A 113,064-nucleotide genomic window follows, 5' to 3' on the forward strand; every position below is an offset into this window, starting at 1 on the left:
GCGGTGGCGCTCGTGTGGACACAGATCTACCTGAGCCGCAGCACGAACCGGGTGTTCAACGTGCCCCTGCTGACCGCCTCCGGGGTCGCCGTGCTCCTGATGGCCGGCTGCGTCGTGGTCTTCGGCCACCAGCGCGGCCATCTCGTCGCCGCCGACCGGGACGGGTCGGCGCCGCTGGAGGTCCTCGCCGAGAAGCGGATCCTGGTGCTGCGGGAGCGGGCCGACGAGGCGCTCACCCTCGCGGCGCGGGCCGGGCACGGGCCGCTCGAGGAGGAGTTCCGCCAGCTGAGCGAGCGGGTCACCTTCGACGACCCGCAGCTCGACGACATGCCGGCGCTGATGCGCGAGGCCGCCGACCTGCACGGCGAGTTCCTGACCTCGCACCGGCAGGTCCGCTCGCTCGACGACGGCGGCGACTACGAGGGCGCCGTGAAACTCGCCGCCTCGGACGGCATGGCGCAGACCTTCGACCGGCTCACCGCCACCCTCGACCGGGCCATGGACGACCGGCGGGCCGCCTTCGGCTCCCGGAGTGAGGCCGCGGGGTCCGGGCTGGGCGCGCTCGTCGTGCTGGGCCCCCTGCTCGCCCTGGTGATCGGCGTGCTCGCCACGATCGGCCTGCGGGCCCGGCTGGAGGAGTACCGCTGATGCGCGCTCTCGCTGTCGTCGCCGCCCTCACCCTGCTCGCCGCCGGCTGCACCCCCGCTCCCCCGCCGCCGGCGGCCGCGCCCGGCCCGTCGCCCACACCGTCCGCCACCGGCTCGGCGGCGCCGGTCCCGACGTGCGAGCCGCGGAAGAGTTGGCGCCCCACCCGGGGCCTGGAGATCCCGGCCGGCAGCCGGATGGCGGAGATCCGCGCACGCGGCCACCTGATCCTCGGCACCAGCCAGGACACCCTGCTGTTCAGCTCGCGCGATCCGTTCACCGGCGCGATCGAGGGCTTCGACGTCGACATGGCGCGGGAGATCTCCCGGGCCATCTTCGGCAGCCCGGACAAGGTGCGGATCCTGGTGATCCCCCGCTCCCGGCGGGTGGACGCGGTCGCCACCGGCCAGGTCGACATGGCCATCAACACCATGACCACCAACTGCGCCCGCTGGCAGCGGGTCGCCTTCTCCACCGTCTACTACGAGGCCGGGCAGAAGGTGCTGGTCGGCAGGGACTCGACGGTGACCCGGATCCAGGACCTCGGCGGCCGCCCGGTGTGCGCGGCCAGCGGCTCCACCTCACTGGAGAACCTCGCGAAGGTCGACCCGAGACCCGTCGCGGTGGCCCGCCGCGACTTCGGCGAGTGCCTCGTGGCGTTCCAGCAGAACGAGGTGGAGGCGATCTCGACCGACGACACCATCCTGGCCGGCCTGGCCGCCCAGGATCCGTACGCCAAGGTGGTCGGCCTCCCCTTCACCCAGGAGCCGTACGCGATCGCGATCAGCCAGACCCACCGCGACCTGACCGAGTTCGTCAACGCGGTCCTGGAGCGGATGCGCGCCGACGGCACCTGGAAGGCCCTGTACGACAAGTGGCTGCACGACAGCGGTCCGGCGCCGAAGCCACCCGTGGCGGAGTACCAATGAGCCCGGGGAGCACGCTCGCCGCCGACACCGAGCTGGAACGGCTGGAGAAGGCGGTGGCCGCCATCTCCGCCAACCTGGTCGAGCTGGACCAGAACCCGGACCGCCAGGAACTCGGCCGGACCCGCCTGACCGGCCGCACCGCGGCCGCCTGGTCCGACGCCGGCGAGGCCCTGGCCCAGCTGTGGCAGGGCCACCGGCTGCTCGGTGACGTGATCACCCGGGCCCGGGCGCTGCGCGGGCACGGCGACCGCGCGCTGAAGCGGATGAGCGACGCGGACCGGGCCGCCTACCAGCACGAGGTGCTGGGCCACTCGATCACCCTGGCCACCGCCACGGTGCCGCTGGCCCAGCGCGGGCTGCTCGGCTCCGGGCAGGTCAGCACCACCTGCACCCCGGCCGAGCTGCTCGCCGGCATGGAGGCGGCGTTCACCACCGCGGTCGCCGTGGTGACCGCCGCCGGTGACGCCTGGCGCCGGGCCGTGCCGGCCGCCGCCGACGCCGCGGCCGCGCTGTCCCGGGCCCGCTCGCTCACCCGGCAGGCCGGCGCCGGCACGCTGGCGGCCGAGGCGGAGCGCCTGCTCGACGAGGCCGACCGGCTGCTCGGTGACATCACCGGCACCCTGGCCTCGGACCCGCTGGGCGCGGACACCGCCAGCCTGAACCGGGTGCGTGCCCTGATCGCCCGGGCCGACGCCGAGCGGACCTCGGCCACCGAGCTGCGGGAGTCGCTGACCCAGCGGCTGCACGACGCCCGGGGGCTCGCCGCCGAGGTGGACGCGGCGGCCCGGGACGCCGCCACGGTCCTCGACGCGGTGGCCGGGCGGTTCCCCGGGCACCGGGTCGCCACGGTCCGCGGCGACAGCCTGCTGCCCGACCTGGTCGCGATCGAGGCGCTCGCCGCGGCCGGGCACTGGGCGCTGATCAGCCCCCGGCTGTCGGCCTGGGCCAGGCAGGCCCGGCAGCGGCTGGCCGACCTGCGGGACGCCCGGGCCCGCAACGCCCACCTGCTGGCCGAGCGCAACGAGCTGCGCGGGCGGCTCGACGCGTACCGGGCGAAGGCGCTGAGCCGTGGGCTCGGCGAGGACCCCGGGCTCGGCCCGCTCGCCGAGACCGCCCGCGACGCCCTCTTCTCCGCTCCGTGTGACCTGACGGCGGCGCGGGCCGCCGTCGACGCGTACCAGGACGCGCTCTCCGCCACCATCGCCGCCAGGGAGGCCCGATGACCAGCTGCCGGCGGGACAACTGTCCCGGAACGATCGAGGACGGCTACTGCGACACCTGCGGGCTCGCACCCGCCACCACCCTCGCGCCCGCCCCCGCCCCCGCGCCGGCGGTCGTGGCGGGCCGCTGCAACCGGGACGGCTGCGACGGGACGATCGACGAGGGCTACTGCGACACCTGCGGGCTGGCCCCGGTCACGGTGCCCGCGCCCCGGACGGCGACCGCCGCGTCGGCCCGGGCGAGCAGCGCGCTGTCCTCGCGTACCCGGGGAAGCGGCCGGACCACCGGCAGTTCCCGGACCGGCTCGGCCCGCCGGTTCGGCGGTGGCCTGGTCGCCATCGAGCCGATCCGCACCGCCGACCCGTCGACCGCCGTGATGACCGTCGCCGAGGTGCCGGAGTCCAAACGGTTCTGCGCGAAGTGCGGCAACCCGGTGGGCCGGGCCCGGGGCGAGCGGACCGCCCGCCCGTCCGGCTTCTGCCCGTCCTGCGGCGAGGCGTTCAACTTCACCCCCAAGCTGAGCAAGGGTGACCTGGTCGCCGGCCAGTACGAGGTGGTCGGCCCGCTCGCGCACGGCGGCCTGGGCTGGGTCTACCTGGCCGTCGACAAGAACGTGTCGGACCGGTGGGTGGTCCTCAAGGGCCTGCTCAACTCCGGCGACGAGGACGCGCTGGCCGCCGCCGTGGCGGAGCGGCGCTTCCTGGCCGAGGTCGAGCACCCGAACATCGTGAAGATCTACAACTTCGTCGAGTTCGACGGCTCCGGCTACATCGTGATGGAGTTCGTCGGCGGCAAGTCGCTCAAGGACCTGCTCAAGGAGCGCCGGGTCGACGGGGCGGCGGCCCCGCTGCCGGTGGATCAGGCGCTGGCCTACGTGCTGGAGATCATGCCGGCGTTCGGGTACCTGCACGACCGCGGCCTGATCTTCTGCGACTTCAAGCCGGACAACGTGATCCAGTCCGGCGACCAGATGCGGCTGATCGACCTCGGCGGCGTGGTGCACGTCGACGACGAGGAGGCGGCGATCTACGGCACCGTCGGCTACCAGGCGCCGGAGATGGCCGCCGACGGGCCGTCCCCGCAGTCCGACCTCTACACCATCGGCCGGACCCTCGCGGTGCTGACCACCGACTTCCGCGGCTACCAGAGCACCTTCAAGGACAGCCTGCCGGACCGGGGCGAGTTCGAGGTGTACCGGCGGCACGAGTCGTTCTACCGGCTGCTGGTGCGGGCCACCCGTACCGACCCCGGCGAGCGGTTCGCCGACGCGGCCGAGATGTCCGAGCAGATGCTGGGGGTGCTGCGGCAGGTCCTCGCCACCGACGGCACCCCGCGGCCGGCGGTGTCCCGCTACTTCACCGGGGAACTGCGCACCGACCTGCGCGACGAGAAGGCCCGCTGGCAGGACCTGCCCGTCCCGCTGATCGACCTGAGCGACCCGGCCGCCGGTTTCCTCGCCTCGATCACCGCGGCCGACCCGAAGACCGTGCTCGCCCAGCTGCGGACCGCCCCGGAGGACACCGTCGAGGTGCGACTGCGGACCCTGCGGGAGCTGATCGTGCAGGGCGACACCGCGGCCGCCGAGATGGTCCGCGACTCGCTGGAGCCGGACTGGCGGGTCGACTGGTACGACGGGATCCTGGCGCTGTCCACCGGCGACCCGGCGCGGGCCCGGCAGCGGTTCGACGCGGTCTGGTCGGCGCTGCCCGGGGAGCCGGCGCCGCAGCTGGCCCTCGGGGTCACCGCCGAGCTGGCCGGCGACCCGGCCACCGCCTGCGGGTACTACGACGTGGTGAGCCGCACCGATCCGGCGTACACGGCGGCGGCCGCGGGGCTGGCCCGGTGCCGGCTGGCGAACGGCGACCGGGCCGGGGCCGTGGAGGCGTACGGGCGGGTCCCCGGCACCTCGTCGGCGTACCCCAGCTCGCAGATCGGCGCGATCCGGGCGCTGGTCCGCTCGCACCGGACCGCGACGGTCGATGTGGACTCGCTGGCCACCGCCGCCGGGCTGATCTCCCGGCTCGAGGTGGAGGCGGCCCAGCTGGCGTCGCTGCGGGCCGAGTTGCTGGAGCAGGTGCTGCGCACCATGGACGGCGGCACCCGGCTCACCGGCACGGTGCTGACCACGGTGATCGGCGGGACCCCGGCGGAGAAGGATCCGGAACGGGACGTACGGTTCGCGCTGGAGTCGGCGTACCGGGAGATGGCCCGGGCCACGCACGGCGCGGAGAAGATCCGCCTGGTCGACCTGGCGAACGCGGTCCGGCCGCGTACGCGTACTTGAAAGGGCGGAAATGACGCTGACCACCGACTGCACCTCGTGCGCCGACGAGCGCACCGCCGGCGCGAGTTTCTGTGAGGTGTGCGGTCGCCGGCTCACCGAAACGGCGGAGCCGTCCTCGGCCCGGGAGGACTGCTCGCACTGCGGGGCGGCGGGCGCCGTGGACGACGACGGGTACTGCGAGGAGTGCGGCATGCAGGCCGGCCGATCCCGCGACCATCTGGAAGCCGACGGCGGCGCGACCGGCGCCGCGGTGAGCGACCGGGGCCGCCGCCACCACCGCAACGAGGACGCCATGTGGCTGGCCGTCGGGGCGGACGCCGCCGACGTGGTGGTCTCCGACGGCGTGTCGGCGTCGTTCGACCCGGACGCCGCCTCGGACATCGCGGTCCGCGCGGCCGGTGAGCTGCTGGCCGCCGCCCGCCACCCGGACGAGCAGCCGGCGCCCGGCAACCCGGACGAGACGGTGGACCTGGAGCGTCCGCAGGGCGCGGTGGGGCTGGCCGGCGCGGTGGCGCACGCCATCGCCGGGGCCGCCGCCGCGGTGGCGTCGCTGGCGCACACCGGCGACCCGCGCCGGGCCGCCGCGAACCCGGCCTGCACGATCGTGGCCGCCGCGGTCCGCGGGCCGCACGTCGGGTACGGCGGGGTCGGCGACAGCCGGATCTACTGGCTGGGCCCGGACGGCCCGGCCGAGCAGCTCACCGAGGACGACTCGTGGGCCGCCCACGTGATCGCCCTGGGCGCCGACCCGGTGACCGCCATGAACGATCCGAAGGCGCACGCCATCACGGCGTGGCTGGGCGCGGACGCCGGGCCGGTGGCGCCGCGGGTGCGCTCGTTCACCGCCACCGAGCCGGGCCATCTGATCCTGTGCAGCGACGGACTGTGGAACTACCTGCCCGACCCGGCCGAGTTCGGCGCCGTGGTCCGGGAGGCCCTGGCCGCCGCTCCCGGCCCGCTGGACGCGGCCCGGGCGCTCGTCGCCTACGCGAACGCGGCCGGCGGCGGCGACAACATCACGGTCGCCCTGGTGCCGGTGCATCCGGTGACCGAGACCGAACCGAAGACGACGGAACTGTCCACCACCAGCGAGGATTGAGGAGACACGCGTGTCGTACACCGCTGAGGCGTTCCAGAACGAGTACCTCGCCACGGGTGCGAGCGAGGTCAACGCGATCGTGACGATCACGTCGACCGGCGGCGAGGGCGGGCGCCGCACGGCCGGCGCCACCGAGATCATCATTGTGGACGCGTCCGGGTCGATGCAGGCCGAGGGCCGGATCGGGGCGGCCCGGCAGGCCGCGAAGGCGGCCGTCGAGTGCATCGACGACGGCGTGAACTTCGCCATCATCGCCGGCGTCAGCACCGCCCAGCAGCTGTTCCCGGACCCCGGGCAGCTGGCGGTCGCCTCGCCGCAGACCCGGGCCGACGCGGCCCGGGCGATCGACCGGCTCCAGGCCAACGGCGGCACGGCGATGGGCGCCTGGCTGCTGCTGGCCGCCCAGTTGTTCGCCCAGCGGCCGGGCGACATCAAGCACGCCATCCTGCTGACCGACGGCGACAACGGTGAGCGGGCCGGCTATCTGGAGACGGTGCTGGACCAGATCAAGGAGCAGTTCGTCTGCGACTGCCGGGGCGTCGGCGCCAACTGGAAGGTCGCCGAGCTCCGCAAGATCGCCGACCGGATGCTCGGGACCGTCGACATCGTGGCCAAACCGACCGAGCTGACCGCCTCGTTCCAGCAGATGATCACCGCGGCGATGGGCAAGACCAGCGCCGACGTCCAGCTCAAGGTGATCACCCCGGTGACCAGCAAGATCCGCTTCGTGAAGCAGGTCGAGCCGCAGGTGGCCGACCTGACCGGCAAACGGGTCGAGGACGGGCGGGCGGGCCGTTACCCGCTCGGCTCCTGGGGCCAGGAGAGCCGCGACTACCACCTCTGCTTCGACGTCACGCCGGGCAACGTCGGCGACAACATGATGGCCGGGCGGGTGCAGATCCTCGAGGGTGACACGGTGCTCGCGACCGTACTGGTCAAGGCGACCTGGACCGAGGACACCGCACTCTCCACCAAGATCAACAGGCAGGTCGCCCACTACACCGGGCAGGCCGAGCTGGCCGAGGTGATCCAGGAGGGGCTGACCGCGCACAAGGCCGGCGACGACCGGACCGCCACCATCAAGTTCGGCCGGGCCGCCCAGCTCGCCCGGGCCAGCGGCAACACCGCCACCGAGGAGCTGCTGTCCAAGGTGGTGGAGATCGAGGACGCGGTCACCGGCACGGTCCGGCTCAAGCGCCGGGTCGCGGCCGAGGACGAGATGGCCCTGGACACCCGCTCCACCAAGACGGTCCGGGTGGGCCGCGGCCAGTGAGCGCCTACACCTGCCCGAACGGTCACGCGTCCACCGAGGACGACTTCTGCGACACGTGCGGCTCCCCGATCGAGGGTGCCGCACCCGCGGCCGTGGTGACCGCTCCCCCGGCCGCCGCCGAGCCGGCCGCACCGGCCGGGGACTGCCCGAAGTGCCGGGCGCCCCGGGGGCCGGGCCGGTTCTGCGAGGACTGCGGCTACGACTACACGACCGGGCGGGTCCCGCAGCTGAGCACTCCCACTCCGGCGGCGCCGGCCGGCGAGTGGACGGCCACGGTCTTCGCCGACCCGGACTACTTCGCCGACAACGACATCGAGGGCGTCGAGTTCCCGGCCGGCGCGCCCCGGCGTACCGTCCGGCTGGCCCCGCCACAGGTGCGGATCGGCCGGCAGAGCTCCTCGAAGGGCACCACCCCGGAGATCGACCTGGCCCAGGCGCCCGCCGATCCCGGGGCCTCGCACAACCACGCGCTGCTCACCTTCTCGGTGGACGGCACGTGGCTGGTCTCCGATCTCGGCTCGACCAACGGCACCTACCTCAACGGGGAGGCCCAGCCGCTGGACCCGGGCCAGACCCGGACCCTGAAGGACGGCGACCAGGTGCACGTCGGCGCCTGGACGACGATCACCCTGCACGCGCCGTGACGACCGCCGGGCCCCCGGCGTGACCGGGGGCCCCGCGTCAGAAGGTGAACTCGCCGCCGTAGTCACGGGTGTGGTCGCGGTAGATCGTGTGGTAGTGGATCTGATCCTGGACGACCACGCCGTTCTGGCAGACGAACTCCACCCAGACGCTCGGCCCGTCGATGCGCACGTAGTCGGCGTGGTTGGTCAGCGAGGTGCCGCCGGACCAGCCGATGTAGGTCTGGTCGATCTGCGACTCGTAGATCTTCATCAGCTCCGCGGCGGTGGCGTCGTCGGCGCCCGCGACCCAGGGCGCGACGGCGGCCAGGACCAGCTTCTTCTGCCCGGCGGTGAGCGACCCGGCGGACAGGCCCTCCTTCTTCGCCGGGAACTCGCCGTCCTCGCCCGGACCGAGCAGCACGTCGGTGAACGTCTTCGCCAGCTTCGCCTTGCCACGCTCGGTCTCGGTGAGGCTGCTGAGCATGGTGACCAGGCCGGTCCTCATGTCGTACAGCGGCGCGTGCCGGATGTTCGCGGGGTCGGTCCAGGTGATCGGCTCGACGCCGACGAAGTACGGCGACGCCCCGGCCACCTCTCCGTTCTTGTACGACATGTGCACCGCGAGGTGGTGGCCGCCGAAGCTGATCATCCAGGCCCCGGTGGTGCTGGGCGCGCCGAGGAACGCCAGGAAGTAGTTGCCGGAGGAGTAGGCGGTGTCCGCGCCGCCGGGCGGGCCACCACTCGGCATCTCACCGGGCGGGCCGCCGCCCGGCACGCCACCACTGGGCGTCCCACTGGGCATCCCGCTGGGCGGGCCCCCGGTCGGCATGGCCGGACGGGCACTGCCGATCGCGCCCCTGGCCTGGAGGAGGGCGAGCTGGTCGTCGGCGGCCATGATCTGCTCGACCCGCTCGTAGCCGCTGCCGGGCCGTGTCCCGAGCGCCGTCTTCAGCACGCTCCTGGCGGCGGCCTGCTCCTCGATGTCCAGGTCACCGAACCGGATGCCGGGCCGGCAGGACGAGCCGCACGGCAGGTTCGACCACAGGGTCGCGTTGGCCTCGGACAGCTCCAGCTGGGTGAGCGCCTTCTCGTCGGCGTCGAGGGTGGCGAGGAACGCCTCGGCCGCCTGGACCACCCCGGCGACCGATTTCTCGTACGACCTGACGATGGCCACCGCCGCCGAGACGGACTTCTCGGTCGACGGCTCCTGGTCCGCCGGCCCGCCGCAGCCGGCGGACGCGAGCATGAGAAGCACGCCGGCGAGGGGCAACCACCGATTTCTCACGATCCGCTCCCTGATGAAGATCCGTCCGGATCATCACGCTAGCGAGCGTTGAGCACCTTCAAGGCGTTATCAACCAACTCCGCACTCCGGGAATACAGTGCCGCCCCCGGCCCCGGCCGGGTCCGCCCGTCCAGCCCCCGGTAGTCGCCGCCGGCCTCGGTCACGATCAGCGAGGTGGCCGCGAAGTCCCAGATCTGGCCACCGGTCTGCACCGCCAGATCCAGTTCGCCCCGGGCCACCAGGAGCGCCGGCTGCACCGCCCACCCACGCTCGTCGGCCGCCTCGATGAGAGGCGCGACCGTGTCGCGTCCCCAGTCCGGCACCACGCCGAGCCGGCTCCCGGCCAGCTCCACCGGCCCGGCGCTGGCGACCCGGATCCGGTCTCCGCCGAGGATCCGGCCGTCCTGGATCCGGCCCTCCCAGGCGCCGCCGCCGCGTTCGGCCCACCAGATCCGCCCCTGGGCCGGGACCGCCGCGACGCCGACGCTGATCTCGCCCCGCTCCTCGAGGGCGATCAGCACGAGCCACCGGTCGTCGCCCTCGACGAAGAGATGGGTGCCGTCGATCGGGTCGATGATCCAGCGGCGGCCCTCGGCGCCGGCGGTCTCGCCGTGCTCCTCGCCGAGGATCGCGTCCCCCGGCCGGACGGCGGCGAGGACCTCCCGGATCCGGACCTCGACGGCCCGGTCGGCGGCGGTCACCACCGACCCGTCGGCCTTGACCTCACGCGGCAGCCCGGCGAGGGCCGCGAAGTGCCGGAGGCCTTCGGCGGCACCGGCCAGGGCGGCGTCCTGGGCGAGTCTCAGATCATCAGCCACGCACCCATCCTGCCCGCGGCACCCCGAGGGGTTGTCCCATGTAACGAGAACGTCATGGGAATCTTGAAGTAACAATGCGTACTCAGATGGACCGGATCACCGACGGAGTGATCTTCACCGTGCCGGCCGGCCTGCCCCGGGGCCGGCACGTGCTGGCCCGTGAGCAGGTGGTGGCCGCCCAGCGGGAGCGGATGATGATCGCCGCCACCGAGCTGTTGGCGGCCGGGGGCTACCGGGGCTTCGGGGTGCGCGAGATCTGCGCCCGGGCCGCGGTGTCGAGGGCGGCGTTCTACGAGTGCTTCGCCGACAAGGACGCCTGCGTGCACGCCGCCTACGACCGGTTCATCGCGGTGTTCCTGGCCCGGCTGACGGTGGCGGCGAACCGGGGCGAGGACTGGCCCGGTTGCGTGCGCGAGTTCGTGGCCGCCTACCTGGGCACCCTCGAGAGCGACCTGGTGGCGGCCCGCGCGTTCGGGGTGGAGATGGACGCGCTGGGCCGGGCGGCCCGCGACCGGCGGCGCGCCGCGCTCACCCACCTGGCCGGGTTCATCCGCGAGCTGCGGGAACGGCGGTTCCCCGGCACGATCGGGGACACCCCGCTGAGCGCCTATGTCGGGGCGATCTACGCGCTGCGGCAGATCGCGTCGGACGCCCTCGACGCCGAACCCGTACCCGGCCTGTCGGCCCTGGTCCCGGAACTGTCCACCTGGCTGTGCCGGATGGTGCAGAGCCCAGCAGAGGAGAGAGTGTGACGATCTGTGCCGCCCCCGCGGTCGAGCAGGCCCGCCTCGACGATCTACGGCGGGACAGTCCGTCGTCGTTCGGTGCGATGTTCCTGCGGCGCGCCGCCCGTACCCCCGATGAAGTGGCCTATCGGCGACCCGGCAGCGAGGGTGGGTGGATCGCGCAGACCTGGGCGGAGACCGCGTCAGCGGTCCGGGAGATCGCGGCGGGACTGATCACGCTCGGCCTGCGCCCGGAGGACCGGGTGGCGATCGCGTCCGGCACCTCCGTCGAGTGGATCGAGGTGGACTTCGGGGTGATGTGCGCGGGCGGCGCCACCACCACCGTCTACCCGTCGTCGTCGGCGGAGGAGGTGGCGCACATCCTCACCGACTCGGGCAGCCGGTTCGCGTTCGTGGCGGACGCCGCCCAGGAGGCGAAGGTCGGCCCGCACGTGGAGCGGGTGTTCCGGATGGACGGCCTCGGCGAGCTGCGGGCCGCCGGCCGGGAGGCGCTGGCCGCCGATCCGGAGCTGGTGCGACGGACCACGGACGCGGTCGGTCCGGACGACCTGGCCACACTGATCTACACCTCCGGCACCACCGGCCTGCCCAAGGGCGTGCGGATCACCCACGGCGCGTGGGTCTACCAGGGCCTGGCGATCCAGGCGATGGGCTTCCTGCGGACCGACGACGTCGGCTACCTGTGGCTGCCGCTGTCGCACGCCTTCGGCAAGGCGCTGCTGTCCTGCCAGCTGTCGGTGGGCTTCGAGTTCGCCGTGGACGGCGACGTGAGCCGGATCGTCCAGCGGCTCGCCGAGGTGCGGCCGACCATCATGCCGGCCGTGCCGCGGATCTTCGAGAAGGTGTACGCCGGGGTCGGCGCGTCGGTCGGCGGTGGTCTCAAGGGCCGCCTGTTCGCCTGGGCGGTCAAGGCCGGGCACCGCAACGTGCTGGCCGACCGGCTGGTGCTGTCGAAGGTGCGGGCCCGGTTCGGCGGGCGGATGCGGTTCTTCATCTCCGGCGCCGCCGCCCTCTCCCCGGACATCGCGGCCTGGTTCGGCGCCGTCGGCCTGCCGATCGCCGAGGGGTACGGGATGACCGAAACCTGCGCCACCACGGTCTTCAACCGCCCCGATGCCCCGGATTACGGCACCGTGGGCCGCCCGCTGCCCGGCACCGACGTACGGATCGCCGAGGACGGGGAGGTCCTGCTGCGCGGCCCCGGCATCATGAGCGGCTACCACGGGCTGGACTCCGGCGAGACCCTTGTGGACGGCTGGCTGCACACCGGCGACATCGGCGAGATCACCGAGAGCGGCTCGCTGCGGATCACCGACCGCAAGAAGGACCTGATCAAGACGTCGAACGGCAAGTACGTGGCCCCGCAGGCGATCGAGGCGAGGTTCAAGGCGATCTGCCCGGTGGCGAGCCAGATCCTGATCCACGGCGACGGCCGGAAGTACATCACCGCGCTGATCGACCTGGATCCGGAGATCACCCGTACGCCCGAGGTGGAGGCCGAGGTCGCGGCCTGCGTCGAGCGGCTGAACGCCGGTCTCAACCCGTGGGAGACGGTCAAGCGGTTCCTGATCCTCGACGAGCACCTGGACGTGGAGAGCGGCCTGCTCACCCCGTCGATGAAGCTGCGCCGCCGGAAGGCCGAGGAGCGCTACCGGTCGCGTTTGGACGGTCTCTACACCTAGGGTCCGATCATGCATCGCAGCCGCCTTTTCGGAATCTTCATGGACACGCCGGCCGATCAGGCGCCCGCCGCCGCCGCGTTCTGGGGCGGCGTGTTCGGGGTCGCCGCCCAGCCGGTCCCCGGGGAGGAGGAGTTCACCGCGCTCGCCGGCGCGTTCCCCGGCCTGGCCGTGGACGTGCAGGCGATCGGTGGCGAGCCCCGTTACCACGTCGACATCGAGACCGACGACGTGCCGGCCGAGACCGCCCGGCTGACCGGGCTCGGCGCCACCATGGTCGCCGACCACGGCGGCCACAAGACGCTGCGGGGGCCGGGCGGTCACCTGCTCTGTGTGGTGCCGGTTCAGAGCCCGCCCGGCCTGTTCGACGCAGAGGCCCGGACCTGGGCGTGACCTGGGCCGCACCCGGCCCGGCCTGCACCTATACCGGTTGCGCGATCACATAGGGTTTTGGATGCGTCGATCCATGGGGGAATCAACATGTCGCCATCTCGCCCTGCCCTGCTCGCTCTCGCCACCGTCGCGCTGGCCGCCGGGTGCACCACCCCGGCCGTCGAGCGGGCGTCCGCGCCCGCGTCCACGCCGGGCACCGAGTCCACGTCGGCCGCCGCCGCGCCGAGCCCGACCGGAGCCCCGGCCCGCGATCAGCTGCTCGCGGCGCTGGAGAAGTCCCGTAAGAGCACCTACCGGTTCAGCGTGACCGGTGACGTGCCGGACAAGCAGAAGGTCGCCGGCTCCGGGACGTTCGACCCGAAGGCCAAGCGCCTCAGCGTCAAGTACAAGATCACCGGCAAGGAGGCCGACCAGTCCCAGCGGATCGTGGTCGGCACCGACCTGTACTCGCGAGAGAAGAGCAACGAGACCTGGGTGCACCTCGACCTGAAGCGGATCAAGAAGGACTCGCTGTACTGGTTCGACATGACCGACCCGACCGGCCTGTCCCGGTTCACCTCGTCGGTCGACCAGGTCCGCAGCACCGGGCCGAACGCGTTCGCCGGCACCCTCGACATCGAGGGCGACAAGTTCAACGACGGCTTCCTGCCGGTCGGCACCCCGGCCATCTCGGTCTGGTTCGGCGGCAACGCCCAGTTCACCGCGACCACCGACCCGGCCGGCTGGGTCACCTCCATCGGCGTGACGCTGCGCGACAGCGACGGCGCGCTGACGATGACCACCCGGCTCAGCGGCCACGGCAAGCCGTCCGGGGTGAAGAAGCCGTCCAACTACGGCGAGGCCTGGGACTTCTACTACGACAAGAAGTAGCGGCCGCGGTCACATGTCGAAGAGGTCGGCGGCCCGGGTGGCGCGCAGCAGCCATCGCAGGTGCGGCTGCGGATCGTGCAGGTGGCAGGTCGCCTGCCGGGCCTCCGCCACCCGCCGGGCCGCCACCAGCATCCGCAACCCGGCCGCGTCGCAGAAGTCCACCCCGGCCACGTCGATGTGGATCTGCCGGACCGGGTCGCCGAACCCGATAAGGTCGTGCACCCGGGTCAGGTCGTAGAGCTGAGTCTGCAACGCCTCCACCGACATGGCGTCCAGGCTGCCCTGGAGGGTGATCAGCAGGCGGTCGCCCTGCCGGCTGCCGGCGATCCGCGTCCCGGTCACGACGGCGCCTCCGGGCGGGACCGGATGATCGCCCAGACCAGCTTGCCGCCGCGTGCCGGCAGGGCGCCCCACGCCGACGCCGCCGACCCGACGATCCGCAGCCCCAGGCCCCGGTCGACCAGCGACGGACCGAGCGGGCCGGGCACCGGATCACAGACCCGGGGCAGCACCAGGTCACCGTCGTAGACGGCCAGGTGCAGCGCGGCCGCCGGCCCGGAGCCACGCGACGACACCACCACCTCGATGTCGGTGCCGGCGTGCTCGGCCGCGTTCACCACCAGCTCGGAGATCACCAGGCGGGCCCGCTCGCACAGGTGGCCCAGGCCCCAGCCGGCGCAGGCGTCGGTGACCAGGGACCGGGCCTGCACCGCGGCCGCCGGGTCCGGGGGCAGGGCCAGGTGCAGCCGGTCCGGCAGCGCGTTCCGGCCGGCCAGTGCGGCCCGGGCCTGCGACACGGTCGCGTACAGCACCAGCCAGTCCCGGGCGCCGAGACGCCGCAGCCGCCGGGCCACCGGCGCGTTCGCCGGCACGCAGACGGCGACCGCGACCGGCGGTTGCAGGGCGGCCCCCTGGGCGCACGCGGTCAACCACAGCGGCGCGCTCACCGCGTGCGGGTCACGCAGCCGGTGCAGGTCCACGATCACCCCGGTCGGGTGCTCGGCCAGGCATTTGTCCAGCACGGTACGGGCCTGCACCGACCGTCGCCGGTCCCAGCCGCCCCACACGGACAGCTCGATGACCGCGGTGTCCGCGTCGATGACGGCCAGCACCGAATCCGCCACCGCATCACCGGACCACCCGATCAGGTGCGGTGAGCCCGCGCTCATACCCTCTTCTCCCGGAAATCAGCAACATCGATGCCGCCGCCGCAATTCTTGGATTATCCGGGAGATACCGTCAACGGTGATTCACCATCCGCCACGATCTACAGGGCGCTCTGCAGAGCCAGCACCCCCCGGTTGACCGCGCTGATCGCCTTGCGGGCCGTCTCCCGCACGCTCGGCGAGGCGGCGGACGCGTCCTTCACCTGGCCGAGCAGGTCGAGCACCTGGCGGGCCCACCGGACGAAATCGCCGGCCGGCATGTCGGCGTCGTAGTGGCCGCTGGCCAGCACCCGGGCCAGCGGCTCACCCCGGGCCCAGCGGTACATCGGCCAGACGAAGCCGGCGTCGGGCTCGCGGGTCAGCGACAGCCCGTGCTCCGACTCGTCGGCCGCGATCTCGCCCCACAGCTTGGCGCAGGCGTCGACGGCGCCGCTGACCGGGCCCTTCGGCACCGAGGCGCGGTCCTCGCCCTCACGGCGGGACTCGTAGAGCACCATCGACACGGCCGCGGCCAGCTCGTCGGGGGCCAGCCCCTCCCACACGTCCTGGCGCAGGCACTCGGCGACCAGCAGGTCGGCCTCCGACCAGATCCGGCCGAGCATCCGGCCGGCCTCGGTCACCTCACCGTCGGAGGAGAGGTAGCCGCGGGCGGTCAGGACGGCGCAGACCTGGTCGAACGTCCGGGCGAGCGAGCCGGTGCGCCCGGACACCTTGGCCCGCAACGTCTCGGTGTCGCGGTGCAGACGGTGCCGCCGCTCGGCCCAGCGGGCGTGGTCCTCCCGCTCCGGGCAGGCGTGGCAGGGGTGCTGCCGCATCCTCACCTTGAGCAGGGCGATCTCCGCGTCCTCACCCGGGTTGGCGCGGCCGCGGCCGGCCCGGCGACGGTCCGGATGCCGGTCCAGCCCGGTGGCGCTGACCTGGGCGGCCAGATCCCGGCGGGCGCCCGGCGAGCGGTGGTTGAAGTTCTTCGGCACCCGCACCCGGGCCAGCACCTCGACCTGCCCGCCGAAGTCGCCGGGGCTGACCCGGCCGGCCCACCGGTCCTGGGTGAGCACCAGTGGCCGGGGCTCCCCGAACCCGCCGGTCGCCGGCTCGACGACCACGGCCAGCCCGGCCCGGCGGCCCTGCGGCACCCGGATAACGTCACCGGTCCGCAGCCGCTCCAGCGAGTCGACGGCCGCCGACCGGCGCTGCTGGACGCCCTGGCGCGACAGCGACTTCTCCCGGTCGGCGATGGCCACCCGGATCCCGAAATACTCGTCGAAGTCGCCGTGATGGCAGGCGGCGTCCTCGGCATACGTCTCCATGGTCTCGACGTTGCGCTGCACCTGCCGGGCCAGGCCGACCACCGACCGGTCCGCCTGGAACTGGGCGAACGACGACTCCAGCAGCTCCCGGGACTTCTCCGCGCCGACCGAGCCGACCAGGTTGACCGCCATGTTGTACGACGGCCGGAACGACGACCGCAACGGATAGGTCCGCGTGGAGGCGAGCCCGGCCACGTGCCGCGGGTCCACCTCGGGGCTCCACAGCACCACCGCGTGGCCCTCGACGTCGATGCCGCGGCGCCCGGCCCGGCCGGTCAACTGCGTGTACTCCCCCGGGGTGAGGTCGACGTGCGCCTCGCCGTTGAACTTGACCAGGCGCTCCAGCACCACGCAGCGGGCCGGCATGTTGATGCCCAGCGCCAGCGTCTCGGTGGCGAACACCGCCTTGACCAGGCCCTTGACGAAGCACTCCTCGACCGCCTCCTTGAAGGCGGGAAGCATGCCGGCGTGGTGGGCGGCGACGCCGCGCTCCAGGCCGTCGAGCCACTCCCAGTAGCCCAGGACCGACAGGTCCTCGGACGGGATGGCGGCCACCTTGGCCGACACGATCCGGCGGATCTCGGCCCGCTCCTCCGGGTCGGTGAGCCGCAGCCCGGCGTCGAGGCACTGCTTGACCGCCGCGTCACAGCCGGCCCGGCTGAAGATGAACAGGATCGCCGGCAGCAGGCCGCCCCGCTCCAGGCGGTCGACCACCTCGGCCCGGGGCGGTGGCTGCCAGCGCTTGCCGCGCCCGCCCCGCCAGCCGCTGCTCGCCCGGTCGGTGAACTCGAGCCGGCGGTCCATCTCCCGGGTGTAGCGCAGCAGCTCGGGATGCACGTCGTGCTTGCGGGCCGCGTCGGCGTCGTGGAACAGGTCGAACATCCGTCGGCCGACCAGCATGTGCTGCCAGAGCGGCACCGGCCGGTGCTCGCTGACCACCACCTCGGTCTGCCCCCGGACGGTGACCAGCCAGTCGGCGAACTCCTCGTAGTTGCTGACCGTCGCGGACAGCGAGACCAGGGTGACCGACACCGGGAGGTGGATGATCACCTCTTCCCAGACGGCGCCCCGGAACCGGTCGGCGAGGTAGTGCACCTCGTCCATCACCACATAGGCCAGATTGCGCAGCTGGTCGGAGCCGGAGTAGAGCATGTTGCGCAGCACCTCGGTGGTCATCACCACCACCGGGGCGTCCCCGTTGATCGCGTTGTCGCCGGTCAGCAGGCCGACCTTGTCGGCGCCGTAGCGGGCCACGAGATCGTGGTATTTCTGATTGGACAGCGCCTTGATCGGCGTGGTGTAGAAGCACTTGCGCTCCCCCGAGCGCAGGGCCAGATGCACCGCGAACTCGCCGACCACGGTCTTGCCGGCGCCGGTCGGAGCGCAGACCAGGACCCCGCTGCCGCGCTCCAGCACCTCGCAGGACTCGCGCTGGAAGTCGTCCAGGTCGAAGCCGACGTCGAGCATGAAATCCTCGAGGGCCGGATAGGTGGCGACCCGCGCCGCCCGCCGTCTGGATGCCGCGTAATTCTCGGCGGGACTAGTCATGACCCAAGGCTAGTTCGTGCGTACGACAATTCGCACCACGGTATAGGGCCGCAAGGTCCGCCGGGACCGCTCGGTAAGGTGCACGGCGTGCCGCTTGCCTCGAATCCTCCAAACCGTCCGGTGCGGCCCGTCGAGGCCGTGCTCTTCGACTTTCACGGCACACTCGCCCAGGTGGAGGATCCGCTGACCTGGGTGATCGCCGCGGCCGCCGCGTGCGGGACCGAACTGGACCGGGGCCGGGCGACGGTTCTGGCCGACCGTCTGACGACCGCCGGGCGGGCCGGCGGGCCGCTGCCGCACCGGGTGCCGCCGCACCTGGCCGAGCACTGGGCCGACCGCGACCTGTACCCGCACAGTCACCGCGCCGCCTACACCGGTCTGGCCGCGACCGTCCACACCGACGTGGCGGGGCTCGCGGACGCCCTCTACGAGCGGCTGCTGCTGCCGGAGGGCTGGCTGCCGTACCCGGAGACCGAGCCGACGCTGCGCAAACTCCACGAGGCCGGGGTGAAGGTGGCGGTGGTCAGCAACATCGCCTTCGACATCCGGCCGCTGTTCGCCGCCTGGGGGCTGGACGGGTTCGTCGACGGTTACGCGCTGAGCTACGAGATCGGGCGGATCAAACCCGACCCGATGATCTTCTACCGGGCGTGCGGCCTGCTCGGCGTCGACCCGGAGCGGGCGCTCATGGTCGGTGACACCCCGGCCGACGCGGGCGCCGTCGATGCGGGGCTGGCCACGCTGGTGCTGCCCGCCGCCGACCCGGGCCGGCCCAACGGGCTGTCCGCGGTGCTGGCGCTGGCGCTGGCCGGTCAGGCGTAACGGTCCAGGACGGTCCCCTGGCGGCCCTTCTTCGCCGCCTCGGCGGCCGGCGCCTCGTCCTGCGGGCTGACCGCCGCGTCGGCGATCGCCCTCAGTGCCTCCTTGGCGCCCCCGAACAGGGAGGCCGCGCGGGTGGTCACCGAGGGGACACTGCTGCCGATCGAGTTCGTCATGCCTTACGGTTCGGCGCGCCCACCGAGATCTGACCCCGTGGTCAGCGGAGCAACCGGACCGCACCCGGCACACAGCTCACCTCGACCGGCAGGGGGCCGAGACGCTCGCCGTCGGCGTACCCGATGATGCCCTCCGCCTCGATCCGCACCTCGCGCGCCCGCAGCACGGTGATCCGCGGATCGGTGACGTGGGTGCCGTTGCGCAGGCGCGGCTTCAGCCGCGTGATGGCCGCGCGCCCCAGCGTGGTCGCGAAGATGACGTCGAGCAGGCCGTCCGCCGGGTCGGCGTCCGGCACGATCCGCAGGCCGCCGCCGTAGCTGGGACAGTTGCCCACCGCCACGATCTCGCCCCGCAGATGATGGACGGCGCCGTCGGTGTGCACCGTGTAGTCGCGGGCCCGCAGCCGGGCCAGCTCCAGCAGGATCGCCAGGTCGTAGCGGCGCGGCCCGGAGGGCCTGCGCATCCGGTTGGCGCGCTCGTTGACCAGCGCGTCGAATCCGCCGGCCAGGACCGCGCAGAACCATCGCCGCTCACCCCGGGCGTCAGAGGTCCGGGCCAGATCGAACCGGTGGTCCCGCTGCTCACGGAGGGCCTCGGCGATCGCCTCCGCGGCCTTCAGCGGATCATGGGGTACGCCCACCGCGCTCGCGAAATCGTTGCCCGTCCCGGCCGGCACCACCCCGAAGCCGGCCTCCTGCCCGACGACCGACTGGAGCGCCCGGTGCACCGTGCCGTCGCCACCGACCGCGACCACCGCGGCGGCCCCGTCGGCGACCGCCCGGTGGCAGGCCAGCTCGGCCTCGGCACTGCTGCCGGCGTCCAGGAGCCGCACCGGGTGCCCGGCCGTCCCGAGGGCCTCCAACACTCCCGGAAGCAGACCGCGGTGCCGGCCCCGCCCCGCCGAGGGGTTGGCCAGCACCGCGATGAAGTCGCTCGTCACAGCCGCGAACGTTATACCCACGGCGGCGACCGGGCGAGACTAGGTCATGTCGTCGAACCGGCGCTCGATCGGCATCGGCTTCTCCACCGGGGCCGGCGTCTCGACCGGGTCGGAGGCACCGATCGGCACCCGCTCCTCCTCCAGCACGGAGATCGCGTCGTCGTCGAGCCCGGCGTAGATCTCCTTGCCGCGGCCCTTGCGCTTGTCGTTAAGGAACGCCACGCCGACGGCGATGAAGTAGAGCAGTGACAGGCAGGCGGCCAGCAGCGTCATGCCGAACGGACCGGGGTCGGGGGTGGCGATCGCGGCGAACGCGAACGACAGGAAGACCACGGTCCGCCACCAGCTGAGCAGCCGCCGGGCACTGACCACGCCGGTGAAGTTCAGCATCAGCAGGACCAGCGGGAACTCGAACGCCGCGCCGAAGATCATGATCATGCTGGTGATGAAGCCGGTGTACGCCGTGATCTCCAGCTGCGTCGTCTCACCGATGACGCCGGCCGTCATGATGAATTCGAGGCTGTGCTGCACCACGAAGTAGGCCAGGGTGGCGCCGCCGATGAACAGGGGCGCGGCGATCGCGACGAACACGTACGCCCATTTGCGCTCGTGCCGGTGCAGGCCGGGCGCGATGAACGCCCACAGCTGATAGAGCCAGACGGGCGCGCCGATGATCAGGCCGAGCCAGAGCGCGATCTTCAACTTCAGGACCAGCTGGTCGGTCGCACCCAGCGTGAGGAAGTTGCACTTGCCCTGGCCAACTTCCCCCAGCGTCCACGACGAGTCGAGCCCGCAGTAGGGAGCTGCCAGCAGGTCGAAGGCCCAATCGGAGAGGATGAAACCGACGATCAGGCCGACCACGATGCCGACGGACGCGTAGAACAGCCGGTTTCGCAGCTCGCGGACGTGCTCGATGAGCGTCATGGAGCCGTCGGCGGCCTGCTGGAACTTACTGGGTCCCGTGTTTTTCCGAAGGCTCAGTGCCATCGGCCCGGGTCAGCGGTCGTTGGTGCGCTGCACCGGGTCCACGTACGGCTGGGCGGGCGGCTGCTGGGGCTGCTGGTAGCCCTGTTGCTGGTACGGCTGCTGCACCTCGCCCTGGAGCGGGGTGCGGCTGTGCTGCGGCTCCGCCTTCTCCGCGACGTTGTTGTCGTCGTCGACGAGGCCCTTCGTCTCCGCCTTGATGATCCGCAGCGAACGGCCGAGGGACCGCGCCGCGTCGGGCAGTCGCTTCGCGCCGAAGAGCAGGACAAGCACAACAACGAGAACAATGATGTGCCATGGCTTGAGGGCGCCCATGGGAGACTCCAGTCGGTCGGATCAGGTTGCGGGGTCCATCGTACGTGTGGATCCCCGGGATGTTGCCCTCCGGATCCTTCCGGTTTCTTATGACCTTCGGAAGGTCCGGACAACGGGCCGGGAACTGTCTACCGGCGGCCCAGACCGGCTTTGATCTGCTCCACCGTCCCCTGCGCCCGCTCGGCCCGCTCCTGCACGGCGAGCATCGTCTCCTGCATCACCTCGGCCTTGGCCTGGAGGGCGAGCGCCTGCTCCTGGCGATGCCGCAACCGCCGGGCCGCGCGCTCCAGGACCCTCAGCCGCCCGAGCAGTCTCGTCCCGGCGACGACCAGGACCACCAGCGCGACCGCCACCACGGCGATCCAGACCCACATCAGCACGCGGCCACCCTATCCGGCCGCCGGACGGTCCGCCGCGAGGCCGTGCGGCGCGGCGTACTGGCCGAGGGCGGTCGCGGCCTGGGCACGGATCCGTTCCAGCAGCTCGGGCGGGCCCACCACGGTGACGTCGCGGCCCTGGCCGGCCAGGAACCGCTGAGCCCAGCCGAGGTCGGTGACCCGCATCGTGACCAGCCACTCCGGGCCCTCCCGAACGACCTGCTCGACCGGGTAGTACTCGGTGATCCAGCGCCCGCCGCGGCCCACCCGCAGGGTGACCAGCGGCAGCTCCGGGCCGGGGTGGAAGACGCCGCCGGTGACGTCGTGCGGCACCGCGCCGACCGGCGGCGCGGACGGCTCGTCCAGCTCGCTGAACGCGTCGATCCGGTCGATCCGGAACAGCCGGGTCGCCTCGGCCCGGCGGCACCACGCCTCCAGGTAGTTGAAGCCGCCGACCATCAGCATCCGCATCGGGTCGACCACCCGATCGGTGGTCTCGTCCCGCGACGGGGTGTAGTAGGTGAGCCGCAGCGCGTTGCCGGAGGCGACCGCGGCCCGGACCTTGGCGAGCCGCTCCTGGTTCGCCGGCAGCTTGACGGCCACCGGGGCGTCCGCCAGGTCACCGGCCGCGTTCTCGATCTTGGCGAGGGCCCGCTCGATCGCGTCCCGGGTGCCGATGCCGGGCGTCTCGGCGAGCATCCGCAGCGCCACCACCAGGGCGAGGGCCTCGTCCGGGTTGAGCCGCAGCGGCTTGTCCATGCCGGCGTCGTGGCTGATCGTCACGTGGTCGCCGTCGATCGCCATGTCGATCAGGTCACCGGGACCGTAGCCGGGCAGCCCGCACACCCAGAGCAGCTCCAGGTCCTCGCGCAGCTGCTTGTCGGTGACGTCCAGGTCGGCGGCCGCCTCGGAGATCAGGATCCCGGGCCGGGCCAGCAGGTACGGCACCAGGTTCAGCAGCCGCCCGAGCCGGTCCGCGGAAGGCGTCCGCGCGCTCATGCCGGCACCGCCGGGGTCTCGTGCCGGGCGATCATTTCCTTCAGGTGCTGGATGACGGCGTCGCGCAGCTCAGGCGGGCCGTCGGCGCGGGCGTCCGGGCCGTACCCGGCGATCCGCGAGGCCAGCCAATCCACGTCCCCGTAGCTGATGGTCAGCCGGTCGCCGTCCGGCCCCGGGGTCACCTCGGCGGCCATCCGGCGCAGCCCGGCGGCCCGGCCGGGGCGGACCGTCACGGTGGCCCGGCCGTTGCGCGCGATCGGCCCGGACGAGCGGGCCACGTGGCTGATCAGGTCCGCGCCGACGGGCGGCTCGAAGGCGCCCGGGCGGCCGGTGGCCTTGACCTCGCCGACGATGCGGGACAGGCGGAAGCAGCGGGTGGCGGCCCGGTCACGGTCGTGGCCCACCACGTACCACCGGCCGCGCCAGCAGACCACGCCCCACGGCTCGAGGCGGCGTGTGCTGGGCTCGTCGACCTCGGGCACCCGGTACTTGAAGGTGACCGCGCGGCGCTCCCGGGCGGCCGAGGTGAGCGGCCCGAACGACGGGTCGACGGTCACCACCGGCTCCACGCCGAGGGTGGCCTGCGGATCCACCTCGACGCCGGCGGCCCGCAGCTTGGCCAGCCCGGACGACGCCGCGGCGGCCAGACCGGCGTGCTGCCACAGGCGGGCCGCGATGCCGACGGCGGCCGCCTCGTCCGGTTCGAGAAGGATGTCGGGCAGCGCGTACTCACGCTGGGCGATCCGGTAGCCGGGCTCCTGGTCGAAGATGCTCGCCGTACCGGTCTCCAGGGGCACGCCCAGCTCACGCAGCTCGGCCTTGTCCCGTTCGAACTTGCGCTGGAACGCCTCGTGGTCACGTGGGTCCGACGGGTCGTGCTCGTAACCGGGCACGGTCAGGGCGATCTGCGCGGCGGTCAGGAACCGCCGCGTCGACAGGAGGCAGATGACCAGATTCACCAGGCGCTCGGTACGAGTGCGCGACACGAGTGGCAACGCTAGCAGCACCCGGCCGAGGGACTGTCAGGCGTCACTGCCCCCGCAACCTTGTAGGGTTCGCCGCATGGTGCGATGGCGGTCCGGGACGGTCCAGGCGGTGCGGCGCAGCTGGCACGGGGCCGTCGAGCTGGAGGTCAGCACCACCGACGGCCCGCTGCGCGCCCTCGCCTACCCCGATCTGGTCGGCAGCCCGGAGCCCGGCGACCGGGTGCTGCTCAACGTCGGCGCGCTGGTGATGGGCCTCGGCACCGGGGGGTACGCGCTGGTCGTCGCCCTTCCCGACCGGCTGCCCGCGGATCCGGCCGGCGACGGCGGCACCCGCGACGACGGGCACCTCGTGAAGGCCCGGTACACCCCGTTGCAGGCGATCCGGCTAGGCGTGGACGAGGAGGCGTCGCCGTACCGGGAGGTGCTGGCCGCCGCCGAGTCGATCGACGGGATGCCGGTGGTCACCGCCGACCTGCACTCGGCGCTGCCGGCGATCCTGGCCGGGGTCCACGCCGACCGGCCGGACGCCCGGGTGGCCTACCTGATGACCGACGGCGGGGCGCTGCCGGCCTGGTTCTCCCGCACCCTCGACGGGCTGCGCGGCCATCTCGCCGGGACGGTCACCACGGGGCAGGCGTTCGGCGGCGACCTGGAGGCGAGCACCGTGCACACCGGGCTGCTCGCCGCCCGGCACGTGCTGCACGCCGACGTGACCATCGTCGCCCAGGGGCCGGGCAACCTGGGCACCGGCACCACCTGGGGGTTCTCCGGGGTGGCCCTGGGCGAGGCGATCAACGCGGTCGCGGTGCTGGGCGGGCGGCCGGTCGGCTCACTGCGGATCTCCGACGGCGACGGTCGCGAGCGGCACCGTGGCGTGTCGCATCACAGCCTCACGGCGTACGGGAAGGTCGCTCTCGTCCCCGCCGACCTGCCGGTGCCGGACGGCCTGGAGCCCGAACTGGCCGCCCTGGTCGACGCCGCGCTCGCCCCGCTGAGCGGGCGGCACCGCCTGGTCCGCGTCGCCACCGCCGGCCTGGACGCGGCGCTGCGGGCCTGCCCGGTCCCGCTCTCCACGATGGGCCGCAAGCTGGACCAGGATCACGGCTACTTCCTGGCCGCCGCGGCCGCGGGCCGTCACGCCGCGGCGTTGCTGGCCTGACCGGCCGGGTTTTCGAGCGCGACCGCTCACGCACGTCGCCCGGTGCGGCTCGCGCCCTGGACGCGCCAGCGGCCAGCGAGACGCGCCGGGCCCTCGGCGGGAGCGGCGGTCTGGACCCACCACCCCGCTACGACATCGATTTTGATCGTCGAAGTCGCGTCAGGAAGTGATGATCAGATAGGCCCAGCCGGCCAGGATCAGGGCCAGGACGGTGGCCAGCACCCACGTGGGGATGCGGTGGTTGCCGGCGCGATCGCGCTGGATGTCGTGGTAGATCTTCTCGCGGCGGCGTTCGGCGCGCCGGAAGCGGACTTCGCGCTCCGAGCGCTCGGGTGGTTCGGGCCGGCCGGGTGTCGTCATGGCCCGGCCAGCCTATTCCACCAGCGTCACATGCTGGCGATCAGTCGCTCCACCCGCTCGTCGTAGGCGCGGAACGGGTCCTTGCAGAGGACCGTGCGCTGCGCCTGGTCGTTGAGCTTGAGGTGCACCCAGTCGACGGTGAAGTCGCGCCGCTTCTCCTGGGCGTGCTTGATGAACTCGCCGCGCAGGCGCGCCCGCGTGGTCTGCGGTGGCGTCTCCTTGGCCTCGAAGATCTGCAGGTCGTTGGCGATCCGGTCGACCTGCTTGCGCTTCTCCATGAGTGCGTAGAGGCCGCGGCCCCGGCGCACGTCGTGGTAGGCGAGGTCGAGCTGTGCGATCCGCGGGTGCGACATCGGGATCTCGTGCTTGGCCTGGTAGCGCTCGATCAGCTTGTACTTGGAGACCCAGTCGATCTCGCGGGAGACCGGGTCGAGGTCGCCGCTCTCGATCGCGCTGAGGACGCGGCCCCACAGCTCGACGACCCGCTTGGCGACCGGGTCGCCGCCGCGGCGCTCGACGAACTCGGTGGCCTTCGCGAGGTACTCCTGCTGGATCTCCAGCGCGGAGACCTCCTTGTTGTTCGCCAGGCGGATCTTGCGGCGGCCGGTGATGTCGTGGCTGACCTCGCGGATGGCCCGGATCGGGTTTTCCAAGGTCAGGTCGCGCATCACCACGCCGGCCTCGATCATGCGCAGCACGATGTCGGCGCTGCCCACCTTGAGCAGCGTGGTGACCTCGTTCATGTTCGAGTCGCCGACGATCACGTGGAGGCGGCGGTAGCGTTCGGCGTCCGCGTGCGGCTCGTCGCGGGTGTTGATGATCGGCCGGGACCGGGTGGTGGCGCTGGAGACGCCCTCCCAGATGTGCTCGGCGCGCTGGGAGAGGCAGAACACCGCGCCGCGCGGGGTCTGGAGCACCTTGCCGGCGCCGCAGATGAGCTGGCGGGTCACCAGGAACGGGATGAGCACGTCGGCCAGCCGGCCGAACTCGCCGTGCCGGCTGACCAGGTAGTTCTCATGGCAGCCGTAGGAGTTGCCGGCGGAGTCGGTGTTGTTCTTGAAGAGGTAGATCTCCCCGGCGATGCCCTCGTCGTGCAGACGCTTCTCCGCGTCGACGAGCAGGCCTTCGAGGATCCGCTCGCCGGCCCGGTCGTGGGCGACCAGGTCGGTGACGGAGTCGCATTCGGGGGTCGCGTACTCAGGGTGGGAACCGACATCGAGGTAGAGGCGTGCGCCGTTACGAAGGAACACGTTGCTGCTGCGTCCCCAGGACACCACTCGGCGGAACAGGTAGCGGGCCACCTCGTCCGGAGACAGCCGCCGCTGCCCCCGATAGGTGCACGTGACTCCGTACTCGGTCTCGAGGCCGAAAATTCGCCGTTCCATGACGAAACACTACCGGTAAGGACCGGTTCAGCGGCACCCACAACCGACCCTTTCCATGACAGCGGGGCGTGGTCCAGGTGACCACGCCCCGCGATCGTGCGACGGAACGGCTACTTCTCGGTGTCCTCCGACGCGGCCGACTCGGTCGGCTTGCCCTCGGCCGGAGCGGGTGGCGCCGCGTCGACGTCGCCCAGCTCCGCCTCCGGCACCGCCTCGTGCCCGAGCAGGGTGGTCAGCGCCGCCCCGGTGATCCGCCGGAACGCCCGGCCCGGCCGCCGCCGGTCCAGGACCGCCACCTCGAGCTGCTTCGGCGTCAGCGTGCGGGCCTGGCCGTTCTCCCCGCCGACGCTGCCGAGCGCCTCGGCGGCCAGGGCCAGTGCCACGGTCAGCTCGGCCGTCGCGTCGTGCCGCTCGCGCAGCACGTTGCCGATCGCCTCGGCCTGGCCGCCCATCGCCATGAAGCCGGGCTCGTCCATGACCGAGCCGTCATAGGTGATCCGGTACAGCTCGTCGGCCTCCGGTGAGACGCCGACCTGCGCCACGCAGATCTCCACCTCGTACGGCTTCTGCGTCTCCGAGAAGATGGCGCCGAGGGTCTGCGTGTACGTGTTGGCGAGCGCCCGCCCCGTCACGTCCCGCCGGTCGTAGCTCAGACCGACCATGTCGGCCATCCGGACGCCACCCCGCCGCAGCGCCTCGAACTCGTTGTACCGCCCCACCGCGGCGAACGCGATCTTGTCGTAGATCTCGCTGATCTTGCGCAGGGTGGTGATGTTCTCGGCGACCAGCAGGATGCCGCCCTCGTAGGTGAGCACCACGGCCGACCGGCCGCGGGCGATGCCCTTGCGGGCGTACTCCGAGCGGTCCCGCTGGACCTGCTCGGGTGACGCGTAGAACTGCATTGCCACGGGTGGCTACCTCCTCTTTCTCGAAAAGCGCGGGTCAGCCGCCCGGGTTCTCCACACGGCCCGCGACGACCCGCTCGGCCACCGTGGTGATCTCTTCGTCGCTGAGGCGGTGGGTGCCGGACGCCGTCGCGGTCATCACCACCGGGTAGATCTTGCGGGTCACGTCCGGCCCGCCGGTCGCGGTGTCGTCGTCGGCCGCGTCGTACAGCGCCTCGACCGCCAGGTTGATCGCGTCGTCGGTGCTCAGCCCGGCCCGGTAGCGTTTCTTCAGCGCCGACTTCGCGAACAGCGAGCCGGAGCCGATCGCCTCGTAGCCGGTCTCCTCGTAGAGCCCGCCGGCCACGTCGAAGCTGAAGATCCGCCCGGCCCGCGCCGGGTCGGACGGGGACAGGTCGAAGCCCGCGAAGAGCGGCACCACGGCCAGGCCCTGCATCGCCGCGCCGAGGTTGCCGCGCACCATGGCCGCCAGACGGTTCGCCTTACCGTCGAGCGAGAGCATGGTGCCCTCGATCTTCTCGTAGTGCTCGAGCTCCACCTGGAACAGGCGGATCAGCTCGATGCCGATGCCGGCCGTCCCGGCGATGCCGATCAGCGAGTAGGCGTCGGCCGGGTGCACCTTCTTGATGTCCCGGCTGGCGATGAGGTTGCCCATGGTCGCCCGGCGGTCACCGGCCATCACCACACCGTCGGCCGTCGCGATCGCGACGATCGTGGTGCCGTGCGGCGCGATGTCCGCGGACAGGCCCGAGGGAAGCGGCCGCCGGCCCGGTAGCAGCTCCGGGGCGGCCTGGCTCAGGAACTGCGTGAAGGAGGACGTCGAAGTGCTGGTGAAGAAATCCGGTAGACGCCCGGATGGATCAAAGCCCGTCGCCACGTGGTTCCTTTCAGATACGTGCAGTTGACGCACAATATCCCGCCGAAGCGAGTGGTTGCGATCAACGCCATCGACATGTCTTGAGGAAATGCCGGACGCCGCCGAAACGGCGGCGTCCGGTCACTTACAAGCGGACAAACCGGTCACTGACCGCCTTTTTGGACGTATCCCCTCACGAACTCTTCGGCGTTCTCCTCCAGGACGGAATCGATCTCGTCCAGCAGGTCGTCGACGTCCTCGGTGATCTCCGCATGCCGCTCGGCGACCTCGGGATTGGCCTCGACGGTGACGTCCTCGATCTCCTGGTCGCTGCGGCCCTTCCCGCTCTGCGACTGACCACCTGTGTCTCGGGTTGCCATGGATGCCCCCTTCTGAAGCCACCCGAAGTCCTGCACCATCGGGTTGGAAAAAACCTACCTCGCGCCTATGACGAAAAGGCCCGCCGGAACGGGTGTTTTATTACCGGCTCGTGATCACCTCGAGCAGGTCCTTGGCGCTCTCGCACGTGTCGAAGAGCTGGCCGACATGCTTCTTGGTGCCCCGCTCCGGCTCCATCATCGGCACTCGCACCAGCGATTCCCGGCCGACGTCGAAGATGACCGAGTCCCAGCTGGCGGCGACCACCTCGGAGGCGTACTGCGCCAGGCAGCGGCCCCGGAAGTAGGCCCGGGTGTCCTCCGGCGGCTCGTACATCGCGCGCTGCGTGTCGTCGGGGTCCAGCAGGGTCTTCATCGACCCGCGGGCCACCAGGCGATGGTAGAGGCCCTTCTCCGGGCGCACGTCCGAATACTGCAGGTCGACGAGCTGGAGCTTGGGCGAGGACCAGCCGAGGTTCTCCCGCTCCCGGTAGCCCTCCAGCAGCCGCAGCTTGGCCACCCAGTCCAGGCTGTCGGACAGCAGCATCGGGTCGCGGCCCAGCTTGTCCAGCATGTCCTCCCAGCGGTCCAGGACGTCGAGGGTCTGCTCGTCGGCATCCTGGCCGTACCGGTCGTCGACGAACTGGCGGGCGCGCTCGTAGTAGGCCCACTGGAGGTCCAGCGCGGTGAGGCGGCGGCCGTCGCGCAGCCGCATCAGGTGCCCCAGCGCCGGGTCGTGGCTGACCGCCTTGAGCTCGGAGACCGGGTCGGCGATGCCCAGCTCGCCGGTGAACACCTTCTCCTCGATCATGTTCAGCACCAGGGCGGTGGTGCCGACCTTGAGGTAGGTGGCGATCTCGGAGAGGTTGGCGTCGCCGATGATCACGTGCAGCCGGCGGTACTTGTCGGCGTCGGCGTGCGGCTCGTCCCGGGTGTTGATGATCGGCCGCTTCAGGGTCGTCTCCAGACCCACCTCGACCTCGAAGAAGTCGGCGCGGGAGGAGATCTGGAAGCCGGAGCCGCCGCCGTCCTGCCCGATGCCGACGCGCCCGGCGCCACAGTAGATCTGCCGGGTCACGAAGAACGGGGTGAGGTGGGCGACGATGTCGGCGAACGCGGTCTGCCGGCGCATCAGGTAGTTCTCGTGGGCGCCGTACGATGCGCCCTTGTTGTCGGTGTTGTTCTTGTAGAGCTGGATCCGGTGGGCGCCCGGGATGGTGGCGGCCCGCCGCGACGCCTCGGCCATCACCCGCTCGCCCGCCTTGTCCCACTTCACGATGTCCAGCGGGTTGGTCACCTCGGGCGTGCTGTACTCCGGGTGGGCGTGATCCACGTAGAGCCGCGCGCCGTTGGTCAGTATCACGTTGGCCAGGCCGAGATCCTCGTCGGCGAGGGCCTCCGCCGGGTCGTAGGCGGCGCCGGAGTAGGTGAAGCCCCGCGCGTCACGCAGCGGGGACTCCTCCTCGTAGTCCCAGCGCGCGCGGCCGTTGCGGTTGAGCTCGGGGCGGGCGCCGTAGGCGTTGACCACCTGGGACGACGTGACCATCGGATTGGCGCCGGGCTGACCGGGCACCGAGATTCCGTACTCCACCTCGGTGCCCATAATCCGTCGAACGCTCATGCGACCACCCTGTTCTTTAGGACCGCGCTGTCCGCCACGAGGCCAAGCCTGCTCATGCATCGAGCCTAGACGCTCTCACGGCGCTTTCCGAAGCTGCCCGTGCGCGCGTCGGTACCTTGCGTGGCGATGTTGATCACCGGGAGCCGGCGGGCGAGCGCCTGGGCCGGACGCTCCACATACCGGTGACCTGCCCAGGCCGCGCCGAGAGCACCCGCCGTGAACAGCAGCGCGATGATCAGCGGCCGGTCGGAGACGTGCACGGCCACCGCGAGGACCGGGATATGGAGCAGATAGAGCGAATAGCTGACCTCGCCGAACCACACCAGCACGGCCGGCGGGCGCCGTTCGCTCAGCGCGTAGCCGGCGCCGAAGGTGACCGCGACCGCGAGGACGACCGCCGGTCCCAGATGGACCGCGGCGCCGGCCAGGACGACGGTCAGGGCCACCGCGGCCGGCAGCCGGCCGATCAGCCGGTGCCGCATCCGGTGGAGCACGGTTCCGGCGAACATCACCGCGAGCATCTGCGTGGCCTGGGCCGAGGACGCGCCGGTCACCCCACCGGTGGCCGAGCCGTTCACCAGCGGGAGGGCGGCCGCGCCGAGACCTCCGGCGGCGGCCACGAGCGACACGGCCTTCGACTCGGTGAGGTACGCCGTGACGACGCCGATCAGAAGCACCAGGACCGCCACGGCGGTGATCCGGCGCTGCCCCACGGTCCCGCCGAGCAGGTCGTCCGGCAGCGCCACCACGGCGGCGACCGCGGTGAGCCCGGCCGCCCACCACGCGCTCCAGCGGTGCCGTCCCCAGGCGAACAGCCCGGCGGTCAACAGGTAGAAGACCATCTCGTAGGAGAGCGTCCAGAACGGCCGCAGCACGCCCCGGACGCCCAGCAGGTCCTGGAGCATGGTGACGTGCCCGGCGACGCTGGCGGCGGTCTCGGTGGTCAGCTGGGCGGGCATCCGCAGCAGCCCGGCCGCGCCCAGGACGAGCCCCACCACGGCGGCGACCAGATAGGCGGGATAGATCCGCAGGAGACGGCCGGTCCAGAAGCGCCGCAGCGAGCCGTGCCGTTCCAGGGACATCGGGATGACGTAGCCGCTGACCAGGAAGAACAGCAGGACGCCGTACCGGCCCAGATCGAAGGCGTGGTAGAGGCTCAGGTGGCGGTCGCCGCCGAGCACCGCCGGGCTGAGATGGAAGACGGCCACGGTGACCGCGGCCCAACCGCGAAGCGCGTCGAGCCAGGCTAGGCGGGTCATACGGGGTTGAACGAGGACGGGGCCGGAGGGAAACCCTCCGGCCCCGTCAACCGCACGTGCTGGTTACAGGTACTGACCGGTGTTGGTGGCGGTCTCGATGGACCGGCCGGCCTCGGCGCCCTTGCCGCCGGAGACGAGGGTGCGGATGTAGACGATCCGCTCGCCCTTCTTGCCGGAGATCCGGGCCCAGTCGTCGGGGTTGGTGGTGTTCGGCAGGTCCTCGTTCTCCCGGAACTCGTCGACGCAGCTGTCGAGCAGGTGCTGCAGCCGGAGCCCCTTCTTGCCGGAGGTGAGGAACTCCTTGATCGCCATCTTCTTGCCACGGTCGACGATGTTCTGGATCATCGCGCCGGAGTTGAAGTCCTTGAAGTACAGGACCTCCTTGTCACCGTTGGCGTAGGTGACCTCCAGGAAGCGGTTCTCCTCCGTCTCCGTATACATCCGCAGGACGACGGCCTCGATCATCGCGGCCACCGTGGCGTCCCGGTTGCCGCCGTGCTCGGTCAGGTCGTCCGAGCTGAGCGGCAGGTCGGCCAGGATGTACTTGGCGAAGATGTCCTTCGCCGCCTCCGCGTCCGGGCGCTCGATCTTGATCTTCACGTCGAGACGGCCGGGCCGCAGGATCGCCGGGTCGATCATGTCTTCCCGGTTGGAGGCGCCGATGACGATCACGTTCTCCAGGCCCTCGACACCGTCGATCTCGCTGAGCAGCTGGGGAACGATCGTGTTCTCCACGTCGCTGGAGACACCCGAGCCACGGGTCCGGAAGATCGAGTCCATCTCGTCGAAGAACACGATCACCGGGGTGCCCTCGCCGGCCTTCTCCCGGGCACGCTGGAAGACCAGGCGGATGTGCCGCTCGGTCTCACCCACGTACTTGTTCAGCAGCTCCGGGCCCTTGATGTTGAGGAAGTAGCTGGTGTGCTTCTCCTCGCCCCGCCGCTCGGCGATCTTCTTGGCCAGCGAGTTGGCCACCGCCTTGGCGATCAGGGTCTTGCCACAGCCGGGCGGGCCGTAGAGCAGGATCCCCTTGGGCGGGCGCAGCTGGTGCTCCCGGAACAGGTCGGCGTGCAGGAACGGCAGCTCCACCGCGTCGCGGATCTGCTCGATCTGCGAGTGCAGGCCACCGATGTCGCCGTAGTCGACGTCGGGGACCTCCTCCAGGACGAGCTCCTCGACCTCGCTCTTCGGGATCCGCTCGTAGGCGTACGCCGAGCGCGGCTCGATCATCAACGAGTCGCCGGCGCGCAGCTTGGTGATCTCGAGCGAGTCGGCGAGGAACACGATGCGCTCCTCGTCGGCGTGCGACACCACCAGCGCCCGGTCGGCCGGACCACCCGACGGGTTGTCCAGGACCTCCTTGAGCAGCACCACCTCGCCGGTGCGTTCGAAGCCGAACGCGTCGACGACGTTGAGAGCGTCGTTCAGCAGGACCTCCTGGCCCCGCTGGAGCTCGTCGGTGGCGAGCGACGGCGAGACCGCCACCCGCAGTTTGCGGCCACCGGTGAACACGTCCACCGTGCCGTCCTCGTGGGCCGACAGGAACACGCCGTAGCCGCTGGGCGGCTGGGCTAGCCGGTCAATCTCTTCCTTGAGAGTGACGATCTGGGCCCGGGCTTCCTTGAGGGTCGCCACGAGCCGCTCGTTGTTCTCGGTCACTCGGGCCAGCTGCGCCTGCGTTGCCGCGAGCCGTTCCTCGAGCTGCCGGAGGTGTCGGGGGCTCTCCGTCAACTTCCGCCGGACCAGAGCGAGTTCCTCTTGCAGAAACGCGACCTGACTCGAGAGATCGTTGACTTCCTTCTCCGCTCGCGCGGCGCGGGAGTCCGCTTCGTCGCTACGTGCCACGTCCCACCTCCCCGGGGGGCTCGAACGTCTTGGGTCAACACTAGCCGTTCGGAAACCGATTTTGACCCATGCAACACCCTCGTCACCGACTCTTGATCGATTGGTCCGACCGCACCTGAGCCGGTCGGACAGACTTCCGGTACCGTCAGGCCTCACCGGTTGTGGGAGGTAGGAGTGTCCGCTGACACTGATGAGCTGCGCGTCTGGATCGATCAGGACCTGTGCACCGGTGACGGACTCTGCGTGCAGTACGCCCCGGAGGTGTTCGAACTGGACATCGACGGACTCGCCTATGTGAAAGACCACTCCGGCGAGTTGCGGCAGGAACCGGGGGCCCGGGTAGGGGTGCCCAGGGGTCTGTTTCTCGAGGTCGTCGACTCGGCGAAGGAATGCCCGGGCGACTGCATCCACGTGGTCCGGGCCTCCGACGGCACGGCGGTCGCCGGCCCCGGCGCCGACTGACCGTCCCCCGCGCGAGCGCGCGAGTGAAGGTGAGTGACGGTCAGAGGGTGGGACGCCCGACCAGGGACGCCACCACCCGGGAGAACTCCTCGAGCCGGGCGATCTGACCGGGCCCGCCGTCGTCCAGCGTCTTGCCGAAGCGCAGCGCGTCGTGCCGCAGCGGGGCACGGCCCTCCTCCTCGCCCACCCCGGGCGGCGACACCGCGTCGTCGACCGAGCTGAGCAGCAGGTAGACGTCGATGCTGTCGACCCGGGCCTGCCCGTTCGGGGTGCGGGTCAGCCGCCGCCGGCAGCCCACCTCGGTGACCGTGGACAGCGGCACCACCCGCAGCGACGAGGTCATCGCGCCGGCCGGGCCGTCGCCGGGAGCCACGTCCTCCCCGTGCCACAGCACCAGCCGGCTGCCGTCGCAGACGACGACCTCCTGCCACACCCCGTTCACCTCGTTGACGAAGCGCTCCAGGGTGAAGCACAGCACCTGGGCGCCGCGCAGCACCCCGAACAGCGCCTCCAGCGCCACCTCGGGATCACGCAGGTAGGCGCGGGCCGCCGAGTCCAGATCCGGGTAGGGCGACCAGTCCGGGAAGACCGCGGGCATCTCGTTGCTGCCGCCGAAGGGCGGAGAACTCATGACTGGCGCTCCTCCGTGTCGTCCCGATCGCTAGGAACCTCCCGATCGCTAGGAACCTACCGGACCGCAATGGAGACGGTCACTCCCCCGTCGACTCCTCCCGCTGCGCGGCGAGAGCGGCCTGGGTGGCCTTGCGGATCGCGTACGCCTCGGCGCCCTTGCTGGGTTTGCGGCGCCGCGGCGGCGCGGTGACGCCGGGCGCGAGCTTGCGCGCCGACACCAGGAACGCGGTGTGCGCGATCATCCGGTGGTCCGGCCGCACCGCGAGCCCGTCGGCGTGCCAGTCCCGGACCAGCGACTCCCAGGCCCGCGGCTCGGTCCAGCCGCCCCGCTCACGCAGCGCCTCGACCAGTTCGGACAGCTGCGGGGTGGTGGCCACGTAGCCGATGAACACGCCGCCCGGGACGAGCGACTTCTCGACCATGTCGAGCGCCTCCCACGGGGTCAGCATGTCCAGGATGATCCGGTCGAAGCCGGTGATGTCGTTGCCGGCCACGTCACCGGGGTGCAGGTGCCACGCCGGGTGCGGGCCACCGAAGAACGCCTCCACGTTCTTGCGGGCGACCGCCGCGAAGTCGTCGCGCAGCTCGTAGCTGTGCACCTCGCCGGAGCTGCCCACGGCCCGCAGCAGCGAGCAGGTCAGCGCGCCCGAGCCGGCGCCCGCCTCGAGCACCTTGGCGCCCGGGAAGACGTCGCCCATCGCGACGATCTGCGCCGCGTCCTTCGGGTAGATCACCTGCGCCCCGCGCGGCATGGACAGCACGTAGTCGGACAGCAGCGGCCGCAGCGCCAGGTAGGCGGTGCCGCTGGACGCGGTGATCACGCTGCCGTCGGGCAGGCCGATCAGGTCGTCGTGCTCCAGGGCGCCGCGGTGGGTGTGGAACGCCTTCCCGGGCTCCAGCACGATGGTGTGCATCCGGCCCTTCGGGTCGGTCAGCTGAACGCGGTCACCCGCCCGGAACGGTCCGCGGTGCGCGGGCACCGAGTCGTCGACGGCGGTGGTCGGGGTTGTGGTCACTGCTCTTCTTTCCCAAAGGTCCGTCAGGTACGGCTCGCGCGCCTCGGTTCCAGCACGGCGGCCACGTCGGCGACCCGCAGGACGCCCACGACATCCTCGCCTGCGGTCACCAGGTACTGCGCACCCGGGTGGGCCTGGAGCGCGCGGACCACCTGCTCGCCGGTCAATCCGAGCGGCAGGGCGGTGAGCGCGTCCCGGGAACGGGAGACACTCTCCACGCTCACCCACGGCCGCCGGTCCACCGGCACCCGCTCGGCCTGCACCGGGTCCACCACCGCGGTCAGGCTGCCCGCCGAGTCCGCCACCGCCAGCACCACGTCCGGCCGCGGGTCCTCGGCCCGGCGCCGCTGCGCCTCGCCCAGCGGGGTGCCGGCCGGGACCGCCAGCACCGGCCGGACCAGCGCGCCCAGGTCCACCAACGGGAACCGGCCGGTCATCCGGCCCAGCCGGATCGACTGCCCCGCGCCCTGCCACAGGGTGAGCACCACCAGCAGCACGAAGATCAGCCCGAGCAGGGTCAGCAGGCCGGTCAGATGCAGCGTCACCACGACCGCCGCGGTGATCAGGGCCAGCACCCGGCCCGCCCAGCCGGCCACCACGGTCGCCCGGTTCCGGTCCTTGAGGACCGCCCACAGCGCCGCCCGCAACGCCCGGCCACCGTCCAGCGGCAGGCCCGGCAGCACGTTGAAGAACGCCACCAGCACGTTGCTCACCGCCAGCTGGAAGGCGATCTGCCCGGGCACGGTCCGCTCCGGCAGCGCCAGCGCGGCCGCCGTCGCCACACCGCCCAGCAGCAGCGACACGGCCGGCCCGGCCAGCGAGACCAGCGCGTCCTCCCGGGGCGCCGGCGCGTCCCGGTCCATCTCGGTCCAGCCGCTGAGCAGCTCCAGCGTGATCCGGCGCACGCCGATCCCGAGCCGGCGGGCGGTCAGCGCGTGGCCCAGCTCGTGCAACAGCACCGAGCCGAGCAGACAGACCACGAAACCCAGACCCACGAGGTACGCCCAGGGCTGCGCGAGCCCCAGCTCGGCCTGCGCGTAGTTCCCATACACCACGGTGACCAGCACCGCGAGCAGCAGCATCGACGCGTTCGCGTGCACCGGGATGCCGGCGACGTGCCCCACCGGCCGCCCACCGGCCGGGGGCGGGACCTGCGGTGTCCGGCTCTGCTCCACGCGATCGATGCTACGGACACGCCCGCGTGGGACCCACCCCGCATTTTTCGTCGTACCCCTGGCCTAGCCTCTTGAGACATGACGGCGCTCTCTCCCATGGCTGCCCAGCCGGTCTCCCCACCCCCGCAGCCCGGTGACCCGGCCTCCGCCTCCGTTCCCGGCCAGGCCACGGCCGCCGACGGCCCGGTCCCGGCGCCGGCCGGGCGGGGCCGCCGGATGGCGACGCCGTCCGGGCCCTCGTTGTCGCCGTCGCGGGCCGCCGACTTCAAGACGTGCCCGCTGCTGTTCCGCTTCCGCACGGTGGACAAGCTGCCCGAGACCCCCTCCGCCGACCAGGTCCGCGGCACCCTGATCCACGCCGTCCTGGAGCGCCTGTTCGACCTGCCCGCCGCCGGCCGCACCCCGGAGGCCGCGGCCGCGCTGGTCGCCCCCGAGTGGGAGAAGCTGGTCGCCCAGGAGCCCGAGCTGGCGTCCCTGTTCGCCGCCGAGCCGCCCGTAACCGCCGGCACGTCCGTGGCAGCCGGGCCACCCGTGGCCGCCGGGCCGTCCGCGGCCGCCGGGCCATCCGCGGCCGCCGGGCCATCCGCGGCCGCCGGGCCATCCGCGGCCGCCGGGCCATCCGGCGCTGCGGCGCCGAGTTCCGCACCCGCTGGAGCGGGCGGCCCGGCGGTCCCGGGCTCCCCCGCCGCCCGGACGGGCGACGCACGGCCCAGCCCCGCGGCGGGCGGTGGGCTGATGCGTGACCCGGCGGCGGTGGCCGCGGAGGCCGACGCGACCGGCCAGGCCGCTCTCATCGACGTTCCGTCCGGCGCCGCCGAGGCGGCCCGGATCGCGGCCTTCCTCTCCGGCGCCCGCGACCTGCTGGCCGGCTACTTCGCGGTGGAGGACCCACGCCGCCTGGAGCCCGCCGAGCGGGAGAGCCTGATCTCCACGATGATCGGCGACGAGCTGCTGCTGCGCGGCTACATCGACCGTCTCGACGTCTCCCCGGCCGGGGACCTCCGGGTCGTCGACTACAAGACCGGCGGCGCGCCCCGCCAGGCGTTCGAGGGCCGGGCCCTGTTCCAGCTGAAGTTCTACGCCCTGGTCCTGTGGCGCACCCGGGGCGTGGTCCCCCGGGCCCTGCGGCTGCTCTATCTGAAGGACGCCGAGGCCCTCGACTACAGCCCCGAGGCCGGTGAGCTGGAGCGTTTCGAGCGCACCCTGCTCGCCCTCTCCCAGGCGATCGAGCGCGCCAAGCGCGACCGCGACTTCCGCCCCAAGCCGAGCCGCCTCTGCGGCTGGTGCAGTCACCAGAGCCTGTGCCCGGAGTTCGGCGGCACCCCGCCGCCCTATCCGGAGACCGTTCCGATCAGCGACCTCACGCCCGACGCCGAGCCCGACCGGGTCGGCACCCTGCTCCGGGACGACCCCCTTGACTGACTCCGCACACCGCCGCCGCCCGAACGCCACCGGCCGATGAGGCCGCTCCGGGTGCTTCTCGCCGATGCCGCCCCGCTACAGCGGGCGGGGCTGCGGGCCGTTCTCACCGGGCCGCCCGACGGCGTGGCCGCACCGGCATCGCGCGACGAGCACGTGGACGTCCCCCGACCGGCATCGCACAGCGAGCCCGGGGACTTCCCCCGACCGGCATCGCACAGCGAGCCCGGGAACATCTCCGGGCCGACATCACACGGCGAGCCCGGGAACATCTCCGGGCCGACATCACACGGCGAGCCCGGGAACATCTCCGGGCCGGCATCGCACGGCTGGCGCGGGGACGTCCCCCGGCCGGCGGAGATCGTCGTGGCCGGGGAGACGGGTGACGGGGCCGAGGCGGTCGACCTGGCCCGGCGGCTGCTCCCCGACGTACTCATCGTCGATGTGGCTCTTCCCCGCCTCGACGGGCTGGCCGTGACCAGGGCGGTCACCGAGGCACGGCTGGCGGTCCGGGTTCTGGTCCTGACCGAGCGCGACACCGACGACGAGGTGGTGGCAGCCGTCGCGGCCGGGGCGAACGGCTACCTCTGCAAGGACACCCCGCACGGCGAGTTGATCGCCGCCGTCCGGGCGGTGGCCGCCGGTGGCGCGGTGATCGCCCCGCCGATCCTGGCCCGGGTCCTGACCCGGCTGGCCGGGGCCCTGCCGACGGCGGCGGACGGTTCGGCCGCAGCCCGGCTCGACCCGCTGACCGGCCGGGAACGCGAGGTGCTGGTGCACGTGGCCCGCGGCCGGTCCAACGCCGAGATCGCGACGATCCTCGGGGTGAGCGAGACGACGGTGAAGACCCACGTCGGCCACGTCCTCACCAAGCTGCGTCTGCGGGACCGCACCCAGGCCGTGGTCCTCGCCTACGAGACGGGCCTGGTCCGCCCCGGCACCTGACCGGCCCGAACGGGCCGGCTCAGGTGACAGGACCCGGCCGGGCGGGCCGACCGCGGTGCGAAGACCAGCCTCGGCACCGGCCCGGCTCAGACAAGAAGGGCGACCGAACCGGCCCGCCACGCGATGCGGAGGCCGGGGCGGCTCAGACGAGAAGGGCGGCCAGGAAGAGCGGGTCCACGCCGGTCAGCGTCGTGCGCAGATGCACCCCGTCGACCGGCTCGAGCTCCAGCTCCGCCGGGACCGCCAGCACCGCGGCCCCGGCCGCTCTGGCGCTGGTCACCCCGCTGTGCGAGTCCTCGATCGCGACGCACGACCCGATCGGCACGCCGAGCAGGTCGGCGGCGGTCCGGTACGGCTCCGGGTCGGGTTTGGGCCGTTTCACCTCGTCCCCGCAGACGACGACGTCGAAGTTCTCCACACCGAGCGTCTTGAGGGCCACCTCGACCAGCTCCCGCCCGGTGGACGTGACGAGCGCCGTCGGGATGCCCGCGGCCCGCACCGCGAGCAGCAGCTCCATGGCGCCGGGCCGCCACACCAGGCCGTCCGCGAACATGTCCCGCACCCGCGCGGTGAGCCACGCCAGGTCCGGCGCCTCGGGCCGGTCCGGCTGGCCGATGTCGTCCCGGAAGATCCGCATGCTGTCCGCCGAGCTGGTGCCGACCATGGCGAGCCGGGCGGACTCGGAGAGCGTCCCTCCGGCGCGCGCGGCGAGCTCGGTCAGGGCGATGCCCCAGATCCGCTCGCTGTCGACGAGCGTCCCGTCCATGTCGAAGAGCACCGCGGCAGGTTTCACCGGACCATTCTGGCCGGGCCCTCCGCCCCCTGCCGACCGGATGTGACGGAGCCGACCGTCACAGCCCGCACGCCTGCAGGGAGTTGTTGTAGCCGTTCGCGAACGACTGGAACCGCTGGGCCGGCGACCCGTGCGACCCGGGCGCGAACCACGGCTGATCCGGGTCGTCGCCGACCGCCGCGAGCCCGTCGGACAGCTCCTTGGCGTCGTTGTCCTGCATGCTCAGCGCCTTCTGCCGGACCATGTCGCCGATGAACGCGCCGGACATGCAGTCGGCCTGCAGCTCCTGCTCGATGGTGAACTGCTTCCGGATGCCGAGGCGGTCCTGGATGCCGTGTGCGTACTCGTGGCCGAGCAGGTAGAACACGAACGCGTCGCCGATCTGCTGGAACGCGTCGAAGGCCCAGTTCACGTCGTACGCGATGAAGTCGCCGGCCGGGCAGTAGACGGCGTTGTTGAGCGGCAGCGGCTGCCCGGCGCACGCCACCTCGCCCTCCTGCTGGTAGGGCACCACCTGGCTGACCGGCTGGAAGGAGCCGCCGAGCCGCTGGCCCCAGTACCGCTCGGCGACGACCTGGGAGGCCCGCATGTCCTTGGCGAACTCCTCGGGGGTGTCGGTGCCGTCCGGGTCCACCGAGCCGGTGACGTCGACGGTGGGCGCCGGGCCGGTCGGCTCGGGTCCGGGAGTGGGCGTGGTCGCCGGCAGGCAGGCCGCCAGCAGCACGGCCGCCGAGATCACGGCGAGAAGAGACATGAGCGGTACCGGCCGAACGCGCATGTGGTCCTCCAGAGCGGGGCGGTGTTTCCACGTTAGACCCGGTCCGCCTCAGGGGCTTCCCTGAGAGTTCCCTGGGTGCCTCCCCGAGGGAAATCTCCCCCCGCCCTACCCCCGCAGGGGGACGCCGGGGGCGGTTTCCGCCGCAACACTGGGCCGGACACGAACGAATTCCACAGGGGGAGACACGGTGGTGGCACCGACGAATGCCGGCGGGCCGGTGGCGGCGCGAGCGGACGCGATCTGGAAGGTGTACGGCTCGGGCGAGGCCCGGGTGGCGGCGCTGCGGGGGGTCAGCGTGGAGTTCGGCAAGGGCCGCTTCACCGCGATCATGGGCCCGTCCGGCAGCGGCAAGTCCACGCTCATGCACTGCCTCGCCGGACTCGACACGGTGGACGAGGGCACCGTGCACGTCGGCGGCACCGAGATCAGCCGGCTGAACGACAAGGCGCTGACCCGCCTGCGGCGGGACCGGATCGGCTTCATCTTCCAGCAGTTCAACCTGCTGCCGACGCTGAGCGCCGCGGAGAACATCCGGCTGCCGCTGGACATCGCCGGGCGCAAGGCCGATCCGCAGTGGTGGGACACGGTGATCAACACGGTGGGGCTGAGCGACCGGCTCGGGCACCGGCCCAGCCAGCTCTCCGGCGGCCAGCAGCAGCGGGTGGCGTGCGCGCGGGCCCTGGTGGGCCGCCCCGACGTGATCTTCGCGGACGAGCCGACCGGCAACCTGGACTCCCGTTCCGGCGCCGAGGTGCTGTCGTTCCTGCGGTCCAGCGTGCGCGAGCACGGTCAGACCATCGTGATGGTCACCCACGACCCGGTGGCGGCGAGCTATGCCGACCGGGTGGTGTTCCTCGCCGACGGCGCGATCGTCGACGAGCTGGCCGGACCGACCGCCGAGTCGGTGCTGGACACCATGAAGAAGCTCGACGGCAAGAACGACCCGGTGATGCTCTGATGTTGCGCGCCACGCTGAAGAGCCTGCTCGCCCGCAAGCTGCGACTGGTCCTGTCCGGTCTGGCCGTGCTGCTCGGCGTGATGTTCGTGTCGGGCGCCCTGGTGCTCACCGACACCCTCAACCGCACCTTCGACTCGATCTTCTCGGAGGCCTTCGCCACGACGGACGTCTCGGTCACCGCGAAACCCAAGGTCGAGGTCTCCGAGATGGAGGGTGAGGAGGTCGCCGCGCCGCTTCCGGCCTCGGTGGTGGAGACCATCAAGACCCAGGAGGGGGTCCGGTCGGCGACCGGCCGCGTCGACGCGGACGGGGCCCGGGTGATCGCCTCGGACGGCAAGGTGCTCACCTCGTTCGGGCCGCCGCGGATCGGCTCCAACTGGACCGGCACCGACGAGATCATGGAGATGCGCGCCGGCCGCGGCCCGGAGGCCCCCGGCGAGATCGCCATGAACGCGACCACCGCCGAGCTCGCCGGCTTCACCGTCGGGGACCGTGTCTCGGTGCTCACCCAGCAGCCGAAACGGGAGTTCACCCTGGTCGGCGTCTGGGGCTACACCGGCGGACGGGACAGCATCAGCGGTGTCCAGGAGGTCGCCTTCACCACGCCGGTGGCACAGGAGCTGATGCTCGGTGAGAAGGACGTGTTCACCTCGGTGACCGTCCGCACCGCCGACGGCGTCACCCCGGAGCAGTTGCGCGACCGGATCGCCCCGGTGCTCGGCGCCGGCTACGAGGTGAAGACCGGTGAGCAACTCGCCGAGGACAACTCCTCGAGCCTCAAGGAGGGCATGGGCTTCTTCAACCAGATCCTGCTGGGCTTCGCCGGGATCGCGCTGTTCGTCGGCATCTTCCTGATCCTCAACACGTTCTCGATCGTGGTGGCCCAGCGCACCCGGGAGCTGGCCCTGCTCCGGGCGATCGGCGCCAGCCGCCGCCAGGTGATCAACTCGGTGCTGGTGGAGGCCGTGGTGGTCGGCGTGATCGCCTCGGTCCTCGGCCTGGCCGCCGGGGTCGGGGCGGGCGCCGGGCTGGGCGCGCTGTTCAGTGGCATGAGCGGCGGCATGCACCTGGCCCCGATCGGGGTGCCGCTGTCCGCGGTGATCAGCTCGTTCACGGTCGGCATCCTGGTCACCGTGGTCGCCGCGGTGCTGCCCGCGCTGCGCGCCTCGCGGATCTCGCCGGTCGCCGCGATGCAGGACGTCGCCACCCCGGACCGGCCGCTCACCAAGCTGACCGTGGCCGGCACCGTGGTGACCGCGGCCGGGGCGGCGGCTCTGGGCACCGGGCTGTTCGCCGACTCCGGCGACGCCACGCTGTACCTGATCCTCGGCGGTGTGCTGGTCACCTTCATCGGTGTCGCCCTGCTCACCCCGCTGATCGCCCGCCCGGTGGTGTCCCTGCTGGGCCGGCTGTTCTCCTGGTCGGTGCCGGGGCGGCTGGGCCGGCTCAACTCGGGCCGCAACCCGCGCCGCACCGCGATCACGGCGGCCGCCCTGATGGTCGGCATCGCCCTGGTCACCGGTGTGACCGTGGTGATGGACTCGGCGAAGAGCAGTCTCAAGGCCGAGGCGGCCCGGATCCTCAAGGCCCAGATCATGATCAGTGGTGATCAGGGCGGGCCGCGGCCGCCGACGTACGATCCGGCCGTCCTGGACAAGGCCGCGCAGATCCCCGGGGTGCGGGCGGCCGCCGGCCTCTACAACGACCTGGTGGCGATCGGCGACGACCGGACGTACGTGGCCGCGACCGAGGACCTCTCCCGGATGGCGGAGGCCTACGGCACCACCGCCGCGAAGCTCGGCCCCGCCGAGATCGCGGTGAGCGAACCGGAGGCCACCGAGCGCGGCTGGCAGATCGGCTCGACCGCGACGATCCAGACGTCGAAGGGTGAACCCCTGACGTACACGGTGGCGCACGTCTTCGGAGAGAACGCGCTGCCCGGCAGCATCATCCTGCCGGCCGAGGCGATCAAGGGCTTCGGCATCAGCCAGCCGGTCCTCGGATTCATCCGCCTGGACGACGGTGTCGCGGTGTCGTCGGTGCTGCCGCAGGTGAAGGCCCTGGTCGCGGACAGTCCCGAGGTGACCGCCACCGACCAGCAGACCTTCGTCGACGATCAGGCCGCGGTCTTCGACCAGATCATCACGATGATCCAGATCCTGCTGGGCCTGGCCATCCTGATCGCGGTCCTGGGCGTGGTCAACACCCTGGCCCTGTCCGTCCTGGAGCGCACCCGCGAACTGGGGCTGCTCCGCGCCGTCGGCCTGGGCCGCGCCCAGACCATGCGCATGATCACCGTCGAGGCCGTGGTGATCGCCGTCTTCGGCGCCCTCCTCGGCGTGGCGGTCGGCGCCGGCATGGGCAGCGCGGTGGCCCGTGCCCTGGAGAACGACGGCATCACCGAGATCGTCCTCCCCTGGGCCCGCATGGGCACCTACCTGGTCCTGGCCGCCCTGGTCGGCGTCTTCGCCGCCGTCCTCCCGGCGATCCGGGCCGCCCGCCTCAACGTCCTGGGCGCCATCGCCCACGACTGACCATCGGCGAACAACCCGCGCCCACCCCGGGCGCACGAGTCGGCCCCGGCCCCGTGCCGGGGCCGCCCCGTTCCCGGAACACGTCCGCCCCTCCCCGGACCAGCCGGACCACCGATCTTCGCCCGGCGGCGCCTCGCGGGCGGGACCACGCACGGGCATCGCGGTGCGCTACGGGACGTTCTGGATGTGGTTGGGGACGCTTCACCCCGTACCGGATAAGGGTTTCGGCCTGTCAGACCTTGCTGGGCAGGCGGCGGTGGAGTTCGGCGAGCATGACCTCCGGGCCGGGGGACATCAGGCCCACGTCGATGACGTAGGCGAACTCGCCGCCCCGGCGCCGGACCCGCGGAGGGCCGCCCTTGCCGGGCAGTCGGGTGGCGTAGTTCTCGCTGATCGGCGTGATCACCAGCTCGGTGAACGGGCCACGGCCGTGCAGGGCCACGGCGGCGATCCCGGACCAGGGCAGATGGACCGGCTGCCGGCTGGTGGCGGCGAAGTCGATCCCGTGCACCGAGGTGTGCAGCCAGCCCAGCCGCCGCCAGACGACCAGCATGAGCACGGCGGCCACCGCGGCCGGGACGATCAGGCTGGCCTCGACGAAGATGACGATGTGCGACGCGTCCGGACGGTATCCGGCGGCCATCCGCACGCCGAGCGTGATCAGCAGCAACGGCAGCCAGGCGGCGGCCAGCACCCACAGGGCGGTCACGTAGAACATCCCGCGCGCCTGGAGGAACCTGACGGTGTCGTCGGTGGGCCCGAGCACCTGATCCAGGTGATCTGTCATATGACGATTATGTTCGGATAAGTGCTTCCTTTTCGGCGGAATAGGTACGGGTGGTCAGCCACAGCTTGTAGATGAGCAGCAGCTCGAACGCGGTCAGCAGAACCGCCGCGACCACGGTGAACGGCACGACGAGGCCGGTCAGCGGGCCGAGCACGAAGACGAACATCATGAACTCGATGCCGCTGAACACGTGGGCCCGGATCCGGTGTGCCAGCAGGAACCCGCGCGCCCGGCCGAACAGCCCGAACCGGGCCCGGAAGTCGCCGTGCACGTCGGCCGGCTCCGGGCCGTCGCCGCGCATCAGCTCCCTGATCTTCCCCATCTGGAGCGCGTTCAGGTAGCGGAACAGATCGAGGAAGATCACCAGCCCGGCCAGCCCGATCCAGAGCGGGTCGCCGGTACGCTGCCACTGCCCGCCGAACAGCCCGAGCGCGCAGATCACCACGCGCAGCCGGTCGAAGATGTAGTCCAGCCAGACGCCGAACACCGAACCGGTCCCGTTCAGCCGGGCGATCTTGCCGTCCAGGCAGTCGATCAGGAACGCCACGTGGAACAGCAGCGCCCCGGCGATCAGCCACCCGGCCCAGAAACACGCGGCGGCGCCCAGCCCGACACCGAACGCCAGGAGGCTGAGCCGGTTCGGCGTCACCCACCGCCAGGGCGCGATCAACCGCACCACGTGCACCGCCACCGGATCGACGAGCCACACCGTCCACCAGGAGTCCCGCCGCTTGTAGGTGCGCTCCCGGATCTCGTCGACCGTCAATCGGGGGGTCATGCGGGCGACATTACCGCTAGTGAGCAAGGTCGATACAGATCGTCACTCCTGAGGTGCCCGGCGCGGCCATCGGGTACGCACCGCCGCGCGCACGTAGGCTGTTCCCCATGAGTGAGTTCGACGGCCTCCCCATCCTCCGTTCTCCCGTGGCCATCGCCGCCTTCGAGGGCTGGAACGACGCCGCGGACGCTTCGACCGCGGCCGTCGAACACCTCGAGCAGGTGTGGGAGGCGCGCGAGGTCACCAGCATCGACCCGGAGGACTTCTACGACTTCCAGGTCAGCCGTCCGACGATCACCATGGCGGAGGGTGAGACCCGCAAGATCGAGTGGCCGACCACCCGGTTCACGGTGGCCAGCCCGCCCGGCGCCGACCGGGACGTGGTGCTCATCCGGGGCATCGAGCCGAGCATGCGGTGGCGGACGTTCTGCGAGTCGGTCCTGGAGATCTGCCACAGCCTCGAGGTGAACCGGATCGTCCTGCTCGGGGCGCTGCTGGCCGACGTGCCGTACACCCGGCCCCTGCCGATCAGCGGCACCGCCAGCGACCGCGAGACCGCCGAGAAGTACAAGGTCGTCCCCACCCGCTACGACGGCCCGACCGGCATCGTCGGCGTGCTCCAGGAGGCGGCCAGCCGCGCCGAGCTGGACGCGCTGTCGTTCTGGGTGCACGTCCCGCACTACGCGAACAACCCGCCCTGCCCGAAGGCCACGCTGTCGCTGCTCAGCCGGATCGAGGACGTCCTCGACCTGCCGGTGCCGATGGCCGACCTGGCCGAGCAGGCCGACGACTGGGAGAAGAAGGTCCGCGCCGCCGCCGAGCAGGACTCCGAACTCGGGGAGTACGTGCGGGAGCTGGAGGAGCGGGTCGGCGACGCCGGGATCCAGCCGCTCACCGGCGACGAGATCGCCAGCGAGTTCGAGAAGTACCTGCGCCGGCGCGGCGGTTCGGCCGGCCCCACCGCCGGCTCCTGGTGAGACGCCGACGGCGGGTGACCCCGATCGGGGTCACCCGCCGTCACGGAAGACGAATATCAGGACGACTTCTCGTAGGAGAGAACGAGATCCTGGAAACCACTCCACTCCGCCTGAGTGAAGACCAGCGGCGGCTGACCGGGATTCTTGCTGTCCCGCAATCTGATGGTGCCATCAATCTGAGCAACCTCGATGCACCCGGAAGTCGCACAGAACGAACTGCGCTGCCACGCCATTGTGGTGTCTTTCATCTCGCACCTTTCTGGACATGTCAGGACCCCTTGTCCTGATCCCCGCCGGGCGCTCGGGCTATACGTGCGCGCAGGTCATAGGCCCGCGCTAGGATGAGTGCCCGGCTCGCATCCTCGTCGAGCGACTGTTTCCAGAAACGCTCGAAGACATCCATGTGGAAATTTACCTCCGGCGCGTCCTCTACCATTTCGTCCCGCGTGTAGGACTCTCTATAGAGAACCGCGTCATCGGGCGGGTCGTCCCCGAGATGGATCACCGCGAATGCGCCGAACATGCCCATCACCGCCCCGTCGTCCATCGGGAGCACGCGGACATGGACGTTCGGCCGGGAGGCGGAGGCGGCGAGATCGTCGAACTGGTCGGCGGTCGTCGACATCCCGCCCACCATCCGCCACAGAGCGGACTCGTCGAAGAGGAGGCGGTACTCCGGCGCGCCGTCCTGCTCGATCACCCGCCGGCGGCGGTCCAGCCGCACCTCCCGGCGGACCCGGCGCTGATCGTCGCTGAGATTGGCGCCGTACCACGCCAGGGTCGCCTCGGCGGTGGCCGGCGTCTGGAGATGCCCCGGCACCATGGTCGGCTGGTACTCCCGGATGGAGGTCGCCGCCATCTCGAACTGCATCAGCTGGAGCAGACCGGGCGGGAGGTGGTCACGGTGCTCGGGCGCCGTCCAGTACCGCTCGCGACGGGCGGTCCGCGCCTCCTCCGCCAGGTCGGCGATCCGGACCTCGTCGGTCACCTGGTACACGGTGAGGGCGGCGCGCAGATCGGTGGGCGAGACGGTCACCTCACCCAGCTCGATCCGCTGCAGTTTGGACAGCGACCAGCCGAGCTTCTTGGCGACCTCGGTCTGACTGAGCCCGGTGCGCTCACGGGCCGCGCGCAATGCCAGGCGCACCCGCCGCCTCGAGACAGCGGGCAGGTCGTCGCGCGCAGCCGACATCCAGCCTCACCAAACGCTTGAATCGTCGCGAATCGACCGAAACTGCGACCTGGCATTCTGCCGTGTCGCTCACGGCTTGCCGAAGGATACCCCAAGGACCCGTCCCGGGGAGAAAGGCCGGGGCGGCACCCAGTTGCCGCTGGGTGCCGCCCGTCCACCGACCCGTCCTTAACGTGCACTCAGTATGGGGTCCAACCGCCCGTGTCCGCCAGACCTCTGACAGCCATATAGCTGATAGCCGAATTCACTCATGGTTTCATGCGGCGAAGGTCGGCGCGTCGCATGACGCCGCCACCACCGGTGGCGCATCCTAGGAACCTAGCTGGAAAGGGGACGATCATGACCGTCAATCCGGGCGCCGCCGAGTTCCCGCATCGGCAGATCGCGGCTCAGCTGCGGGAACGCATCCGTCGCGGGGACTGGCAGCCGGGCGAGCGCCTGCCCTCCATCCCGGCCATGGCGGAGATGTTCGGCGTCGCGAAGCAGACCGTGCAGCGTACCGTCGACCAGCTACGGGTCGAGGGCATCCTGATCACCAAACCCGGCTCCGGCACGTACGTCCGGGGCACCCGCCGCCGCCTGAACCGGCTCTCCCGCGGCCGGTACGGAGCCCACCGCGGCTACCACGCCGACCTGGCCGCCCGCTACCGCCAGCAGCTCACCGCCGTCGGCCGGGAACCCGCCCCGCCCGAGGTGGCCGACGCCTTCGGGGTCCGCGACGGCACCGAGATGCTGGTCCGGCGGCACGTCGTACGCACCGACGACGCGACCGTGGAGGTGGGCGCCTCCTGGTTCCGGGTGACCGACGCGAGCGGCACCACCCTGGAGCGGCCCGAGGCGTTCGGCCGGCCCCTCTACCAGGAGGCCGAGGAGGTGCTGGATCGCAGGTACACGACGGCCACCGACACGATCAGCGCCCGCCAGCCCAGCCGGGAGGAGGCGGAGATCCTCCAGATCCGGCCGGACACCCCGGTGCTCCATCTGCTACATGTCGCTTTCGACGAGACCCGTAAACCGATCGAGGTGGCGCAGGCGACCTGGCCGGGGCCGATGACCACGCTGACCGAGGAGTACCGGATCCCCACGCCGGCCGCCGAACCCGACCCCGATCCGGGGCTGGCTCTGGCCTGACGAAAGGCCGGACAGCAGCGCCGTCACCGCCGCGGCGAACCGGTCCGGCTCCTCCGACATCGGATGGTGGCCGGACTCCGGCAGGACCACGAGACGTTTGCCCGGTGCGCGCAGGGGCGGTGTACCAGGTGGCGAACGGCTCGGCCAGGGAGCGCATCTCCCGGCCGCCCTGCACGAAGTAGGCCGGGATCGCCAGCTCCGGCACGTCCCGGCGCAGGTCGACGTCCTGGAGGTTCGGGTAGAGGGCGTCCCAGGCGTCCGGCATCGTGGTCATCACGTGCGCCCTCGCCAGCGGGGTGTACTCGGGGACGCCCAGGTCGAACGGCGGGCCGGCGATCCCGTACACCTCGGGCGTGTGCAGCTGGAACGGCTCGTAGTCGTAGACGTCCGGCCACGGCGGCGGGCCCTGGGCGGTCAGCCGGTCCACCAGGTCGTCGCGGCCGCCCGGCGGACCGGGCACGAACAGCAGCACCGGCGCCGCCGCGTCCCGGCCGCGGATCATCACCCGCAGACCGCCGACCTGGGCCAGTTCGGCGACGCCACCGGGGATCCGCTCCGTCCGGGCCGGCACGGCGGCCAGCACCAGCCCGGCCGCGGCCAGGCCGAGCGGGATCCGGCGCCGGACACCGCTCCCCCACGCCGCGCCGGCCGCCATCGGGAACAGCGCCAGCAGCCCGTGCACCCCACGCCCGGTGATCAGCACCAGAAGACCCAGCACGCTCGGGTGCGGCGCGTCCACCGAGGGGCCGGTCGCGCTCATCCGCGCCAGCTCGAAGGCGATGGCGTACGCGAGAGGCGCGCCCAGGATCATCCAGCGGGTGCCGGCCGCGCGCCCGGCCAGGACGCCCACCACCAGGCTGATCGCGATCGACCAGAGGGCCTGTCCTCCGGTGAGCGGGCCGCGTGGCGTCCACAGGGCGGCGGCCACTCCCCAGGCCACGGGAACGACGACGGCGAGGAATCTCTTCATGCCCGGCAGCATGGAGCCGCGGCCCGTCCACACGGACCGGACGGCGGGCGGGGGCCGGGCCCTACTTTGGTAGGTGCCGGCGCGAACGCCGTACCCCATAGGGTTTGCGTCATGCTCCTCGCCCTGCTGGTGCCGGACCCGGCAGCGCCTCGCGCGGCCTCCCGCGACCGCGTCGCCGACGCCGTCGCGATCCTGCCGGCGCTGGCCTACGGCCTGGGGATGATGCTGCTCGGCGACGCCACCCGGCCCGGCGCGGCGCTGCCCTGGCCGGCCGACGTGGCGGTGGGGCTGGCCTGCGCGGCCGCGCTCACGCTGCGACGACGGCATCCGCTCGCGGTGACGGCGGTGCTGCTGCCGTTCGGTGCGGTGTCGGTGACCGCGACCGGGCCGATCGTCGTGGCGCTGTTCACCGCGGCGATCCGGTCGAGGCTTCCGGTCCTGGTCGTGCTCGGCGCGGTCAACGTCGGCACCGCCGGGCTGTACTTCGTGCTCCACGACGACCCGGCGTTCGACATCCGGGTCGATTTCGTGGTCCGTGGCGTGCTCACCGTGGCGGCGCTCGGCTGGGGGCTGTTCGTGCAGGCGTACCGGCGTCTCACCACCTCGCTGCGCGACCACGCCGCCCGCCTGGAGGCCGAGCAGCGGCTGCGCGAGGACCGGGCCAGACTGACCGAACGCGCCCGGATCGCCCGCGAGATGCACGACGTCCTGGCCCACCGGATGTCGCTGATCAGCCTGCACGCCGGCGCTCTCGAGGTGCGCGGCACGGTGTCGCCGGAGGAGCTGACGCCGGCGGCCGGCGCGATCCGCGGCAGCGCGCACGAGGCCCTCGAGGAGCTGCGGGCCGTGGTCGGCGTGCCGAGCGGGCGTCCCGAGCCGCCGCAGCCCGGCCTCGGCGACATGGACGAGCTGGTGGGCGGCGCGCGGGCCGCCGGGATGGCCGTCGACTACCGCAACGAGCTGCCCGCGGACATCCCACCGGAGGTGCTCGGCCGCACCGTCTACCGCATCGTCCAGGAGGGACTGACGAACGCCCGCAAGCACGGCACGGGGCCGGCCGCCACGGTGCGCATGGCCGGTGCCGCCGGTCACGCTCTCCGCGTCACGATCACCAACCCCTGCACCGGTACGCCGTCCGCGCGGCCGCCGGGCGCCGGGCTGGGCCTGGTCGGCATCGCCGAACGGGTGGCCCTGGCCGGCGGCCGCGTCACCCACGGCCCGGTGGACGGCGCCTTCCACCTGGACGCCTCCCTGCCGTGGCCGGCATGACCCCCGGCCGGCCGATCCGGCTGGTGATCGTCGACGACGACGCGCTGGTTCCGGGCCGGGCTGCGGATCCTGGTCGGCGGGTCGCCCTCACCGACCGGGAACGCGAGGTGGCCGTCCTGGTGGGCGGCGAGGACGGTGGCCGGTCAGGCCGCGGCCGGGACGGGAGTGGGCGCCGGGGCCGGGGAGCGGGCCAGGTCGCGGGCCATCAGGCCGAAGCCGGCCAGGAGCAGCAGGGGGCCGGTGACGCCGATCGGGCCGAGGCCCAGACCGAGGAAGGCGACGATGCCGGCCACCACCAGGGCGGCCGTCCACCAGCGGGTGGTTCGGCCCACCGCGGCGCCGACCGCCACCGCGATCAGGCCCAGCAGGCTGAACAGCATGGCGGGCAGGGCCCAGCCGAAGGTGAAGGCGGCGTACCCGCCGAGGGTCTCGGCCACCCGGTCGGCGGTGGCGGCGTCCAGCACCTGACGGGCGGCCAGATCGGCGCTGTCGCCCACCATCAGGCCACTGAAGTTGATCAGGGCCAGAACGGTGATCCCGGCCGCCACCCGCGTGAACCGGTTGGCGCGGGACGCCACGGCGAGCACGGCGGGCACGAAGAACACCCACCCGAGGTGCAGGAACAGGGCGCTGACCTGGGTCTGCACCGGCCTGGCCACACTGTCGGCAACGTCGGCGCCCCAGTCCGGCACCGTCGCCATCCCCAGTGCGAACAGCGCCGGCGCGGCGTACAGGGAGAAGAGGCCGAACCGGCGCCGGAAGGTCCCGAAGCTGTCCCGCTCGGCGGCCGGGGCGGCGGTGGGCCGGACCAGACGCCAGGCCGCCGCGCCGTAGGCGCCGATCAGGACGACCGGGCCGAGCAGGCAGAGCGGCACCGGCGAGATGGCGAACACCAGGTAGAGGGCCATGCCGAGCAGGGCGGCGCCGGCCGTCCACCAGTCGATGACCCGGCCGCGGGCGGCGGCGATCGGGGTGAGGACGAGCGACAGTCCCCAGCCGATCAGGCCGGGCCACTGCCAGCCGGCGACCGTGACGCTCATCGCGAGAAACTTCTCGTCGACCGCCTGCACCCGCGCGTCCGGAAGGGTCTGTTCCAGGGCCAGCAGGAAGAAATCGTTGGCCATCAGCGCCGAGAACGTGGTCAGGCCGACGATCACGCTGATCCAGGCGATGCGGGCCAGTACGGCGCCGCGTTCGCGGATCGGGGTGAGCAGGCCCAACAGGCCGGGCACGAAGAGCACCCACGCCCAGTGCAGCAGGATCGAGTGCGCCTGCACGGCGCCCGGATGCTGCCGGTAGATCCCGTAACCCTGGTCGTCGCCGAGCGCCGGGTCCACCCCGGTCGCCACGGTCAGGGCGATCGGCGCGGCCACCAGGCACACCGCCGCGGCTTTCCGCCACATGATCGAATTCCTCCCCCTCGTCGGTGGTACGGGGCGGAACGTTAGGGACGGCGGGCGCGGGCGTCGCCCGTACGCGGAGTGATCCGGTGTCCTCCTCGAGGGGGACGGGCCGTCCTCCCGGGGGCGGGTTCGGCGGAGTGGCGCGGCACCGTACCTTCTACGCGTGTTGCGGGATGTGGTGCGGCGGATCAGCTGGAGTGACGTGGCCCTGGCGGCCGGGTTCGTGGTGTTCGCGCTGCTCGAGGAGTTGCTCATCCGGATGCCGGGTGACTGGTGGCCGTTCCTGCTGGCCCTCTGCGCCGTGCTGATCCTGCTGCGCCGGCAGTTCCCGCTGACGGCGATGGTCCCGCACGGCATCGTCGTGATGAACGTGTTCTACGTCGCGGCCACCATCGACGGTGAGAAGACGATCAACTTCCGGCTCTGGCAGGTGGTCGCGATGATCATCTGCTCGTACGCGGTGGGCCGCTGGGTGCCACCGTCCGGCCCGGACCGGCGGGGTCTGTTCGGCGCGCTGCTGATCCTCTACACCGTGGTGGCCTACTACCTCAACAATCCGGGCGACCCGATGGCCGACATCTTCTTCCCGGGCACCCCGTACGTGCTGGGGATCGTGGTGGCGACCCAGGCGCGCAAGCTGGCCGAGGCGGCGGCGGTGCGGGCCGAGTTCCGGGAGCGGCAGGCCCGTGAGGCGATCATGGAGGAGCGGGTGCGGATCGCCCGCGAGCTGCACGACATGGTGGCGCACAGTGTCACGGTCATGGTGATCCAGGCCGGGGTGGTGCGGCGGCGGATGGACGCGGAGCTGCCGGTCGACCCGCAGTTGCTGCGCGGCATCGAGGAGGCGGGGCGGGACGCGGTGGTCGAGTTGCGCCGTACCCTGGGGCTGCTGCGCGGCGAGGGCGGGGACGGCACGGCCCAGGCGCCGGCCGGTCTGGAGCGGCTGGAGGATCTGGTCGGGCAGGTTCGCGAGGCGGGGCTGCGGGTGACCGTCCAGCGCGACGGCGACCCGGTGCCGCTGTTGCCGGCCGCGGACCTGTCGGCCTATCGGATCGTCCAGGAGGCGCTGACCAACGTGCTGAAACACGCCCACGCGAGCCACGCCGAGCTGACCGTCGGCTACCGGGCCGACGGTCTGCATCTGGGGGTGGTCAACGACGGGCCGCCGGCCGCCCCGGCGACCGTCGGCGGGCAGGGGCTGATCGGGATGCGGGAGCGGGTGACGCTGTTCGGCGGCGATCTCACCGCCGGGCCCCGTCCCGGTGGCGGGTTCGCGGTCACCGCCCGCCTGCCGGTCACCGCCCGGGAGGCCCGGCCGTGACGATCAGTGTGGTGATCGCCGACGACCAGGGGATGCTGCGGGCCGGGTTGCGCATGGTGATCGAGACCGAGCCGGACATGAACGTGGTCGGCGAGGCGAGCGACGGTGTGGAGGCGGTCGCGGTGGCGCGGCGGCTGCGGCCGGACGTGGTGCTCATGGACATCGCCATGCCCCGCCAGGACGGGCTGTCCGCGACCCGGGCGCTGCTGGCCACCCCGGATCCGCCACGGGTGATCGTGCTGACCACCTTCGACACCGACGACAACCTGTTCCGGGCGTTGCAGGCCGGGGCCAGCGGTTTCCTGCTGAAGGTGTCCTCGCCGGAGCACCTGATCACCGCGATCCGGGTGGTGGCGGGCGGGGAGGCGCTGCTCGACCCGGCGGTGACGACCCGGGTGATCTCGGCGTTCGCCGGGCGGCCGGGGCCGGAGCCGCCGCCCGAGGTGGGTGAGCTGACGCCACGGGAGCTGGACGTGCTGCGGCTGATGGCGCGCGGGATGTCGAACTCCGAGATCGCGGCGGCGCTCACCGTGGGCGAGGCGACGGTGAAGACGCATGTGGCGCGGGTGCTGATGAAACTCGGGCTGCGGGACCGGGTGCAGGCGGTCGTCTACGCGTACGAGTCGGGGCTGGTCCGGGCCGGTGGCGGCTGATTGCCCCAGAAGTTTTCGACGCCCGAGGCGCCAGTGCGGGCCTCGGGCGTTTGTCCCTGAACGGTGTTTCCGGGGGCGTTGCGGCGATCAGTTGTAGATCGTGCCAGGCGCCCGGCGCTGACCGCCGAAGGCGTTCTGGTCGATCAGGCTGATGTTGATCAGGCCGTGCTGCTCGACATAGGCGTTCTGATTGGCCACGTTCGTGACCGGGGCCTGCTGCGGCCGAACGTAGCCGGCGGGACCGTAGGCGGGACCATAGGCGGGACCGTATGCGGGACCGTAGGCGGGCGAAATCGGGCCGCACCCACAGGAGAGAGCCGCAGCCTGGGCCGGGGCGGATACTGCCAGGGCGGCACCGGTCGCGATGAGGAAACCGCCGAGAGTCAGAGCCGTCTTGCGCATGTTTTACCTTTCCAGTACGTGTGTTTGGACAAGTGGCCGGAAACCGGCCGAGCTGACGCCCGAAGCACCATCGGCGCTTCGGGCGTCAGCCGAACAACGAATCCACTACGCGAGTGGAAACGGGATTGTCACCAGCCCCAGATGTTGTTGTCGTCGCCGGCCTGGGCCGAGTTCTGGACAGTGATGCTGGAGTTGTACTTGCCGATCTGGTTGGTGTACGCCTTCTGGGAGGAAACGTTGTTCACGGTCGGCCGCTGGTAGTACGGCTGGTAGCAGTTGTAGTACCCCTGGTAGCCGCACGTCGGGGTGCTCGGGGCAGCCTGGGCGGGGGCGGACACTGCCAGGGCGGCGCCGGTCGCGAGGAAGAGGCCACCCAGGTACAGAGCCGTCTTGCGCATGGTGTTTCCTTTCGGATTTGGGGTTTGGCTTGTTGTGCCAAGGAGAATCTTGGACGGAGCGGCCCGCGATCGCTGGGATTTGAGCGAACAACTTCCGCCGTTTCACCTAATAGAGGAAACTCCCGAAACCCGGCGAGAATCTGGCTAGGGTCACGCGGGGCGTTTCTCTTCCCGAACGGCTCCCGGGTACGCGAAAGGCCCCCGTCCAAGCGTGGACGGGGGCCTTTTCTGAATGGTCTTACAGGCGCACGCCGAGAAGGGCATCCACCGTTCGTGTCATCAACTCCGGCGCGCCGGAGTCGTCGCCCACGCCGGTCAGCGCCGCCTCCGCCCAGGCGTCCACGAGAGACAGCGCGGCGGGCGCGTCCAGGTCGTCGGCGAGCGCCTCACGGACCGCCGCCAGGAGGCCGGCCCCGGACGGCCCGGACGGCGCGGCGGCCGCCTCCCGCCACCGGGCCAGCCGCGACTGGCCCTGCTTGAGCACGTCGTCGGTCCAGTCCCGGTCGGCGCGGTAGTGCCCGGAGAGCAGGCCGAGCCGGACCGCCATCGGGTCCACCCCGTCACCGCGCAGCCGGGACACGAAGACCAGGTTGCCGCGCGACTTCGACATCTTCTCGCCGTCCAGGCCGATCATCCCGGCGTGCACGTAGTGCGCGGCGAACGGCTCCGCCCCGGTCAGCACCTCGGCGTGGGCCGCCGAGCACTCGTGGTGGGGGTAGAGCAGGTCGCTGCCGCCGCCCTGCACGTCGATGGTGTCGCCGAGCAGGCGGAGCGCGATGGTGGCGCACTCGATGTGCCAGCCCGGGCGGCCGGGACCGAGCTCGCCGCCGTCCCACACCGGCTCGCCGTCGCGGGCGCCGCGCCACAGCAGCGGGTCGAGCGGGTCCCGCTTGCCGGCCCGCTCCGGGTCGCCGCCGCGCTCCGCGGAGAGCACCGTCATCTCGTCGCGCGACAGGTGCGACTCGTAGCCGAACCGGGGCGCGGCGGAGAGGTCGAAGTAGACGTCGCCGGTGCCGTCGCCGAGCTGGTACGCGGCCCCTTTCCCGACCAGTTCGACGACGTGCTCGACGATTCCCGGAATGGACTCGACGGCGCCGACGTAGTGGGCGGGCGGAATGATCCGCAGCGCCTCCATGTCCTCCCGGAAGAGGGCGGTCTCCCGCATCGCCAGAACGATCCAGTCCTCGCCGTCGCGCTCGGCGCGTTCCAGCAACGGGTCGTCGATGTCAGTCACATTCTGCACATATCGGACATCGTTTCCGAGGTCCCGCCACATACGATTCACCAGATCGAAGGTGATCATCGTGGCGGCGTGCCCGAGATGGGTGGCGTCGTACGGCGTGATGCCGCAGACGTACATCGTGGCGCTGCCGGCCGGCGTGCTGGGCTGCGCCGACGCCCGCGCCGTGTCGTACAGCCGCAGCGGGGACCGCGCGGGCGAGTCCGGCAGGGTGGGTACGTCGTGGCCGGTCCATGCATCCATGAAGGGAGCCTAACCAGCTGCCCCGGAAGGGGCCCCAGGGCGTGAGCTAAACCTCTAGATCGGCGGCCAGGGAATAGCCGGCCAGTCGGTCGGCGGCTGGGGGAACCGGTCCGCCCGCAGCAGCCGCTTCACCCGCAGCCCGACATGCTGCACCTCGGCGACGGTCAGATGCTCCTCGAGCGCCGCGCCGAGCGGGCCGACCAGCTGCTCGCCGAGCCGGGTGAGCACCGCCGTGCCCTCGCCCGGCAGCGGCCGGCCGGTCCAGCCCCAGAGCACCGTGCGCAACTTGTTCTCCACGTGGAAGCTGACCCCGTGGTCCACCCCGTGCAGGCCGCCGGTCGCCGGATAGAGCACGTGCCCGCCCTTGCGGTCGGCATTGTTGATCACCGCGTCGAAGAGGGCCAGCCGGGCCAGGCGCGGGTCGTCGGCGTGGGCCAGCGCGAACGCGTCGCCGTCGTCGTCGCGTGCGGCGGCCACCGGGATCCAGCCGGGCGGCACGTCGTACGCCGGGACGAACCCGATCAGCCCGGGCACCTCCTCCGGCTCGTCGATCCAGAGTTGCAGCGCCCCGGGGCCGAGCGGCCCGTCCCGCAGGATGGTGGGCGGCACCAGATCCCACCCGGTGGCCCGGGAGACCAGGTAGGCCGACACCTCACGACCGGCGAGCGTGCCGTCCGGGAAGTCCCACAGCGGGCGCTCGCCGCGCACCGGCTTGTAGACGCAGCGCCGGGTCAGCCCGTCCAGGCTGATCTCGGCGCGCAGGGTGGTGTTGGAGGCGTCCACCAGGCGCCCCTCGATCTCGATCCGCCCGCGCCCGAGCAACTCGAGCGCGTCGGCCTCGGCCAGCACCGACGTCGGCTCCGCCGTCACCGGTGGTAGCCGTTGTGCCGGGGACAGAGGTGACCGGCCGGGTCGAGCGGCTGGCCGCAGAGCGGGCACGGCGGCCGGCCGGCGGCCACGACACGGCGGGCCCGGTCGATGAACGCGCGGGTCGCCTCGGGGGTGAGCCGCACCCGGAGCCGGTCCAGATCGTCGTCCGGCTCGTCGTCGTCGGCTTCCTCGTCGTCCTCGTCGTCGAGCGGGCTGCCGGAGAGATCGGCATCCGGTTCACCGGCCTCTATCGCCTCGATCACGACGGTGCTGGTGTCCACGTCGAAGGCCAGGCCCAGCGTGCCGACGCGGAACTCCTCGTCGACCGGGGTGTCGAGCGGCTCGTTGTCGTGCCCGACCGTCAGCGCGGCCTCCGGCAGCGTGACGCCGAACCGCTTGTTCGCCTCGAGGAGCAGCTCCTCCAGCTTCTCGGCGAGCAGCGACACCTGGACCTTCTCCAGCGCGACGCTGATCACCCGGCCGCCACCGCGGGCCTGGAGATAGAAAGTGCGGTCCCCCGGCTCGCCCACCGTCCCGGCGACGAACCGCTCCGGCGGCTCGAAGGCATGCACTTGGTGGGTCATGCGGACAACCCTAGCCATCCGCGGCGGTAACCGCGCGGGCCAAGGTCCCCGGTTCGCCGAGGGCGCAAACCGGCCCACGCTGCGACGATACAGCGATCACGCAGCGTCGTCAGACCCCGCCTCCGGCGCCACCACCCACGGCCGCGTCACTCTCCGCGGCCCGCTCCCGCCCATCGATCTTCGGGGGTACGAGCGAGCCCAGTTCACCGGTCTCGTTGAGGCGCACCACGAACGGCCGCCCGGCGGTGTACCGGATCGCGGTGATCGACGCCGGGTCGGCCACGATCCGCTGGAACTGGTCGAGGTGCAGGCCCAGCGCGTCGGCCACGATGGCCTTGATCACATCGCCGTGGCCGCACGCCAGCCAGACCGCGTCCGCGCCGTGCTCGGCGGTGATCTTCGCGTCCCAGGAGCGGATCGCCTCGACCGCCCGTGCCGACATCGCGGCCATCGACTCGCCGTTCGGGAAGACGACCGCGCTGGGGTGGTGCTGGACGACCTGCCAGAGCGGCTCCTGGGCCAACTCCTTGAGCGGCCGGCCCTCCCAGTCGCCGTATCCGCACTCGGTCAGGCCCTCGTCCAGCACCGGCTCGGCGCCCGGCACCGCCAGCCCGACCGTCTGCCGGCAGCGGATGAGCGGGCTGGAGACGACCGCGGCCAGCGGCAGCCCGTCCAGGCGGGCGGCCACCCGGGACGCCTGGGCACGGCCGGTGTCGTCCAGCTCGACCGGCCGGCGCCCGGCGAGCTCCCCGGAGGCGTTCGCGGTGGTCCGGCCGTGCCGGAGCAGCAGGACGGTGGCCACTAGCGGCCCACGCCGGACTCTTCGAAGGCCTCGGCCACGATCCGCAGCGTCCGCAGACCGCTCTCCAGACCGCCCACGTACGGGCTGATCGACAGCGTGCCGACACCTGCCGCCGCGTACTCCTCGATCCGTTTCCGGACCTGCTCGCGGGTGCCGATGATCGAGGTGCGCTCGATGAACTCGCGGGGCAACGCGGCCGCCGCCTCGACCGGCTTCCGGCTCAGGTAGAGGTCCTGCACCGTCTTCGCCTCGTCGGCGTAGCCGAGCCGGACCGCGAGCGCGTTGTAGAAGTTCTGCTCGCGGCTGCCCATCCCACCGACGTAGAGAGCCGCGTACGGCCGGATCACGTCGGCGCAGGCGTCCAGATCGTCGCCGATCGCCACCGGCACGCTGGCCACCACGTCGAAACCGGACAGCCCGAGGCCCCGCTTGGCCCGCCCGGCCGCGATGTGCCGCAGTTGGTCGCCGCACGCGTCCGGGGCCAGGAAGATCCCCAGCCAGCCGTCGGCGATCTCACCGGCCAGCTCCAGGTTCTTCGGGCCGACCGCGGCCAGATAGACCGGGATATCGGTGCGCGCCGGGTGGAAACCCAGCTTCAGCGGCTTGCCGGCGCCGCCGGGCAGCGGCAGCGTGTAGTGCTCACCCTGGTAGGACACCGCCTCACGGGACAGCGCCTGCCTGACGATGGCCACGTACTCCCGGGTGCGGGCCAGCGGCTTGGCGAACCGCACACCGTGCCAGCCCTCGGACACCTGCGGGCCGGAGACGCCCAGACCCAGCCGGAACCGCTTGCCGGACAGGGTGTCCAGGGTGGCGGCGGTCATCGCGGTCATCGCCGGGGTCCGCGCCGGGATCTGCATGACGGCCGCGCCCAGGTCGATCCGCTCGGTCTGGCCGGCGATCCAGCCGAGCATGCTCACCGTGTCCGAACCGTACGCCTCGGCGGTCCAGACCACCGAGTAGCCGAGCCGGTCCGCCTCCCGCGCCATGGCGAGATGATCGGCGGGAGTGCTCCACGCCGTCTGATAGCCGAGGCTGAGTCCGAGCCGCACCGAGCTGCCCTCCCGAGATCTTGACGAGTCTCGGGCAAGCGTACTGACCGAGGACCGACCCGTTTCGGTCCGGTAACCGACCCACCCGGCTGAGCCTCGAGCATTTCGCGAAAGGGCTGGTCTGAATAAGGTTCACTCATGCATCAGCGACCGCTCGGCCGAAGCGGGCTAGCGGTTTCGCGGCTCGCGCTCGGCACCATGACCTGGGGCCGGGACACCGACCCCGACGACGCGGCGGATCAGCTGAAGATCTTCCTGGAGGCGGGCGGCACGCTTCTGGACACCGCCGACGTGTACGGCGACGGCGACGCCGAGTCGGTGATCGGCTCGCTGCTCGACCACCTGGTCCCCCGCGACGAGGTGGTGATCGCCACCAAGGCGGGCCTCACCCCGCACCGCTACCGCCCACGCGACGGCTCCCGCGGCAACCTGCTGCGCTCACTGGACGCGTCGCTGCGCCGGCTCGGCACCGACTACGTCGACCTGTGGCAGGTGCACGGGTACGACGCCCAGACCCCGTTCGAGGAGACCTTGACCGCGCTGGACCACGCGGTGGCCAGCGGCCGGGTCCGCTACGTCGGCGTGTCCAACTTCGCCGCCTGGCAGACCGCCCGCGCGGCCACCTGGCAGGCCGCCCACCCCGGCCGGGCCCCGATCGTGGCCGCCCAGATGGAGTACTCACTGTTGGAGCGCGGCATCGAACGCGAGATCCTGCCGGCCGCGGCCGCCCTCGGGTTCGGCGTGCTGGCCTGGTCGCCGCTCGGCCGCGGGGTGCTCACCGGCAAGTACCGCAACGGCCGCCCGCTCGACTCGCGGGCCGCCTCCGAGCACATGGCCCCGTTCGTACAGACCTACCTGGAGCCACGCAGCTCCAGCATCGTCGAGGCGGTGGTCACCGCGGCGAGCGGCCTGGGAGTGTCCCCGCTGGAGGTGGCCCTGGCCTGGATCCGCGACCGCCCGGGCGTGGCCGCCCCGGTCCTCGGCGCCCGCACCGCGGGCCAGTTGGAGGGCGCCCTGCGCAGCGAGCACCTCACCCTCCCGGCCGAGATCGCCTTCGCCCTCGACGACGTCTCCGCGATCGAGGTCGGCTACCCCGAACGCGAGGGCGCCAGCCACCCCCACAGCTACTACGGCTGACGATGCCCGTTGAACGGGACCGGCGCGATCGACCAGGGCGGTCGCTGTTCTGGAGGATAAGCGCTGGTCAGTGCTTGTCGTCGGTCAGGGTGCGGAGCATATTAGACGCCATGGACTACGAATACGCGCCGCTACGGTTGCCTTCGAATGTCGATCGTCTGACCGCGGCGGCGCAGCTCGCCATCCAGGCCGAGTTCTCCGGCTGGGAGCTGGCCAGGGTTCAGCTCTTCGCCGACGGCACGCGCAAGGTGATGCTCCGCCGTCGCCTCCAGCCCACCCCGCAGCCCGGCCTCAGTTACTGAAACCCGTTCGGCAGACGCCGAACGGGTTTCTTCATGACGATGCCCGACCGGCGGGGACCGCGACCAAAGTCGCGGCGCGCCCGTCGGTGCCCTCGACACCGACGGGCGCGTCGCAGCGAGCCGGAGGCGAAGCAGTCAGGCTCAGTGCTTGTGACCGGCGTGGTCGTGGTCGTGGTCGTCCTCGTCGGGCAGGAACGGGTGCTCGTCGAGACGGCCGACCAGCAGGTCGCCCTCGACCGGGGCGAACGGGCCGCTGCCGTCCGCGTCGTCGAAGGCCTCCAGGTCGAGCGGCTCGGTCACCTCGGTGACGGTGAGCAGGCCGTCGAGCGGCTCCAGCTCGGGCACGTCGAGCGAGGCGAGCGACCCGTCGCCGGCCTGCAGCAGCTCGAGCACGGCCTCGCCGACCGACTCGACCGGGCCCGCGTCCTCGTCCTCCGGGACGGAGCTGCGCCGGGCCGCCTCGGCGACCCGCAGCAGGGCGGTGACGCTGGGCACCCGGTAGTCGCGGCGCTGCCGGACCGAGACGACCTGCGGGTACGGGTCGGCACCCGGCCCGCCCGCGGAGTCGGCCAGCTGACCGAACCGGCGGTCCGCCTCGTCCGGGTCGATGGACTCGACGTCCCACGGCGTGACTTCGCCGAAGGCGTCCAGCAGCTTCTCGTCGTACGCGAAGGAGGCGTTGTTGAGATCGACATACGCCTGCCAGACGTCGTCGTCGTCGATGCGGCCGGCGGCCGTCTTGACGGCCGCGAGATGCGCCCGCGCCGCCTCGACCACCCGCTCGAGAGCCTCGTCGAGCTCGGCGTTCTGGTCAGTCATGGAATTGGGGGTCCTTCCGATTTCAGCTGTTTCGGAGCAAACGGTCGAGCACACGCACGCCGAACTTTAGTCCTTCCACCGGAACTCGCTCGTCGATGCCGTGGAAGAGGGCACTGAAATTGAGATCCGGAGGCAGCCGGAGCGGCGCGAAGCCGAAGCAGCGGATGCCGAGCGTGGCGAAGGCCTTGGCGTCGGTGCCGCCGGACATCAGGTACGGCACGGTACGCGCTCCCGGGTCCTCGGCGCGCAGCGCGGCCCCCATGGCGTCGACCAGGGCACCGTCGAAGGAGGTCTCCACGGCCGGCTGCTGGTGCACGTGCTCGATCTCCAGGTCCGGCCCGATCACGTCACGCAGTTCGCGCAGGAACGCGTCGGCGTGGCCCGGCAGGGTCCGGCAGTCGATGGTGGCCGACGCCCGGCCCGGGATGACGTTGTCCTTGTAGCCGGCTTCCAGGCGGGTCGGGTTGGCGGTGTTGCGCAGGGTGGCGCCGATCAGGTTGGCGATCGGGCCGAGCTTGGCGACCGCGAGCTCCGGCTCGTCCGGGTCCAGCTCGATCTCACACGCTTCGCTGACCTGCTCCAGGAACGCCCGTACGGTCGGGGTGACGATGGTCGGGAACCGGTGCCGGCCGACCCGCGCGACGGCCTCGGCCAGCGCGGTGACCGCGTTGTCGTCGTGGATGAAGGAGCCGTGGCCGGGCCGCCCGGTGGCGTGCAGCCGCAGCCAGTCGAGTCCCTTCTCGGCGGTCTGCACGAGATAGAGACGGAGGTCGTCGTTGACGGTGTACGAGTACCCGCCGACCTCGCCGATCGCCTCGGTGCAGCCTTCGAACTCGTCCGGGTGGTTGCGGACCAGCCACTGGGAGCCGTACTCCATGCCGGCCTCCTCGTCGGCGGTGTACGCCAGGACGATGTCGCGTGGCGGGACGTAGCCGGTGCGCTTCCACTCGCGGACGACGGACAGCACCATGGCGTCGAAGTCCTTCATGTCGACCGCCCCGCGGCCCCACAGGTAGCCGTCCTTCTCCTCGCCCGAGAACGGCGGGACCGACCACTCGCTCGCGTCGGCCGGGACGACGTCGAGGTGCCCGTGGACGAGCAGCGCGCCCCGGGACGGGTCGGCGCCGGGTATCCGGGCGATCAGGTTGGCCCGTTTCGGCGCGGACTCCAGCAGCCGAGACTCGATCCCGACCTCGCCGAGCTTCTCCGCGACGTACTCGGCGGCGGCCCGCTCCCCCACGGTGGTCCGCTGGTCGCCGGTGTTGGTGGTGTCGATGCGCAGCAGGTCACGGCAGAGCCCGGTGACCTCGCTCTCGGCGGTGGTGTCCATCCGCCCTTCTTACCAGCCGAGTGTAAAGAGCCTTCAGTCCGATCTTCGGGTGGCGGGCGGGGCGGTCGGATGGGGTGTTTAGGCGGAGATCCGGGAAGGGTATCGGGACGGGCGTGTCTGACGTGAATCTTTTCCCGCTGCCGCCGACCGGCGGCGAGACCTCCGGGCGCAGCATCGTCGACGTGGTCGGCGAGCAGCACCGGCGGATCCTCGCCCTGACCGAGCGGCTGAGGACGGCGCCCGCCGACCGGCGGCTCGCCGACGTGCTGATCGCCATCGTGTCCCGGCACCTGAGCGCCGAGGAGCAGTATCTCTACCCGGCGGTCCGGACCGCGGTGCCCGGCGGTGACCAGATCGCCGACCGGGAGCTGGCCGAGGACGAGCAGCTGCTGCGGTTGCTGAGCGAGGGCGACGTGGGCGAGTTCGGCCCCGCGATCGAGCGGCACGTGGCGGCCGACGCCGGGGAGTTGCTGCCGCTGCTGGAGCAGATGGTCTCGGCCGAGGATCTGATCCGGCTCGGCAACCGGTTCGAGACGGCCGAGGAGGCGGCGCCGACCCGCCCGCACCCGGCCACGCCGTCGTCACCGCCGTGGAACAAGGTGGTCGACCCGATCGTGGGCGTGGTGGACAAATTGCGGGACGCGGTCACCGCACGTGCCACCTACATGAGCGATCTGTGACGATAAATGGATTACAGGCGGTAAGAACCGTCTGTCCTGTTCGTTCATACGTTTGTCACAGGTCGCCGATCATTCCACGCTTCCCGGACTAGCATTCCCTCCCGTTCTAGTCCTAACGTCACGCTATGAACCTCGAGCTGCGGCATCTGAAGGTGGTCTGCGCCATCGCGGAGACCGGCAGCGTGACCAAGGCCGCGTCACAACTCGGCCTTGCCCAGCCTGCACTCACCGCCCAACTCCAGCGGATCGAGCGCACTCTGGGTGGCCCGCTGTTCGATCGTGACCGCCGGGGCGCACGCCCCACGGCCCTGGGAGAGCTGGTGCTGTCCCGCGCCAGGGTGTTGCTGCCAGCGATGAAGGGCCTGCAGGACGAGGCGGCCCGGCTGGCCGCCGGCGGTGGGCACGACACGATGAGCAGGTACCGCATCGGCGCCATCAGCGGCCCGGTCGTGGCACACCTGGTGCACCGCCTGTCGGCGACCCAGCCGGAGGCGCAGATCTCCACCCACGCGTCCTACTACATCTCCGAGCTGTCGAGCATGGTGCTCGCCGGCAAGCTGGACTACGCGCAGGTGGGTGTCTGCGGCGACGCCATCCCCTCGGCGGAGTACGGGCTGGTCTGGGAGACGATCGGCATCGACGCGGTCTGCGTGCTGATGCCGGAGGACCACCCACAGGCCAAGAACATGGAGGTCGACCTGGCCGACCTGGCCGATGAGCACTGGGTGGCCAGCGCCGGGGACGGCTGCTTCGCCGACTGTTTCGCCGCGGCCTGCGCCCGGGCCGGCTTCGCCCCGCGCCGGGTGCTGGAGTCGGACGTCCGCAACTGCGTCGACATGGTGGAGCTGGGCTCCGCGATCGGGCTCTGCCAGCCCACCTTCCGCGCGCCGGCCGGGCTGGTCAGCCGGCCGCTGATGGGAGCGCCGCTGCGCTGGCGGATGATCCTCGGCTGGCACCCGGACTCGCAGGCCGCCCGCAGCGCGCCCAACCTGATGGGCCACGCGCAGGAGGCGTACCAGGAGATCCTGGCCCGCAACGAGAACTACATGGAGTGGATCCGCACCCAGACCCATCTGGGCGGCGGCAGCAGCCAGCTGGCCGCGGCGTGACGCGGACGGGCGCCCTGGCGTGAGGGCGCCCGTCGCCACCGGGATCAGACCGCGGCGGTCAGCGCGACATCGAAGGTGAGCGAACCGTCGCGGGCGTCCACCCGGACCGTCCGGCCGGGGGCGAGATCCGCCGCGAGCAGCATCTTCGACAGCCGGTTGTCCAGCTCACGCTGGATGGTCCGGCGCAGCGGCCGGGCTCCGAACTCGGGCTGGAAGCCCCGCTCGGCCAGCCAGTCCACCGCCGCCGGGGTGATGTCCATGGCGACGTCCTGGTCGTGCAGGCGGCGCCGGGTCCCCTCGAGCAGCATCTCGGTGATCCGGTGCAGCTGGTCGTCGTCCAGCTGCCGGAAGATGATGATCTCGTCGATCCGGTTGATGAACTCGGGCCGCAGCTGCTCCTTGAGCCGCCGGTCGAGCCGCTCGCTCAGCTCCTGGTCGGGGGAGCGGCCGGTCTCCGCGCCGCCGAAGCCGACGCTGCGGGTGCTGCCGTTGATCAGGTCGGCGCCCAGGTTGCTGGTCATGATCAGGACGGTGTTCTTGAAGCTGACCGTCCGCCCCTGGCTGTCGGTGAGCCGCCCGTCGTCGAGCACCTGGAGCAGGATGTTGAAGACGTCCGGGTGCGCCTTCTCGATCTCGTCCAGCAGCACCACGCTGTAGGGCCGCCGCCGGACCGCCTCGGTGAGCTGTCCCGCCTCGTCGTAGCCGACGTACCCGGGCGGCGCCCCGACCAGCCGCGACACCGTGTGCCGCTCCTGGAACTCGCTCATGTCCAGCCGGATCATCCGGTCCGGCTCGCCGAACAGCGCCTCGGCCAGTGACCGGGCCAGCTCGGTCTTGCCGACGCCGGTCGGGCCGAGGAACAGGAAGCTGCCGACCGGACGGCCCGGGTCGCCCAGTCCGGCCCGCGACCGGCGGACCGCCTCGGCGACCGCGCTGACCGCCTCGTCCTGGCCGACGACGTGCCCGTGCAGGTGCTGTTCGAGGCGGAGCAGGCGGTCCCGCTCGACCTCGGTGAGCTGGGCCACCGGGATACCGGTGGACCGAGACACCACCTCGGCGATCTCGTCCGGCGTCACCCGCGGCACCCCGGCGGTGCCCGCGCCATCGCCGGCCAGCTTCGCTCTCAGCGAGTTGATCTGGTCGCGCAGCCCGGAGGCCTGCTCGTAGTGCTCGGCGGCGACCGCCTGGTCCCGGTCCCGGGACAACTGCTCCAGCCGGCGCTCCAGCTCACGGTGGTCGGCGTCCGGCGTCTTGGTGCGCAGCCGGACCCGCGCGCCGGCCTGGTCGATCAGGTCGATCGCCTTGTCCGGCAGGAACCGGTCGGTGATGTACCGGTCGGAGAGCACGGCCGCGGCGTCCAGCGCCTCGTCGGTGATCCGGACCTGGTGGTGGGCCTCGTAGTTGTCCCGCAGGCCGCGCAGGATCGCCACGGTGTCCTCGACGCTGGGCTCGCCCACCAGCACCGGCTGGAAGCGGCGGGCCAGGGCCGCGTCCTTCTCGATGTTCTTGCGGTACTCGTCGAGCGTGGTCGCGCCGATCACCCGCAGCCGCCCGCGGGCCAGCGCCGGCTTGAGCATGTTGCTGGCGTCCATGCCGCCGCCCTCGCCGCCACCGCCCACCCCGACCAGGGTGTGGATCTCGTCCAGGAAGACGATCAGGCTGTCGCCGGAGGCCTGGATCTCGTCGATGACCTTCTTCAGGCGCTCCTCGAAGTCGCCGCGGTACTTGGTGCCCGCCACCAGGCCGGCCAGGTCGAGCTGGACGACCCGCTTGTCCTGGAGGGTGAGCGGCACCTCGCCGTCGACGATCCGCTGGGCCAGGCCCTCGACGATCGCGGTCTTGCCGACGCCGGCCTCACCGATCAGCACCGGGTTGTTCTTGGTACGCCGGGACAGGATCTCGACGGCCTGCTCGATCTCCTCGGCCCGCCCGATCACCGGGTCGATCTCGCCGCGCCGCGCCGACTCGGTCAGATCCAGGCCGAACTGTTCCAGCGTGGGCGTGGGGGCGGCCGGGGCGTGGGTGACGCCGGACGGCTTCGGCAGCTCGCTGTGGTGCGGGATGGTGCGCGGGTCGACGATCCGCCCGGCCAGCAGCCGGCCGGCCGTGGAGTCGGTGTTCAGCCCGAGCGCCATCAGGATGTGCTCCGGGCCGATGTAGGAGGCGCCGACCGCCCGGGAGATCTGCAGGCTGTCCAGCAGCGCCCGCTTGGCGGCCGGGGTCAGCGCGATGCTCTCCGGTAGGTCGCCGGCCGTGTCCACCGAGCGGCCCATCTCGGCGAGGAGCCGATCCGGGTCGGCGCCGGCCCGCCGTACGGTCTGCTTCATCGGCTCCTGCTGGAGCACCGCCCAGAGCAGGTGATCGGTGTCCAGGTCGGCCGGACGGCCGGCACCGGCCAGCTCGGCGGCACGGCGTGCCGCATCGGCGAGCACCTGCCGGGCGTCGTTGCTCATGTAACGCGCGATGTCGAAACGCTGCGCCGACCGGCGCGGCTCGGCCGGGCCGAGGAAGCGCGCGAACAGGTCGTCCCACTGGCCGGGCCCAGCCGGCCCGAACGATCCGATGCTCATCTGTCTCTCTTCTCCTGATACCTCGGGCCTGGGTCCCCGCAGTGGGCTACCCGGCCGCCCGGGCGGCAAACTCACGCCGCTAGATCACGCGAAAACTTGACTCCAGTAGGCTCAACTTCATGGTCGTCCCCTCCGATCCACCCTCCCTGACCCCGGAGTTCTTGGCGCCCGATTCTCGCGACCCCGATGTCCCGCTGGTGGTCGTCGACGGCGCCAACGTCGTCGGCTCGGTTCCGGACGGCTGGTGGCGCGACCGGGCGGGCGCGGCCGAGCGGCTCCGTGACCGCCTGGCCGCGGTGCCCGCCGCCGGCCTTCCGGACGTCCCGGCCCCCGTCGAGGTGGTCCTGGTGGTCGAGGGCCGGGCCAGGGACATCGCGCGGGCTCCGGGCGGTGTGCGCGTCGAGCGCGCCTCCGGCTCCGGCGACGACAAGATCGTTGATCTGGTACGGGTGAGCGCCGCCACCAGGCGCACCATCGTCGTGACCGCCGACCGTGGACTCCGTGCCCGGGTCACCGCCCTGGGCGCCGAGGTCCGCGGCCCCTCCTCGGTCCCCCGCTGACGCTCTCCACGGCTCTGCGGCCGACCCCCGGTCGAGGGCGTGTCGGTCACCCGGGGGGGCGGGTGTCGGGCCACCGCCGATCCGGAGCACCGGGCCCCCTGCCTCCACTGTGGATCTTCGTTCGATACGATCCCACCTGCGCGATCTTCGGCCGTGCCGGGGGAACCCGGCGCCGTGCCGCGCCTGGCACGGTCTGCCAAATCCGGGCGACCGAGGACAGCCGGGCCGGAACCGGGCGGTAGGCTGGGACCGCAAGTCGTGAAACCCGCACAGGAGGCTGCCCGGGTGGCCAGTGTCGCCGAACTCAGAGCTGCCGTGGAGGCCGCGCTTCAGCAGGTCACCGAGGGGCAACAGGCGATTCAGGCAGCGAAGGAGAAGCTCGGCGAGGCCCAGCAGAGCCTGGCCGCCGCCCTCGACGGCAGCGCCAACGACGCGGTCGGCGCCGCCCACGCCTCGCTCTCGCACGCCGAGCAGCAGCTGGAGGACGGGTTCAACGCCACCGTCGCGGCGGTCGAGCAGGCGCACACCTACACGGCGAGCCTCTGACGCGATGTCGCTGCTCCAGGAACTCGGCGCCCAGCTCCGGGCAACCTCCGACGACCTGCCGATGGGGCTGGTGACGGCGGCGATGGAGAAGCTGCGCGCCGCCACCGAGCTGATCCGCTGGGTCCAGGAGGAGTCCAGTCAGGACATCGGCGTGGCCCGGCTGGGCCACGCCACCGAACACGTGGAGAACGCGGCCGCCGCCCTGCGGGGCGCCCAGGAGGCCCTCGACCGCTACCTCGCGGTCCTCGGCCTGACCGGTGTGCCCGGCGCCCCGGCCGGCCAGGAGTGGCGCGAGGGCCTGCGCCGCGAGGAGGAGCGCCCCCGCCCGGAGCGGATCGAGGCCGAGCGGGTCGAGACGCTGGGCCCGTGGTGGCAGCGGCGGGTCGCCGAGCTCACCGGCGAGCAGCCGCCCGGCGAGCGCTCCGGGTCCGGCGAGCCCCCGGACTCCGCCGAGCTGCTGCGCCGGATCGCCGCCGGGGTGCGCTCCGGCGACCGGGCCAGGCTCGGGCGCGAGCTGCACGCGGTGAACGCGTCGACCGGCCTGGGCCTGTCCGCGGTCACTCCCCCGGTGCTGCACCGGCTGGCCGGCGACCTGCTCGGCCACGATCCCCGCCCGGAGGACGTGCCCCGCCTGCGGACGGCCGCGGAGGGCCGGGTCCGGGCGCTGCTGCCGGGCACCGAGCCGGGTGTGCTGGAGACCCTGCTGGACCGCATCTGCCGGGTGCCGGTCAAGGAGCAGCAGGAGAAGCGCGGCGACCGGCCGCCGGGCCACCCGGCCGACACCGCGGTGACCGCGAGCGTCCTGACCGGGATCCTGCTGGCCCGGCTGGGCCGCGACGCGGACGCCCTGTCCCCGGACGCACCGGAGCCGGCCCGGTCGCGCCCCGGCGCCCCGGAGGACGACCGGTGAGCCGCACCCGGATTTCCGTAACTGCGACGATGCCGGCAGGTCATGGCTGAATCCACCAAACACCGGGTGATGGAGATCCGCGCCGGGCTGTCCCACGCGCTCGGCGCCGCGCAGGTGGCGCTGCAGCGGGCGCAGGCGGCACTGGAGGAGGCCGAGGCGCGGCACCGCAAGGTCGGCGCGGCCGCGACGGCCCGCCGGCGGAAGCTGGCCGCGACCCGGGACGAGCGGATCCGTGAGATCGACGCCTGGCACGACACCGAGCTGGCGGCGCTGGCCGGTGCGGCGGCCGGCGCGGCCGACCGGGCGGCGCCGGGCGCGGCCGGCGAACCCTGGCACAGCTGGGAGGTGACCCCGCTGGAGGCCGCCGCCGAGCTGCGGGTGGGCCGCCTCATGCTGCCCGAGGCGCCGGTGCCGTCACCGGTCCGTACCGAGCGCCCCGGGACCACCGGGCCGGGCGACGGCGATGCCTGGGCCGGTGGCGCGTGGGCCGGCGCGCCGGGCGAGGTCACCGAGCCGCCGGCCGGGCCGGAGAGCGAGCCGCCGCCAGTGACCGGGCCGGCCGGGGAGGACGGGCCGCCCGAGGTGCCGGCCCTGGTGCGGCTGCTCGACCACGGGCACATCGTGATCGAGGGCGACCGGCGGGCCGGTGACGACGTGGCGGCCGGGTTGCTGCTGCGGGCGCTCGGCAGCAGCCCGCCGGGACACGTCCAGATCATCGGGTACGACCCGGAGAGCCTGGGCGGTGGCCTGGCCGGGTTCGCGCCGCTGGCCAGCGCCGGGGTGCTCACTTTCGTCGGGCCGGGCGGGCTGGAGAAGCTGCTCGACGAGCTGGTCGGGCACGTCCGGCGGATCAACGAGACGGTGCTGGCCGGGGAGTATTCGTCCTTGCGCGAGTTGCACCGGGCCACCAGGCGCCGCCCGGAGCCGTGGCGGGTGGCGGTGCTGCTCGGCGGTGGGGAGCTGTCCCGGCACGAGCGGTCCCAGCTGGACCGGCTGTTGCGTACCGGGGCGGCGTGCGGGGTGCACCTGGTCATCCGGGGGCTGTCCGTGGAGCCGGGCCCGGACGTCGAGTCGGTGGCGGCCGCTCCCGGTGACGGCGCCCGGATCGGGAGCGCCGGTGCGCTCCCGGTCCGGCTGGATCCCGGCCCGCCGCCGGCCCTGGTGACCGTGACCTGCCGGCAGATCGCCGAGGCGGTGGCCGCCGGCCCGGCCCCGGTGGCGCTGGACAGCCTGCTTCCCGGCGCCGGTGACGAATGGCGGGAGGAGTCGGCCACCGGGCTGACCGCGCCGCTCGGCGACAGCCCGCAGGGTCCCCGGGTGCTGGTGACCTTGAGCGACTATCCGCCGCACGCGCTGATCGCCGGACCGTCCGGCACCGGCAAGACCAACTTCATCTACGCCTGGCTGGGTGCGCTGGCGGCCCGCTACTCCCCCCGTGAGCTGGCCTTCTACCTGCTCGACTTCAAGGAGGGGGTGTCGTTCGCCCGGTTCGCGCCGGGCCGGCGGGACCCGACATGGCTGCCGCACGTGCGCCTGGTGGGGGTGAACGTCAACACCGACCGGGAGTTCGGGCTGGCGCTGCTCCGGTTCCTCAGTGGTGAGCTGCGGCGCCGGGCCGACGCCGCCAAGCAGCACGAGGTCACCAACCTGGCCGAGCTGCGCGCCGAGGATCCGGAGGGGTCGTGGCCGCGGATCGTGGCGGTGGTCGACGAGTTCCAGGTTCTGCTGGCCGGCCGGGACGCGGTCGCCGCCGAGGCGGTCGACCTGCTGGAGGACCTGGCCCGGCGGGGCCGCTCGCAGGGCATCCACCTGATCCTGGCCAGCCAGGACGTGTCCGGCATCGAGGCGCTGTGGGGCCGGCCGGCGCTGGTGGCCCAGTTCAGTCTGCGGATCGCGCTGCCCCGGGCCCGCCGGGTGCTGGCCGAGACGAACGCGGCGGCCGACTCGCTGCCCCGCTACCACGCCGTGGTGAACGCGGACTCCGGCGCGACCGAGGCGAACCGGGTGGTCCGGGTGCCGGCGGCCGGCGACCGGGAGCAGTGGTCCGCGCTCCAGCACCGGCTGTGGCGGCGGCGCCCGCCCGAGATGGGGCCGCCCCGGCTGTTCGACGGTGACGTGGTCCCTAAACTCGCCGACAGCCCGGACTTCCGCGGGCTGCGGGCCGCCGCGTCGCCGGCCGCGCCGATCGCCCTGCTCGGCGAGACCATCGACGTGACGGCACGCTCCGCTCGTACCGTGCTGCGCCGTGCCCCCGGCCGGAACCTGGCCGTTCTCGGCACCCGGGTGGACGAGGCCTGTGCCGTGCTGGCGACCGCGGGCCGCTCGCTGGCCGCGCAGTTCACCCCGGAGGGCGCGCGGTTCTCGGTGGTCTGCCTGGACGCCGACGCCCGGGCGGCCGCCGAGGCGCTGCACGCGCGGATCCCGGACTGCGGGTGGTACGACGCGGAGAACGTGGACTGGCTGCTCGAGGACGCCGCCGCGGAGGCGACCGCCGCGTGGCCGGCCGACCGGCCGCACTTCATCCTGATCTACGCGGCCGACGCGCTGCCCGGCGGCAAGGCCGCCGGTGACCAGTTGCGCACGGTGCTGCGGCAGGGCCCGGAGCGGCGGCTGCACGTGCTGGGCTGGTGGCGCGGGGCCGGGTTGCTGCGGGACAGTCTCGGTGGGCACGCCGCCCGGACCGACGCGATCGGCTCCTGGGTGGCCCTGGACGTGCACGGCAGCGAGCTGTCGCCTTACTACCCGGGGACGGGCGCGCCGAACTGGTACCCACGCCCGTGGCGCGCCCTGCACTTCGACCGCTCGGTCCATCGCGGCGCCGAGGTGCTCATCCCCTACGGAAACGCATGACCGAGGCGGAGGTGGCGCCATGAGCGAGCTGGAGCCGGCGGACTTCGAGCGGGCGGACTACCGGACGGTGCTGCGCCGCCTCACCACCCTGGACGAGCGCGCGGCCACCCTGCGCGACGAGGCGCACCGCTGGCACACCGAGCGCCGGGCCGCCGCCGACACCGCGGTCCGGGAGGCCGCCGGCCAACTGGAGGACGCCGAGCTGGCGGTCCGCCGGGCCCGGCGCGACCTGGAGCACGTGGATGCCCGCGCGGCCGGGCTGTGGTCGGAGTTCGTGCACCGGATCGGGCCGGCCGCCGAGCGGTTCGGGCGTACCCTGCCGCCGGCCAGCATCCCCCGGCAGCGCGGTGACCGGGACGCGGCGGACTATCTGGACGAGGTGGAGAGCCGGGTCAAGTACACGCCTCCGGCCCGGCCGATCACCTTCGGCACCAAGCTGGTCTTCGTACTGCTGGGGCTGGCCGGCGGCCTGCTCGGGGTGACCGGCAACCTGCTGGTCACCCGGACCGGCGAGGCTGCCGGCGGCGAGTGGCAGCAGGCCGCCCCGGTGGTGGCGCTGCTGGTGCTGCTCTGTTGCCCGGTCCTGGCCGTGGTGACGGCGAAACTCATCGCCGACCGCCGTGAGACCAGCCTGGACACGGCCGCCGTGGTGACGGTCCTCGGCACCGGCCTGCTGACGGCCGGGCTGCTGTTCAGCGCGGTGCGGTTCGCCCAGCCAGGCTGACCCGCCGCTGCGCCTCCTCGCGGAGGGCGGCCGGCACGTCGGGCCCGCTGTCGCCGCCGCCGTGTGCTTCGTCGTACTCGTAGTCGCCGGACGGCTCCTCCGGCTCGTCGGTCCGCTGTTCGTCGGGTGTCTCCGTCATGAGACGGAAGTTACCCGGGTATGGGGACGGCATGCTGTGGATCGGGACCTCGGGATGGCAGTACCGCGACTGGCGGCCGGAGAAGGGGGCCGACGGCGCCGGGTTCCTGTATCCCGCCGGGCTGCCGCAGCGGGCGTGGCTGGAGCACTACGCGGAGGCGTTCGCGACCGTCGAGGTGAACAACGCGTTCTACCGGCTGCCGGAGCGGACGACGTTCGAGCGGTGGCGGGAGCGGACGCCGGACGGTTTCCGGGTCGCGGTCAAGATGAGCCGCTTCCTGACGCACGTGAAGCGGCTGCGCGAGCCGGCCGAGCCGGTGGCCCGTTTCCTGGACCGGGCGTCGGGGCTCGGCGACCGGCTGGGCCCGGTGCTGCTGCAGCTGCCACCGACCCTGCGGGCCGATCTCGGCGCCCTGGACGAGACGCTGGCCCGTTTCCCCGGTGAGGTCCGGGTAGCGGTGGAGCCGCGGCACGACAGTTGGTTCACGCCCGACTGCGAGCGCCTGCTGCGACGGCGCGGTGCGGCGCTCTGCTGGGCCGACCGGCGCGGGCGGCCGGTCACCCCGCTCTGGCGCACCGCGGATTTCGGATATCTACGGCTTCATGAAGGAGCCGCGAAACCCTGGCCCCGTTACGGCCGGGCGGCGCTGAGGTCGTGGCTGGACCGCTGCGACGGACCGGAATTCTTTGTGTTCTTCAACAACGATCCGGGTGGCGCCGCCGTGATCGACGCATGTGTGATGGCGGCCGAGGCGGCGCGCCGCGATCGGCGGATCAGCCGGGTTCCGCGGGTCCGGCCGCGCCGGTAATCGGTGCGGAATTGCGCGCGCGTGATGACGGCCACCATTGTCGGAAATGACGTCGGCGGATTCGGCGAATCCCGGGCCCGCCGCGCGGACGGGCCCGGACGACCGGTCAGCTGGCGCGGCGCTCGCGCACCTGCTTGCAGTTGACGCACGTGGTGGCCGAGGGGAACACCTCCAGGCGCTCGACCGGAATCGGGTTCGAGCAGCCCTCGCAGTTCCCGTACGTCCCCTCGTCCAGCCGGTGCAGCGCGTGCTCCGCCTGGGTCCGCCGGTCCAGCAGCGTCCGCAACAGCGAGGTCGCGGCATCGCGCTCCGCCGTCTTCGATCCGCTGTCGGCCTGATCGTCGCCGGCCGCGTCGCCGATCTCGACCAGCCGAAGCCGGGTGTTCTGGGCGACGGCCTCTTCGTACTCGGTGTTGAGCTCCTCGAACCGGCTCTGCAGGATCACCCGGATCTGCTCGATCTCCTCGACCGACCGTAAGCCCTTCGCCGCGCTCGCGCCCTTACCCGCAACAACCGCTCCGTTGACGAGCATGCAGTCCCCCTGCCCTTCCCTCAGCCCCAGCCGGTGGCCATCCGCCGGGTCACCCTCGTCCCGGCCGGCTCCACATGTGGAGCCGGTCGATACCCACCGCCGGAGATCCCAAACGGGACCCCCGCGAAAAAGTAACCGGAGCATAACTGTCAGTGGTCGGATCCGCCACGGACTCGGCACGCGGGTCTTGTGCCGAGCGTCACCAATCGCTCACCACCAGCGCCGGGCGCTTCGGGTCGTCGAGACGAACGACCACGTCAGCGATGGTTTCCGGGGCCACCTCGGCGGTGTAGCGGTGGTACGCCGGAAGCGTCCAGGCGGCCTCCGGCGGGGTACGCCGCGACAGCGCGGCCCGGGACAACTCGAGATGGACGGAATAGTCGAAGGGCAGCCCCGAACCGAGCAGGAGCGGGCCGCTGACCAGCACGATCGCGGTGGCCGGGAGCTGACGGTAGGGCTGGCGGGCGGCCCGGTCGGCGGTCGCGTCCCAGAGACGCTCGACGATCCGCCCGGAGCCGTCCGGGCCCGCCGGGGCCAGCACCTCGCGGATCAGCCCGGCCTCGTCGAACCAGCCCTCGTAGAACGAGTCCGGATTGGTCCGCCCGAACTCCAGCCGCACCGAGGCCGGGCGCAGGAAATCCCTGGTCCCGACCCGCACCGCCGGGCGGCCGCGGACCCGCAGCGGGTCGACGAGAGCGTCGGCCAGACGGGCCGGGTCGGCGGCATCCGCCCCGTCGACGGCCACCCGGAGATTTTTGTCGGATTCCCGACTGGCGAGACGGTCGGCGAGATCCTCGACCAGGACCTCGAAGGAGAGCGGGCGGACGCGCATCCGTCAGTGGCTCTCGTTCGCGACGGTGGAGATCATGTGGAAACCGGTCAGTCGTGCGGCAGGACCACGATGCGGGCGTCGTCGGCCAGCCGGTAGCCCACGCCGTACACCGTGGTGATGAGCGGGAGCTGCCCGCCCAGCTTGAGCCGCAGCCGGCGGACGTGCACGTCCACGGTCCGCTCACCGGCCCGCTCGTAGCCCCACACGGCGGCCAGGAGCTGCGCCCGGGTGAACACCCGGCGGGGCCGCTCGGCGAGGTACTGGAGGAGGTCGAACTCGAGCCGGGTGAGCGGCAGCGCCTCCCCGTCCAGCAGCGCCTGACGCGACGCGGTGAGCAGACGCACCTCCGGGCCCGCGGGAACGCTCTCCGGCTCGTCAGCGACCGGCTCGGCGGCGTCCACGGGCGGCGCCTGCTCGACGGTCACCGTCCCCCGGCTCAGCTCGACCAGCTCACGGACAGCGGCGAGCAGCCGGTGCGCCTGTGGCGATATCGCATCGCCGGTGAGCGGAATCGCGAGCGTCACGGTCAGCGCGGGCTCGGCGGAACGACGACCGGCGCCTCGGCCCGGTCCGGCGGAACGACGATCGGCTCGCGGCGACAATGCGCTGACCGGCATTGGTGTATCCCCCAGAATTTGCTGCGGCAAGCGAATATGACTGATCACTCTGCGTAAAGCGGGGACGATATTTCCCGCTTTACCGATCGCGGGTCAAGTCGCCAACCACAGTGTGGGAAAGACGTTCCATATTGTCGCGCGTCACACAAATGCATTCCGGGAACGTTTTCTGTCGGCCCGATTAAACGCCGCTGAACGCGGGCAGTGGTGAAACGTGGTACAGCTCGACGTGGGGGCCCGTCGCCGAGGGGCGATCCGGGCGGCCACGGAGCCGAAAAAGATTTCAAACTGTGCGGGGTTACAGAAGACGCTGGGGCGCCGCACGAGCGGCGCCCCAGGAGAGCAATCTCTCAGCCGCCCGACGTGAGGCGACGGCCGACGGCCGCGATCAGCCGGTCCAGTTCGGAGCCGAACGGGTTGTCGTGCACCAGGTACGTCCAGGTGGCGCTGGGCCGGACGATCTCCGCCCGGTCCGGCTGCCAGCCGTCGGTGAGGTCGACCTCCTCGAAGGTCTCGATGGTCCGCGCTTCGACCTGGGTGAGCAGCTCCTGGAAGGCGGGCACCGCGGCCCGGTGGAACTCGTCCAGCGGGTCCAGCTTGCCCAGCGCCCGCAGGTGCACGCCCTCGCGCACCTCGGACAGGTAGGCCAGGTGCTCGGCCCACAGCCGGTCCAGGTGGTAGAGCGCGATGGCACGGGCCGAGTCGGACAGCACGTCCTCGTCGGTCTCCTCGGCCTTCTCCTTCACCTTCTCCAGCAGCATGATCGCCGCCACCTCGGAGGTGAGCAGGCGCTCGCGGCGCTCGGCCAGCAGCAGGCGCTGCTGCTCGATCACCACGCTGTACCGCCAGGTGTTCTTGTGGATCTCGTGGTTCACGCCCTCGGCGACCCGCTGGGCGTGCTCCACCGCGTACTCCACCTGGGAGTCGTGCACGACGCCGTCGATGTCCATCCGCGGGGAGGCCGGCAGGACGTCGGCGGCGTGCCGGAAGACCAGCTCGTCCTCGAGGCTCACGAAGAACACCGAGCGGCCCGGGTCGCCCTGCCGGCCGGCCCGGCCACGGAGCTGGTCGTCGACGCGGCGGCTGTCGTGGCGGCCGGAGCCGATCACGTACAGCCCGCCGAGCTCGACCACCCGGTCGCGGTCCTTCTCGTCGCTGCCGCCGAGGCGGATGTCGACACCACGGCCGGCCATCTGGGTGGAGACCGTCACCGCGCCGAGCGCGCCGGCCTCCGCGATGATCTCGGCCTCCTCGGCGTCGTTCTTCGCGTTCAGCACGTTGGACGGGACCCCGGCGTCGGCGAGCTGGCGGGCAAGCCGCTCGGAGGCCTTCACGTCCAGGGTGCCGATCAGCACCGGCCGCCCCGACTCGTGGGCGATCTTGATCTCCTCGACCAGGGCCTCGTCGCGCATGTCGTGCGCCGAGTAGATCCGGTCGACGTCGTCCTCACGGATGTTCGGGGTGTTCGACGGGATGACCGCGACCTCGAGCTTGAAGTACTCCCGCAGCTGCTCGCCGACGTGCACGGCGGTCGCCGTCATGCCGCAGACCGTCCGGTAGAGCGCGATGAACGCCTGCACCGTGATGGTGTCCAGCACCTCGCCCTCGGCGGTGGCGGACAGGCCCTCCTTCGCCTCGACGGCCGCCTGGAGCCCGTCCGGCCAGCGGCGGCGCTGCGCCACCCGGCCGCGCATCTCGTCGATCAGCTCGACGCCGCCGTTGCGGACGATGTAGTCGACGTCGCGGCGCAGCAGGGCGTGCGCGTGCAGTGCCACGTTCACCGCGGAGAGGACCTCGACCTGGTCGTCGGCGTACAGGTCGATGCCGCCGAGCCGCTCCTCGACGTGCTTGAGCCCGTCGTCGGTGAAGGCCACGCTGCGGCCGTCCTCGGCCACCTCGTAGTGCTTGCCCTTGCGCAGCTCCTTCATCAGGGCGGCGGCCTCGTGCACCGGGTCGCTCTCCACCGCGGTGCTTCCGGCCAGCACCATCGGCACCCGGGCCTCGTCGATCAGGATCGAGTCGGCCTCGTCGACGATGCAGGTGGCCAGGTCGCGCTGGACCCGGTCGGCCACGTCGGTGACCAGCTGGTCGCGCAGGTAGTCGAAGCCGGCCTCGCTCACCGACACGTAGGTGACGTCCGCGGCGTACGCCTCCCGGCGCTCCTCCGGCGTCATCAGCTCGGTCACCGAGGCGACGGTGAGGCCGAGCAGCGTGTAGATCGGCTCCATCCACTCGGCGTCGCGCTTGGCGAGGTAGTCGTTGACGGTGAGCACGTGCACCGGGCCGTTGCCGAGGCGGGTGTGCCCGTACGCCGCGATCGTGGCGGTGAGCGTCTTGCCCTCACCGGTGGCCATCTCGGCGACCCGCTTGTCGAGCAGGGCCATGGCGCCGAGCAGCTGCACGTCGTACGGCCGCTGGCTGATCGCCCGGCGGGCCGCCTCGCGCCCGATGGCGCAGATCTCGGCGTAGTCGGTCGCCTCGAGGGCGGCCTCGGTCAGTGCCGCGTCGTCGAGCTCCCTGAGCGCATCCTCACGCGCCTCGATCGCACCGAGCCGCTTCGACAACGGCCCCAGGTCCACCGTCGTGCCCGGACGCTGGAGAAACTTGCGGAACCGGCTCTTCAGCCGCTGCGACACACCCATGGCGCGCAACGGTACTTCATTTTGCCCCGTCTCAGGCGGCTGACTCCCGCCCGCCCATCAGAAGGTGATCACCGCGGGCGGCTTCATGGCTGTGACCAGGAGTTCTTTCCGACGTTTGCGCCGGGCGGGCGCAGGGCACCTCAGGTGGTCGACGTCCGCCGGCGGAGGAGGAAGGGGAATGCCCAGCCAGCTGGTCTGCCGTCCGGAGCAGGATCTTCCGGCCGCGGTCCTGGCCATCAGCGGCACCCTGGACCGGATCACCGGCGACGCGCTGGGCGCCGCGATCCGCCGCAGCCTCTCGGTGCAGCCGTCCCGGGTGATCCTCGACGTCACCCGGTTACGCATCGGTGACCCGCTGGCCCTGCCCGCCCTGGGCGAGGTCGTCTGCCGGGCCGAGGAGTTCCCAGCGGTGCCGATCGTGGTGTGCGGCGCCGATCCGGCGACCCGGGCCGCGCTCGCCGCCGAACCGGGGTGCGCCGCCCTGGAACTGGCCGACGGGCCCCCGGAGTCCCTGGCCGGGGCGCGGGCCGAGCCGGATCCGCCGGCCGTCCGGGCCCGCCTGCGCCCGGTGCCCGAGGCCTGCCGCCAGGTCCGCCACCTCGTCACCCAGGCGTGCGCCGGCTGGCAGCGCTCCGACGTCACGGCGACGGCCGCGCTGGTCGCCACCGAACTGGTCGCCAATGTGGTCCGGCACGCCCACACCAGCATGGATTTCACGCTGCGGCTGCGCGGTGGACGGCTCATCGTGGCGGTACGCGACCGCGACCGCCGCATGCCGCGCGCCCTCGACCCCGGGGTCACCGACGTGGGCGGCCGCGGCCTGCGCCTGATCCGCGACCTCACCGAGACGTGGGGTGTCCTGCCGGTCAGCGACGGCAAGGTCGTCTGGAGCCGGCTCACCGCCGGAGCCACCGCATGACACCCCGCGCTCCGCCGAGGCCGATCCGGCGTGACGTGCGATAGGTTCCGACACGTGCAGGCAACGGACCCGACCTTCGAAGCGCTGCTGGTGCACCTGAAGGAGACCCGCGGCTTCGACTTCACCGGGTACAAACGCTCGAGCCTGATGCGCCGGGTGCGGCGCCGGATGAGCCAGGTCGGCGCTCCCGGCTATCCGGAGTACCTGGACCATCTACAGGTCCATCCGGACGAGTTCACCGCGCTCTTCAACACCATCCTGATCAACGTGACCGCGTTCTTCCGGGACGCCGACGCCTGGGAGTACCTCCGGGACGAGGTCCTCGAACCGATGGTGGCGGGCAGGCCCGGCGACACGCCGATCCGGGTCTGGTCAGCCGGGTGCGCCTCCGGCCAGGAGGCGTACACGCTGGCCATCGCGCTGGCCGAGATCCTCGGCGTGGAGCGGTTCAAGGAACGCGTCAAGATCTACGCCACCGACGTCGACGAGGAACAGCTCAGCGAGGCCCGCCAGGCGGCGTACGGGGAACGCGAGGTGCGGGATCTCGCCCCCGGGCTGGTCGAGAGGTACTTCGAACCGGTGAACGGCCGGCTCGTCTTCCGCAAGGACCTGCGCCGCTCGGTCATCTTCGGCCGCAACGATCTGGTGCAGGACGCCCCGATCTCCCGGATCGACCTGCTGACCTGCCGCAACACCCTGATGTACTTCAACGCCGAGACGCAGGCGAAGATCCTCGGCCGGTTCCACTTCGCCCTGGCCGAGACCGGCGTGCTCTTCCTCGGCAAGGCGGAGATGCTGCTCAGCCACTCCAGCCTGTTCGCGCCGATCGACCCGAAGCGGCGCGTGTTCCGCCGGGTCCCCCGCCTGTACGCCCCGCCCGGCGCCGTCCTCGCCGATCCGCCGCAGGCCGTCCCCGGACGGGTCACCGGGCTGGACGAGCTGCGCAACGAGACCTTCACCGCCAGCCCGCTGGCCCAGCTCGCGCTCACCCCGGACGGCCTGGTCGCGCTCTCCAACCGGCAGCTGGAGAAGCTGTTCGGGGTGTCCTCACGGGACATCGGCCGGCCCTTCCGGGACCTGGACCTCTCCTACCGTCCGGTCGAGTTGCGCCGCTTCGTCGAGCAGGCCCGGCTGGAGCGCCGCACCCTGCGGGTCAGCGACGTCGCATACGTCCGCGACGCCGAGACCGTCCACCTGGTGGTGCAGGTCAGCCCGCTCAGCGACGCCGACGGCAGCCTGCTCGGCGTCAACCTGATCTTCCACGACGTGACCGCGGCCCGGCGGTTGCAGGACGAGCTGGAACACGCCAACCATCAGCTCGAGGCAGCGTACGAGGAGCTCCAGTCGACCAACGAGGAGCTGGAGACCACCAACGAGGAGCTCCAGTCCACCGTCGAGGAGCTGGAGACCACCAACGAGGAGCTCCAGTCCACGAACGAGGAGCTGGAGACCATGAACGAGGAGCTCCAGTCCACCAACGACGAGCTGCAGAGCATCAACGACCAGTTGCGGATCAGCACGGCCCGGCTGGACGAGGCGAACGCGTTCCTGGAGACGGTGCTGACCAGCCTCCAGGCCGGCGTCGCGGTGGTCGACGCCGACCTGCGGATCCGGATGTGGAACCGGCACGCCGAGGACCTGTGGGGGCTGCGCTCCGGCGAGGTGATCGGCCAGCACTTCCTCAACCTCGACATCGGCCTGCCGATCGACCGGGTCCGGCCGCTGCTGCGCGGCTCGCTCGGCGCCGGCGGCGCCTGTGCCGAGACCGAGCTCGACGCGGTCAACCGGCGCGGGCGCCCGATGACGGTACGGGTCGCGTGCACCCCGCTACGGCGGCGCGACGGCAGCCCCGCCGACGGCGACGGCGCCATCATCGTGATGGAGACGGCCTGACGTTTACCACCCACGACGCCGGGTAAGCCGCCGCCCTGAGGAAGGCGAAGCCATGACGATCCGGTGCGAGACGCGTGACGACGACGCGAACCTGGTCGTCGCGGTGACCGGCGAACTTCAATTGACGGATGCGGTCGCGCTGCGCGAGCGCCTGCTCAAATGTCTCGCCGAACAGCCGGACGCCCTGCTCGTGGACCTGGCCGGGCTGCACGTCGTTCAGTCGCTGGCACTGGCCGTCTTCACCGCGGTGCTGCGCCAGGCCGCCCGGTGGCCGGGCACCCCCGTGCTGATCTGCGGGCCACCGGTGCAGACCCGGAGGCTGCTGCTCGCCGGCGCCTTCCGCGGGCTGCCGCTCTACGACGACCTGGCCGGCGCGACCGCCCACCTGCGCGACGAGCGGCGGATCCGGCCCTCGCTCAGCGAGCAGCTGTTGCCGGTGTCCGGCTCCACCCGGCACGCCCGGGACGTCGCCACCGAGGCCTGCCTGCGCTGGGACCTGCCCGATCTCGTCGCCCCGGCCAGCCTCATCGCCACCGAGCTGGTGGCCAACGTGGTCGATCACGTCCACACGATGATGACGCTGCACCTGACGCTGCGCCCCCGCTATCTCAACATCGCGGTCCGCGACGGCTCCCCGGTGCCGCCGGATCCGCCCGGGCGGATCACCCCGGAGGCCGCCGGCGGGCGCGGGCTGCTGCTGGTCGGGGAGCTGGCGCACACGTGGGGATGGCTGCCGTCGAAGGACGGCAAGGTGGTGTGGGCGTCGCTGCGCCGGTGAACCGTCAGCAGTGCCGCAGCACACCGGCCAGGCCGGACACCGCCAGGATCCGGGCGACGTAGGGCTGGGCGCCGGACATGCAGATCTCCCGGCCCGCCCGCGCCGCCACCCGGACCGCGTCGAGCAGCACCGACACACCGGCCGCGTCGAGCAGCGGAACAGCCGTCAGATCCACCACGACGGAGGCGGCCCCGCCCGTCGTGATCGCGTGCCGCAGTCCCGTCCGCAGCCGCTCGGCGGTGTCCCGGTCGACCTCGCCGCACACCCGGACCCGCAGCGCCGTGCCCTCGCGGGTCACCGAGACGTCCATGCCGTGCTGGTGCCCGGCCCGGCACTCGCCCTCCCACGGCGGCGGGGCGTCGCTGAGCATCGCCTCACGCAGCCAGGAGAGGGCCCGGCTCAGCAGCCGGGACACGTGCATCTGTGAGATGCCCAGCTCGGCGGCGATCTCCGCCTGGGTGCGGTTGCCGTAGAAGCGCATCGCCAGCATCCGGCGCTCCCGGGCCGGCAGGCGCAGCAGCAGGTCGGTGACGGTCAGCTTGTCGGTCACCGACTCGAGATCGTCGTCGACCTCGCCGATCAGATCACCGAACTCGGCCGCCCCGTCCCCGGCGACCGGCGCGTTCAGCGAGGCGGGTGAATATCCGGCGGCCGATTCGACGGCCTCCAGCACGGCCGGTTCACTCACCCCCAGGTGCTCCGCGAGCTCCGCGGCCGTCGGGGTACGGGCGAGCGCGCTCGTCAGGACCATGGAGGCGTGCCCCACCTCGAGACTCAGATCCTGAACCCGCCGGGGCACGTGCACGCCCCAGGTGCGGTCCCGGAAGTGGCGCTTCAGCTCGCCGGAGATGGTGATGACCGCGTACGCCGTGAATGAGCCGCGGCCCGGGTCGTACCGGTCCACGGCCTTCACCAGGCCGAGCCGGGCCACCTGCTCGAGATCCTCCATGTGCTCGCCCCGGCCGCGGTAGCGGCGGGCGAGCCGTCCGGCGAACGGCAGGCAGTGCCGGAGCAGGTCCTCGCGCAGCAGCTCGGCCTCGGCCGGGGTGGCGCCCTCCCGGCCCACCGCGAACTCCAGTGCCGCGGTGTCGAGATCCTCGAGCGTGTTGTCGGCCGGTTCACCGAACTGACCTCGCACGGGCATGTCACCCCTTCCCGGTACGTCCCCGGCGGAGACGCCGCCTCATCGGCAGTCCCCCGCAGGGGGCGTCGGAATCGGCCCAAAACCGGCTATCCGCCACCTTCCCGGTTATCAGGACGCTACTGCCCGATCCGGTCACCGCCCAAACACATCCGGCGTACGGGGGCCGCGCCGCCCTCAGCCGGATCACCGCGTATGCCGCGGGGGCAGACCACTCGGCGCGGCCGACGGGTCGGGGTGCGCCCCGGGCGCGCTGGGCTCATCCGGCCGAACCGGCGCCGCCCCGCCCCGCGACGGCAGGCCGGACGGCGTGCCCCCGCCCTCGGCCGGCGCGGCCTCCGCTCCCGGCCGGCCCGCGGTGGCCGGGGCGCTCCCGCCCAAGTCCGGCGCCTGCAACGGGCTGCGGGCCGGGACATCGTGCTGCCCCATGTCCGGCGCCTGCAACGGGCTGCGGGCCGTGGACTGGCCCATATCCGGCGCCTGCAACGGCGGCCTACCCGTGCTCTGCCCCGAATCCGGCATCTGCAACGGGTCGCGGACCGTGGACTGGCCCATATCCGGCGCCTGCAACGGGCTGCGGACCGTGGACTGGCCCATATCCGGCGCCTGCAACGGGCTGCGGGCCGTGGACTGGCCCATATCCGGCGCCTGCAACGGCGGCCTACCCGTGCTCTGCCCCAAATCCGGCATCTGCAACGGGCTGCGGGCCGCGGACTGCCCCGCATCCGGTGCCTGCAACGGGGACCGGCCCATGCTCTGGCCCATGTCCGGCGGCTGGAGAGGGTTTCGAGTGGGCTCGTTGTGCTGACCCGTATAGGGAGCCTGCAGCGGAGAACGGTCCGGATCCTGCTGACCCGCGTCCGCTGATCGGGCGGTGCCCTCCTGGCCCAGATCCGGAACCTGCAACGGGGAACGGCCCAGATCATGCCGACCCGCCGATCGGCCGGTGCTGTCCTGCCCCATGTCCGGCGCCTGCGACGACGGGCCGGCGGACCCTGCCGCCGTGCCTTCGCCCGGCGTGGGTGAGCCGTGCTGGCCCATGTCCGGCGCCGCGAACGCCGAGCCGGCGGGAGCGGACGCCCCGGGCGTCGCGGCGGCCGCCGGGAAAGCGGCTGTCGGATCCGGCGCGGGAGAAGTCGTGAGCCCACCACCGGCCGCCTGCGTGGGGCGCGCCGAGCGGGTGAATCGGGGCGCGTCGAGCGGGCGGTTCTGCTGGCTGTAGGGCGGCGGCCGCCGGATCAGCTCGCCCAGATCCTCCGGGGCGCGCGGGCTGTCAACGGCGGGCGCACCCCCGGCGGAGGCACTCCCGGCGGGTGCCTGCGCTCCCGGCCCGGATGCCGCCTGATTCGCCGGGCCCGGTCCCCCGTCTCCGAAGCCACCGGCCCCGGCCGTGCCATGCCTCTGCGCATCCGGCCCGGCCGAACTCCGTCCCCGGTCGCCCGCCACCGGCTCGTCCGAGCCTTGACCAGCGCTTCCGTAGGAACCCTCGCCGGTAGCTCCCGGCGTGCCCGCGCCACCCGGCACGAAGCGACCCGAACCACCCGATCCAGGATCGCCGAATCCGGAATCACCGGCACCAGCCGACCCGGAACCACCGGGCTCGGGAACACTCGCACCCGCCAACCCCGAACCACCGATCCCAGGAGCACCCAAGCCCGAACCACCGATCCCACCCGAACCACCGATCCCAGGAGCACCCGCGCCGGTCATCCCCGGATCCTGGAACCCAGGACCACCGGCACCGGTCATCCCCGGACCGCGGAACCCGGGAGTCGCCGGACTGGGTGGCAGCGAGCCGCCCAGTACCGGCCCAGCCTGTATCAATCCACCGACCACAATGCCGGATATCTCGGGCGGGACGGCTCCTGCCGGGCCGCCTCCCGGGATGGCGTCGGCCGGTCCTGGGACAGCCCTGCCGACCGTCGGGAAGGCACTGGTGGCTCCAGCGTCAGCGTCCGGAATCCCACCGCCACCGGCGCCACCCGACGTGCCGCCGGGGAAGCCCCCGCCCATCCCACCGGCACCGCCGCCCTCCCTGCCTTCCGCACGGCCCGCACCGAGAACGGACGAGCCCGGGACCGACGAACCAGAACCCGGGAAACCGCGCTCCGACGATGCGGGAACCGCCGATCCCGGAACAGACGAACCCTGGACCGGCGAACCCTGGACCGGCGAACCCTGGACCGGCGAACCCAGGACCGGCGAACCCAGGACCGGCGAACCCAGGACCGGGGAACCCGAGGCGGGCGAACCCAGGACCGAGGAATCCGAGGCGGGCGAATCCGTGAAGCGTGAGCCCGGAACACCAGGGATCGATATCCCGGAATCGCCCGGCTCACCGGGCAGCCACGGCGGCCGGTTACCTTCCGGCCGCCCCGAAGCCGCCCATGCCCCGGTCTCCTCGGTGGCCCACGAGGGCACGGACGGTTCGGTCGGCGGCCAGGGCCGCGATTCCCTCCCCGCCGAGGCGGCCGGCGGTGGTGGCCAACTTCCGGGCCCGGAAGCCGGCCATCCCGCGGCGGGCCCGGCGCTCTCCGCGGGCGGACCCGGGGCGAGCGGGTCGTAGGCCGGCGGCGGAGGCACCGGTACCGCACCCCGCCCGGGCATCCCGCCGGGAGCCGGAGCGGATCCGGCTATCGGGCCGGCCGGACCGGCAGGACCGGAACGACCGCCAGGGCCGGGAGGGCCCGCAGGGCCGGGAGGGCCGGCAGGACCAGCGGTGGACGTTCCCGGCCCGGCGAGCGGGCCCGGCGCGTGGCCCGCGCCCGCCGCGGCGGAACCGGCAACCGCGGCCGGGTCGACGGCCGGGTCGACGGCCGGGCCCGGCGAGCCTCCGGCGTCTGCCCCGGCCCCACCACCGCCCAGCAACCCGGAACCGGCGGCATCTGTCCTCGGCCCACCGCCCAGCGGCCCCAAACCGGCAGCATCTCTCCCCGGCCCACCGCCCAGCGGCCCGAAACCAGCGGCATCTCTCCCCGACCCACCACCCAACGGCCCGAAACCGGCGGCGTCCGCTCCGGCCGCGTCAACCCCCTGCATGCCGAAGTGGTCGTACCCCAGGGAAGGGTCCGCGGGCGGGCCGGGAAATTCTGGAGCAGCAGCCGCAGAACCGTACGGAGAAGCAGGTGCGGTGTCATAGGAAGGGGACTCCTCAACGGCCCACGGCGGCGGCCCGGGAACCGCCGACGGCATCAACCCGGACGAGTCCGGCACCCACGCCGGACGGGTCGCGGCGACCAGCCCGGACTCCTCGGCGAGCCCGGCCGCGACGAGGACCTCGGCCGCGGACTGTGCGGCACGGCAGGGCAGCGGTTCACCGCAGGCGGGGCAGTGCGTCATGCCGGCCGGGGCGCCGGACCCACCGCCGTGCGCCTCGGCCATCTCACGCGCGACGGTCGCCAGCACGCTCTCCGGTTTGACGTATGCCTTCACCGGTCTCCGCCCCCCATCCCCGGCTGTCCACGTGCCGGGACGGCACTACGGTCTTGCCGGGTTCACACGGCCCGGCTCCAGTTCACCCCTTCGAGTGCTCCGGAAGGGTGATTTTCCGAAGATCTGTGCAGATCAGCGGGGCGGGGCGAGCGAATCGGGGTGATCCGGCGGCGGCCGGGCGGAGCAGGCGGTATGCAGAGACTGCATATTCACTCACGGTGGTGAAGCAGATTCCCTCCGTAGCATTTGACGTATATCCAGGAGGTGACCCCCCATGGACGACACCGAACTGCACCGCGAGCGGATCCTCCGGCACGTCAGTCCCATCATCACCGGCCGGTTCCTCGGCTTCCAGGCCTCCTACACCCGTGAGGTGCGGGTGGGACGCCCGATCGCGCTGGCCGTCTACGTGGCCGCCGGGATCGCCCAGATGATCGGCGCCCTGCTGCGGATGAAACCGTCCCGGCGCACTCTCAAGGAGCTCCGGAAGGGCCCGGAGTTCCTGGTGACGCCGGTGCGGCTGCGTGACGACCTCGGCCAGACGTACGAGATCGAGATGCACGGCCAGCTCCCCCAGTCGGCCCTGCACCGTGGCGATCTGGTCCAGGTCCGCACCCAGCCGCAGACCGACCCGACCCTCCCGGTCCGCCTCGTGCAGGTGGTGAACCTGACCACCATGCAGCCGCTGACCCCGCGCATCCCGACCCAGTGGTCGCACATGGGCCCGGCGCTGCTGCTCCAGGCGGCGGTGGGGGTGGCGATCGCCGGAGGGTTGCTGGCCGCCCTGCTGGGATGATTTCCGGCCGGTCCGGGTAGAGACAGCGCCCATGGAAGATCGTTTGCCAGTCTGCCGAGAATGGACGGTCGGCACGGGGCGCCACACCATCGACAGCGGTCATCATGGGCGCAGGGGATGGCGGCTACGGCGCCGCGCGGTCTCCTGGCGTCTCTGACGGCTCGAAAGGTGGTGCGCGGTGGGCGAGAAAGTCGACCAGACCGATTTCACCCGTGAGGACCGGACCCGCTACCGGCAGAAGATCCGCCGCAGTCTCGACGTGTTCGCGACGATGTTGCGCGAGGCACGCTTCGAGTTCGAACGGCCACTGACCGGCATGGAGATCGAGCTCAACCTGATCGACGGCAACGCCGATCCGGCGATGCGCAACGCCGAGGTGCTGGGCGCGATCGCCGACCCCGACTTCCAGACGGAGCTGGGGCAGTTCAACATCGAGATCAATCTGCCGCCGCGGCGGCTGGCCGGCGACGACTTCGCGGAGCTGGAGCGTGGCCTTCGGGCCAGTCTCAATCAGGCGGAGCGGCGGGCCCGGGCGGCCGGCGCGCACATGGTGACGATCGGCATCCTGCCGACGCTGCGGCGTGAGCACCTCACCGGCGAGGCGCTCACCGTCAATCCCCGGTACCAACTGCTGAACGAGCAGATCTTCGCGGCCCGCGGCGAGGACCTGGACATCCGCATCGACGGGGTGGACCGGCTGGCCGTCACCACCGACACGATCGCGCCCGAGGCGGCGTGCACCAGCACCCAGTTCCATCTCCAGGTGAGCCCGGCGCAGTTCGCGGCGTACTGGAACGCCTCGCAGATCGTCTCCGGGGTGCAGCTGGCCCTCGGCGCGAACTCGCCGCTGCTGTTCGGCCGGGAGTTGTGGCGGGAGACCCGCATCCCGCTCTTCGAGCAGGCCACCGACACCCGGTCGGAGGAGATAAGAGCGCAGGGGGTACGCCCACGCGTCTGGTTCGGGGAACGCTGGATCACCAGTGTCTTCGACCTGTTCGAGGAGAACGTCCGCTACTTCCCGGCGCTCCTGCCGATCTGCGACGTGCACGATCCGGCCGAGATCCTGGAGCGGGGCGAGATCCCGGAGCTGAGCGAGTTGCGCCTGCACAACGGAACGGTCTACCGGTGGAACCGGCCGATCTACGCGGTGGTCAACGGCCGCCCGCACCTGCGGGTGGAGAACCGGGTGCTGCCCGCCGGGCCGACCGTCGCCGACACCATGGCCAACGCCGCGTTCTACTACGGCCTGGTCCGCTGCATCGCCGAGGCGGAGCGCCCACTCTGGACGCAGATGAGCTTCCGCGCCGCCGAGGAGAACTTCCACAACTGCGCCCGGCACGGCATCGACGCCAGCGTGTTCTGGCCCGGCCACGGCACGGTCCCGGTCACCGAGCTGGTGTTGCGCCGGCTCCTGCCGCAGGCCGCCGAGGGCCTGGACCTGTGGGGTGTCTCGCCGGCCCAGCGGGACCGGTTGCTCGGCATCATCGAGCAGCGCTGCCTGCGGCACCGCAACGGCGCGTCCTGGCAGGTGGAGACGTTGCACGAGATCGAGGCGCAGGGCGCGGACCGGCAGCGGGCGCTGCACGAGATGCTGCGCCGCTACCTGCCGCTGATGCACGACAACATCCCGGTCCACGAGTGGCCCCCGGGTAAGTGATCAGCTGGCTCTCAGTGCTGTCTCACGGCCGCTGAAACAGCACTGACAGCCAGCCGCGAAGATCCGGCCGGGCGGGCGACCGCGACCGTCACGCCGGAGCGCACCCGCTTCGGGACGATCAGGCGGCCGCCCGGACCGGCGGCCCGCAGGGCGGCGGCCTCGGCCACACTCGGCGTGCCGACCGCCGTCCCGACCGCGGCGCTGGGTGTGGGCACCGGCTGCGCGGCCAGCTCGGAAGCCGGGAACCCGGCCAGGCGCCACCCGGCCGCGGCCGCGAACTCCCGCGGACCGTCCTCGGCGGCCCGCCGGTCGAGCGTGGCCAGAACCGCGACCGGGGAGCACGCCAATCCCGCACCGGCCAGGACGCCGCGGACCGCGTCGGAGAGGACTCCGGCGGTCACCCCGGCGCGTGCGCCGAACCCGACGACCAGCGTCACGCGGCCGCCGCCCGAACCAGCCGCTCCGCGATCCCGCGCTGCCCCGCCCAGTGCAGGTGCAGGTAGGAGGCGTGCACCGACGGTGTCGCGAACCCCTCCGGATCGGCGCCCCGCCACGCCCACGCCGCCTGCCCGGCCGGGGACAGCAGCAGCCCCGACCGCGGATGCGCCACGGTCCGGTGGAACTCGTGCCCGGTCACCCGGGTCCCGGCCACCGCGAGCGGGCTGTCGCCGAGCGCGACCGCGTCCCGGTAGCCGAGGGTCAGCGTCGGCGTCATCACCGCCTCGGCGTCGAGGACCCCGCACATCGGCTCGCCGTCCAGGGTGCGGCACAGCCACAGCAGCCCGGCGCACTCGGCGGCGATCACCCCGCCCGCCGACGCGAACGACCGCACCGACTCCCGGAGCGGCTCGTTGGCGGACAGCGACGACGCGTACACCTCGGGGAACCCGCCGCCCACCACCAGCGCCCGCGTCCCCTCGGGCAGGGCCTTGTCGTGCAGCGGGTCCACGGTCACCACGTCGGCTCCGGCACCGGCCAGCAATTCGCGCGTCTCGGCGTACGAGAAGGAGAAAGCCGGACCACCGGCGAGGGCGACCAGGGGACGGCCCGGAACCGGCGTCTCGCTGACCGGTGTCCAGGCCCGGAAGGGCAGGGGTGGCGCCGAGCGGGCCACCGCCGCGACCGCCTCGAGATCGACGGACGTGGCGATCAGCGCGGCCAGCGCGTCGACCGAGGCCAGCGCTTCGGCGCGCCGTTCCGCCGCCGGGATCAGCCCGAGATGCCGGGAGGGAGCGGCCACCGCGTCGGCGCGGCGCAGCGCGCCCAGCACCGGCGTGCCCACCTCCTCGCAGGCGTCCCGGAGGATCTGCTCGTGCCGCTCCGAGCCGACCCGGTTGAGGATCACGCCGGCCAGCCGCACCGTCCCGAAGCTGCGGAAACCGTGCACCACGGCGGCGATCGACCGCCCCTGCGCGGCGGCGTCCACGACCAGGATCACCGGCGCGTCGAGCAGCGCGGCCACCTGAGCGGTCGAGCCGGTGTCCCCCGCCCCGGTACGCCCGTCGTAGAGCCCCATCACTCCTTCGACGATCGCCAGCTCAGCGCCCTGCGCCCCGTGCGCGAACAGCGGCCCGACCAGATCCTCCCCGACCAGCACCGGATCGAGGTTGCGGCCGGGCCGCCCGGCGGCGAGCGCGTGATAGCCCGGGTCGATGTAGTCCGGCCCCACCTTGAACGGCGCCACCGGCACCCCACGCCGCGCGAACGCCGCCAGCAGCCCGGTGGCCACGGTCGTCTTCCCGTGCCCCGACGCCGGCGCCGCGATGACCAGCCGGTCTACCATTCGATGCCCTGCTGCCCCTTGCGCCCGGCGTCCATCGGGTGCTTCACCTTCGTCATCTCGGTGACCAGGTCGGCGGCCGCCACCAGGTCCGGGTGCGCGTCCCGCCCGGTGATCACCACATGCTGGGTGCCCGGCCGCTCCCGCAGCGTCGTGATCACGTCCTCGACGTCCACCCAGCCCCACTTCATCGGATAGGTGAACTCGTCCAGCACATAGAACCGGAACGTCTCCGCGGCCAGGTCCCGCTTGATCTGCGCCCACCCTTCGGCGGCCTCGGCGGCGTGGTCCCGCTCGCTGCCCGCACGCTGGATCCAGGACCAGCCCTCACCCATCTTGTGCCAGGTCACGGGCGTCTGGTGCAAACCGCCGAGCGCTTTGAGCGCGGCCTCCTCGCCGACCTTCCACTTCTCCGACTTGACGAACTGGAACACCCCGATCGGCCAGCCCGCGCTCCAGGCCCGCAGCGCCATCCCGAACGCGGCCGTCGACTTCCCCTTGCCCGGCCCGGTGTGCACCGCGAACACCGCCTGCCGCCGCCGCTGCCGCGTCGTCAGCCCGTCGTCGGGCACGCTCGTCACTTTCCCTTGCGGCACGCGCTCCTCCTCCTTCTCAAGATCAACCCCCATTCCCGGTACGGGGTGACCGTCCAGCCCAACCCACACCGTCCCGCCGGCCGCGGCGAAGGTGGCCCGCCCGGCGCGCGCCCCGCACGCCCCGGCGAAACCCACCCTCACCCCAACGCCGCCGCTACCCGCACAGCACCCGAACCCGGCGGTCCCGACCCGTCCGGCCCTCTGTCCTCATCGTGCCGCCCATTCGCACCGGCAAGCACGCACGTAACGTCTTCCGTGGTCGTCTGCCCGTGTCACAGCGGCAGGCCCTGCACACGGACGGCCCGACGTGAGCGCCCGCCGGGCATCCGCATCCCGAAAGCACCGACAACCCGCCGGACGCGATCGGCTGACCTCGATGCTGTCCCGGTCCGGCGGGCCGGCGCCGGCGGGCGGATGAGCGCGGCCCGCGGACACCGGTTCGAACCGCACCGAACGGCCTACGCGGCGGCTCGGTAGGCGCGGTCGGCCGGATCCAACGCGGTGGCGGCGCGGGCCGTCGGATGGAGAACGGTGGTGGCTTGAAGGTGTTCCAGCGGCATGAGATCGGCTCGGAGAACCGCCGCCAGCTTTCCGGCCAGGCCCAGCCGGACCTGGCCGGACTCGCAGTCGACCACCACGGTCGCCACACCGGCCAGCGCGGGCGCGAGCAGGACGGGGTCGGGCCCGCTCGTGGCCCGGCCGTCGGTGACCACCACCAGCAGCGGACGCCGTCGCGGGTCACGGCGGCGCTCCGTGGCGATGGTCGCGGCCGCGGCCCGGAGACCCGCCGCGAGCGGGGTACGGCCCCCGGTCCGCAACGCGGCCAGCCGCATCACGCCGACCTCGTGACTGGACGTCGGCGGCAGCACCACCTCGGCGTCCCGCCCCCGGAAGGTGATCATCCCGATCCGGTCCCGCCTCTGGTAGGCGTCCCGCAACAGCGACAGCACCGCCGTCTTGACCAGCGTCATCCGCTTCCGCGCGGCCATCGACCCGGACGCGTCCACCACGAAGAGGACCAGGTTCGCCTCGCGCCCCACATGGACCGACTCCCGCAGATCCCGCGGCGACACCCGGATCCCACCCCGCCGCTCCCGAACAGGCTGATCCTCGGACCCCGCCCCCCGCACAAGCCGCTCCTGGGACACCCACTCCTGGGATACCGACCCCGGCACAAGCTGGTCCTGGGCCAGCCACCCCTGGGACAACCCTTCCTCAGACACCGACTCCCCCACCAACCGGTCCGGGGACAGTCGTTTCTGGAACACCCGCTCCTGGGAGACCGGCTCCTGAGACACCCGGTCCTGAGACACCCGGTCCTGAGACACCCGGTCCTGAGACACCCGGTCCTGGGAGGGCTGGTCATGGGATGTGCCGTTGCGGGTGGCGTGGGTGACGGGGGTCGGGTGGGTGGGGGTGATGGTGTCGAGGGCGGCTCGGTCGAGGGCCGCCCGGAGAGTGGCGAAGAGGTGAGGGGCTCCGGAGAGCTTGCCCTGCGGGACGCGGCTGCCGACTACACGGCCTCTGCGGGCGAAGGCCGGGGAGCGGCGGCCGGCGTGACCGCCCTCGCCACGGGCGGTGATCCGGAGTGTGCGGGTACGGAACGCCTGACCGGCGGTGGCCGTCGCGCCCGCCTTCGCCGGTTGTGGCGCCTCGTCGTTGCTGGACGGGGGCGTGCTCTCCTCCGTACCCCCGTGGGGTGATCCTGCTCCGGACGGCCCGCCGCCGTCGCGCGGGGTGTCGTTTCGGGGGCCTCCGCCGCCGGGACCGCCGTCGTCCGGGTCCGGGTCGATGTCGGGGTCCGGCTCGTCGTCGGGGTCGCCACCGTGCTGGCTGGCCTGTTCGCGGTCGGCTTGGTCGCGCTCGGCCTGGTCAAGGTCGGCACGTTCCTGCTCGGCACGTTCCTGTTCGGAGCGTTCCTGTTCGGCCTGGCGTTCGGCCTCGGCCAGGGCGTCCTCGAGCTTCTGCTCGTCGGTGCCGGGCGGGTCCAGCGGGTCGGTACGGCGGCGGTGCGGGAGGGCCAGGCCGGCGGCGTCCCGGACGTCGTCGGCGGTGACCCGGTCGCGGCCGTGCCAGGCGGCCAGGGCTACGGCGCAGCGGGCGACCACGATGTCGGCGCGCATGCCGTCCACGCCGTAGGCGAGGCAGACCCGGGCGATCCGGTCGAGTTCGGCGTCGGGCAGTGTCACCGCCGGAAGGGCGGCGCGGGCGGCGGCGATGCGGGCCGCGTAGTCGCGTTCGGCGTCGGCGTAGCGCGCCGCGAAACCGTCCGGGTCGGCCTCGTAGGCGAGGCGGCGGCGCACCACCTCGGCGCGCTGGCGGGCGTCACGGGGTGCGGCGACGTTCACGACCAGGCCGAACCGGTCGACCAGCTGGGGCCGGGGCTCGCCCTCCTCCGGGTTCATGGTGCCGACGAGCAGGAATCTGGCCGCGTGCTTGACCGACACCCCGTCCCGCTCGACGTGTGCCCGGCCCATCGCCGCCGCGTCCAGAAGCAGGTCCACCAGGTGGTCCGGCAGGAGGTTCACCTCGTCGACATAGAGGACACCCCGGTGCGCGGCGGCGAGCAGACCCGGCTCGTAGGCCTTCACCCCGTCGGTGAGCGCGCGTTGCAGGTCGAGCGTGCCGACCACCCGGTCCTCGGTGGCGCCGACCGGCAACTCGACGAGCAACGCGGGCCGGACCGTCGCCGCGGCCACGGCGTCCGCCGGGGCGGCCGGGTGGCCCGGCCCGCCGGCCGGGCCATCTGGACGTCCCGGGATGGGGTGCGGGCCGTCCGGGCAAGCCGGGTCCGGGGCGGCGGGATCGCAGGCGAAACGGCAGCCGGATACCACCGTGACCGGTGGCAGCAGGCCGGCCAGGGCGCGGACGACGGTGCTCTTCGCGGTGCCCTTCTCGCCTCGGACCAGGACCCCGCCGACCGCCGGGGACACCGAGGTCAGCAGCAGGGCCAGGCGCAGGTCGTCGAGGCCCACCACGGCCGAGAACGGGTACGGAGTAGTCACCAGGATCCCTTCCGGCGGGTGTCCACGCCCGCTCGTCGGTCGACGCGAGCGGCCGGAGTCTCCTGACTCCCGGATCGACGTTTCCCGCTCGCCTTCCGGCGCAGGCGCCGTGGCGTGTGTGGTCAGCGGGTCGCTCCCCGGTCACAGTGGCGGGACCGTCCCGGAATCGCACCGGGTTCCTCCGCAACCGCTCGCCGGTCACTCTTCCCGACCGGCCGGGCACCCGTCAACGCGGGATCCGTCACCCGCCGGGCGTGCTTTCCCCAAGGCGGTCCGAACGCTCGGCGCCGCGTGTGCGCCACCTGGTCCGGCAACGAGGGCTGGGCTACGACCGGACGAGCTACGGCCGAATCAGCGGCGGCGGGGTGGGTCAGCGGGTTACGGCCTTCTCGGTGGCGGGGAGGGGCTCGGGAGCCAGGCGGTCGAGTTCGGCCACCACGTCGAGGACGGCCAGGGCGGAGCGTTCCACCAGGGGGCGCAGGCGGCGGTAGAGGGCGGCGTCCTCCGGGTCGGGGTGGGTGGCGTTCGCGGTGGGGACCAGGTCGGCGGCGCGGTCCAGGTCGGGGAGTTCGCCGAGGGCGTGCCGGGCCAGGAGGCAGGCGCCCAGGGCGGTGCCCTCGGGGACGTCGGCGACCGTCACCGGGAGGTCCAGGGCGGAGGCCAGGACGGACACCCACAGGCGGGAGGCGGCGGCGCCGCCGGTGGCGCGGATCTCGGTGACCGGGCAGCCCTCGGCGTCGAAGGAGTCGCGGACCAGGGCGAGCTGCTGGCAGACGCCCTCCACGGCGGCGCGGACCAGGTGCGGGCGGGCGTGTTCGCGGCGCAGGCCCAGGTAGGCGCCGCGCATGCCGGGGCGCCACCAGGGGGCCCGTTCGCCGAGGAGGTAGGGCAGGCAGAGCAGGCCCTCGCTGCCGGCCCGGATCCCGGCGGCCTCGGCCAGCAGGGCGGCGTCCAGGTCGTCGGCGCCCTCGCCCGCGACGCCGGGCGCACGGTCAGGCGCGCCGGCGGCGAGGCTCTGGGCGGCCCAGCGTACGACCGAGCCGGCGTTGTTGACCGCTCCGCCGATCACCCAGCGGTCCTCGGTGAGGGCGTAGCAGAACAGGCGGCCGGCGGCGTCGGCGGTGGGGCGGTCCACGACGGTACGGAGGGCGCCGCTCGTGCCGAGGGAGACCGCCGCGACGCCGGGCGGGGTGGCGCCGACGCCGAGGTTGGCGAGCGGGCCGTCGGCGGCGCCGATGATCAGCGGTACGTCCGGGGGCAGGCCCGCGGCGGTGGCCACCTCGGGAGACAGCCGGAGGGCGTGGGTGGTGGGGACGACCTCGGCGAGCTGCCCGGGGCGCACGCCGGCGATCGCCAGGGCCTCGTCGTCCCACCGGCGGGAGTGGATGTCGTAGAGGCCGGTGCCGGAGGCGATCGACAGGTCCACCAGGAACGGGTCGTCGGCCAGCGCCGCGACGATCAGTTCCTTGACGCCGCCCCAGCGCGGGGTGCCGCGCAGCGTGCCCGGGTCCTCCTCGGCCCACCAGGCCAGTTTCGTGAGTGGCGACATCGGGTGGACCGGGGTGCCGGTGCGGGCCTGGAGGCGTTTCGCGGGCCCGGCCGCGACGATCTTCTCGCACTGCCGGGCGGAGCGGCCGTCCGCCCACGTCACCACGGGGCCGAGGGGACGGCCGGCGGCGTCCATCGGCAGCAGCGCGTGCAGAAAGGAGCTGAGGCTGACCGCGATCACCCGGTCGCCGCGCTCGCGGCACTCGGCGGCCACGTCGGCGAGTGCCTTCATGGCGGCGCGGGTGAGCTGCCGGGGGTCGAGTTCGGCCCGGCCGGGCCCGGGCACCGACAGTGGGTAGTGGACGCTCGTGAGCGCCCGCAGCTCACCGGCCGGGCCGGCGGCGACCCCCTTGGTCGCGGTGGTCCCGGTGTCGATCCCGATCACGACGTCCATGCTTCCCCTCCCGAACGTGCCGACCAGACCCTCTCATGCCCACCCGAGCCCCGAACCAGACAACCAGATCCAGGAGACCCACCACTCCCGCAAAACGCCGCCGGTGTCGAGGCACGTGATTCGCCGACGCAGCGGGGTGTGCTGCGGCGGTGAATCACCTGCCTCGACACCGGTTACAAGGCGTTTTGCCGCGGAGCGAAGCGAAGCCATCAGGCCCGGCATTAATCGACAACTGTCCACCCCGTACGAGAAATGGGTCTTCAAAAGCGAAACGCCCCGCCGGGAAGGGCGGGGCGTCGCGGGTGGAGAAAAGGTCAGCGCTGGTCCATCGGCGTGAAGTCGCGGACCGGCGAGCCGGTGTAGATCTGCCGCGGGCGACCGATCTTGTTGGCCGGGTCGGTCATCATCTCGCGCCACTGGGCGATCCAGCCGGGGAGGCGGCCGATCGCGAACAGCACCGTGAACATGTCGGTGGGGAAGCCCATGGCCTTGTAGATGAGGCCGGTGTAGAAGTCGACGTTCGGGTACAGCTTGCGGGAGATGAAGTACTCGTCGGAGAGCGCGATCTCCTCGAGCTTGAAGGCGATCTCCAGCAGCGGGTCCGGCTTGTCCAGGGTGTTGAGCATCTCCTGGGCGGCCTTCTTGACGATGGCGGCGCGCGGGTCGTAGTTCTTGTAGACCCGGTGGCCGAAGCCCATGAGCTTGACGCCCTTTTCCTTGTTCTTCACCCGGGTGACGAACGAGGTGACGTCTCCGCCCTCCTTGCGGATCTGCTCGAGCATCTCGAGGACGGCCGCGTTGGCGCCGCCGTGCAGCGGGCCGGAGAGGGCGTTGATGCCGGCGGAGACGCTGGCGAACAGGTTGGCCTGCGCCGAGCCGACCAGGCGCACCGACGAGGTCGAGCAGTTCTGCTCGTGGTCGGCGTGCAGGATGAACAGCATGTCCAGGATCTTGGCGACCTTGGGGTCGACGTTGTACTGGACGGTCGGCAGGCCGAAGGTCAGGCGCAGGAAGTTCTCGACGTAGTCGAGCGAGTTGTCCGGGTACGGCAGCGGGTGCCCGATGGACTTCTTGTAGATGTACGCCGCGATGGTCGGAAGTTTCGCCATCAGCCGGATCGTGGAGATTTCGATCTGTTCCTCGTCGAGCGGGTCGAGCGCGTCCTGGTAGAAGGTCGACAGCGCCGTGACCGCGGACGACAGCACCGACATCGGGTGCGCGTTACGCGGGAAGCTCGAGAAGAATGTCCGCATCTCCTCCTGGAGGAGGGTGTGCACGCGGATCTTGTCCGCGAAGTCCTGGAGCTGGGCCGCGGTCGGCAGCTCGCCGTTCATCAGCAGGTAGGAGACCTCAAGGAAGGTGCTCTTCTCCGCAAGCTGCTCGATCGGGTAACCCCGGTAACGCAGAATGCCCTGGTCACCGTCGATGTAAGTGATCGCCGACTTGGTCGACGCGGTGTTCACGAAACCCTGATCGAGGGTTACGTAACCGGTCTCCTTCAGCAGAGCACTGACGTCGATGCCGCCCGGACCGTCGACGGCCTTCGTGACCGCCATCGACAACTGACCACCGGGGTGGTCGAGCTTGACATCCGTCATGTATTTCCCTCACTTCACCGGCAGATGTCCCAAAGATTTTGCCGTTCACCGTAAACCCTCAACCTGAATGGGTCATCAGGTGGCCGCCTGTTGAGGCATTGGTCACCAGTGCGTATGGGTCGTTGCGCCATAGACAATGGTCGGTATATTGCGACGCTGTTACGGGAGGGCCCATGCAGATCCCGGCCGAGGGACCCGTTGTCGTGGGGGTCGGCGGCACGGCGACCGACCCGGCCGCCGTCCGGTTCGCCGCGCGGGAGGCGGTCTCCCGCGGGCGAGCGCTCACCGTCGTCCACGCCTTCACGTGGCCGGGACCCGGCGAGTACGCCCTGGCCCGCCGGGCCGCCTCACGCATCGTCGAGGAGGCGGTCTCCATCGCCCAGCGTTCCACACCGGGGATCGCCGCGCGGGGCCATCTCGTGGATGGGCCACCCGAGCGTGTCCTGCTACGCCTGACCAGGTCTTCCACCCTGCTCGTCCTCGGCGGCGGCCTGGTCGAGGTGGTGCTGCGGGCGTGGTGCCCGGTGGCGGTGGCCCGCCGGCACCGCACGCCGTCCGGCCCGGTCCTGGCCGCCGTCGACGGGTCGCCGGTCTCGGCCGCGGTGCTGCGGTTCGCCGCCGAGCAGGCCCGGCGCCGGGGTGGCCGGGTGGACGTGGTGTACGCCGGCGAGCCCGCCGGCCGTCCGGTCCTCGACGGCGTCCGTCCCCGTCTGCTCTCCGGCGACCCGGCCGGCGCCCTGGTGCACGCCTCCCGCGGCGCCGGCCTGATCGTGCTGGGGCCGCGCGGGCCGGGCACCCGCGGCCGGCTGGGCACGGTCGCGGCCGCGGTGCTGCGGCACGGCGGCTGTCCGGCGGTCTTCGTGCACGGACCGGCAGGTTTCCGGAACCCCGGTAACCCGGTGCCCGAATTGCTACCGTTGGCCCACACATAGGTCTTCGGGCTGTACGGGAGGAATCCCCGGTGCAATCGGTGCTCCCGCCCGGAATCGCCCGACGGCTATGGCAGGTCATCGCCGTGGGCGGCGTCATCGCCACCGTGCTCTACGGGTTGTTCCCGTCATCGGCTGTCGGCACGATCGCGTTCACGCTGCTGGCGGTCATCGTCGTGCTGGCCTGCTTCACCGGGCCGCGGCGGTGGGGCGCCGAGCCGCCGGGCGCATGGCTGCTGATGGGCGCGGCCGCGCTGCTGTTCATGATCGGCGTGATGATCCGCCCGACGGTCACCGAGATGCCGATGCCGTGGCCGCTGCTCGCCGACGTCGCCTCGTTCAGCGGGTACCTGCTGCTCGGCGCGTTCATCCTGGTCCTGCTGAAGAAGCGGGGCAGCCTCGACCGGCACGCGGTGCTGGACGGACTGATCGTCTGCCTGGCCGCCGGGGTGGCCACCACGCTGCTGCTGGCCCTGCCTGCGGCCCAGATCCCCGGCCGGGACCCGGTGCTCTCCGGCATCCAGGGCATGTACCCGATGTTCGACGTGCTGCTCCTGCTGCTGCTGGTGAACCTCACCTTCACGGCGAAGACCTGGCCGGTCAGCCTGATCGGGTTGATCGTCATGATGTCGATGATCTTCGCGGGCGACCTGGCCTACGCGATCGTCGGGGTGCAGGGCCACATCTACGCGTCGCCGCTGCTCAACGTGCCGTACATGATCGCGTACACCGGGCTCGGGGTGGCCGCGACGCACCCGTCCGTGGTGGAGATGAGCCGGGCCGCCAAGCTGCCCGCCCAGGCCTGGTCCTGGCCGCGGCTGTCGCTGCTGCTGCCCGCCCTGGCCGTCCCGTTCGCCCTGCTGCTGACCACCGGCACCCGGTCGGCCGCCAGCCGGGTGCTGATCGCGGTGACCGGCGCGATGATCGTCGCGCTGCTGCTGGTCCGGGCGATCGGCGCGGTCCGCGCCCAGGTGGCCGCCCAGCTGCGCTCCGAGCATCAGGCCGTCCACGACCCGCTGACCGGGCTGCCGAACCGGCAGTCCATGTCGGCCGAGATCGAGCGCCTGATCACCGTGGTGGATCCGGAGGGGCACGACCGGGTGTGGGTCTACATGCTCGACCTGGACGGCTTCAAGTGGGTCAACGACTCGTGGGGCCACGACACCGGCGACCAACTGGTGATCGACGTGGGCCGGCGGCTGCGGACCGGGGTTCCGCACGGCATCCCGGTGGCCCGGGTCGGCGGCGACGAGTTCCTGCTCGTGTTCATCGGCGAGAAGGGCGGGGCGCTGCGCCTGGTCGACGACATCCGCGGCTGCTTCGCCAAGCCGTTCCCGGTCCGCGACCACGACGTGGTGATCAGCGCGTCGATCGGCATCTCGCACGCCGTGGCCGACCCGGTCAACGCCGAGGTCACCGCCGAGGCCCTGATGCGCGACGCCGACACCGCCATGTACCGGGCCAAGGCCGAGGGCCCGGGACGGTCCATCATCTTCGACACCAGCATGCACACCCAGGTCCGGGAGCGCATCGAGCTGGAGGTGGCGCTGCGCCAGGCGCTCGCCGAGGAGCAGCTGCACGTGGCCTACCAGCCGCTGGTCCGGCTGGAGACCGGGATCCCGGTGGGCGCCGAGGCGCTGGTCCGCTGGATGCATCCGGAACGCGGCCCGATCCCGCCGATGACCTTCATCTCGATCGCCGAGGACGCCGGCCTGATCAACGCGATCGGCACCTGGGTACGCAAGGAGGCCCTGCGCCAGCTCGGCGTGTGGCGCTCGGAGGGCACCGTCCACGACGACTTCTACCTGTCGATCAACGTCTCGCCGCGCCAGCTCAGCGACCCGGAGCTGCCGCTGATCGTGTCCGGCGAGATGGTCCGGTACGGCGTCCCGCCGCACTGCGTGGCCCTGGAGATGACCGAGTCGGTGATGGTGGACGGTTCCAGCGTCACCTCGCGGGTCCTCTTCGAACTGCGCGAACTCGGTGTACGGCTACTGGTGGACGACTTCGGCACGGGGTTCTCGGCGCTCGGCTACCTGCGCAAGTTCCCGGTCACCGGCGTCAAGATCGACCGCTCGTTCGTGACCGGGCTCGGGGTCAACCACGAGGACGACGAGATCGTCCGCGCCGTGGTGGCGATGAGTCACGCGCTCGGTCTCAGCGTGATCGCCGAGGGGGTGGAGACGCCGTTGCAGCGGGAGGCCCTGTACGCGGTCGGCGTCGTCAACGGCCAGGGCTGGCTGTGGGGCGCCGCCGTGCCGGCCGCCGAGTTCGCCCAGCGCTGGCGGGACGTGGTGATGGGCGGCCCGGCCGTACCGGAGGTCGCGGCGGACCCGTCGGGCCGGCACCGCCGGCCCGACTGAGGTCCGTCAGATCCGGGCGGCCCGCCGCTCCGGCTGGCCGTCGAGCCGGCTCGGCACACCGCGCCGCTCCTCACGCCGGAACGGCATGTCGTCCTTCGGGAACTCGAACAGCCAGAACGACTGCGCGTCCAGCCGGGTCGGCTGGGCCCGGCCGCAGGACGCCGCCCGGCTCAGCACCAGGGAGATCATCCGGGGCAGCTGGTTGCGTTCCTCGTTCCACGAGCAGATGTCGAAGAAGACCTTGCCGTCCACCTCCTCGATCGGCGCGTACATCTGCCGCTGCAGGGCGACGAACACGCCCCGGCCCCGCTGGCCCAGCGCGGAGCCGGCGAAGATGCAGTAGAAGAGCCGGCGCTGCTCGTACAGCTCGGGCCAGTGGTACTGGAAGTAGTCCGCCGAGATCAGCGGGACCGACTCCAGGTCGTTCGTGATCGTGCCCATCCCGGCGATGCCGTCGTCGTCCAGCGCCACGTGCTTGGCGATCCGTTTGTCGCTCATCATCTCGTCGAACTCGTGGCGGTACATGAGGTGCCGGTTGACCGCGAGGATCCGCAGGTCGTTGAAACAGTTCGAATAGAAGTCCCAAGCCTCGTCCCGCATGTCGGCCGGTAGCTCGGGCATCACTTCCACGTGCATGGTGCCCCCTCTCGGTGTCAAACCTTCCAGGGACCCTGGTGCCGTGCGGCCAACTCGGGCATTATTCGCTGGCGGAATCCTGGTGTAAGCCACGTCACTGCCGATCGGAGGTCCGATGATCTGGCTGACCGTCCTGCTGGTGTCCCTCAGCGTCGGCCTGGCTGCCGCACTGATGGCCGCGACCAGGTAGAAAGCGGGTATGCGCTTCGCCACCTGGAACGTCAACTCGGTCAAGGCCCGGCTGCCCCGCCTGCTCGACTGGCTGGAGAACACCGCCCCGGACGTCGTCTGTATTCAGGAGACCAAGGTCGCCGACGACGGCTTCCCTTCCGAGGTCGAGAGACTCGGGTACGAGGTGGCCGCCTACGGGCAGGGCCGCTGGAACGGTGTCGCCCTGCTGTCTCGGATCGGCCTCGACGACGTACGCCGCGGCTTCGACGGCGAACCCGGCTATCCCGATCCGGAGGCGCGGGCGATCAGCGCCCGCTGCGGCGGCATCCGGTTCATGTCGGTGTACGTGCCGAACGGGCGCACGCCGGAGGATCCGCACTACGACTACAAACTGCGGTGGCTCGCCGCGCTGCGCGACGCCCTCGTGCCCGGCCTGGCCGAAGGTCCCGTGGTGGTGGCCGGCGACTACAACGTGGCGCCCACCGACGCCGACGTCTGGGACATCGCCGTCTTCGCCGCGTCCACCCACGTCACACCGCCCGAGCGGGCCGCCCTGGCGGCGCTGCGCGACCTCGGCCTCACCGACGTGCCGGCCCGGCCGCTCAAGGGCGACCATCCGTTCACGTACTGGGACTACCGCGCCGGCATGTTCCACCAGAACAAGGGCATGCGCATCGACCTCGTCTACGCCACCGCGGACGTGACGGCCCGGGTCTCCGACGCGTACGTGGACCGCGAGGCCCGCAAGGGCAAAGGACCGTCCGACCACGCCCCGATCGTGGTCGACCTGAACGATGCCCCACCCAGCCCGTAGGCTGGGGACATGACAGTGGTCGCGCCGGCATCGGCCCTGCTCCAGGCCGCCTTCGAGGCCGCCGGCGAGGGGATGCTGCTGTGTGACACCGCCGGGCACACGGTGCTCCTGGCGAACGCCGCCGCCCGGCGCCTGGTGCCCGGCGCCCTCCCCGGCGAGCCGGTCACCGGCCCGTTCCCGGAGCCCGGCGCCGACTCGTTCCGGTGCGAGTTCGAGGGGCGTTCGCTCTCCGGGACACGGCGTGACCTCGACGGCGAGCACTACGCCTGGTTCATCCGGGACGAGACCGAGCAGGCGCGGCACATCGCCCACAGCGCGTTCCTCGCCGAGGTGGGGTGGCGGCTGTCCACGTCGCTGCATGTGGGGCGTGTCATGCGTACCGTCGTGGAGCTGGCGGTCCAGTACCTCGCCGACACCGCGATGGTGGTCCTGCCGCCGCACCGGCACCGCAGCTCCTGGACCAGGCTGCTGCCCGAACGCGCCGTCGAGGAGGGCACGCTTCCCGAGCGGCTGCTCGACGGCGTGCCCGGCCTGGTCGAGTCGCTCGGCGGCTTCCCGCCGATCCCCAGTCGCTGGCTGGACCCGGCGCAGGCGCCCGGCTGGCTGCTCCCGGCCGAGCTGGGCCCGGTCGGCGCGATGCTGGTAACCCCGCTGCCCGGCAACGCCGAGCCGGCCGGGGCGCTGATCCTGGCCCGGCACGGCGCGACCGCCGTGTTCGGCGAGGAGGACGAGGCGCTCGCCCGGGTCTTCGCGGCCCGCGCCGGCATGGCGATCGCGGCCGCCACGCTCTACCACGAGCAGTCCGAGACGGCCGACATCCTCAAGGCCGACCTGCTCCCACCGGACCTTCCGGTGATCGACGGCTTCGAGCTGGCCGGATCGCACCACCTGCACATCGGCGGCGACTTCTACGACGTCTTCGGGCCCGCCGGGGACAGCACCGACACGGTGATCGCGCTCGGCGACGTCTGCGGCACCGGCCCGGAGGCGGCGGTCCTCACCGGCAAGGTGCGCCAGACCCTGGGCGCGCTGCGGCTGGTGCGGGCCGAGCCGGAGGCGATGCTGCGGGTGCTCAACGACGTGCTGCTGCGATCCGGGCCGCGGAGCCGGTTCGTGACCATGGTGGTCGGCTCGGTCCGCCGGGTGGAACACGGCCGGGTCCGGCTCGAACTGGCCACCGGCGGCCACCCCAGCCCACTGGTCCTGCGTACCGACGGCACGGTCGAGGAGGTTCCGATCCAGGGCGCCCTGATCGGGGTGATGCCGCTGACCGACATCCGGCCGGCCACCGTCGAGCTGGGCCCCGGCGAGCTGTGCCTGCTCTACAGCGACGGCCTCACCGAGGCCCGCGGCGGTCCGGCCGGGCGCGGGCATTTCGGCGAGGACCGGCTGCACCGGGCGCTCGCCGACTGCGCCGGCATGCCCGCCACCGCCGTCGTCGAGCGGCTCAGCCAGGTCGTCTCCGACTGGCTGCACGGCGGCCAGTCCGACGACATCGCCATGCTGGCCGTCCGGGCCCCGGCGCGCACCGCGCTCAGCCTGCGCGGCGGCGGCGTTCCCGAGCAGTCGCCCTTCCTGATCGCCGCCCGGCGCGGCGACCGCCGGTCCCGGGCCCGATCGTGACCGCGCCCGCCCGGCCGGCCCCGCGCATCGATTCCCCGATCGCGGATCGCTATCTGGCCCTGGTGGCGGACAGTGATGAGGTGGGCGCCATCGAGCTGGTCGGCGAGCTGCACGCCCAGGGTGTGCCGGCCGAGCGGATCATCCTCGACCTGATCGGCGCCACCCAGCGCCGGGTCGGCGAGCTGTGGGCCGCCAACGAGTGGTCGGTGGCCCGCGAGCACGCCGCCACCGCCGTCAGCGAGCGCGCCCTCGCCACGGTCGCGGCCCACACCACCACGCGGGCGCCCAAGGGTCGCATCACCCTGGCCTGCGTCGACGGCGAATGGCACGGGATGCCCGCCCGGATGCTCGCCGAGCTGCTACGACTCGACGGCTGGCGGGTCGACTTCCTGGGCGCCAGCATCCCCGGCCGGCACCTGATCACCCACCTGCACCAGACCGGGCCGGACGCGGTCGCGCTCAGCTGCATGATCCCCACCCGGCTGCCGCGCGCCCACGCCGCGATCACCGCCTGCCGCGCCACCGGTGTCCCGGTGATCGCCGGCGGGCGCGGCTTCGGCCCCGGCGGGCGCTACGCCGCCCGCCTGGGCGCGCACGCCTGGGCCGGTTCCGGTGAGGCGGCCGTCGCCCGTCTGGCCACCGACTGGCCACCACGCAACGTGATCGGCCTGCCCGCGGTGGGAACCGACGGTCACCTCGGCGACGAGGAGTACACCCACCTCGTCCATGGCCGTCCCAACCTGATCGCCACCGCGATGGAGCGCCTGGTCGCCGCCTATCCCGCCGCCCACGAATACAGCACCGACCAGAACGAGTCGACCGTCGAGGACATCGGCCACATCGTCGACTTCCTGGCGGCCGCCCTCTACGTCGGCGAGCAGGAGATCTTCACCGACTTCATCGTGTGGACCAGCGGCGTCCTGGCCTCCCGCGGCGTGCCGCCCGTCGCGCTGCGCACCGGCCTCCGCCTGATCCACGACCAGCTCACCGACTTCCCGGCCGCCGTCGCGATGCTCGACGCCGCGATGGTCCGGCTTCCTTGACGGTACGGACGTCGCCGTCCCCGTCGACCACACCTCCCGCCGGCTCACGCGAGCCGCCTGCCGGGTCCCGCCCGTGCCGCGACCGCCGGGCGGAGATCGGCACCCGGGCAGGCCAGGCAAACCGGACACGTCCGCATATGCCGCCGGTCACGGCGGACAGCCGGCTCGCCGACCGGCCTTCCGTCACGCCGGCCGGCTGGTAACGGTCCTGCCTCTCAGGCACCCGGGTGCCCGCTCCCAGCCGTGACGCCGGTCGCCCGGGCCGGGTGGGCACGGCTTCCACGCGAGCGGGTGGGCGTACACGGTAGCGGTGTCGTGGTGCCCCACGTGGCCGATGGCCGCGATGGCAGCGCACGCGACGTCTTCCGCGTGCGGTCACTAGGCCTTCCACAGCCTCACCGTGTGCACCCACCAAGGTGAAGCCCCGAACGTGTGCACCCACCTAGGTCGAAACTCCACATGCGCCGCCACCCGCCGGTGCGGTGGGGGGCGGCGTCGTCCGTACAGGTAAATGGGTGGCGAAGGCGATGGGAACGGATTAGCGTGAGCGACATGCTGTGATGCCTTCCCGACCCGCCGCCTGGCGCCCGCCGCACCGAGCCGGTGACGCGTGCAGGCCGCGTTTGTCGCCGTGCGCCGGAAACGGCCGGGGTGGGAGCGTCGCGCATTCCTCGCGGCATCATCACCACGTCACCGGGTTTCCGGCATGTCCGGTCGAGGGCCTCGTGCCCGCCGGGCTCTTCGCCGCTGATCAGGCCGCCGCGCTTCGGGTGCGGGGCTGTTCGTTTTCGGTCATGCCCTCCGATGCGGAGGTGAGCGTGGCCCGTCCGCTCCCCCAGTGGAGCCGCAAGGAGGTCGTTTTGCCTGCCGAACCGTTTTCCATGCACCCGAACCTCGACGAGATCGTCGAGCGGGACATCGCCGCGGCGCTGCGCCCGGCCACGCCGGGTGGAAGCGCCGACCATCCGTCCGACCATGCCGCCGCGCATCACGGTGCGGGGGATTCTCGTCAGGCCTCCCGGGAGCGTTCCGGGCGGGCCCGCTCGGGCCGCGCGGGCCAGGCCTCGGGTGGGCGTTCCTACGCGTTCCGCCGCAGCTGAGCGGAGCGGATCAGACCGCAACTGAACCGCGCGGAGCGGGCCGCAACTGAACCGGGCGGATCGGGCCACAGCTGAACCGGGCGGATCGGGCCGCAACTAGACCGCGCAGATCGGGCCACAGCTGAATTGCGCGGATCGGGTCGTGGCTGCATTGCGCGGATCGGGGCGTGGCTGAGCAAAGTGGATCGGGGAGCCGCGCTCGGGCGCGCGCGGATCGAGTGGGGCCCGGTGCCGGAGGAAATCCGGCACCGGGCCCGTCGTCGTTCGCCGGTGGAGTGTGTCAGCCGAGCTGAGCGTAGACGTCGTCGATCTGGCCGTGGTACATGTCGCCGTTCCCGGCGAGGTTCGGGCCGCCGATGCGCAGGGGCATGGCGTTCTCGACGGAGAGCGTGGACGGGATGGTGGTCTTCGGGCCGGACTCACCGTCGACCGAGACGGCCAGGGTGGTGCCGACGCGCTCGCAGACGACGCGGTGCCAGTTGCCGTCGGAGACCGGGTGGGCGGAGCGCGCCACGAACGACTGGCGGGAGCCGCGGGCGACCATCACGCACTGGGCGCGGCCGGTCTTGCCGATCTGCATCTTCCACTGGCTCTCGCTGGTGGCGACGCCCTTCTGCATGACGTTGGCGTTGCCGCTGAGCTGGGCCGTCGTCAGCCGTACGGTGGCCGCCCACCGGAAGTTGCGGGTGCCCGGGTCGAGGTCGGCGTCGTCGGGCGCCTCGAGCAGCGCCTTGGCGCAGGTGGCCGTGTTGCCGGCGCACGCGCCCGGGAACGAGGCGAAGCGGCTGGTGCCCTGGGTCGTGATGGCGACCTGGCCGTTGTTGGCGCCACGGATGGTGAGCTGACCGCCGCGGCCGGACAGGTCGTTGATCTTGCCGGCGTTGGCGCCGCCGTCGAAGTTGTAGCGAGCGACGACCGCGGAGCCCGCGGGTTCGTCGGTAGCAAAGGCCGGAGCGCCGAACAACGGCGCGAGGAGAACGGCAGAAAGAGCCGCGAACATCTTCATGAGATGAAAGATGGCCTAAAATCCGATTTGATGCCCAAACTCCTAGAAAAAGTAGATCGGATGGGGGTCGCCCCTCAGAGGAGGCCCCCCGCCTCGGCGATCATGCAGATCGCCACCACACGCAGCAGCGGGAAGCCTGCGGCCAGCCACTCGGTAGCGGTGACCGGGGCGAAGCCCGGCTCCGGCAGCGGGCGGCCCATCCGGACGGCGCCGGCCGCGATCGACCGGGCGTACGCCGCCAGGCCCTCCGCGTCGGTGGCCCGGCCGGCGGCACGCAGCGCGTCACGGACCGCCGCGGCGTGCTGGTCGAGCCTGGCCAGCAGGGCGGGTTCGGCGAACGCGGCCGCCAGCCCGTCGACTCCGGCGCGGGCCATCATCTCGTCGAGGTAGACCCGGGCGGGGCGGTCGGCGGCGACGGCGGCGGCGATCGGAGCGGCGGCGAAGGCGAGGTTCTCGTTCGTCATGCCGAAGACGTTAGAGGTCCGTGAGCTGCGATGACACCGGGGTAACCGGTTAGCACCCCAAGCGCCACCGCGGGCCAACCGGCTAACCGGGCAGCGCGTCCATGGCCTTGTAGATGCGCTTGTCGGAGACCGGGTACGCCGTCCCGAGGGCCTGTGCGAAGTAGTTGATCCGCAGCTCCTCGATCATCCAGCGGATCTCCCGCAGCCCCTCCTCGGCCGGCCCACCGGGGGACATCGAGGCCCGCAGTTCGCGGTACTCCGACTCGATCTCGTGGATCTGGGTGGTGAGCTGCCGGTCGCGGGCCAGGCCGCCGCCGAGCCGGTCCAGCCGGTGCACGATGCCGCGCAGGTAGCGGGGCATCTGGTGCAGCTGGCGCCACCCGGTCTGGGTGACGAACCCGGGATGGACCAGGCCCTTGAGCTGCTGCCGGATGTCGGCCAGGGCGGGGAGCAGCTGCGGGTCGCGCAGCTGTTTGAGGCGCTGGTCCACGTCGTACGACGTGGCGAGCACCGCCCGCACCTGGGTGACCAGGTTGGCGACCGCGTCGACCAGGTCCTGCCGGACGGTGTCGCGCAATGAGGCGAACTCCACCGATGACCAGACCGGTCCCCCGGCCTCGGCGACGAGCCGGTCCACGGCCGCGCCGGCGCAGTCGTCGAGCAGGTCGGCGATCGACCGGTACGGGTTGGCCCGGCTCAGTTCCAGCTTGGCCCGGTTGTCCAGCCGCCCCTGGAGGAACCGCGCGGCGGGCGGCAGCGTGAGCAGCAGCAGCCGCCGGGTGCCGGCGACCATGGCGACCCGTTGCGACGCCTCGTCCTCGAACACCCGGACCGCCACGCTGTCGCCCTCGTCGACCAGCGCCGGCCAGACGTTGACCTCGTAGCCGCCGCGGACCTGGGCGACCCGACGGGGCAGCACGCCGAAGTCGTTGGCGGTGATCCCGCGCCGTTCCAGGTTGCCGGCCGCCCGGGAGATGACGGCCTGCACCTTGGGTGCCAGCTGCCGGCGCAGCACCTCCAGATCGCGGCCCTCGGCGACCGTCTCGCCGCTCTCGTTGACGATCCGGAAGTTCATCCGCAGGTGCTCGGGCACCTGGTCGGGCCGCCACGCATCACGGGGCACCACGGTCCCGGTGAGCCGCCGCAGCTCGGTGCCGATGGCGTCGGGCAGCGGGCCGCGCCGGACCGGCACCCGGTCGAGGACGGCCTCGGCCCAGTCCGGTACCGGGACGAAGGCGGTGCGCAGCTGCTTGGGCAGCGCCCGGATCAGCGCGATCACCACCTCCTTGCGGAAGCCCGGCACCGACCAGCCGAAGTCGTCCGCGTCGACCTTGTTGATCAGGTCGAGCGGCACCCGGACGGTGACGCCGTCGGCCGGCGAATTCGGCTCGAAGGAATAGGACAGCGGCAGTTTCACGCCACCGGAGAGCCACGCGTCCGGGAACTGGTTGGGGTCGACCGTGTCCCGGCCCGTGTTGACCAGATCGTCGCGGGTGAAGGTGAGCAGATCCGGCGTCTCCACCCGCGCCTTCTTCCACCATCCGTCGAAATGGCGGGCGGAGACGACGTCGGCGGGTATCCGGGCGTCATAGAGCGCGTACACCGTTTCGTCGTCGACCGCGATGTCCCGGCGGCGGGCCCGGTTCTCGATCTCGGTGATCTTCTCCAACAGCCGCCGGTTCTCGGCGAAGAACTTGTGGTGGGTCTCCCAGTCCCCCTCGACCAGCGCGTGCCGGATGAAAAGCTCCCGGGAGACGACCGGATCGACCCGGCCGTATCCGACGCGGCGACGCGGCACGATCGGCAGACCGTAGAGGGTCACCTTCTCGAATGCCATCACCGCGCCCATCTTGCGGTCCCAGTGCGGCTCGCTGTAGCTGTGTTTGACCAGGTGCGGAGCGAGTTTCTCGGCCCATTCCGGCTCGATTCGCGCGTTCACCCGGCCCCACAGCCGGCTGGTCTCCACCAATTCGGCGGACATCACCCAGCGGGGCTGCCGCTTGAACAGCGCGGAACCGGGGAAAATCGCGAACTTCGCGCCGCGGGCGCCGATGAATTCGCGTTTCTCCTGGTCCTTCATGCCGATGTGGCTGAGCAGACCCGCGAGCAGAGCGGTGTGCACCGGTTGTGGCGCGACTCCCGCTTCCCAATCCTCTTTCAAGGACAGATCGAGGGTACGGGCGACCTGCTTCAGTTGCGCGTAGATGTCCTGCCACTCACGGACCCGCAGGTAGTTCAGGAATTCGTTGCGGCAGAGCCGGCGGAACTGGTTTCCGGACAGTTCCTGCTGCTTCTCCCGCAAATAGCGCCACAGGTTGAGATAGCTGAAGAAGTCCGATTCCTTGTCGGTGAACCGGGCGTGCCTCTCGTCGGCCTGCTGCTGTTTCTCGGCGGGCCGCTCGCGCGGGTCCTGGATCGACAGGGCGGCCGCGATCACCATGACCTCGGCCAGGCACTCCTGCCGGTCCGCCTCGATGACCATGCGGGCCAGCCGGGGGTCGACCGGGAGCTGGGCGAGCTGCCGGCCGAGCGGGGTGAGCTTGCGGTCGTCGAGGGCGCCGAGTTCCTCGAGCAGCTTGATGCCGTCGGTGATGTTGCGCCGGTCCGGCGGGTCGATGAACGGGAACCGCTGGAGGTCGCCGAGGCCCAGGTTGGTCATCTGGAGGATGACGCTGGCCAGGTTGGTCCGCAGGATCTCCGGCTCGGTGAACTCGGGCCGCTGCTCGAAGTCCTCCTCCGAGTAGAGCCGGATGCAGATGCCGTCCGACGTCCGGCCGCAGCGGCCCTTGCGCTGGTTGGCGCTGGCCTGCGAGACCGGCTCGATGGGCAGCCGCTGCACCTTGAGCCGGTGCGAGTAACGGCTGATCCGGGCAGTGCCGGGGTCGATCACGTATTTGATGCCGGGCACCGTGAGCGAGGTCTCGGCGACGTTGGTGGCCAGGACGACCCGGCGCTGGCTGTGCCGTTCGAAGACCCGGTGCTGTTCGGCCGAGGAGAGCCGGCCGTAGAGCGGGATGACCTCGGTGCCGCGCAGTTCCTTCTTGTTCAGCGCGTCGGCGGTGTCCCGGATCTCCCGCTCGCCGGAGAGGAAGACCAGGATGTCGCCGTCGGTGGGAAGCTCGTCGACGGCGGCCGCGATGCCGTCGATCTGGTCGATCGGCTCCTCGCGGACCTCGTCGTCCTCGATCACGGTGGTGGTGACCAGCGGCCGGTAGCGCACCTCGACCGGGTAGGTCCGGCCGGACACCTCGATGACCGGGGCGGGCTTACCGTCGGCGCCGGCGAAGTGGGCCGCGAACCGCTCGGTCTCGATCGTCGCCGAGGTGATGATCAGCTTGAGGTCGGGTCGCTTCGGCAGCAGCTCCCGGAGGTAGCCGAGGATGAAGTCGATGTTGAGGCTGCGCTCGTGGGCCTCGTCGATGATCAGCGTGTCGTACCGGTACAGCGTCCGGTCGTTCTGGATCTCGGCCAGCAGGATGCCGTCGGTCATCACCTTGACCATCGTGTCGTCGCTCACCTGGTCGGTGAACCGCACCTTGTAGCCGACCGTGGAGCCGAGCGGCCGGTCCAGCTCCTCGGCGATCCGCTCGGCCACGGTGCGGGCGGCGATCCGGCGCGGCTGGGTGTGGCCGATCTGGCCGCGGATGCCCCGGCCCAGCTCCAGGCAGATCTTCGGAATCTGGGTGGTCTTGCCGGAGCCGGTCTCGCCGGCCACGACCACGACCTGGTGGTCCCGGATGGCGTCGGCGATGTCGTCCTTGCGGGCGCTGACCGGCAGCCCCTCGGGGTAGGTGATCCGGGGCGCCGACGCGATCCGGCTCTCCAGGCGCAGCCGGGCCCGCTCCACCTCGGCCTCGATCTCGGCGACGGCGGTGGCACGGGCGGCGTCGTCACGGATGCGCCGGGTCCCGTCGAGGCGGCGCTGGAGCCGCCGCTGGTCACGGGGCAGCAACTCGGAGATCCGGCTACGCAGCGAGGAGACAGGCGTTATCGACATGGCGGAGCAAGGATAGGCGCAACCGGCCGGAAACGCCTGGTGATTAACGCCGCCCTGCCCCGGCTCGTCACGAGCCGTTCGGCGAACCCCGACGGCGGCGGTCACCCTTTCGGACCGGATGGGCGGGGCCGTTTCCCGGAGACGGTCTGGCTCGGTATCCCCGGGGACGAGGCTGGATCAGGAACGGGGCCGACGGTGATCGTAGTCGCTGAGGATCACGACGACATCCGGTACGTGGT

Annotated in this window: 103 protein-coding genes and 1 riboswitch (2 of these 104 cut by a window edge); of the genes, 45 read left to right on the plus strand and 58 right to left on the minus strand. The window is 72.1% G+C overall.

Annotated elements, in window-relative coordinates; all coding sequences use genetic code 11:
- The 7 genes in view from IEZ13_RS08410 to IEZ13_RS08440 are tightly spaced (at most 10 nt apart) and all read left to right on the plus strand, a layout consistent with a single transcriptional unit that may run on beyond the window.
- Positions 1-648 carry the 3' portion of a hypothetical protein gene (locus IEZ13_RS08410; protein ID WP_229794563.1) on the plus strand. 624 nt of this gene lie to the left of the window's left edge, so the window shows 648 of its 1,272 coding nt (coding positions 625-1,272); the start codon falls outside the window, past its left edge; its stop codon occupies positions 646-648.
- Positions 648-1,574, plus strand: a complete 927-nt coding sequence (locus tag IEZ13_RS08415; RefSeq protein ID WP_183219164.1) for a glutamate ABC transporter substrate-binding protein — start codon at positions 648-650, stop codon at positions 1,572-1,574. Before IEZ13_RS08410 ends, IEZ13_RS08415 begins: the two co-directional genes overlap by 1 nt.
- A complete protein-coding gene (locus IEZ13_RS08420) occupies positions 1,571-2,797 on the plus strand; it encodes a hypothetical protein (protein ID WP_183219165.1) in 1,227 nt (408 codons plus the stop codon). The genes IEZ13_RS08415 and IEZ13_RS08420 overlap by 4 nt, the downstream gene beginning before the upstream one ends.
- On the plus strand, positions 2,794-5,079 hold the full coding sequence (locus tag IEZ13_RS08425; protein ID WP_183219166.1) for a serine/threonine-protein kinase: 2,286 nt from the start codon (positions 2,794-2,796) through the stop codon (positions 5,077-5,079). Before IEZ13_RS08420 ends, IEZ13_RS08425 begins: the two co-directional genes overlap by 4 nt.
- Positions 5,080-5,089: 10 nt before the next feature.
- On the plus strand, positions 5,090-6,178 hold the full coding sequence (locus IEZ13_RS08430) for a PP2C family protein-serine/threonine phosphatase (protein ID WP_183219167.1): 1,089 nt from the start codon (positions 5,090-5,092) through the stop codon (positions 6,176-6,178).
- Positions 6,179-6,188: 10 nt separating this feature from the next.
- Complete coding sequence (locus IEZ13_RS08435; RefSeq protein WP_183219168.1) at positions 6,189-7,451, plus strand: vWA domain-containing protein; 1,263 nt, start codon at positions 6,189-6,191, stop codon at positions 7,449-7,451.
- Positions 7,448-8,095 carry an FHA domain-containing protein gene (locus IEZ13_RS08440; RefSeq protein ID WP_183219169.1) on the plus strand — a complete coding sequence of 216 codons (648 nt, stop codon included), beginning with the start codon at positions 7,448-7,450 and terminating at the stop codon, positions 8,093-8,095. The genes IEZ13_RS08435 and IEZ13_RS08440 overlap by 4 nt, the downstream gene beginning before the upstream one ends.
- A 37-nt stretch (positions 8,096-8,132) precedes the next feature.
- Here the strand turns inward: IEZ13_RS08440 and IEZ13_RS08445 are convergent, their stop codons facing one another.
- A complete protein-coding gene (locus tag IEZ13_RS08445) occupies positions 8,133-9,359 on the minus strand; it encodes a DUF3500 domain-containing protein (RefSeq protein WP_229794548.1) in 1,227 nt (408 codons plus the stop codon).
- A 38-nt stretch (positions 9,360-9,397) separates the two neighbouring features.
- A complete protein-coding gene (locus tag IEZ13_RS08450) occupies positions 9,398-10,177 on the minus strand; it encodes an inositol monophosphatase family protein (RefSeq protein WP_183219170.1) in 780 nt (259 codons plus the stop codon).
- 74 nt (positions 10,178-10,251) lie between these two features.
- Here IEZ13_RS08450 and IEZ13_RS08455 point away from each other — a divergent pair, with 74 nt between their 5' ends.
- From IEZ13_RS08455 to IEZ13_RS08470, 4 genes are all read left to right on the plus strand, one after another.
- The gene (locus IEZ13_RS08455) at positions 10,252-10,929 is read left to right on the plus strand and encodes a TetR/AcrR family transcriptional regulator (RefSeq protein WP_229794549.1); all 678 of its coding nucleotides are present in this window, start codon (positions 10,252-10,254) and stop codon (positions 10,927-10,929) included.
- Positions 10,926-12,605, plus strand: coding sequence for an AMP-dependent synthetase/ligase (locus tag IEZ13_RS08460; protein ID WP_229794550.1), 1,680 nt, complete (start codon positions 10,926-10,928; stop codon positions 12,603-12,605). Before IEZ13_RS08455 ends, IEZ13_RS08460 begins: the two co-directional genes overlap by 4 nt.
- A gap of 9 nt (positions 12,606-12,614) precedes the next feature.
- Complete coding sequence (locus IEZ13_RS08465) at positions 12,615-12,995, plus strand: VOC family protein (protein WP_183219171.1); 381 nt, start codon at positions 12,615-12,617, stop codon at positions 12,993-12,995.
- An 87-nt stretch (positions 12,996-13,082) separates the two neighbouring features.
- A complete protein-coding gene (locus IEZ13_RS08470; protein WP_183219172.1) occupies positions 13,083-13,865 on the plus strand; it encodes a hypothetical protein in 783 nt (260 codons plus the stop codon).
- 9 nt (positions 13,866-13,874) lie between these two features.
- Here IEZ13_RS08470 and IEZ13_RS08475 read toward each other — a convergent pair whose 3' ends face one another.
- The 3 genes from IEZ13_RS08475 to IEZ13_RS08485 form a co-directional block, all read right to left on the minus strand.
- Positions 13,875-14,207, minus strand: a complete 333-nt coding sequence (locus tag IEZ13_RS08475; RefSeq protein WP_183219173.1) for an STAS domain-containing protein — start codon at positions 14,205-14,207, stop codon at positions 13,875-13,877.
- Entirely contained in the window at positions 14,204-15,034 is an 831-nt protein-coding gene (locus IEZ13_RS08480; RefSeq protein WP_183219174.1) for an ATP-binding protein, read from the minus strand. The genes IEZ13_RS08475 and IEZ13_RS08480 overlap by 4 nt, the downstream gene beginning before the upstream one ends.
- A 98-nt stretch (positions 15,035-15,132) precedes the next feature.
- On the minus strand, positions 15,133-17,886 hold the full coding sequence (locus tag IEZ13_RS08485) for a DEAD/DEAH box helicase (RefSeq protein ID WP_183219176.1): 2,754 nt from the start codon (positions 17,884-17,886) through the stop codon (positions 15,133-15,135).
- A 78-nt stretch (positions 17,887-17,964) separates the two neighbouring features.
- Between IEZ13_RS08485 and IEZ13_RS08490 the strand changes: the two genes are divergently transcribed.
- Positions 17,965-18,708 carry an HAD family hydrolase gene (locus IEZ13_RS08490; RefSeq protein WP_229794551.1) on the plus strand — a complete coding sequence of 248 codons (744 nt, stop codon included), beginning with the start codon at positions 17,965-17,967 and terminating at the stop codon, positions 18,706-18,708.
- On the opposite strand, the gene IEZ13_RS08495 is transcribed toward IEZ13_RS08490, so the two are convergent.
- From IEZ13_RS08495 to IEZ13_RS08525, 7 genes are all read right to left on the minus strand, one after another.
- Positions 18,699-18,881, minus strand: coding sequence for a hypothetical protein (locus IEZ13_RS08495; RefSeq protein ID WP_183219179.1), 183 nt, complete (start codon positions 18,879-18,881; stop codon positions 18,699-18,701). The two genes, IEZ13_RS08490 and IEZ13_RS08495, sit on opposite strands and share 10 nt — an antisense overlap.
- Before the next feature lie 41 nt (positions 18,882-18,922).
- On the minus strand, positions 18,923-19,822 hold the full coding sequence (locus IEZ13_RS08500; protein ID WP_183219181.1) for a diacylglycerol/lipid kinase family protein: 900 nt from the start codon (positions 19,820-19,822) through the stop codon (positions 18,923-18,925).
- Between the two features lie 39 nt (positions 19,823-19,861).
- The gene (gene tatC, locus IEZ13_RS08505) at positions 19,862-20,809 is read right to left on the minus strand and encodes a twin-arginine translocase subunit TatC (protein ID WP_183219185.1); all 948 of its coding nucleotides are present in this window, start codon (positions 20,807-20,809) and stop codon (positions 19,862-19,864) included.
- A 9-nt stretch (positions 20,810-20,818) separates the two neighbouring features.
- Positions 20,819-21,121 carry a Sec-independent protein translocase subunit TatA gene (gene tatA / locus IEZ13_RS08510; protein ID WP_183219187.1) on the minus strand — a complete coding sequence of 101 codons (303 nt, stop codon included), beginning with the start codon at positions 21,119-21,121 and terminating at the stop codon, positions 20,819-20,821.
- Between the two features lie 128 nt (positions 21,122-21,249).
- Entirely contained in the window at positions 21,250-21,495 is a 246-nt protein-coding gene (locus IEZ13_RS08515) for a hypothetical protein (protein WP_183219396.1), read from the minus strand.
- Positions 21,496-21,510: 15 nt separating this feature from the next.
- Positions 21,511-22,497 (minus strand): helix-turn-helix transcriptional regulator, encoded by a 987-nt coding sequence (locus IEZ13_RS08520; protein WP_183219189.1) that lies wholly within the window; start codon positions 22,495-22,497, stop codon positions 21,511-21,513.
- Positions 22,494-23,483 (minus strand): helix-turn-helix transcriptional regulator, encoded by a 990-nt coding sequence (locus IEZ13_RS08525; RefSeq protein ID WP_183219192.1) that lies wholly within the window; start codon positions 23,481-23,483, stop codon positions 22,494-22,496. Before IEZ13_RS08525 ends, IEZ13_RS08520 begins: the two co-directional genes overlap by 4 nt.
- 76 nt (positions 23,484-23,559) lie before the next feature.
- Between IEZ13_RS08525 and IEZ13_RS08530 the strand changes: the two genes are divergently transcribed.
- Entirely contained in the window at positions 23,560-24,642 is a 1,083-nt protein-coding gene (locus IEZ13_RS08530) for a DUF3866 family protein (RefSeq protein ID WP_183219194.1), read from the plus strand.
- 159 nt (positions 24,643-24,801) lie between these two features.
- Here IEZ13_RS08530 and IEZ13_RS08535 read toward each other — a convergent pair whose 3' ends face one another.
- From IEZ13_RS08535 to arc, 8 genes are all read right to left on the minus strand, one after another.
- Positions 24,802-25,002, minus strand: coding sequence for a hypothetical protein (locus IEZ13_RS08535; protein ID WP_183219196.1), 201 nt, complete (start codon positions 25,000-25,002; stop codon positions 24,802-24,804).
- Positions 25,003-25,028: 26 nt separating this feature from the next.
- Complete coding sequence (gene pafA, locus IEZ13_RS08540; protein ID WP_183219198.1) at positions 25,029-26,387, minus strand: Pup--protein ligase; 1,359 nt, start codon at positions 26,385-26,387, stop codon at positions 25,029-25,031.
- Between the two features lie 110 nt (positions 26,388-26,497).
- The gene (prcA, locus tag IEZ13_RS08545; protein ID WP_183219200.1) at positions 26,498-27,295 is read right to left on the minus strand and encodes a proteasome subunit alpha; all 798 of its coding nucleotides are present in this window, start codon (positions 27,293-27,295) and stop codon (positions 26,498-26,500) included.
- 34 nt (positions 27,296-27,329) lie between these two features.
- Entirely contained in the window at positions 27,330-28,169 is an 840-nt protein-coding gene (gene prcB, locus IEZ13_RS08550; protein ID WP_183219202.1) for a proteasome subunit beta, read from the minus strand.
- A gap of 143 nt (positions 28,170-28,312) precedes the next feature.
- Positions 28,313-28,528, minus strand: a complete 216-nt coding sequence (locus IEZ13_RS08555; protein WP_106320381.1) for a ubiquitin-like protein Pup — start codon at positions 28,526-28,528, stop codon at positions 28,313-28,315.
- Between the two features lie 100 nt (positions 28,529-28,628).
- Positions 28,629-30,146 carry a depupylase/deamidase Dop gene (dop, locus tag IEZ13_RS08560; RefSeq protein ID WP_372441851.1) on the minus strand — a complete coding sequence of 506 codons (1,518 nt, stop codon included), beginning with the start codon at positions 30,144-30,146 and terminating at the stop codon, positions 28,629-28,631.
- Positions 30,147-30,211: 65 nt separating this feature from the next.
- Positions 30,212-31,405: an acyltransferase family protein gene (locus IEZ13_RS08565; RefSeq protein WP_183219204.1), complete on the minus strand. Its 1,194-nt coding sequence runs from the start codon at positions 31,403-31,405 to the stop codon at positions 30,212-30,214.
- Between the two features lie 63 nt (positions 31,406-31,468).
- Positions 31,469-33,250, minus strand: coding sequence for a proteasome ATPase (gene arc, locus IEZ13_RS08570; RefSeq protein WP_183219206.1), 1,782 nt, complete (start codon positions 33,248-33,250; stop codon positions 31,469-31,471).
- Between the two features lie 174 nt (positions 33,251-33,424).
- Between arc and IEZ13_RS08575 the strand changes: the two genes are divergently transcribed.
- On the plus strand, positions 33,425-33,712 hold the full coding sequence (locus tag IEZ13_RS08575; protein ID WP_183219208.1) for a ferredoxin: 288 nt from the start codon (positions 33,425-33,427) through the stop codon (positions 33,710-33,712).
- 40 nt (positions 33,713-33,752) lie between these two features.
- Here the strand turns inward: IEZ13_RS08575 and IEZ13_RS08580 are convergent, their stop codons facing one another.
- The 3 genes from IEZ13_RS08580 to IEZ13_RS08590 all read right to left on the minus strand — a co-directional run bounded on the left by IEZ13_RS08580 (position 33,753) and on the right by IEZ13_RS08590 (position 36,536).
- Entirely contained in the window at positions 33,753-34,343 is a 591-nt protein-coding gene (locus tag IEZ13_RS08580) for a hypothetical protein (protein WP_183219210.1), read from the minus strand.
- Positions 34,344-34,422: 79 nt separating this feature from the next.
- A complete protein-coding gene (locus IEZ13_RS08585; RefSeq protein ID WP_229794552.1) occupies positions 34,423-35,361 on the minus strand; it encodes a tRNA (adenine-N1)-methyltransferase in 939 nt (312 codons plus the stop codon).
- 23 nt (positions 35,362-35,384) lie between these two features.
- Positions 35,385-36,536: a M50 family metallopeptidase gene (locus IEZ13_RS08590; RefSeq protein WP_372441852.1), complete on the minus strand. Its 1,152-nt coding sequence runs from the start codon at positions 36,534-36,536 to the stop codon at positions 35,385-35,387.
- A 216-nt stretch (positions 36,537-36,752) separates the two neighbouring features.
- Between IEZ13_RS08590 and IEZ13_RS08595 the strand changes: the two genes are divergently transcribed.
- Both IEZ13_RS08595 and IEZ13_RS08600 read left to right on the plus strand, forming a co-directional pair.
- Complete coding sequence (locus tag IEZ13_RS08595) at positions 36,753-37,958, plus strand: RecB family exonuclease (RefSeq protein WP_183219404.1); 1,206 nt, start codon at positions 36,753-36,755, stop codon at positions 37,956-37,958.
- 303 nt (positions 37,959-38,261) lie between these two features.
- Positions 38,262-38,900 carry a LuxR C-terminal-related transcriptional regulator gene (locus IEZ13_RS08600; RefSeq protein ID WP_229794564.1) on the plus strand — a complete coding sequence of 213 codons (639 nt, stop codon included), beginning with the start codon at positions 38,262-38,264 and terminating at the stop codon, positions 38,898-38,900.
- Between the two features lie 142 nt (positions 38,901-39,042).
- On the opposite strand, the gene IEZ13_RS08605 is transcribed toward IEZ13_RS08600, so the two are convergent.
- Both IEZ13_RS08605 and IEZ13_RS08610 read right to left on the minus strand, forming a co-directional pair.
- Complete coding sequence (locus IEZ13_RS08605; protein WP_268240092.1) at positions 39,043-39,693, minus strand: HAD family hydrolase; 651 nt, start codon at positions 39,691-39,693, stop codon at positions 39,043-39,045.
- 58 nt (positions 39,694-39,751) lie between these two features.
- On the minus strand, positions 39,752-40,447 hold the full coding sequence (locus tag IEZ13_RS08610; protein WP_229794553.1) for a neutral zinc metallopeptidase: 696 nt from the start codon (positions 40,445-40,447) through the stop codon (positions 39,752-39,754).
- 214 nt (positions 40,448-40,661) lie between these two features.
- On the opposite strand from IEZ13_RS08610, the gene IEZ13_RS08615 reads away from it, so the two are divergent.
- Complete coding sequence (locus tag IEZ13_RS08615) at positions 40,662-41,429, plus strand: ABC transporter ATP-binding protein (RefSeq protein WP_183219215.1); 768 nt, start codon at positions 40,662-40,664, stop codon at positions 41,427-41,429.
- Positions 41,429-43,963 carry an ABC transporter permease gene (locus IEZ13_RS08620; RefSeq protein ID WP_183219217.1) on the plus strand — a complete coding sequence of 845 codons (2,535 nt, stop codon included), beginning with the start codon at positions 41,429-41,431 and terminating at the stop codon, positions 43,961-43,963. Before IEZ13_RS08615 ends, IEZ13_RS08620 begins: the two co-directional genes overlap by 1 nt.
- Before the next feature lie 232 nt (positions 43,964-44,195).
- On the opposite strand, the gene IEZ13_RS08625 is transcribed toward IEZ13_RS08620, so the two are convergent.
- Positions 44,196-44,750: a hypothetical protein gene (locus IEZ13_RS08625; protein ID WP_183219219.1), complete on the minus strand. Its 555-nt coding sequence runs from the start codon at positions 44,748-44,750 to the stop codon at positions 44,196-44,198.
- 7 nt (positions 44,751-44,757) lie between these two features.
- A complete protein-coding gene (locus tag IEZ13_RS08630) occupies positions 44,758-45,528 on the minus strand; it encodes a CDP-alcohol phosphatidyltransferase family protein (protein WP_183219221.1) in 771 nt (256 codons plus the stop codon).
- 107 nt (positions 45,529-45,635) lie between these two features.
- Here IEZ13_RS08630 and IEZ13_RS08635 point away from each other — a divergent pair, with 107 nt between their 5' ends.
- Complete coding sequence (locus tag IEZ13_RS08635) at positions 45,636-46,505, plus strand: PAC2 family protein (protein WP_183219223.1); 870 nt, start codon at positions 45,636-45,638, stop codon at positions 46,503-46,505.
- Positions 46,506-46,561: 56 nt separating this feature from the next.
- Here IEZ13_RS08635 and IEZ13_RS08640 read toward each other — a convergent pair whose 3' ends face one another.
- Positions 46,562-46,753 (minus strand): DUF397 domain-containing protein, encoded by a 192-nt coding sequence (locus IEZ13_RS08640; protein WP_183219225.1) that lies wholly within the window; start codon positions 46,751-46,753, stop codon positions 46,562-46,564.
- A 20-nt stretch (positions 46,754-46,773) separates the two neighbouring features.
- Positions 46,774-47,697, minus strand: coding sequence for a helix-turn-helix domain-containing protein (locus IEZ13_RS08645; protein ID WP_183219227.1), 924 nt, complete (start codon positions 47,695-47,697; stop codon positions 46,774-46,776).
- Positions 47,698-48,036: 339 nt separating this feature from the next.
- Between IEZ13_RS08645 and IEZ13_RS08650 the strand changes: the two genes are divergently transcribed.
- Both IEZ13_RS08650 and IEZ13_RS08655 read left to right on the plus strand, forming a co-directional pair.
- Entirely contained in the window at positions 48,037-48,828 is a 792-nt protein-coding gene (locus IEZ13_RS08650; RefSeq protein ID WP_183219228.1) for a GntR family transcriptional regulator, read from the plus strand.
- Between the two features lie 1,081 nt (positions 48,829-49,909).
- Positions 49,910-51,067 (plus strand): sensor histidine kinase, encoded by a 1,158-nt coding sequence (locus IEZ13_RS08655; protein WP_183219231.1) that lies wholly within the window; start codon positions 49,910-49,912, stop codon positions 51,065-51,067.
- 143 nt (positions 51,068-51,210) lie between these two features.
- Here IEZ13_RS08655 and IEZ13_RS08660 read toward each other — a convergent pair whose 3' ends face one another.
- Positions 51,211-52,470, minus strand: coding sequence for a hypothetical protein (locus IEZ13_RS08660; RefSeq protein ID WP_183219233.1), 1,260 nt, complete (start codon positions 52,468-52,470; stop codon positions 51,211-51,213).
- Between the two features lie 163 nt (positions 52,471-52,633).
- Between IEZ13_RS08660 and IEZ13_RS08665 the strand changes: the two genes are divergently transcribed.
- Positions 52,634-53,791: a sensor histidine kinase gene (locus tag IEZ13_RS08665; RefSeq protein ID WP_183219235.1), complete on the plus strand. Its 1,158-nt coding sequence runs from the start codon at positions 52,634-52,636 to the stop codon at positions 53,789-53,791.
- On the plus strand, positions 53,788-54,444 hold the full coding sequence (locus IEZ13_RS08670) for a response regulator (RefSeq protein WP_183219237.1): 657 nt from the start codon (positions 53,788-53,790) through the stop codon (positions 54,442-54,444). The genes IEZ13_RS08665 and IEZ13_RS08670 overlap by 4 nt, the downstream gene beginning before the upstream one ends.
- A gap of 87 nt (positions 54,445-54,531) precedes the next feature.
- Here the strand turns inward: IEZ13_RS08670 and IEZ13_RS08675 are convergent, their stop codons facing one another.
- From IEZ13_RS08675 to IEZ13_RS08705, 7 genes are all read right to left on the minus strand, one after another.
- On the minus strand, positions 54,532-54,846 hold the full coding sequence (locus IEZ13_RS08675; RefSeq protein WP_183219239.1) for a hypothetical protein: 315 nt from the start codon (positions 54,844-54,846) through the stop codon (positions 54,532-54,534).
- A gap of 128 nt (positions 54,847-54,974) precedes the next feature.
- Positions 54,975-55,244 carry a hypothetical protein gene (locus tag IEZ13_RS08680; RefSeq protein WP_183219240.1) on the minus strand — a complete coding sequence of 90 codons (270 nt, stop codon included), beginning with the start codon at positions 55,242-55,244 and terminating at the stop codon, positions 54,975-54,977.
- Positions 55,245-55,482: 238 nt separating this feature from the next.
- Positions 55,483-56,727, minus strand: a complete 1,245-nt coding sequence (gene mshC, locus IEZ13_RS08685) for a cysteine--1-D-myo-inosityl 2-amino-2-deoxy-alpha-D-glucopyranoside ligase (protein WP_183219242.1) — start codon at positions 56,725-56,727, stop codon at positions 55,483-55,485.
- 54 nt (positions 56,728-56,781) lie between these two features.
- Entirely contained in the window at positions 56,782-57,597 is an 816-nt protein-coding gene (locus IEZ13_RS08690; RefSeq protein WP_183219244.1) for an SCO1664 family protein, read from the minus strand.
- Positions 57,594-58,181, minus strand: a complete 588-nt coding sequence (locus IEZ13_RS08695; protein ID WP_183219246.1) for a DUF3090 domain-containing protein — start codon at positions 58,179-58,181, stop codon at positions 57,594-57,596. Before IEZ13_RS08695 ends, IEZ13_RS08690 begins: the two co-directional genes overlap by 4 nt.
- Positions 58,182-58,290: 109 nt before the next feature.
- Positions 58,291-58,983 (minus strand): histidine phosphatase family protein, encoded by a 693-nt coding sequence (locus tag IEZ13_RS08700; protein WP_183219248.1) that lies wholly within the window; start codon positions 58,981-58,983, stop codon positions 58,291-58,293.
- Complete coding sequence (locus IEZ13_RS08705; RefSeq protein WP_183219249.1) at positions 58,983-60,035, minus strand: LLM class F420-dependent oxidoreductase; 1,053 nt, start codon at positions 60,033-60,035, stop codon at positions 58,983-58,985. Before IEZ13_RS08705 ends, IEZ13_RS08700 begins: the two co-directional genes overlap by 1 nt.
- 138 nt (positions 60,036-60,173) lie before the next feature.
- Between IEZ13_RS08705 and IEZ13_RS08710 the strand changes: the two genes are divergently transcribed.
- Positions 60,174-61,172 carry an aldo/keto reductase gene (locus IEZ13_RS08710; RefSeq protein ID WP_183219250.1) on the plus strand — a complete coding sequence of 333 codons (999 nt, stop codon included), beginning with the start codon at positions 60,174-60,176 and terminating at the stop codon, positions 61,170-61,172.
- 110 nt (positions 61,173-61,282) lie between these two features.
- A complete protein-coding gene (locus tag IEZ13_RS08715; RefSeq protein ID WP_183219252.1) occupies positions 61,283-61,474 on the plus strand; it encodes a DUF5703 family protein in 192 nt (63 codons plus the stop codon).
- A gap of 141 nt (positions 61,475-61,615) precedes the next feature.
- Here IEZ13_RS08715 and IEZ13_RS08720 read toward each other — a convergent pair whose 3' ends face one another.
- A complete protein-coding gene (locus IEZ13_RS08720) occupies positions 61,616-62,293 on the minus strand; it encodes a hypothetical protein (protein WP_183219253.1) in 678 nt (225 codons plus the stop codon).
- Positions 62,294-62,315: 22 nt separating this feature from the next.
- Positions 62,316-63,623, minus strand: a complete 1,308-nt coding sequence (locus IEZ13_RS08725; RefSeq protein WP_183219254.1) for a M20/M25/M40 family metallo-hydrolase — start codon at positions 63,621-63,623, stop codon at positions 62,316-62,318.
- A gap of 122 nt (positions 63,624-63,745) precedes the next feature.
- On the opposite strand from IEZ13_RS08725, the gene IEZ13_RS08730 reads away from it, so the two are divergent.
- Positions 63,746-64,303: a hemerythrin domain-containing protein gene (locus IEZ13_RS08730; RefSeq protein ID WP_183219410.1), complete on the plus strand. Its 558-nt coding sequence runs from the start codon at positions 63,746-63,748 to the stop codon at positions 64,301-64,303.
- A 125-nt stretch (positions 64,304-64,428) separates the two neighbouring features.
- Positions 64,429-65,412: a LysR family transcriptional regulator gene (locus tag IEZ13_RS08735; RefSeq protein ID WP_183219255.1), complete on the plus strand. Its 984-nt coding sequence runs from the start codon at positions 64,429-64,431 to the stop codon at positions 65,410-65,412.
- 44 nt (positions 65,413-65,456) lie between these two features.
- Here IEZ13_RS08735 and IEZ13_RS08740 read toward each other — a convergent pair whose 3' ends face one another.
- Positions 65,457-67,982, minus strand: a complete 2,526-nt coding sequence (locus tag IEZ13_RS08740) for an ATP-dependent Clp protease ATP-binding subunit (RefSeq protein WP_183219256.1) — start codon at positions 67,980-67,982, stop codon at positions 65,457-65,459.
- Between the two features lie 119 nt (positions 67,983-68,101).
- On the opposite strand from IEZ13_RS08740, the gene IEZ13_RS08745 reads away from it, so the two are divergent.
- The 5 genes from IEZ13_RS08745 (at position 68,102) to IEZ13_RS08765 (ending at position 73,572) form a co-directional block, all read left to right on the plus strand.
- Complete coding sequence (locus IEZ13_RS08745; protein ID WP_229794554.1) at positions 68,102-68,542, plus strand: PIN domain-containing protein; 441 nt, start codon at positions 68,102-68,104, stop codon at positions 68,540-68,542.
- Between the two features lie 285 nt (positions 68,543-68,827).
- The gene (locus IEZ13_RS08750) at positions 68,828-69,088 is read left to right on the plus strand and encodes a hypothetical protein (RefSeq protein ID WP_183219414.1); all 261 of its coding nucleotides are present in this window, start codon (positions 68,828-68,830) and stop codon (positions 69,086-69,088) included.
- Between the two features lie 4 nt (positions 69,089-69,092).
- A complete protein-coding gene (locus IEZ13_RS08755; protein WP_183219257.1) occupies positions 69,093-69,998 on the plus strand; it encodes a hypothetical protein in 906 nt (301 codons plus the stop codon).
- A 42-nt stretch (positions 69,999-70,040) separates the two neighbouring features.
- Positions 70,041-72,848, plus strand: a complete 2,808-nt coding sequence (locus IEZ13_RS08760; RefSeq protein ID WP_183219259.1) for an FtsK/SpoIIIE domain-containing protein — start codon at positions 70,041-70,043, stop codon at positions 72,846-72,848.
- 19 nt (positions 72,849-72,867) lie between these two features.
- Positions 72,868-73,572: a hypothetical protein gene (locus IEZ13_RS08765; RefSeq protein WP_183219261.1), complete on the plus strand. Its 705-nt coding sequence runs from the start codon at positions 72,868-72,870 to the stop codon at positions 73,570-73,572.
- On the opposite strand, the gene IEZ13_RS08770 is transcribed toward IEZ13_RS08765, so the two are convergent.
- Positions 73,541-73,711 (minus strand): hypothetical protein, encoded by a 171-nt coding sequence (locus IEZ13_RS08770; RefSeq protein ID WP_183219263.1) that lies wholly within the window; start codon positions 73,709-73,711, stop codon positions 73,541-73,543. The genes IEZ13_RS08765 and IEZ13_RS08770 overlap by 32 nt on opposite strands.
- Between IEZ13_RS08770 and IEZ13_RS08775 the strand changes: the two genes are divergently transcribed.
- Complete coding sequence (locus IEZ13_RS08775; protein WP_229794555.1) at positions 73,710-74,519, plus strand: DUF72 domain-containing protein; 810 nt, start codon at positions 73,710-73,712, stop codon at positions 74,517-74,519. The genes IEZ13_RS08770 and IEZ13_RS08775 overlap by 2 nt on opposite strands.
- A 106-nt stretch (positions 74,520-74,625) precedes the next feature.
- Here the strand turns inward: IEZ13_RS08775 and IEZ13_RS08780 are convergent, their stop codons facing one another.
- The 4 genes from IEZ13_RS08780 to secA2 all read right to left on the minus strand — a co-directional run bounded on the left by IEZ13_RS08780 (position 74,626) and on the right by secA2 (position 79,142).
- Positions 74,626-75,051: a TraR/DksA family transcriptional regulator gene (locus tag IEZ13_RS08780; RefSeq protein WP_183219265.1), complete on the minus strand. Its 426-nt coding sequence runs from the start codon at positions 75,049-75,051 to the stop codon at positions 74,626-74,628.
- Between the two features lie 199 nt (positions 75,052-75,250).
- The gene (locus IEZ13_RS08785; protein WP_183219267.1) at positions 75,251-75,883 is read right to left on the minus strand and encodes a nucleoside/nucleotide kinase family protein; all 633 of its coding nucleotides are present in this window, start codon (positions 75,881-75,883) and stop codon (positions 75,251-75,253) included.
- 47 nt (positions 75,884-75,930) lie between these two features.
- Complete coding sequence (locus IEZ13_RS08790) at positions 75,931-76,407, minus strand: winged helix-turn-helix domain-containing protein (protein WP_275408358.1); 477 nt, start codon at positions 76,405-76,407, stop codon at positions 75,931-75,933.
- A gap of 443 nt (positions 76,408-76,850) precedes the next feature.
- Positions 76,851-79,142 (minus strand): accessory Sec system translocase SecA2, encoded by a 2,292-nt coding sequence (gene secA2 / locus IEZ13_RS08795; protein ID WP_183219271.1) that lies wholly within the window; start codon positions 79,140-79,142, stop codon positions 76,851-76,853.
- Positions 79,143-79,320: 178 nt separating this feature from the next.
- Between secA2 and IEZ13_RS08800 the strand changes: the two genes are divergently transcribed.
- From IEZ13_RS08800 to IEZ13_RS08810, 3 genes are read left to right on the plus strand one after another with little or no spacing between them, the layout of a single operon-like run.
- Positions 79,321-80,061 (plus strand): ATP-binding protein, encoded by a 741-nt coding sequence (locus IEZ13_RS08800; protein WP_183219273.1) that lies wholly within the window; start codon positions 79,321-79,323, stop codon positions 80,059-80,061.
- Positions 80,062-80,115: 54 nt separating this feature from the next.
- Complete coding sequence (locus tag IEZ13_RS08805) at positions 80,116-81,954, plus strand: CheR family methyltransferase (protein WP_183219275.1); 1,839 nt, start codon at positions 80,116-80,118, stop codon at positions 81,952-81,954.
- A gap of 52 nt (positions 81,955-82,006) precedes the next feature.
- Positions 82,007-82,732, plus strand: coding sequence for an STAS domain-containing protein (locus IEZ13_RS08810; RefSeq protein WP_183219278.1), 726 nt, complete (start codon positions 82,007-82,009; stop codon positions 82,730-82,732).
- 4 nt (positions 82,733-82,736) lie between these two features.
- Here IEZ13_RS08810 and IEZ13_RS08815 read toward each other — a convergent pair whose 3' ends face one another.
- The 3 genes from IEZ13_RS08815 to IEZ13_RS08825 all read right to left on the minus strand — a co-directional run bounded on the left by IEZ13_RS08815 (position 82,737) and on the right by IEZ13_RS08825 (position 86,842).
- The gene (locus IEZ13_RS08815; RefSeq protein ID WP_183219280.1) at positions 82,737-83,876 is read right to left on the minus strand and encodes a SigB/SigF/SigG family RNA polymerase sigma factor; all 1,140 of its coding nucleotides are present in this window, start codon (positions 83,874-83,876) and stop codon (positions 82,737-82,739) included.
- Positions 83,877-84,059: 183 nt separating this feature from the next.
- Positions 84,060-84,836, minus strand: a complete 777-nt coding sequence (locus IEZ13_RS08820; protein ID WP_183219282.1) for a hypothetical protein — start codon at positions 84,834-84,836, stop codon at positions 84,060-84,062.
- A 1,670-nt stretch (positions 84,837-86,506) separates the two neighbouring features.
- Entirely contained in the window at positions 86,507-86,842 is a 336-nt protein-coding gene (locus tag IEZ13_RS08825) for a hypothetical protein (RefSeq protein WP_183219284.1), read from the minus strand.
- A gap of 737 nt (positions 86,843-87,579) precedes the next feature.
- On the opposite strand from IEZ13_RS08825, the gene IEZ13_RS08830 reads away from it, so the two are divergent.
- Together IEZ13_RS08830 and IEZ13_RS08835 are read left to right on the plus strand one after the other, a co-directional pair.
- On the plus strand, positions 87,580-88,101 hold the full coding sequence (locus tag IEZ13_RS08830; protein WP_183219286.1) for a hypothetical protein: 522 nt from the start codon (positions 87,580-87,582) through the stop codon (positions 88,099-88,101).
- 178 nt (positions 88,102-88,279) lie between these two features.
- The gene (locus IEZ13_RS08835; protein ID WP_183219288.1) at positions 88,280-89,758 is read left to right on the plus strand and encodes a glutamate-cysteine ligase family protein; all 1,479 of its coding nucleotides are present in this window, start codon (positions 88,280-88,282) and stop codon (positions 89,756-89,758) included.
- An 11-nt stretch (positions 89,759-89,769) separates the two neighbouring features.
- Here the strand turns inward: IEZ13_RS08835 and IEZ13_RS08840 are convergent, their stop codons facing one another.
- From IEZ13_RS08840 to IEZ13_RS08870, 6 genes are all read right to left on the minus strand, one after another.
- On the minus strand, positions 89,770-90,195 hold the full coding sequence (locus tag IEZ13_RS08840; RefSeq protein ID WP_183219422.1) for a cobalamin biosynthesis protein: 426 nt from the start codon (positions 90,193-90,195) through the stop codon (positions 89,770-89,772).
- Positions 90,192-91,541 carry a cobyrinic acid a,c-diamide synthase CobB gene (locus IEZ13_RS08845; RefSeq protein ID WP_183219290.1) on the minus strand — a complete coding sequence of 450 codons (1,350 nt, stop codon included), beginning with the start codon at positions 91,539-91,541 and terminating at the stop codon, positions 90,192-90,194. The genes IEZ13_RS08840 and IEZ13_RS08845 overlap by 4 nt, the downstream gene beginning before the upstream one ends.
- Positions 91,535-92,134: a cob(I)yrinic acid a,c-diamide adenosyltransferase gene (cobO, locus tag IEZ13_RS08850; RefSeq protein ID WP_183219292.1), complete on the minus strand. Its 600-nt coding sequence runs from the start codon at positions 92,132-92,134 to the stop codon at positions 91,535-91,537. The genes IEZ13_RS08845 and cobO overlap by 7 nt, the downstream gene beginning before the upstream one ends.
- A 458-nt stretch (positions 92,135-92,592) precedes the next feature.
- On the minus strand, positions 92,593-95,139 hold the full coding sequence (locus IEZ13_RS46345; RefSeq protein WP_229794556.1) for a VWA domain-containing protein: 2,547 nt from the start codon (positions 95,137-95,139) through the stop codon (positions 92,593-92,595).
- A gap of 55 nt (positions 95,140-95,194) precedes the next feature.
- A riboswitch (cobalamin riboswitch) is annotated at positions 95,195-95,321 on the minus strand.
- 188 nt (positions 95,322-95,509) lie between these two features.
- Positions 95,510-97,081: a gluconokinase gene (locus IEZ13_RS08865; protein WP_183219294.1), complete on the minus strand. Its 1,572-nt coding sequence runs from the start codon at positions 97,079-97,081 to the stop codon at positions 95,510-95,512.
- A gap of 314 nt (positions 97,082-97,395) precedes the next feature.
- A complete protein-coding gene (locus IEZ13_RS08870; protein ID WP_183219302.1) occupies positions 97,396-98,679 on the minus strand; it encodes a citrate synthase in 1,284 nt (427 codons plus the stop codon).
- A 173-nt stretch (positions 98,680-98,852) separates the two neighbouring features.
- Between IEZ13_RS08870 and IEZ13_RS08875 the strand changes: the two genes are divergently transcribed.
- Together IEZ13_RS08875 and IEZ13_RS08880 are read left to right on the plus strand one after the other, a co-directional pair.
- Positions 98,853-99,611, plus strand: coding sequence for a universal stress protein (locus IEZ13_RS08875; RefSeq protein WP_183219303.1), 759 nt, complete (start codon positions 98,853-98,855; stop codon positions 99,609-99,611).
- A gap of 29 nt (positions 99,612-99,640) precedes the next feature.
- On the plus strand, positions 99,641-101,971 hold the full coding sequence (locus IEZ13_RS08880; protein WP_183219305.1) for a putative bifunctional diguanylate cyclase/phosphodiesterase: 2,331 nt from the start codon (positions 99,641-99,643) through the stop codon (positions 101,969-101,971).
- Positions 101,972-101,977: 6 nt separating this feature from the next.
- Here IEZ13_RS08880 and IEZ13_RS08885 read toward each other — a convergent pair whose 3' ends face one another.
- Positions 101,978-102,607: a hypothetical protein gene (locus IEZ13_RS08885; RefSeq protein WP_183219307.1), complete on the minus strand. Its 630-nt coding sequence runs from the start codon at positions 102,605-102,607 to the stop codon at positions 101,978-101,980.
- Between the two features lie 199 nt (positions 102,608-102,806).
- Here IEZ13_RS08885 and IEZ13_RS08890 point away from each other — a divergent pair, with 199 nt between their 5' ends.
- From IEZ13_RS08890 to IEZ13_RS46350, 4 genes are all read left to right on the plus strand, one after another.
- Positions 102,807-103,592: an exodeoxyribonuclease III gene (locus IEZ13_RS08890; RefSeq protein ID WP_183219309.1), complete on the plus strand. Its 786-nt coding sequence runs from the start codon at positions 102,807-102,809 to the stop codon at positions 103,590-103,592.
- 9 nt (positions 103,593-103,601) lie between these two features.
- Entirely contained in the window at positions 103,602-105,215 is a 1,614-nt protein-coding gene (locus tag IEZ13_RS08895) for a SpoIIE family protein phosphatase (RefSeq protein ID WP_183219311.1), read from the plus strand.
- Positions 105,212-106,258 (plus strand): cobalamin B12-binding domain-containing protein, encoded by a 1,047-nt coding sequence (locus tag IEZ13_RS08900; protein ID WP_229794557.1) that lies wholly within the window; start codon positions 105,212-105,214, stop codon positions 106,256-106,258. Before IEZ13_RS08895 ends, IEZ13_RS08900 begins: the two co-directional genes overlap by 4 nt.
- 725 nt (positions 106,259-106,983) lie before the next feature.
- Positions 106,984-107,358 carry a hypothetical protein gene (locus IEZ13_RS46350; RefSeq protein WP_229794558.1) on the plus strand — a complete coding sequence of 125 codons (375 nt, stop codon included), beginning with the start codon at positions 106,984-106,986 and terminating at the stop codon, positions 107,356-107,358.
- Between the two features lie 280 nt (positions 107,359-107,638).
- On the opposite strand, the gene IEZ13_RS08910 is transcribed toward IEZ13_RS46350, so the two are convergent.
- The 3 genes from IEZ13_RS08910 to hrpA form a co-directional block, all read right to left on the minus strand.
- The gene (locus IEZ13_RS08910) at positions 107,639-108,364 is read right to left on the minus strand and encodes a LamG-like jellyroll fold domain-containing protein (RefSeq protein ID WP_183219313.1); all 726 of its coding nucleotides are present in this window, start codon (positions 108,362-108,364) and stop codon (positions 107,639-107,641) included.
- A 74-nt stretch (positions 108,365-108,438) separates the two neighbouring features.
- Positions 108,439-108,828, minus strand: a complete 390-nt coding sequence (locus IEZ13_RS08915; RefSeq protein ID WP_183219315.1) for a DUF6401 family natural product biosynthesis protein — start codon at positions 108,826-108,828, stop codon at positions 108,439-108,441.
- Between the two features lie 82 nt (positions 108,829-108,910).
- Entirely contained in the window at positions 108,911-112,825 is a 3,915-nt protein-coding gene (gene hrpA / locus IEZ13_RS08920) for an ATP-dependent RNA helicase HrpA (RefSeq protein WP_183219317.1), read from the minus strand.
- A gap of 195 nt (positions 112,826-113,020) precedes the next feature.
- On the opposite strand from hrpA, the gene IEZ13_RS08925 reads away from it, so the two are divergent.
- Positions 113,021-113,064, plus strand: the 5' portion of a protein-coding gene (locus tag IEZ13_RS08925; RefSeq protein WP_183219319.1) for a response regulator. It continues 334 nt past the right edge of the window; the window shows 44 of its 378 coding nt (coding positions 1-44); the start codon lies at positions 113,021-113,023; the stop codon falls past the right edge of the window.

The sequence above is a fragment of the Actinoplanes campanulatus genome, assembly GCF_014647795.1.
In the GTDB taxonomy this organism is placed as follows: Bacteria; Actinomycetota; Actinomycetes; order Mycobacteriales; family Micromonosporaceae; genus Actinoplanes; species Actinoplanes campanulatus.

Excerpts from the sequence above, each read along its gene's own strand:
- IEZ13_RS08415 (WP_183219164.1), top strand. The coding sequence starts at position 648 with ATGCGCGCTCTCGCTGTCGTCGCCGCCCTCACCCTGCTCGCCGCCGGC.
- IEZ13_RS08420 (WP_183219165.1), top strand. The coding sequence starts at position 1,571 with ATGAGCCCGGGGAGCACGCTCGCCGCCGACACCGAGCTGGAACGGCTG.
- IEZ13_RS08425 (WP_183219166.1), top strand. The coding sequence starts at position 2,794 with ATGACCAGCTGCCGGCGGGACAACTGTCCCGGAACGATCGAGGACGGC.
- IEZ13_RS08430 (WP_183219167.1), top strand. The coding sequence starts at position 5,090 with ATGACGCTGACCACCGACTGCACCTCGTGCGCCGACGAGCGCACCGCC.
- IEZ13_RS08455 (WP_229794549.1), top strand. The coding sequence starts at position 10,252 with ATGCGTACTCAGATGGACCGGATCACCGACGGAGTGATCTTCACCGTG.
- IEZ13_RS08465 (WP_183219171.1), top strand. The coding sequence starts at position 12,615 with ATGCATCGCAGCCGCCTTTTCGGAATCTTCATGGACACGCCGGCCGAT.
- IEZ13_RS08470 (WP_183219172.1), top strand. The coding sequence starts at position 13,083 with ATGTCGCCATCTCGCCCTGCCCTGCTCGCTCTCGCCACCGTCGCGCTG.
- IEZ13_RS08480 (WP_183219174.1), bottom strand. The coding sequence starts at position 15,034 with ATGAGCGCGGGCTCACCGCACCTGATCGGGTGGTCCGGTGATGCGGTG.
- IEZ13_RS08485 (WP_183219176.1), bottom strand. The coding sequence starts at position 17,886 with ATGACTAGTCCCGCCGAGAATTACGCGGCATCCAGACGGCGGGCGGCG.
- IEZ13_RS08495 (WP_183219179.1), bottom strand. The coding sequence starts at position 18,881 with ATGACGAACTCGATCGGCAGCAGTGTCCCCTCGGTGACCACCCGCGCG.
- tatC (WP_183219185.1), bottom strand. The coding sequence starts at position 20,809 with ATGGCACTGAGCCTTCGGAAAAACACGGGACCCAGTAAGTTCCAGCAG.
- tatA (WP_183219187.1), bottom strand. The coding sequence starts at position 21,121 with ATGGGCGCCCTCAAGCCATGGCACATCATTGTTCTCGTTGTTGTGCTT.
- IEZ13_RS08515 (WP_183219396.1), bottom strand. The coding sequence starts at position 21,495 with ATGTGGGTCTGGATCGCCGTGGTGGCGGTCGCGCTGGTGGTCCTGGTC.
- IEZ13_RS08520 (WP_183219189.1), bottom strand. The coding sequence starts at position 22,497 with ATGAGCGCGCGGACGCCTTCCGCGGACCGGCTCGGGCGGCTGCTGAAC.
- IEZ13_RS08530 (WP_183219194.1), top strand. The coding sequence starts at position 23,560 with ATGGTGCGATGGCGGTCCGGGACGGTCCAGGCGGTGCGGCGCAGCTGG.
- IEZ13_RS08535 (WP_183219196.1), bottom strand. The coding sequence starts at position 25,002 with ATGACGACACCCGGCCGGCCCGAACCACCCGAGCGCTCGGAGCGCGAA.
- pafA (WP_183219198.1), bottom strand. The coding sequence starts at position 26,387 with ATGGAACGGCGAATTTTCGGCCTCGAGACCGAGTACGGAGTCACGTGC.
- IEZ13_RS08555 (WP_106320381.1), bottom strand. The coding sequence starts at position 28,528 with ATGGCAACCCGAGACACAGGTGGTCAGTCGCAGAGCGGGAAGGGCCGC.
- dop (WP_372441851.1), bottom strand. The coding sequence starts at position 30,146 with ATGAGCGTTCGACGGATTATGGGCACCGAGGTGGAGTACGGAATCTCG.
- IEZ13_RS08565 (WP_183219204.1), bottom strand. The coding sequence starts at position 31,405 with ATGACCCGCCTAGCCTGGCTCGACGCGCTTCGCGGTTGGGCCGCGGTC.
- IEZ13_RS08580 (WP_183219210.1), bottom strand. The coding sequence starts at position 34,343 with ATGAGTTCTCCGCCCTTCGGCGGCAGCAACGAGATGCCCGCGGTCTTC.
- IEZ13_RS08595 (WP_183219404.1), top strand. The coding sequence starts at position 36,753 with ATGGCGACGCCGTCCGGGCCCTCGTTGTCGCCGTCGCGGGCCGCCGAC.
- IEZ13_RS08610 (WP_229794553.1), bottom strand. The coding sequence starts at position 40,447 with ATGTCTCTTCTCGCCGTGATCTCGGCGGCCGTGCTGCTGGCGGCCTGC.
- IEZ13_RS08620 (WP_183219217.1), top strand. The coding sequence starts at position 41,429 with ATGTTGCGCGCCACGCTGAAGAGCCTGCTCGCCCGCAAGCTGCGACTG.
- IEZ13_RS08625 (WP_183219219.1), bottom strand. The coding sequence starts at position 44,750 with ATGACAGATCACCTGGATCAGGTGCTCGGGCCCACCGACGACACCGTC.
- IEZ13_RS08630 (WP_183219221.1), bottom strand. The coding sequence starts at position 45,528 with ATGACCCCCCGATTGACGGTCGACGAGATCCGGGAGCGCACCTACAAG.
- IEZ13_RS08635 (WP_183219223.1), top strand. The coding sequence starts at position 45,636 with ATGAGTGAGTTCGACGGCCTCCCCATCCTCCGTTCTCCCGTGGCCATC.
- IEZ13_RS08640 (WP_183219225.1), bottom strand. The coding sequence starts at position 46,753 with ATGAAAGACACCACAATGGCGTGGCAGCGCAGTTCGTTCTGTGCGACT.
- IEZ13_RS08645 (WP_183219227.1), bottom strand. The coding sequence starts at position 47,697 with ATGTCGGCTGCGCGCGACGACCTGCCCGCTGTCTCGAGGCGGCGGGTG.
- IEZ13_RS08650 (WP_183219228.1), top strand. The coding sequence starts at position 48,037 with ATGACCGTCAATCCGGGCGCCGCCGAGTTCCCGCATCGGCAGATCGCG.
- IEZ13_RS08655 (WP_183219231.1), top strand. The coding sequence starts at position 49,910 with ATGCTCCTCGCCCTGCTGGTGCCGGACCCGGCAGCGCCTCGCGCGGCC.
- IEZ13_RS08660 (WP_183219233.1), bottom strand. The coding sequence starts at position 52,470 with ATGTGGCGGAAAGCCGCGGCGGTGTGCCTGGTGGCCGCGCCGATCGCC.
- IEZ13_RS08675 (WP_183219239.1), bottom strand. The coding sequence starts at position 54,846 with ATGCGCAAGACGGCTCTGACTCTCGGCGGTTTCCTCATCGCGACCGGT.
- IEZ13_RS08680 (WP_183219240.1), bottom strand. The coding sequence starts at position 55,244 with ATGCGCAAGACGGCTCTGTACCTGGGTGGCCTCTTCCTCGCGACCGGC.
- mshC (WP_183219242.1), bottom strand. The coding sequence starts at position 56,727 with ATGGATGCATGGACCGGCCACGACGTACCCACCCTGCCGGACTCGCCC.
- IEZ13_RS08695 (WP_183219246.1), bottom strand. The coding sequence starts at position 58,181 with ATGACCCACCAAGTGCATGCCTTCGAGCCGCCGGAGCGGTTCGTCGCC.
- IEZ13_RS08710 (WP_183219250.1), top strand. The coding sequence starts at position 60,174 with ATGCATCAGCGACCGCTCGGCCGAAGCGGGCTAGCGGTTTCGCGGCTC.
- IEZ13_RS08715 (WP_183219252.1), top strand. The coding sequence starts at position 61,283 with ATGGACTACGAATACGCGCCGCTACGGTTGCCTTCGAATGTCGATCGT.
- IEZ13_RS08720 (WP_183219253.1), bottom strand. The coding sequence starts at position 62,293 with ATGACTGACCAGAACGCCGAGCTCGACGAGGCTCTCGAGCGGGTGGTC.
- IEZ13_RS08725 (WP_183219254.1), bottom strand. The coding sequence starts at position 63,623 with ATGGACACCACCGCCGAGAGCGAGGTCACCGGGCTCTGCCGTGACCTG.
- IEZ13_RS08735 (WP_183219255.1), top strand. The coding sequence starts at position 64,429 with ATGAACCTCGAGCTGCGGCATCTGAAGGTGGTCTGCGCCATCGCGGAG.
- IEZ13_RS08740 (WP_183219256.1), bottom strand. The coding sequence starts at position 67,982 with ATGAGCATCGGATCGTTCGGGCCGGCTGGGCCCGGCCAGTGGGACGAC.
- IEZ13_RS08745 (WP_229794554.1), top strand. The coding sequence starts at position 68,102 with ATGGTCGTCCCCTCCGATCCACCCTCCCTGACCCCGGAGTTCTTGGCG.
- IEZ13_RS08755 (WP_183219257.1), top strand. The coding sequence starts at position 69,093 with ATGTCGCTGCTCCAGGAACTCGGCGCCCAGCTCCGGGCAACCTCCGAC.
- IEZ13_RS08760 (WP_183219259.1), top strand. The coding sequence starts at position 70,041 with ATGGCTGAATCCACCAAACACCGGGTGATGGAGATCCGCGCCGGGCTG.
- IEZ13_RS08765 (WP_183219261.1), top strand. The coding sequence starts at position 72,868 with ATGAGCGAGCTGGAGCCGGCGGACTTCGAGCGGGCGGACTACCGGACG.
- IEZ13_RS08775 (WP_229794555.1), top strand. The coding sequence starts at position 73,710 with ATGAGACGGAAGTTACCCGGGTATGGGGACGGCATGCTGTGGATCGGG.
- IEZ13_RS08770 (WP_183219263.1), bottom strand. The coding sequence starts at position 73,711 with ATGACGGAGACACCCGACGAACAGCGGACCGACGAGCCGGAGGAGCCG.
- IEZ13_RS08780 (WP_183219265.1), bottom strand. The coding sequence starts at position 75,051 with ATGCTCGTCAACGGAGCGGTTGTTGCGGGTAAGGGCGCGAGCGCGGCG.
- IEZ13_RS08785 (WP_183219267.1), bottom strand. The coding sequence starts at position 75,883 with ATGCGCGTCCGCCCGCTCTCCTTCGAGGTCCTGGTCGAGGATCTCGCC.
- secA2 (WP_183219271.1), bottom strand. The coding sequence starts at position 79,142 with ATGGGTGTGTCGCAGCGGCTGAAGAGCCGGTTCCGCAAGTTTCTCCAG.
- IEZ13_RS08800 (WP_183219273.1), top strand. The coding sequence starts at position 79,321 with ATGCCCAGCCAGCTGGTCTGCCGTCCGGAGCAGGATCTTCCGGCCGCG.
- IEZ13_RS08810 (WP_183219278.1), top strand. The coding sequence starts at position 82,007 with ATGACGATCCGGTGCGAGACGCGTGACGACGACGCGAACCTGGTCGTC.
- IEZ13_RS08815 (WP_183219280.1), bottom strand. The coding sequence starts at position 83,876 with ATGCCCGTGCGAGGTCAGTTCGGTGAACCGGCCGACAACACGCTCGAG.
- IEZ13_RS08820 (WP_183219282.1), bottom strand. The coding sequence starts at position 84,836 with ATGGGGCAGGACAGCACCGGCCGATCGGCGGGTCGGCATGATCTGGGC.
- IEZ13_RS08825 (WP_183219284.1), bottom strand. The coding sequence starts at position 86,842 with ATGCCGCTGGTTTCGGGCCGCTGGGCGGTGGGCCGGGGAGAGATGCTG.
- IEZ13_RS08830 (WP_183219286.1), top strand. The coding sequence starts at position 87,580 with ATGGACGACACCGAACTGCACCGCGAGCGGATCCTCCGGCACGTCAGT.
- IEZ13_RS08845 (WP_183219290.1), bottom strand. The coding sequence starts at position 91,541 with ATGGTAGACCGGCTGGTCATCGCGGCGCCGGCGTCGGGGCACGGGAAG.
- IEZ13_RS08865 (WP_183219294.1), bottom strand. The coding sequence starts at position 97,081 with ATGGACGTCGTGATCGGGATCGACACCGGGACCACCGCGACCAAGGGG.
- IEZ13_RS08870 (WP_183219302.1), bottom strand. The coding sequence starts at position 98,679 with ATGACGGATGTCAAGCTCGACCACCCCGGTGGTCAGTTGTCGATGGCG.
- IEZ13_RS08875 (WP_183219303.1), top strand. The coding sequence starts at position 98,853 with ATGCAGATCCCGGCCGAGGGACCCGTTGTCGTGGGGGTCGGCGGCACG.
- IEZ13_RS08885 (WP_183219307.1), bottom strand. The coding sequence starts at position 102,607 with ATGCACGTGGAAGTGATGCCCGAGCTACCGGCCGACATGCGGGACGAG.
- IEZ13_RS08890 (WP_183219309.1), top strand. The coding sequence starts at position 102,807 with ATGCGCTTCGCCACCTGGAACGTCAACTCGGTCAAGGCCCGGCTGCCC.
- IEZ13_RS08895 (WP_183219311.1), top strand. The coding sequence starts at position 103,602 with ATGACAGTGGTCGCGCCGGCATCGGCCCTGCTCCAGGCCGCCTTCGAG.
- IEZ13_RS08910 (WP_183219313.1), bottom strand. The coding sequence starts at position 108,364 with ATGAAGATGTTCGCGGCTCTTTCTGCCGTTCTCCTCGCGCCGTTGTTC.
- IEZ13_RS08915 (WP_183219315.1), bottom strand. The coding sequence starts at position 108,828 with ATGACGAACGAGAACCTCGCCTTCGCCGCCGCTCCGATCGCCGCCGCC.
- hrpA (WP_183219317.1), bottom strand. The coding sequence starts at position 112,825 with ATGTCGATAACGCCTGTCTCCTCGCTGCGTAGCCGGATCTCCGAGTTG.